The organism is Rhodanobacter caeni (assembly GCF_039523575.1).
Lineage (GTDB): Bacteria > Pseudomonadota > Gammaproteobacteria > Xanthomonadales > Rhodanobacteraceae > Rhodanobacter > Rhodanobacter caeni.
Genome location: NZ_BAAAFO010000004.1, coordinates 445,593 through 558,883 on the forward strand (window position 1 = coordinate 445,593; position 113,291 = coordinate 558,883).

Sequence of the window (113,291 nt, forward strand, 5' to 3'; positions counted from 1 at the left end):
GCCAGCCGGATCGCTGAGGGCGCAGACGCGCTGGATGCCGGGGCGACGATGTTCAGTGGATGCTTGCCGGCGTCGGTCAACGATGGCGTTGGCCACGCGGGGAGCGTGCAGGCGGCGGTTCCCGTGTTGCGCACGGTCAGCATGGCGCCGGCGTGGGACATGCCGTTGAACCGGCCGTCGCCAGGGTCGACGCTGAAGTCCAGTTGCGCTGCCTGGCAGGCGTCGCCCGCCGCGGCTGGCGACGGGCTGACAACCGGTGCGCGCGAGGCGCACCCCGCGATCGTGCACAGCGGCAGCGAAACCAGCACGGCGCGAAACACCGTCGTTGATATCGCAAGCGGCGTCGTCATGTGCGCACTCCGAGGTAATGAGCACCTGACGCTAGCACGCGCGGGCGTGGCGGCAGGTGAAGCGTCCGCCGCGCGGCAAGCGCCTGAACCGCTATTGCGCCATGTTCGCCGGGGCCGTCGGCCCGGTTGCCGGCGCAAACGGAACGGTCGCCGCAGGCTCGGAGCCACCGCGCCACCGTGCCAGCTGCGCGGCGATGCCCCTGCCCACATCGATCTGCGGCTCCGATGGCGTGAGCTTGTCCTGATGCTCCCAGCCGGCGATGGTCCTGCTGGCGCGCTGGAAGGCGTCGATGAAGTTGTCGGTGCGGTTCAGCGCGTCGACCAGCCAGGCCTTGCCGAAATAGGTGATGTCCGAATCGCTGCCGCAGCCGAACGAGCTGCGGTCGCTGCGGGCGGCCGTGATCACCAGGGTGCCGTCGCCCTGCAGCGGCGACACGAAGCCGCCCGAATAGCAGGCGTTCACCACCACCACTTTCCAGCGGAAAGCGTGCTCGCGCAGGATATCGGCCAGGTCATTCGCGCCGATCTGGTCCAGCGGCAAAGGATCCATGTCGACCAGCAGGTAGTGGTCCTCGCTGCCGTGGCTGGTGAGGTAAAGCATCAGGATGTCTTCGTCCGGATGCATGATGCGGGCGAGGCCATCGAGCGTTGCCTCCAGATTGCTCCAGCTGGCCAGCGGACGCGTGCCGAGGGACGCGGGGTTGTTTTCCAGCACCAGCGTATGCGTGGCCGCACCGAAGCGTGCGGGAAAGAGCCGGGTGGCGTATTCGACCTCGTTGCGAAAGACGTCCTCGCCGGCGTCGCCGGCAAAGGCCACCAGATAAAGATTGGGCCGGCCGTCGACACGCGGGGTCAACTGCGCCAGCGCGTTGCGTACCAACTGCGGCTGCGCATAGATGAGTTGTTCCGGTGACGGGCCGCCTGCGGGCCAGCGATCGTCGGCCATCGCGTCGACCGGCGCCGGCGCCACGGCGGCGGACGCGGTCGACGTGGCAGCAGGAGTCGCCGCGGTGGGCGCCGGCTTCGCGCCGGGCGAGGCGGGTTGCCACAGGACAGTCAAGCCGATGCCCGCGACGAAGGCGAGCAGGGCGATCAGCAGCGCGCGCATGGTCGGCCTTCGGTCGGTGGTCAGAGCGTGATCGCGTCGAAATCGACAAACGCCGGGTGGCGCGGCTGCGCAGGCATTTCCAGCGGTGGGCGCAGCAGCCAGCCGGTCTGGAAACCCGCCTCCCTAGCGGCGTCCAGTTCCTCGACGATATCGGACAAGAACAGTATGTGTTGCGGCTGTTCGCCGATGGCCGCCGCAATGCGCCGGTAGGATTCCGGCTCGCGCTTGGGGCCGGTTTCGGTGTCGAAGTAGCCGGCGAAAAGCGGCGTCAGATCACCGGCCTCGCTGTGGCGGAAAAACAGCTGCTGTGCCGGCACCGAACCGGACGAGTACACGTACAGCCGCAGACCATCGGCCCGCCATTGGCGCAGGCGGGCGGCCACTTCGGGATACATGTGGGCCACGTAGTCGCCGGCTTCGTAGCCGGCTTTCCAGATCATGCCCTGCAGCGCCTTCAGCGCGGTGGATTTGCGGTCCTCGTCGATCCAGCGCAGCAACAGCTCGATCACTTCCTGGCGGCTGGCCTCGATAAAGCCCGCCTCCTTTGCCGCCTCGTGCAGCCAATGCTGCACCTCGGGCTGGTCGGCATGCGTTTCGACAAAGGCGGGCATGCGCTTGCGGGCGTAGGGAAACAACACGTCGCGCACGAAGGTGATCGCGCTGGTGGTGCCCTCGATATCGGTGACGACGGCGCGGATCTCGATCATGGGCCTACGGATTCCGGGCCAGCGGCGTCATGCGCGGGAAGCGGTCGGCCAGGTCGGTGCCGGTGAACCGGGCCACCCAGCCTTCCTTGTTGGTGAACAGGCGGATCGCCACGAAATACGGCGACTCGCTCATGTCGAACCAGTGCGGGGTGCCGTCGGGTACGCCGATGAGGTCGCCCTTTTCGCACAGCACGTCGTAAACCTTGTCGTTGATGTGCAGGGTGAACTGGCCCGCGCCGGCCACGAAAAAGCGCACCTCGTCCTCGCTGTGGGTGTGTTCGCTGAGGAACTTCTGGCGCAGCGTGGCGCGATCGGGGTGGTCGGGCGTGAGGCTGATCACGTCCACGCTCTGGTAGCCCTTTTCCGCCATCAGCCGATCGATGTCGCCACGGTAGGCGGCGATCACCTCGTCCTGGCTGGCGCCGGGCGCGATCGGCTGGTTGGCCTCCCAACGCTCGAAGCGCACGCCCACCTTGCCCAGCTCGCGGGCGATGGCGGCATGGTCGCGGTAGTCGGCCAGCGCCGACTGCGGTTGGGCCTCGTCGAAAATGCGCAGGTGGCTCATGATGACAATCTCCTCAGATCCATGTCGCAGTCGAGCAGGAACTCGAGTGCTTCGAGATGGCGGCGGGCTTCGCCCATGTCGCGGCCCCAGGTGTAGATGCCGTGGCCATCGATAAGATAGGCGTGCAGCGGCTTGCCCGCATCCAGCCAGCCGTCCACCCGGGCGACCAGCTCCGGCATGTGCTGGGTGTTCGGAAACACCGGGATTTCCAGCACGCTGTCGTGGGTGGTGTAGCCGCTGACGGCCTTCTGCAATTCCCAGCCCTGCAGCCGGATGCTGCCGCGTGCGGCGTAGAGGCGCGATGCCACGCTCTGGGTGCGCGAGTGCGTATGCAGCACGGCGGTCACTCCGGGCCAACGCCGGTAGACCTGCGTGTGCAGCGCGGTTTCGGCGCTGGGCCTGGCCGTGGTGCCCACCGCTTGACCGTGCAAGTCGATCAGCATGATGTCGTCGCGGCCGAGCTGGCCCTTGTCGCGGCCGGAGATCGTGATGGCGGCATGTTCGCCATCCACCCGCATCGAGAAATTGCTGCTGGTTGCCGGCGTCCAGCCGAGCGCCGCCAGCTGCCGCGCGGCCTCGGCGATGGCGTCGGCACGACTGTCGAACAGGCTCTGTGGCACCGTGGCGGGCAACTGCTGGGTCATTACGTTTGGCCGTCCAAATGAAACATCATCATACCATGGGCCGCCTGGGCTCCTCGGGCGTAATGCGAGCCATTCGCGCAAGTCAGTTAGCGTTGAGGTAAACCGCGTGACACTTCCGCGATCCGGTGCAGGGTGCGCCGGTCATATCGACGGAGACTCTGCCATGTCGAAAGAAAATGATATCGAATCGCGCCGCCACTTCCTGAAGATCGCAGCGGGAACCACCGCGGCCGCCGTGGTCATCGGCGGTTTGCCGCGCCTTGCACGCGCCGCCGATCTGCCGCCGGTGAGTCCTGCCGATCCGACCGCCAAGGCGCTCGATTACGTGGAGGACGCCAGCAAGTCCACCAACCCCAAGCACAAGGCTGGCGACGTGTGCCACAACTGCCAGTTCTACACGGCCACCAACACCACCGGTCGCGGACCTTGCCAGTTGTTCCCGGGCAAGTCGGTCAACGCGCAGGGCTGGTGCGTATCGCACGCGCCGAAGAAGGCCTGATCCCCGACAACACCTGCAACGAAAGAGGCCGGCTCGCAGGAGCCGGCCTCTTTCGCATGCGCTTGTGGCCAGGACGCCACCGCGAGCGGAGGGAGGGATGGGGGTGAAGCTGAAGAAAGTGCTGCCCGGACACGCCAGGTTGAGGAGCTGACCCTGCCTGACGCGCCGGGCGGCGATCCGGGGCCCACTGCCAAGTGATCAACCCGCGGACTGCCGATGATACTCCCGGCCGGGCCGGTTGGGGCAATCGTGGACGGGATTTCCCGAAAAATTATTTTGTGAATATGTTCAAAAACAGTTAGATACGAAACATTTCGAGAAGCTTGGTTAACATATGGTGGCCGCCGGCATCCGGCATCGCCGGGGCGACAGTGGCAGCATAATTGCGCGAAATTTGCGTCTTTTAAGCGCTGTTGCGAGCCAGTTCCTGCTGATGCAGGTGGCTATGACGGTGGCCGTATCCAAAGTAGATCGCCAGCCCGATCACCGTCCACAACACCATCAGCCCCCAGTTGTACCAGGCCATGGTGGCGAGCAGGGCAGCGCAGCTGAGGATGCCCAGGCTGCAGATCACCGGCGCCCACGGCACCCGGAACGTGCGCGGCAATTCCGGCCGCGTGTGGCGCAGGATCCACACCCCCGCGCAGACCGCCATGAACGCGATCAGCGTGCCCATCGAGACCAGGTCGCCCAGCACATCGAGCGGAAAGATGGCGGCCAGCAGCGCGATGCCGGCGCCGGTGATCAGCGTGTTCAGGTGCGGCGTGCGGTAGCGCGGATGGATGCGGGTGAACACCTTGGGCAGCATCCCGTCGCGACCCATGATCATGAAGATGCGCGGCTGCGCGATCACCATCACCAGCACCACCGACGCCAGCCCCAGCATGGCGCCAATCTCGACCAGCCAGCGCAGCCAGCCCAGTGCGGGGTGTCCCTGCAGCGCGGTCACCACCGGCTCGTTGGTGCCCAGCAGCGTGTAGGAACTGAGCCCGGTCATCACCGCTGCCATCGCGATGTACAGCACCGTGCAGATGGCCAGCGACGCCAGGATGCCGATCGGCAGGTCGCGTTGCGGGTTGCGTGATTCCTGCGCCGCCACCGAGGTGGCCTCGAAACCGATGTAGGCGAAAAACACCATCGCCGCGCCACGCAGGACGCCGCCCCAGCCGTATTTGTAGTGGCCTTGCGATTCGGGAATGAAGGGGTGCCAGTTGGACGGATCGACATAGCGCCAGCCCACCACGATCACCAGCGCGATCAGGCCCACCTTCAAGACCACCATGGCCGCGTTGGCCAGGCTCGATTCGCGGATGCCGACGTAGCACAGCCAGGTCAGCAACATCACCAGCACCACCGCAGGCAGGTTGAACAGCGCACCGGTGGCGATCAGCTGGTGGTCGGCGGTGAAGGCCAGCGGCGCGTTGGTCAACGCCGCCGGCAGGCTCAGGTCCATGCTGAAGGTGCGGCCGATGTGGTCGAGCAGGCTAAGGAAATAGCCGGTCCAGCTCACCGCCACCGCCGAGGCGGAAACCCCGTATTCAAGCACCAGGTTCCAGCCGATGAACCAGGCCACCAGCTCGCCCAGGGTGGCGTAGGCGTAGGAATAGGCGCTGCCCGATACCGGGATCAGGGTGGCGAACTCGGCGTAGCACAGCGCGGTGAACGTGCTGCAGATGGCTGCCAGCAGGAACGACAGGATCACCGCCGGCCCCGCGTGGTCGGCGGCGGCCTGGCCGGTGATCACGAAGATGCCGCCACCGATCACCGCGCCGATGCCCAGGGCCGTCAAGCCCAGCGGCCCCAGCGTGCGGCGCAGGGTGGGGCCGTTGGCGTCGTCGGCATCGCTGAAATCGGTCTTGCGGGCGAGCAACTGTTTGAGCATGGCAACTTGTCGTCGGGAGCGGGAAGTCGTTGCGCCGCGTGCGCGACACGTCGTGTGTGGACGGGCGGCAGGTGCCGGCCGCTGCGTGCTCAGTGCACGCCCTGGCGCAACTTGCTGTGGCGGTAGCCGTAGAAGCCGTAGATCAGGAAGCCGATCACGATCCAGCTCACCAGCAACGGCCAGCGCACCTCGAAGGCCTGCCAGAACAGGAACAGGCAAGCGGCCGCGCCGAGCGGGCAGACCAGCCACGGCAACGGCACGCGAAACGCGCGGGGCAGCTCCGGCCGTGTGCGGCGCAGCACCAGTACGCCGATGCAGACGGTGGCGAACGCCAGCAAGGTGCCCATCGACACCAGGTCGCCCAGCACGTCCACCGGGAACAGCCCAGCCAGGACGCAGGCGATCACGCCCACCATGATCGTGCCCACGTACGGCGTGCGGTGCTTCGCGTGCAGGCGGCCCAGCGCCGAAGGCAGCAGGCCATCGCGCGACATTGAATAGAAGATGCGCGGCTGGCCCATCAGCATCACCAGGATCACCGAGCTCAGGCCCGCCAGCGCCGCGAACACCACCAGGATCTTCAGTGCGCCCAGAATGTAGCTGGAGACGCTGCCGGCGGCCACGGTGCCGAGCACGTAGTTGATCGCGGTGGCCACCGGTTCGGGCGTGTTGAGCATGCGGAACGGCGTGGTGCCGGTCATCACCGCGGCCATCGCCACGTACAGCACGGTGCACAGCACCAGCGAGCCGAGGATGCCGATCGGCATGTCGCGCTGCGGGTTCTTCGCCTCGCCCGCCGCGGTCGAGACCGCGTCGAAACCGATATAGGCGAAGAACACCAGCGTGGCGCCGCGGTAGATGCCGCTCCAGCCGAACTTGGAGCCGCCCTCGTTGGCAGGGATGAACGGGTGCCACAGGTCGGTGTTGATGTAGTTGAACATCACCACCAGGAACAGCAGGATCACCGACACCTTGATCGCCACGATGATCGCGTTGACCGCGGCCGACTGCGTGATGCCCATGTAGCAGAGCCAGCTGATCGCGCCCACGATCAGGATGGCCGGCAGGTTGACCAGCGCGCCGGTGGAAACCAGCTGGTGGCCGCCTTCGGCAAACGTGAGCGGGGCCGAGGAAAGCGCCGCCGGCAAGGTGAAGTTCAGGCCGCTCATCGAGCTGAGCATGCGCAGCAGCTCGCCGAAGTAACCCGACCAGGCCACCGCCACGGTGGATGCCGCGAACAGGTATTCCAGCACCAGCGCCCAGCCGACGAACCAGGCGACCACTTCGCCCAGGGTGGCATAGGAATAGGAGTAGGCACTGCCCGAAACCGGCAGCATCGCGGCGAACTCCGCGTAGCACATGCCGGCCAGGCCGCAGGCCACGGCGGCAATCAGGAAGCTGATGATCAGCGCGGGGCCGGCAAATTGTGCCGCCGCCGTACCGGTAATGGCGAAGATGCCCGCGCCGATGACCGCGCCCACCCCGAGCATTACCAGGTGCCGTGCCGTCAGGACGCGTTTGAGGGTGACCTCGCCTTCGGCGCCACCCTCCACCGGTTCGCCCGCGTCGACATGGGGCATGGCCTTGATGGGATGGGTGGCGAAAAGATCTTTAATCATCGAGCGCCCCTTGGCAGGAATGTCCGCTCGTGCGCTGCGGCTGTGCGCGACGTGGTGCGGAGATGCGAATAGTGGGCCAACATAGCCGAGCGTTGGGGCTTGTACAAGCTGGATTCAGGCCCTGCAAAGGCTTGTTGCAGCGCACTTTCATGAACCGGATGGATGACGATGCAGGCACCGCAAAACGTTCTGGCCGAATCGCTGTGCCGCTACCGTGACTTGTGGCAGGGGGAGGAAAAAACCGTCGCGCAGTTCGGGATTTTCCTGCGCAGCCACCCCGATGTCTTCCAGCGCAGCCACGCGTCGGCGCATTTCACCGGCTCGGCCTGGCTGGTCAGCGGCGACGGCGAGCGCGTGCTGCTGATGCATCACCGCAAGCTCGATCGCTGGTTGCAGCCGGGCGGTCATGCCGATGGCGATCCCGACCTGGCGGCAGTGGCCTTGCGCGAGGCGCAGGAGGAAACCGGCGTACCCGGTTTGCATGTCGCAGGCGACATCTTCGATATCGATCGCCACCGCATTCCCACTCGCGGCGCCGAGCCCGAACATTGGCATTACGACGTGCGCTACGTGGTGCGCGCCGGCGCGGATGAGCGCTTCGTGGTCAACAGCGAATCGCGTGCGCTGGCCTGGCGGCCCGTGGCGGAGGTGGCTGCCGACGAAAGCCTGGATATTTCACTGCGTCGCATGGCGCAAAAATGGCTGGCGCGCAAGCCACTGTAGGAGCGACTTCAGTCGCGACCCTTCATGAAAACCGGGAGCGTCGCGACTGAAGTCGCTCCTGCAAAAAAGCGGGCCTACGCGTATTTCGCCGGTGCCGGATTGACGTGTCCGCAGGCGGTGCAGGTGCGCGCCTCGATAGAGCCATAGAAGCGGTCGAACACCGGCGGGAAGTCGTGTTCGATGCTGTCGAGCACGAAGTACTCCTCGAACAAACGGTGGTTGCAGTGTTCGCAGAACCACAGCAGGCCATCCTTCTCGCCGGCCAGGCGTCGTCGCTCGATCACCAGGCCGATCGATCCGGGCAGGCGTTGCGGTGAGTGCGGCACGCGTGGCGGCAGGTAGAAAAGCTCGCCGGCACGGATGGGGATGTCGCGCGGTTGGCCCTCGTCCTGCACCTTCAGGATCATCTCGCCTTCCAGTTGATGGAAGAACTCCGGGCCTTCGTCGTAGTGATAGTCGGTGCGCGCGTTGGGCCCGGCCACGATCATGATGATGAAGTCGCCATCGACGATGCACTTGTTGCCCACCGGCGGTTTCAGCAGGTGGCGGTTGTCGTCGATCCAGCGTTGCAGGTCGAGTGGCGGTAGCAGGGCCATGCGTGGTTTCCGAAGAAAAAGGGGTCGGTGCCGGATGGCGTCAGGCGTCGATCCAGCGGCCGCTCTGGATGACCTGCTCCAGCCGCGCCTGTTCGCCGCCCACATCGAAGCCTTCGCCGGCCAGCCAGGCATCGTTGTAGTACGTCTCGCGATAACGCTCGCCGCCGTCGCAGATCAGCGTGACTACCGGCCCGCGTTCGCCGGCGTCGCGCAGTTCGCACATCAGCTGCAGCGCGCCGACCAGGTTGGTGCCGGTGGAACCGCCGCAGCGGCGGCCCAGCAAGCGCTCCAGCACGCGCAGCGCGGCCATGCTGGCGTTGTCGGGCACGCGGATCATGCGGTCGATCACGCCACGGATGAACGAGGGCTCCACCCGCGGACGGCCGATGCCTTCGATGCGCGAGCCGCAATCCAGCCGCAGCGAGGCGTCGCCGCTGTTGTAGTAGTCCAGGAACACCGAGTTTTCCGGGTCGACCACCGCCAAGCGGGTGCCGTCGCTGCGGGCCGCGCCGTAGCGGATATAGCGGCCGATGGTGGCCGAGGTGCCGCCGGTGCCGGCGGAAACCACGATCCAGCGCGGCACCGGGTCGGATTCGCGCTCCATCTGGCGAAAGATCGATTCGGCGATGTTGTTGTTGCCGCGCCAGTCGGTGGCGCGCTCGGCGTAGGTGAACTGGTCCATGTAGAAGCCGTCGGACTCGCGCGCCAGCTGCTCGGCGGCGCCGTACACGTCGGTGCCGTCGATGAGATGGCTGCGCCCGCCGAAGCGCTCGATCTGCGCGATCTTGTCGCACGAGGTGCGCCGCGGCATCGCGGCAATGAAGGGCAGGCCGAGCAGGCGCGCGAAGTACGCCTCGGAGATCGCGGTGCTGCCGCTGGAGGCCTCGATCACCGGCTGGTCTTCATGCAGCCAGCCATTGCAGATGGCATACAGGAACAGCGAACGCGCCAGCCGGTGCTTCAGGCTGCCGGTCGGGTGCGCCGATTCGTCCTTGAGGTACAGCGGAATGCCGGGAAACGCGGGCAGATCCAGCCGGATCAGGTGGGTGTCGGCCGAACGCGCGGCCTCGGCGGCCAGGATTTCGATGGAACGACGGGTCCAGCTTGGCATGGTGCGATAGCCTGCGGTTCGTGTTATCTCCTGGCGGCGTGGCCCTTCGACTTCGCTGCGCTACGCCCAGGGTGAACGGCTGAGGATGGTGCGAATGTTGAGCCGTTCTTCCTGAGCGTAGCGCAGCGAAGTCGAAGCGTGCCTGACGCCGGTCAAACCTCCAGCGTGGCCAGGTCGCCCTTTTCCTCCAGCCAGGCCTTGCGGTCGCTGGCGCGCTTCTTCGCCAGCAGCAGATCCATTACCCGGGCGGTGCCGTCCTGCTCGCCGGTGGTCAGCTGCACCAGCCGGCGGGTGTCGGGATGGATGGTGGATTCGCGCAGCTGCGGCGGGTTCATTTCGCCCAGGCCCTTGAAGCGGGTGGTGCTGACCGCGCCTTTCATCTTCTCGCGCTCGATCCGCTGCAGCATCGCCGCCTTCTCGCCTTCGTCCAGGCAATAGAACACCTGCTTGCCCACGTCCACGCGGAACAGCGGCGGCATGGCCACGAACACGTGGCCCTCGCTGACGAGCTTGGGAAAATGCTTCAGGAACAGCGCCGACAGCAGGGTGGCGATGTGCAGGCCGTCGGAGTCGGCGTCGGCCAGGATGATGATCTTGCCGTAGCGCAAGCCGCTCAGATCATCCTTGCCCGGATCGCAGCCGATCGCGACGGCCAGGTTGTGCACTTCCTCGGAGGCCAGCACCAGGGTGGATTCCACCTCCCAGGTGTTGAGGATCTTGCCGCGCAGCGGCAGGATCGCCTGGAACTCCTTGTCGCGCGCCTGCTTGGCGCTGCCGCCGGCGGAGTCGCCCTCGACCAGGAACAGCTCGGTGCGGGTGAGGTCGGTGGCGGTGCAGTCGGCCAGCTTGCCGGGCAGGGCAGGGCCCTGGGTGATCTTCTTGCGCACCACCTGCTTGGAGGCTTTCAGGCGCGCGCTGGCACGCTCGATCGCCAGCTGGGCGATGCGCTCGCCGATCTCGGTGTGCTGGTTCAGCCAGATGCTGAAAGCATCGTGGATGATGTTCTCGACCATGCCGGCGGCATGGCGCGAGGACAGCCGCTCCTTGGTCTGGCCGGCGAACTGCGGATCGCGCAAGCGCGCCGACAGCACGAAGGACAGCCGCTCCCACACGTCTTCCGGTGCCAGCTTCACGCCGCGCGGCAGCAGGTTGCGGATGTCGCAGAACTCGCGGATGGCCACGGTGAGGCCGCTGCGCAGGCCGTTGACGTGGGTGCCGCCCTGCGCGGTGGGGATGAGGTTGACGTAGCTTTCCTGCACCAGCTCGCCTTCGGGCAGCCAGGCCAGCGCCACGTCCAGGCCCTCGGTGTCGCGGGCCACGTGGTGCACGAACAACTCCGCCGGCAGCGCCTCGGCCCCGTCGAGCTCGCTGCCCAGGTAATCGCGCAGGCCGTCCTCGTAATGCCACTCGATGACTTCGCCGCTGGCCGCGTCGGTGAGCTTCACATGGAGTCCCGCGCACAGCACCGCCTTGGCGCGCAGCAGGTGCTTGAGCTTGGGCACCGAGATTTTCGGCGTGTCGAAATATTTGGGGTCGGCCCAGAAGCGCAGCGTGGTGCCGGTGCGTTTTTTCGGCACCGTGCCGAGCAGTTCCAGCTCGCTGGCGCGGTTGCCGTTCTCGAACGCCATGCGCTGTTCGCTGCCGTCGCGGCGGATGGTGACTTCCACCCGGCTCGACAAGGCATTGACCACCGACACGCCCACGCCATGCAGGCCGCCGGAGAAGCTGTAGTTGTCACCGGAGAACTTGCCGCCCGCATGCAGCCGCGTGAGGATCAGCTCGACACCGGGAATGCCCTCGTCCGGATGGATGTCCACCGGCATGCCGCGGCCGTCGTCGCTTACTTCCACCGAGCCGTCGGCGTGCAGCGTCACCTCGATATGGCTGGCGTGGCCCGCCAGCGCCTCGTCCACCGAGTTGTCGACCACCTCCTGCACCAGGTGGTTGGGCCGGCTGGTGTCGGTGTACATGCCGGGCCGGCGCTTGACCGGATCCAGGCCGGAGAGGACTTCGATATCGGCGGCGTCGTAACGATTGCTCATGAGGCGATGACTGTGAAAGGTAACGGGGCAGGATGGGCGGCAGGGGCGAGGAGGTCAAGGGCAGGAGTGAGTGGGGAGGAGTGAGAAGTGAGAGAAGGCAATCGTGCCGAGCTTGTGCTTTTCTCTCACTGCTCACTCCTCTTCACTCATTCCTTTCTCCCCTCACCCCAACGGTACGCAATGGCGCTGCAGCCAGGCCAGATCGGCGCCGTCCAGCAGCGGCTCCAGTGCCGCGCGCACGGTGGCGTGGTAGTCGTCCAGCCAGGCGCGTTCATCGGGATTGAGCAGGGCCGGTTCCAGTGCGCGGCGGTCGAACGGGCATAGCGTCAGCGTTTCGAAGGCGAGGAATTCACCGAATTCGGTCTGCTCGGCCTCGATCACCACTGCCAGGTTTTCGTGGCGGATGCCGTGGCGGCCGGGCTTGTACAGGCCCGGCTCGATCGAGCTGATCATGCCCGGCTCCAGCGGCACCAGCGCGCCGCCGGGCGAGGGCGGGCGGATGCCGTGCGGGCCTTCGTGCACGTTGAGGAAATAGCCCACGCCGTGGCCGGTGCCGTGGCCGTAGTCCATGCCGCAGGCCCACAACGGTGCACGCGCCAGCGCGTCCAGTTGCGGGCCGCTGGCACCTTTCGGGAAACGGGCGCGCGACAGCGCGATCATTCCCTTCATCACCAGGGTGGCGTCGCGCCGTTGCTCGGGCGTGGTTTCGCCCAGCGCCAGCACGCGGGTGATGTCGGTGGTGCCGCCCAGGTACTGGCCACCGGAATCGACCAGCAGCAGGCCTTTTGCCTGCAGCTTGCTGTGCGCTTCGGGCGTGGCGCGGTAATGCGGCAACGCGCCGTTGGCCAGGTAGCCGGCGATGGTGGCGAAGCTTTCGCCGACCCAGCCTGGTTGCGCCGAACGCTGCCGGTGCAGCAGGGTGTCCACATCCAGTTCGGTGAGCGACTCGCCGGCACCCAGCCGATCCTCCAACTCCCGAAACGCGCGGACCAGGGCCACGCCGTCACGGCGCATCACTTCGCGGATATGGTCGAGCTCGGCCGCGGTCTTGATCGCCTTGAACGCGGTGCTGGGGTTGGCCGCCTCGATGCGCGCCGTGTGCGCCGGGATGGCGGCGGCGACGGCGCTGACCACGCGGCCGCTGTCCAGCAGCAGCTTGTCGCCGGCCGTCAGCGCGCCCAGGGCGCCGGTGAGGGTTTCGTAAGGCGCGATATCGATGCCATCGGCGGCAAGTTCGGCGACCAAAGCATCATCGAGTTTGCCCCGATCGACAAACAGGACAGCGCGGCCTGCGGCCTCGACCAGCAGGTGGGCCAGGAATACCGGATTGCACTCGACGTCGCTGCCGCGCAGGTTGGTCAGCCATGCGATGTCGTCCAGGCTGGACAGCAGGTGGTGGCTGGCGCCCTGTGCGCGCATCGCCTCGCGCAGCCGTGCCAGCTTTTCGGCGCGCGGCACGCAGGCGTAGACGGGATCATGGGCGAACACCGGCGCCTGCGGCAGGGCGGGGCGGTCCGGCCAGATCGCGCCGGGCAGGTCCAGGTCGATGCGGACGGCGGCGCCCGTCCTGGCCAGCATGCGCTCGATCTGGCGCTGTGCGTTGACCGAGACACTGTCGCCGGCCACCGCCAGCACGTCGCCACGCTGCAGTTGCTGCTGCAGCCACGACAGGTGATCGGGCACGCCTGCCACGCGTTCCTTCATCAGCGCGATGCCGCTGCCGGCCAGTTGCTGCTCGGCTTGCGAGAAATAGCGCGAATCGGTCCATAGCCGGGCCTCGGAGGCGGTGACCACGAGGGTGCCGGCCGAACCGTCGAACCCGGACAGCCACGTGCGCGCCTGCCAGTGCGCGGGCAGGTATTCGGACAGGTGCGGGTCGGCGCTGGGGACGAGTACGGCGGCGACGCCGTGTTGCTGCATGGCGGCGCGCAAGGCGGCCAGGCGGGTCGGTACGGGCTGGGTCATCGCTGGATATTAGCAGCCGCGTCGAGTCCATCGGCCGCGCGCAACCGGGTCATCGCGCGGTGTTTTGCCATGCCAGCTGAATCTTTCGCCAGTAATTTGCACTGATCCCTCGCGGCTGGACGCAACTGCCGCTAAAATGCCGATTTCCAGCACGGCTGAATTTCATGACCCCCCTGATCTTCGTCACCGGCGGTGTAGTGTCCTCGCTTGGCAAGGGCATCGCGGCGGCGTCACTCGCGTCCATTCTTGAGGCTCGCGGGCTCTCGGTCACCATGATGAAGCTCGACCCCTATATCAATGTCGATCCGGGCACGATGAGCCCGTTTCAGCACGGCGAGGTCTATGTGACCGACGACGGCGCCGAGACCGATCTTGACCTGGGGCATTACGAGCGCTTCATGCACACCCGGCTCACCGGCAAGAATTCCATCACCACCGGCAAGATCTACGAAAGCGTGATCCGCAAGGAGCGCCGCGGCGATTACCTCGGTGCCACCGTGCAGGTGATCCCGCACATCACCGACGAGATCAAGCACTGCATCCACGAGGCCACGCGCGGTTTCGACGTGGGGCTCGTGGAGATCGGCGGCACCGTGGGCGACATCGAATCGCTGCCGTTCCTGGAGGCCATCCGCCAGCTGCGCGTGGAGCAAGGCCCGGACAAGGTGGTGTTCATGCATCTCACCCTGGTGCCCTTCATCAAGGCCGCCGGCGAGATCAAGACCAAGCCGACCCAGCACTCGGTGAAGGAGCTGCGCTCGATCGGTATCCAGCCGGACATCCTGCTGTGCCGCTGTGAGGAGGCCCTGCCGGAGGCCGAGCGGCGCAAGATCGCGCTGTTCACCAACGTGCCCGAGTCCGCCGTCATCAGCGCGCCGGATGTCGACGTGATCTACAAGATGCCGCTGTGGCTGCACAGCCAGGGCCTGGATGACATCGTGGTGAAGCGGCTGGGCCTGGACGCCGAACCGGCGGATCTGTCCAGCTGGCGGCGCACGGTCGACGCGGTGGAGCACCCCAGGAACGAGGTCAACATCGCCATCGTGGGCAAGTACGTGGAGCACAAGGACGCGTACAAGTCGCTGGCCGAGGCCTTGCGCCATGGCGGCATCCGCCAGCAGACGCGGGTGAACCTGGACTGGATCGACTCCGAGCGGATCGAGGCCGAGGGCGCGGCCGAGGTGCTGGGCAAGGTGGACGCGATCCTGGTCCCCGGCGGCTTCGGCAAGCGCGGCTTCGAGGGCAAGGTGCTCACTGCCAAGTACGCGCGCGAACACGGCGTGCCGTATTTCGGCATCTGCTACGGCATGCACGCGGCAGTGGTGGATTTCGCCCGCCACGTGGCCGGGCTGACCGACGCCGATTCCAGCGAGAACGACCGCAACACCGCCAACCCGGTGATCGGCCTGATCACCGAGTGGACCACCGCCACCGGCGAGATCGAGCAGCGCAGCGACCGCTCCGACCTGGGCGGCACCATGCGCCTGGGCGCGCAGGAGTGCCGCCTGAAGGCGGGCACGCTGGCGCGCCAGCTCTATGGCCAGGAGGTGGTGCGCGAGCGCCATCGCCATCGCTACGAATTCAACAACCGCTACCGCCAGTCGTTCGAGGACCAGGGCCTGGTGATCTCCGGCAAGTCGATGGATGACCTGCTGGTGGAAGTGGTGGAACTGCCGCAGCAGCAGCATCCGTGGTTCCTGGCCTGCCAGGCCCACCCGGAGTTCACCTCCACCCCGCGCGACGGCCATCCGCTGTTCAGCGATTTCGTCCGTGCCGCCGCCGAGTACAAGGCCGTGCGCGAGGGCGAGCCGCTGGCCGGCGTGCAGGCCACCGCATGACGCGGCATGGCCTATTGACCAGGAAACACCTCCCATGAAGCTTTGCGGATTCGATATCGGGCTGGACCAACCCCTGTTCCTGATCGCCGGCCCCTGCGTGGTGGAGTCCGAGCAACTGCAGCTGGACACCGCCGGCACGCTGAAGGAAATCACCAGCGGGCTCGGCATCCACTTCATCTTCAAGTCCAGCTTCGACAAGGCGAACCGTTCCTCGGGCGAAAGCTTCCGCGGGCCGGGGCTGGAAGAGGGCCTGCGCATCCTGGGCGAGGTGAAACGCCAGATCGGCGTGCCGGTGCTCACCGACGTGCACGAGTACACCCCGATGGACGAAGTGGCGTCGGTGGTCGACGTGCTGCAGACGCCGGCGTTCCTGTGCCGCCAGACCGATTTCATCCAGAAGGTGGCCCGCGCCGGCAAGCCGGTCAACATCAAGAAGGGCCAGTTCCTGGCGCCGTGGGACATGAAGCACGTGGTGGCCAAGGCCAGGGCCGTGGGCAACGACAGCATCATGGTGTGCGAGCGCGGCGCCAGCTTCGGCTACAACAACCTCGTTTCCGACATGCGCTCGCTCAGCGTGATGCGCGACACCGGTTGCCCGGTGGTATTCGACGCCACCCATTCGGTGCAGTTGCCGGGCGGGCAGGGCGCCACCTCGGGCGGCCAGCGCGAGTTCGTGCCGGTGCTGGCGCGCGCCGCCGTGGCGGTGGGCGTGGCCGGGCTTTTCGCCGAAACACACCCGGACCCCAGCAAGGCGCTGAGCGACGGCCCCAACGCCTGGCCGCTGGACAAGATGAAGGCGCTGCTGGAGACGCTGCTGGAACTCGACGCCGTCACCAAGCGCCACGGTTTCCTGGAACAGACGGTGTAGGAGCGCACCCTGTGCGCGATGCTTTTCGTGATGGATCGAAAAACAATCGCGCACACGGTGCGCTCCTACCCGGTGCAACTTTATTCAATTCCCCTCCAACTGGACTGACATGAGCACACAGATCACCCGCATCCACGCCCGTGAAATCCTCGACTCGCGTGGCAACCCCACGCTGGAAGCCGAAGTAACGCTCGCCGATGGCGCCTTCGGTCGTGCCGCCGTGCCCAGCGGCGCCTCGACCGGTTCGCGCGAGGCCGTTGAACTGCGCGACGGCGACAAGTCGCGTTACGGCGGCAAGGGTGTGAAAAATGCGGTGGCCAATGTCAACGGCGGCATCGCCGACACGCTGAAGGGCTTCGACGCGGCCGACCAGAAGGGCCTGGATGCGAAGCTGATCGCGCTGGACGGCACCCCCAACAAGGGCAAGCTGGGCGCAAACGCGCTGCTCGGTGTTTCGATGGCAGCGGCGCATGCGGTAGCCGCCTCCCGCGGCGAGCCGCTGTGGAAGTACCTGTCGAAGGACGGCAAGCCCGGCGCCCTGCCGGTGCCGATGATGAACATCATCAACGGCGGCGAGCACGCGGACAACAACATCGACGTGCAGGAGTTCATGGTGCTGCCGGTGGGCCTGCCCAGCTTCGCCGAGGCGCTGCGTGCCGGCGCCGAGATCTTCCACGCCCTGAAGAGCGTGCTGAAGGGCAAGGGCCTCAACACCGCCGTGGGCGACGAAGGCGGCTTCGCGCCCAACCTGCGTTCCAACATCGAGGCGCTAGACACCATTCTCGAAGCGATCAACAAGACCGGCTACAAGGTCGGCAGCGAGATCCTGCTGGGCCTGGATGCGGCCAGTTCGGAGTTCTACCGGGACGGCAAGTACGACCTGGCCGGCGAAGGCAAGCAGTACAGCTCGGCCGAGTTCGTCGACCTGCTGGCCGGCTGGGCCAGGCAGTACCCCATCGTCACCATCGAGGACGGCATGGCCGAAGGCGACTGGGACGGCTGGAAACTCCTGACCGACCGGATCGGCGATTCCGTGCAGGTGGTCGGTGACGACCTGTTCGTGACCAATCCCACGATCTTCCGCGAGGGCATCGAGAAGAAGATCGCCAACTCGATCCTGATCAAGGTGAACCAGATCGGCACGCTGTCCGAGACGCTGGAAGCGATCGCGATGGCCGATGCGGCGAAGTACTCCGCGGTGATCTCCCACCGTTCGGGCGAGACCGAGGACACCACCATCGCCGACATCGCGGTGGCCACCACGGCCACCCAGATCAAGACCGGTTCGCTGTGCCGCAGTGACCGTGTGGCGAAGTACAACCAGCTGCTGCGCATCGAAGAGGCCCTGGGCAGCGCCGCGCGCTATGCCGGTCGTGACGCGTTCCCGAACCTGACGCGCCTGCCCGGTTGACGGGAGCCACGACATCCCATGCTGCGCTGGGTTGCCCTGATCTTGATCGTGATGCTTGTCGGGCTGCAGCTGAAACTGTGGTCCGGCAGCGGCGGCGTGCGCGAGGTGGACACCTTGCGCACTTCGCTGAAAAAGCAGACCGACGAGAACGCACGGCTGCTGCAGCGCAACCAGGCACTGGCAGCCGACGTGCTGGATCTGAAGCAGGGCGAGCAGGCCGTCGAAGCGCGTGCGCGCAACGAATTGGGCCTGATCAAGCCCGGCGAGACGTTCTACCAGGTGGATGAGCGGCCGGCCACGGCGGCCAGCGTTTCGCTGCCCCCACCGCCGCCGGCCGCGCCGCCCGCGGGCGCGCAATGACCGGCTCGCTGTGGTGCGTGGTGCCGGCCGCCGGGCGCGGCACGCGGGTGGGTGGTCATTGCCCCAAGCAATACCTGCCGCTGGCTGGGCGGCCGTTGATCGAGCACACGCTGGAACGTCTTGCCGCGCACCCGCAAATCGCCGGGCTGCTGGTGACACTGGGGGCGGACGATGCGCACTGGCCGGGCATCGCCGAACTCAACGGCAAGCCGGTGTTGACCGCCGCGGGCGGCGCCGAGCGCAGCGACTCGGTGCTGGCCGGCATCGACGCGTTGCCGGCCGCGGTCGGGCAGAACGACTTCGTGCTGGTGCACGACGCGGCACGACCCTGCGTGCGCCTGGACGACATCAGCCGTTTGATCGAGCGTGGTAGTGCGAGGGATGGCGGTTTGCTGGGAGCGCCGTTGCGCGACACGCTGAAGCGCGCCGACGCGGCCGGTTGCAGCGCGCGGACCGAGCCGCGCGACCAGCGCTGGCGCGCGTTCACGCCGCAAATGTTTCGCCGTGGTCAACTGGCCGCGGCGCTGCGCAAGGCGGCGGGCGATGGCCGCGCCGTCAGCGACGAGGCGATGGCGATGGAACTGGCCGGCTACGCTCCGCTGCTGGTGGAAGGCGCCGAAGACAATATCAAGGTCACCACCGCAACGGATTTTCCGCTGGCGGCGTACCTGCTTTCGAGGACCGTGACATGAACGCCAACGCGATGCACCCTTTCGCGCTTTCGCCCGGCATGCGGCAATGAGGATCGGCCAGGGCTTCGACGTGCATGCGTTCGGCGACGGCGACCACGTCATGCTCGGTGGCGTGCGCGTGCCGCACGGGCGCGGGCTGGTGGCGCACTCCGACGGCGACGTGGTGATCCATGCCCTGTGCGACGCGATCTTCGGCGCGCTGGCGCTGGGCGATATCGGCACCCATTTTTCGCCGCGCGACGAGCGCTGGCGCGGCGCCGACAGCCGCCAGTTTTTGCGCCATGCGGCGCAGTTGATGAAGCAACACGGTTACCTGCTGGGCAACGCGGATGTCACCGTGATCGGCGAGGCGCCGAAAGTCGGTCCGCACGTGGCGTCCATCCGCCAATGCCTTGCGGCCGATCTCGGCAGCGACGTCGGCCGCATCAGCGTCAAGGCCACCACCACCGAAAAACTCGGCTTCTGCGGCCGGGGAGAAGGGATAGCCGCGCAAGCGTGCGTCCTGCTGGAGCGCGCGTGACCGAAGTAGAAGCCCGCAGCGCCGCCAGCCGGTTGCACGACCGGCTCGACCTCATCGTCGAGCTGCTGCATCGGCACGAGGCCGATGGCCGCCTGCCGGCGGACGTGCTGATCGATTTGCGCCAGCAGCTGGACGAGCTGCATCCGGCCGATATCGCCTTCATCCTCGAATCACTGCCGCTGGATGATCGCCTGGCGATCTGGCAATTGGTGAAGGCCGACCGGGACGGCGAGATCCTGCTGGAAGTCTCCGACGCGGTACGCGAATCGCTGATCGCGGACATGGATCGCCACGAGATCCTGGCCGCTGCCGAGACCCTCGACGCCGACGAACTGGCCGACCTGGTCGAGGATCTGCCCACCGCGATGCTGCCGGAGCTGATGGCCGGCCTGGACGCGCAGCAGCGCGAGCAGGTGCAGTCGGCGCTGTCGTACGAGGACGACCAGCTCGGCGCGCTGATGGATTTCGAGATGGTCACGATCCGCGAGGACGTGAGCCTGGAAGTGGTGCTGCGCTACCTGCGCCGCTGGGACGAACTGCCCGCGCAGACCGACAAGCTGTTCGTGATCAACCAGGACAACCTGCTCACCGGCGTGCTGCCGTTGCACTGGCTGCTGGTCAACGCGCCCGACAAGATGGTGAGCGAGGTGATGGCGCCGGACGTCAACACCTTCCATCCCGAAAACGACGCCTACGAAGTGGCGCAGGCGTTCGAGCGCTACGACCTGGTGACCGCGCCGGTGGTGGATGACCACGGCCACCTGATCGGGCGCATCACCATCGACGCGATGGTCGACGTGATCCGCGAGGAAGGCGAGAGCGAGGCGTTGAGTCGCGCCGGTCTGCGCGAGGAGGAGGACATCTTCGCCTCGGTATGGGCCAGCCTGCGCAACCGCTGGTCGTGGCTGGCGATCAACCTGGTGACGGCCTTCATCGCCTCGCGGGTCATCGGCCTGTTCGAGAACTCGATCGAACGGCTGGTGGCGCTGGCGGCGCTGATGCCGATCGTGGCCGGTATCGGTGGCAACTCCGGCAACCAGACCATCACCATGATTGTGCGCGCACTGGCGCTGAACCAGATCACCGCCGAAAGCGCCAAGCGGTTGTGGCGCAAGGAACTGACCGTGTCGCTGCTGAACGGGCTGATCTGGGGCGGCGTGATCGGCCTGGTGGCGTGGTGGCTTTACGACAGCCTGTCGCTGGGCCTGGTGATGACCGCGGCGATGACCCTGAACCTGCTGCTGGCCGCGTTCGCCGGCGTCGGCATTCCCGTGCTGATGACACGGTTCGGGCGCGATCCGGCGCTGGGCTCCAGCGTGCTGATCACCGCGATGACCGATAGCGGCGGCTTCTTCATCTTTCTTGGCCTGGCCTCGATTTTCCTGATGTAACGCGGCACGCGCTGCCCGCACCACACGCTGGATCTCCATGTCCGAACTCCCCCATGCCTGCGGCACCCCACCCCTGACCGCACGGCTGCGCGCCAGCCCCGACGATTTCCAGGTGGAGGAAGTCCTTGGCTACGACGCCGATGGCGCCGGCGAGCATGTCTTGCTGTGGGTGGAAAAGCGCGGCGCCAACACCGATTGGGTGGCGCGCGAGCTGGCCCGCTTTGCCGGCGTGGCGCCGGTGGCGGTGGGCTACGCGGGAATGAAGGATCGTCACGCGGTGACGCGGCAGACGTTTTCAGTACAACTGGCCGGCAAGCCCGAGCTGGACTGGTCGGCCTTTCCGCACGCCGAGGTGAAGGTATTGGCGGCCACGCGACACTCGCGCAAGCTCAAGCGCGGCGCCTTGCGCGGCAACCGCTTCGTGCTGGTGTTGCGCGAGGTGCAGGGCGATCGCGATGCGGCCGAACACGTGCTGCGGCAGATCGCTGCCCGTGGCGTGCCCAACTATTACGGCGAGCAGCGTTTCGGCCGCGAAGGCAGTAACGTGGCGCAGGCCCGGGCCATGTTCGCAGGCCGTCGGGTGGAGCGCGACAAGCGCTCGTTCCTGCTGTCTGCCGCGCGCTCGCAGATCTTCAACGAAGTGCTGGCGGCACGCGTCGAGCGGCACGCATGGGATACGCCGTTGGAGGGCGAAATCTGGTCGCTGGCCGGTTCACGCTCCTGGTTCGGACCGGAGCCTTTCACCGAGGTGCTGGCCGAACGCCTGGCCCGCGGCGACATCCACCCCTCCGGCCCACTGTGGGGTCGGGGCGAACCACCGTCGCAGGACGAGGCAGGCGCATTGGAACGTGAAGTCGGTGCCGCCTTCCAGGATCTGGCCGACGGCCTGGCGGCCGCGCGCATGGATCAGGAACGCCGCCCGCTGCGCCTGCTGCCGCAGGACCTGAAATGGCGCTGGCTGGCCGACGACGCGCTGGAGCTGGCTTTCAACCTGCCCGCCGGCGCCTACGCCACCGTCGTGGTGCGCGAACTGGCCTCTGCAATGTAGGAGCGCACCCTGTGCGCGATGCCTTTTCGGGATTCGGGATTCGGGATTCAGCAAATCATCGCGCACCGGGTGCGCTCCTGCCGTCAGCGCTTCAGCAAAACCACCACCGCGCCCGTGCCGCCCAGTGCCGGGCGCGCCGAGGCGAAGGCGATCACGTCGTCGCGGCGACGCAGCAGGCGATCGGTAAGCGCCTTCAGTACCGGGCCGGTCGCGCGCGAACGCAAGCCCTTGCCGTGCACGATGCGCACGCAGCGCCAGCCCTCGCGGCGCGCTTCGGCCAGAAAATCAACGATGCTGTGCTGGGCCGCGGCGGCGTTCATCTGGTGCAGGTCGATGTGGTCCTGCACGCTGAACTGGCCACGCTTGAGTTGCCGCAGCAGCTTGGGTGGATAGCCGTCGCGCAGGTAACTCAACTCCTCGCCCACTTCCAGTGCGGCCGGGTCGAAATCGAGCCTCAGCAGTTCACCGGCCACGGCCGCCTCGTCGGCCTCGAACATGCGCGGGTAGGGTGCCGGCTTCGCGGCTGCCGGTGGCGCGGCCACCGCGTCGAGCGGCCGCGTGTCGCCGATCGCCTCGCGAAACAGGCGGCTGTCGTCATCGCTGATCGGCCCGGGCTTGCGTTTCATGCGGCCATGGTAATGCGTCGGGACGCGCATCGACGCCATGTGAATGCAGCGGCCCGCTACGGTAGACTTGAATGCTTGAAGCGCGCGGCGCCGGATGAGCGTTCCTGGTGGAATCCCGCGGCCTGGCGCGTTGTCCAGCCCGCCTGGCTTCACGTCCCCGGCGGCTGCAGCTCACGGTTTCCTACGGATCAGCATGCGAGTTCTGGTAAGCAACGATGATGGCGTGGATGCACCGGGCATCCGCGTGCTTGCCGATTGCCTGGGCAAGGTCGGCACGGTGACCGTGGTGGCGCCTGATCGCGACCGCTCCGGCGCCAGCAATTCGCTGACCCTCGACGTACCCGTGCGCGTGCTGCCGATGGGCGAGGGCTATTACCGCGTGGCCGGCACGCCCACCGATTGCGTGCATCTGGCGCTGTCGGGGCTGCTGGAGGACGAGCCCGACATCGTGGTGTCGGGCATCAACAACTCCGCCAATCTCGGCGATGACGTGATCTATTCGGGCACGGTGTCGGCGGCGATGGAGGGGCGGTTCCTGGGGTTGCCGGCCATCGCCGTCTCGCTGGTCAGCAGCGATCACCAGGGTACGCATTACGAATCGGCGGCGCGCGCGGTGCTGTTGCTGATGCAGCGTTTGCTGGTCGATCCGCTGCCGGCCGATACCATTCTCAACGTCAACGTGCCCGATCTGCCGTGGATGGAGATCGCCGGTTTCGAGGTCACCCGGCTTGGCCGACGCCATCGTTCGGCGCCATCCGTGCTGCGGGCCGATCCGCGCGGCCGCCCGATCTGGTGGATCGGGCCGGCGGGTGAGGTCGACGATGCCGGGCCGGGCACGGATTTCGACGCGGTGCGCCGTGGCTTTGTTTCGGTGACGCCGATCCACGTGGACCTGACGCGCTTCCAGGCGCTGGAGAAAGTCAGCAGCTGGATGCAGGCGCTGAGCGATGATCTGGCGGATGGATCCGCCACCCAACATGAGGTTGCTTGAACGGTGAATCCCTATCCTCTGCCGGCCGCGGCATTCAAGGGCGAAGGCATGACGTCGCAGCGCGCGCGCGACCGGCTGGCCAACAGTCTCAAGGAGGCCGGCATCCGCGATTCGCGCGTGATCGAAGTCATCCGCAACACGCCGCGGCATCATTTCATCGACCAGGCGCTGCATGCGCGCGCCTACGAGAACACGGCGTTGCCGATCGGCCACGGCCAGACCATTTCGCAACCGTGGGTGGTGGCGCGGATGACCGAGGCGCTGCTGGAGCCGTTCGATCCGAAACAGGGCATGCCGCGCAAGGTGCTGGAGATCGGCACCGGCTCGGGCTACCAGGCGGTGGTGCTGGCGGCGCTGGTGCCGCAGCTGTTCACGGTGGAGCGGATCGAGGAATTGCTGCGCCAGGCGCGGCGACGGTTTCGGCAGCTTGGCTTGGCCAACCTGCGCTCCAAGCACGATGACGGCAAGCTGGGCTGGGCCGACGAGGCACCGTTCGACGCGATCATCCTCACCGCCGCAGGAGATACCGTGCCCACCCGCATCCTCGACCAACTCACCCCCACCGGCGTGCTGGTGGCGCCGGTAGGCTCGCCCAGCAGCCAGACCTTGATCCGTCTGCGTGGCGACGGGGAGGGCGACTTCATCCAGGAAGAACTGGGCGCCGTGAGTTTCGTGCCCCTGCTGGGTGGGATCGGCTGATGCGCCTGTTCGGTACGCTTTACGCCCGTGCGCTGGTATGGGCGCGCGAGCCGCGCGCGATCTATTACCTTTCCGCCCTGAGTTTCGTCGAAGCCTTCATCTTTCCGGTTCCGCCGGAAGTGATGCTGGCGCCGATGATGCTGGGCAAACGGCAGCGGGCGTTCCATTTCGCAAATATCAGCCTGCTGTTCTCGCTGCTGGGCGCGCTGGTGGGCTATGTGCTCGGCCACTGGGCATTCCACGCCCTGAAACCCGCGCTCGAGGCCCTGCATTTCCTTGCGCCGATCGAACACGGCGTGGAGGTCTTGCGCACCGAGATGGCGACCCATCGCTGGGGCATGTTCGGCGTGCTGATCCTGGCGGCCCTGCAACCGGTGGTGCCGATGAAATTCATCACCTGGGCGGCGGGCATCGTGGCGGTGCCGATCCTGCCGTTCCTGGCGTGCATGGCGCTGGGGCGGGGCAAGCGGGTCTGGCTGCTGGCCTTGCTGATCCGCTTCTTCGGTGATCGCGCCGAACGCATCCTGCACAAGTACATCGAGTGGTTCGGCTGGGCGGCGCTGGTGGTGCTGGGCGCGTTGCTGGGCTGGTGGCTGCTGCGTTGAACCGGCGCACCGTGAAAAGGAATGGACGGCTCGTTATGCTGATGACCATGAATCGATTGCCGCAGCTGTCCTTCGTCTCGCTCGCCGCGCTGGCCCTGGCCGGCTGCGGAACCATGCGCAGTTCGGTGGTGTTCGAGCCGGCCGGTGGATCGGCCGTGGCGACGGCGCCAGCCCGCTCCGCAGCCGTTCCGGTCACGGCTTCCACGGCGACCGCCGCCCGTACGCCCATCCCGGGCGGCAGCTACGTCGTGGCGCGGGGCGACACGCTGTATTCGATCGCCTTTCGCAGTGGCGTGGACTTTCGTGACCTCGCCCAGTGGAACGGCATCGCCGCGCCGTTCACCATCTGGCCGGGCCAGACCTTGAAATTGTCGCCGCCAGCCGCAACTGCCGCGCCTGCCACGGCGCCCACCGCGGTTGCGACAACGGAGCCCGTGTTCCAGACGATTCCGGCCACGACACCCACGCCGGCGCCGGCGTCGACCGGAACGCCCCCGGCTGCTGCGGCCGGTTCCACGGCACAGGCAGCGACAAGCGCTGCGACCGCGACTGCCGCGGGCGCATCCGCAACGGTTGCCGCCGTCCCGGTGGCCGGCGAGGCGGCACCGCCGCATTTGCCGCCAGCCGCGCCGCCGGCGGCGGTGGGCGCCTCGCATTCGGCCGGCGGCATCACCTGGCGCTGGCCCGCGTCCGGTTCGGTGGTCAAGCGGTTCAACGGCAGCGATGCCATCCCCGGTATCGAGATCGCCGGCAAATCCGGCGAGCCTGTCCTGGCGGCGGCCAGCGGCGTGGTGGTCTACAGCGGCAACGGCCTGGTCGGGTACGGCGAGCTGGTGATCATCAAGCACAGCGACAGTTACCTGTCCGCCTATGGCCACAATCGCAAGCGGCTGGTCAAGGAAGGCCAGCGCGTCAGCGCGGGCCAGCAGATTGCCGAAATGGGTTCCACCGGCGCCAGCCGCAACGAGCTGCAGTTCCAGATCCGCAAGGACGGAAATCCGGTGGACCCGCTGAAATACCTGCCCGCGCAATAACCCCGGCGCTGGCGGTCAGGAAACGCCGGCGGCGCCGAGGATGAACGCCGCGAGCACCCGGCGCCCTTCGCCGGCCAGCAGGTTGTAGGTGCGCGCGGCCGCGGCATTGTCCATGACCTCGATACCCACGCCCTTGCGCAGGAAACCGGCCGTGAACGCGGGGGCCGGGAAAACCTGTCGCTGGCCCGTGCCAAGCAGCACCAGTTCCGGTTGCAGCGCAAGAAGCGCTTCCACGTGATCCGCCGACAACCTCTCCGCGCTGTCCGCCGCCCAGTTCTCGACCACCTGGTCGGGTGTCAGCAGGAAGCTGCGTTTCAGTTCCCGGTCGGCCAGGGTGATGGCATCGGCGCTCGTGCGGCGCACGAACAGGTAGTCGTCAGGACGGTCCAGCGAGAGATCCATGGGATGCTCCTGGTGTTTCAGCGCGGCAAGGCGATCTTCGGCTCGTCGGCATTGCGGCGGAAAAGCACCACGACGTGGCCGATCCTGTGGATCTGCTGCGCCTGCGTTCCGCTCGTCAGTACGTCGATTTGCGCCTGTCGTTCGTCCTTGTCGCCGCCAGACAGCCTGACCTTCACCAGTTCGTGGATATCCAACGCCTGGTTCAGCTCCTTGACCACCGCCTCGGTGGCTCCCTTGTTGCCGAGCAGGACCACGGGGCTGAGGTCGTGTGCAAGGCTGCGCAGGTAGCGTATCTGCGAGGGTGAGAGGGTCATGCGGTGTGGCCGATTCGCGGTAGAAGAACCGCAAAGGGTATCATGCGGCATCCCGCTCCCTACAAGTGACCATCGACGACATGGCCCGCAGCAAGAGCAGCGCCGTCTGGCTGCGCGAACATTTCAAGGACGAGTACGTGAAAAAGGCCCAGGCCGCCGGCTTGCGTTCGCGTGCGGTCTACAAGCTTGAAGAGTTGATCGACCGCGACCATCTGCTCAAGCCGGGCATCAACGTGGTCGACCTGGGGGCCGCGCCGGGCAGCTGGTCGCAACTGGTGCGCAACCGGCTCGGCGACACCGGCAAGGTGCTGGCGCTCGATATCCTGCCGATGCAGAGCATTGCCGGCGTCGATTTCCTGCAGGGGGATTTTCGCGAGGAATCGGTCCTGCGCGAGCTGGAATCGCGCCTGGAAGGGCAGAAGCTGGATCTTGTGCTGTGCGATCTGGCCCCCAATATGAGTGGTGTGGCGTTGGCAGACCAGATCCGTGCCATGGTTCTGGCCGAGTTGGCGCTCGATTTCAGCAAGCAGTGGCTCAAGCCAGGCGGCTCGTTCCTGATCAAGTTGTTCCAGGGAGCGGGTTTTGACGTATATCTGCGCAACTTGCGCGCGGAGTTCACCCGCGTAACGATGCGTAAACCCAAAGCCTCGCGCGCCCGGTCGCGCGAGGTCTACGCGCTGGCGGTGGGGCGCAAGCCTTCCGCAGCGTCACCGGCGAGAACCGTGCATGAATGAAACAGCGAAAAACGTGTTGCTCTGGGTAATCATCGCGGTGGTGTTGTTCACCGTGTTCCAGAGCTTCAGCCCGCACGGCGCGGCCTCGTCCGAGATGCCGTACAGCAGCTTCGTGCAGAGCGTGAACAACGGCAACGTGGCCAGCGCCACGATCAGCGCCGATCAACCGGCCACCATCAGCGGCAAGCTGAAGGATGGCAGCCCGTTCCGCACCGTCGCGCCCATGCTCGGCTTCACCACCAACGAGGTGGTCAAGCAGATGCAGGACAAGGGCGTGGAAGTGCGCCAGGACCCGGCGGAGGGCTTCTCGCTGATCGGCCTGCTGGTGAGCTGGCTGCCGGTGCTCCTGATCGTGGGCGTATTCATCTGGTTCATGCGGCAGATGCAGTCCGGTGGCGGCGGACGCGGCGCGATGAGCTTCGGCCGCTCGCGCGCCAAGCTGCAGGGCGAGGACCAGATCAAGGTCAACTTCAGTGACGTGGCCGGCTGCGACGAGGCGAAGGAGGAGGTCGGCGAACTGGTCGAGTTCCTGCGCGATCCCGGTCGCTTCCAGAAACTGGGCGGCAAGATTCCGCGCGGCGTGCTGATGGTGGGCCCGCCCGGTACCGGCAAGACCCTGCTGGCAAAAGCCATCGCTGGCGAGGCGAAGGTGCCGTTTTTCTCCATTTCCGGCTCCGACTTCGTGGAAATGTTCGTCGGCGTCGGTGCCAGCCGCGTGCGCGACATGTTCGAGCAGGCCAAGAAGCATGCGCCGTGCATCATCTTCATCGACGAGATCGATGCGGTGGGCCGCCACCGCGGCGCCGGTCTGGGCGGTGGGCACGACGAGCGCGAGCAGACGCTGAACCAGTTGCTGGTGGAGATGGATGGCTTCGAGGGCACAGAGGGCATCATCGTGATCGCCGCCACCAACCGCCCCGACGTGCTTGATCCGGCGCTGCTGCGCCCGGGCCGTTTCGACCGCCAGGTGGTGGTCGGCCTGCCCGATGTGCGCGGTCGCGAGCAGATCCTCAAGGTGCACATGCGCAAGGTGCCGGTCGCCAGCGACGTCAATGCGATGACCATTGCGCGTGGCACGCCGGGTTTCTCCGGTGCGGACCTGGCGAACCTCGTCAACGAGGCAGCCTTGTTCGCGGCGCGCGAGAACGCGCGCGAGGTGCGCATGAGCCACCTGGACAAGGCGCGCGACAAGATCCTGATGGGCAGCGAACGGCGCTCGATGGCGATGAGCGAGGACGAGAAGAAGCTCACCGCCTATCACGAAGCCGGGCACGCCATCGTCGGCCGTCTCGTGCCCGAGCACGATCCGGTCTACAAGGTGACGATCATCCCGCGCGGTCGTGCGCTGGGCGTCACCATGTACCTGCCCGAAGGCGACAAGTACAGCATCAACCGGGTGGCGATCGAATCGCAGTTGTGCTCGCTGTACGGCGGGCGCGTGGCCGAGGAGTTGATCTTCGGTGCGGACAAGGTCACTACTGGCGCCTCCAACGACATCGAGCGCGCCACCAAGATGGCGCGCAACATGGCCACCAAGTGGGGCCTTTCCGATGAGCTTGGTCCCATCACCTACGGCGAGGACGAGGACGAGGTATTCCTGGGTCGTTCGGTCACCCAGCACAAGAGCATCTCGAACGAAACCGCCAGCAAGATCGACGAAGTGGTGCGGAGCATTCTCGATCGCGCGTTTGCGCGTACCCGCGAGCTGCTCACGGCCAACCTCGACAAGCTCCACGTGATGGCCGACGCGTTGCTGCAGTACGAGACGATCGATGCGAGCCAGATCGACGACATCATGGCCGGACGCATCCCGGGCCCGCCGACGGACTGGACCAGGAACGCCTCGACCGGCAGCACACCGCCACCGCCGCCGCCCAGGGGCGATGCCGGCTCGCCGGTGGGCAAGGTGGGCGATCCAGCCACGCAGAACAGGACAGGCATCGACGATTGAAATGGACGGCCAAACGATCGCGGCGACGCGAGGCGCATTCGGCTTGGCCGTTTTCTCGTCGTATCGCGGCGATGGTGGCGCGGCTTTCGCGTGATGCCGCGCCGCACGCGGCAATCCACGAGCGCCGGATGAAGTCGGAATGAAAAAATTCACGAAAAAAGGTTGACGCACGACGACGGAATCTGAATAATTCCGCTTCTTGCTTCACCGCGTCGATGTCCCAACATCAACCGCGGCAAAGCGACAGTTTTTTCAGTGCGCCCGTAGCTCAGTTGGATAGAGTACCTGGCTACGAACTAGGTGGTCGGGAGTTCGAATCTCTCCGGGCGCACCATTTTTATACTGTTGGCGAGGTGTTCGCGCCTCGCTGTTTTTCCCGCGAAAGGGCTTGGTACCGATCGCGGGAATGGTTCCAGATGTCATGGTGTGCTTCGACACGGATTGACTGGGCGAGGCGTCACCCGTAACAATTCAAGGCTTCGGTGTTTGATCAGCCGGGGATTCGAAAAGCGGGGTATAGCTCAGTCTGGTAGAGCGTTGCGTTTGGGACGCAAAAGTCGGGGGTTCGAATCCCTCTGCCCCGACCAGCGATACGTTCTGCCACAGAGACTGCGCCTGTAGCTCAACCGGATAGAGCATCGGCCTTCTAAGCCGACGGTTGCAGGTTCGAGTCCTGTCTGGCGCGCCAGTTGCAAGATTTACGGTGGATGTAGCTCAGCTGGTTAGAGTCCCGGATTGTGATTCCGGTTGTCGTGGGTTCGAATCCCATCATCCACCCCAGTTTCAAACCCGGTTCCGGCATCACGTCAGTTCATGGGCCGTTAGCTCAGTTGGTAGAGCAGTTGACTCTTAATCAATTGGTCGAAGGTTCGAATCCTTCACGGCCCACCATCCAGAACAGGCACCTCACGGCAACGTAGGTGCCTGTTTTTTTGTCTGCGATCGAGCCCGCATCGCGGAATCATGGAGGCCTGGCGTGGCGGCCCCCGTGCGCGCCGGATGCGCGCTGCGCGCGGTCCGGCGTGCTTGTGCTGCGCGGCGTGGCAACCGTAAAATGGCCCGTTATCCAGTGCCCAAACGCTGTCGATGAACAACGATGGCGGCGGCGTCCGGGTCCGCTGGACCGGCGCGGCAGGGCGAGCTTTTTTTTGTTGCCAGTTGCGGCAAGGCGAAAGTGGCGGAATTGGTAGACGCACCAGATTTAGGTTCTGGCGGTTAACCCCGTGGGGGTTCGAGTCCCCCCTTTCGCACCATGTCACGCTGGTTTTCTTTTTTTCCGGTGGCCTTGCCGCCATGGTGCCTGCGCCAGGCCCAAACATCAGGTAGTACCAGGAGACGTCATGCAGGTTTCGGTTGAGAACATCGGCACCCTCGAGCGCAAGCTCACGGTGAAGTTTCCCGCGGAACGCTTCGATTCGCAGGTGAGCGCACGTATAGCCGAGATGGGCCGCACAGCGCGCCTGAAGGGCTTCCGGCCGGGCAAGGTGCCGCCGGCCGTGATCAAGCAGCGTTTCGGGGAGCAGGTGCGCGGCGAAGTGTTGTCCGATCTGATCGGCAGCACGTTGCGCGAGGCGGTGACCCAGGAAAAACTGCAGCCGATCGCGAATCCGGCGATCGATACGACCGGCAAGCCGGAGAACGGCGAGATCGCGTATACCGCCACGTTCGAGATCATGCCCGAGTTTCCGGTGGTCGACGTGGCCGCGCTCGAGATCACGCGCCCGTCCGCCAGCGTGACCGAGGCCGACATCGACAAGATGCTCGAAACCCTGCGCCAGCAGCGTCGCAGTTTCGACGAAGTCGACCGCGCCTCGGCGGACGGGGACTTCGTGCTGTTCGACTATGCGGCAACGGTCGATGATTACCGTTTCCCGGCCGACGGCCTGGAGCGTGCGGGGAGCGTGCTCGGGTCCGGGACGCTGTTCAAGGCGCTGGACGATTCGCTGCTGGGGCGCCGCGCCAACGACGAGTTCGAGGCGGACGTGGCGTTCCCCGCCGATTTCCGCAACGAGAAGCTTGCCGGCAAGACCGCAAAGGTGAGCTTCAAGATCGTCAAGGTGCAGGCCCAGAACCTCCCCGAGGTCGATGGCGAGTTCGCCAAGCTGTTCGGCATTGCCGATGGCAACCTCGACACCTTCCGCAAGGAAGTGCGCGCCAATCTCGAACGGGAATTGAAAGCCGCGCTGATGGGGCAGTTGAAGTCCGAGGTGGCGGAGAAGATCGCCCAGGCGCACAGCGGACTGGATGTGCCCCGCCTGCTGGTGCAGTCGGAGGCGCAGAACCTGGCCGCCAACGCCGTGCCGCGTGGCGAGCAGCCTTCGGCTGAACTCATCGAATCGGCGACGCCGATGGCGCGCAAGCGCGTGATCGCCGGCTTGCTGATGAGCGAAATCGCGCGCAAGGAGGGGCTCAAGATCGACCGTACCCGCGTGGCGGAACAGCTGGCGGCCATCGCCTCGACCTACGAGGAGCCGGAGAAGGTCATTGAACTCTACAACGGCGACCCCCAATTGATGTCCGGGCTGCAGAATCGCGTCATGGAAGACCAGGTTGCCGAGTGGGTGGCGGAGCATGCCAAGACCACCCGCCTGGATCTGAGTTTCGACGAGGTGATGCGCCCGGCTGGTGCCTGATTCCATCGGTACCGTTTCGGTCCGGCCCGATGACGTATCGGGCCGGATGCCCTACTGTCAGGCACATCACCCGGAGAGCTGCTAATGGCCATGGATCAGATCCAGAACCTCAATTTGGTACCGATGGTCGTCGAGCAGACGGCCCGTGGCGAGCGCTCCTATGACATCTATTCACGCCTGCTGAAAGAGCGCGTGATTTTCCTGGTCGGCGAAGTCAACGACCAGGTGGCCAACCTGCTGGTTGCGCAGATGCTGTTCCTGGAGTCCGAGAACCCGGACAAGGACATCCAGTTCTACATCAACAGCCCTGGCGGCGCGGTCACCGCGGGGCTGGCGATCTACGACACGATGCAATTCATCAAGCCGAATGTCAGCACTATGTGCATCGGCCAAGCCTGCAGCATGGGCTCGTTCCTGCTGATGGCGGGTGCCAAGGGCAAGCGCTTTGCGCTGCCCAACTCGCGCGTCATGATCCACCAGCCTTCCGGCGGCGCGCAGGGCCAGGCAACCGACATCGAGATCCAGGCGCGGGAGATCCTGTACGTACGCGAGCGGCTGAACCGGCTGTATGCCGAACATACCGGCCAGCCACTGGCCAAGATCGAGTTGGACATGGAGCGCGACCGCTTCATGGACGCCAACGAGGCCAAGGCCTATGGCCTGATCGACGAAGTGCTGGAAAAGCGCGCCGGCGAAACAGTGAAATCGGCCTGATTTCAACAACAAACACCCAGGTCACGAGTAGGGCTCCGCGTCTGCAGGCAGACGCGGAGCCCTGTGGTATTCTCGCGACGCATTCAGATTGACCAGCGGGATCGAAAGTATGAGCGACGACCGGCAGGGGCGTTCCAGCGACAGCGGCAAAATTCTCTATTGCTCGTTCTGCGGCAAGAGCCAACACGAGGTGCGCAAGCTGATCGCGGGCCCGTCCGTATTCATCTGCGACGAGTGCGTAGAGCTGTGCAACGACATCATCCGCGAGGAGCTCGAGGAGAAGGCGGCGTCGGGGCGTACCCAGTTGCCCAAGCCCCGCGAGATCCGCGAGTCGCTCGACCAGTATGTTGTGGGCCAATCACGCGCCAAGAAGGCGCTGGCGGTGGCGGTGTACAACCACTACAAGCGGATCGAGTCGCGCCAGAAGAGCGATGACATCGAGCTCGGCAAGTCCAACATCCTGTTGATCGGGCCCACCGGCTCGGGCAAGACGCTGCTGGCCGAGACCTTGGCGCGCCTGTTGAACGTGCCGTTCACCATTGCCGATGCCACCACGCTGACCGAAGCGGGCTACGTGGGCGAGGACGTGGAGAACATCATCCAGAAGCTGTTGCAGAAATGCGACTACGACGTGGAAAAGGCGCAGTCGGGCATCGTCTATATCGACGAGATCGACAAGATCTCGCGCAAGAGCGAAAACCCGTCGATCACTCGCGACGTCTCGGGCGAGGGCGTGCAGCAGGCGTTGCTGAAACTCATCGAAGGCACCCTCGCCTCGGTGCCACCCCAGGGCGGGCGCAAGCATCCGCAGCAGGAGTTCCTGCAGGTGGATACGAAGAACATCCTGTTCATCTGCGGCGGCGCATTCGCGGGGCTGGAAAAGGTCATCCAGCAGCGATCGGAGACCACCGGCATCGGTTTTTCGGCCGAGGTGCGCAGCAAGGAGCGCACCGAGAACCTGGGCAAGGTGCTGGCCGACGTCGAGCCCGAGGACCTGGTCCGGTTCGGTCTGATTCCCGAGTTCGTCGGCCGCCTTCCGGTGGTCGCCACGCTCGACGAGCTGGATGAGGCGGCCCTGGTGAAGATCCTCACCGAGCCGAAGAATGCGGTCACCAAGCAGTTCAAGAAACTGTTCGAGATGGAAGAGGTCGAGCTGGAATTTCGGCCCGAGGCCTTGCAGGCGATTGCCAAGAAGGCACTCAAGCGCAAGACCGGTGCCCGTGGCCTGCGCACCATTCTCGAACAGGTATTGCTGGAAACCATGTACGAGCTGCCCTCGCTGGAACACGTCAGCAAGGTCGTGGTGGATGATGCGGTGATCAACGGACAGGCCGAGCCCTACCTGATTTATCGCGGCAACCTGCAGCAGCGCGTGGCCAGCGACGGCAGCGACGCGGCCTGATACACGTCGTATGGTAAAAAGCGGCTCCGGTGAATACCGGGGCCGTTTTTTTTGGGCGCCGCGGCATGGAAACCTTGTGCAGCACGCCGGTTGCCTCCACTTGACGTGTCATGGGTCCCGGCGCAGTGTCGGGCCCGGTATGTCGATCCACCAGGAACTATTTTTCGATGGCCAAGACCGTCCGTAAAACCGAATTGATGGATGCGCTGCCCGTGTTGCCGTTGCGCGACGTCGTGGTGTATCCACACATGGTCATTCCCTTGTTTGTCGGCCGCGACAAATCGATGCGTGCGCTCGAGCGCGCGATGGAAGGCGAGCGCCAGATTCTGCTGGTGGCGCAGAAGAGCCCGGATATCGACGATCCGGAAGCCGCCGACCTGCACACGGTGGGCACGCTGGCAGGCGTGCTGCAATTGCTCAAGCTGCCCGATGGCACGGTCAAGGTGCTGGTCGAAGGCCAATCGCGGGTGTCCATCGAGGATTGCCGTGAGGCCAACGGTATGCTGGTGGCGCGCTCGCGTACGATCGAGCCTGTCTACAACGCCAAGGAGCGCGAGCTCGACGTGGTGTCGCGTACCTTGATCTCGTTGTTCGAGCAACTGGTCAAGCAGAGCCGCAAGCTTCCGCCGGAGGTGCTGGCCAGCCTGTCCGGCATCGAGGAACCGTCGCGCGTCGCCGATTCCATTGCCGCGCATCTTTCCGTCCGCATGGCCGACAAGCAGAAAGTGCTTGAAACCGCCGACGTGGCGCAGCGGCTGGAGTTGCTGATTGGCCTGGTCGACAGCGAGATGGATCTGCAGCAGGTGGAGAAGCGCATACGCGGGCGCGTCAAGACGCAGATGGAGAAGAGCCAGCGCGAGTACTACCTCAACGAGCAGATGAAAGCCATCCAGAAGGAGTTGGGTGACAACGACGAGGGCTCCAACGAGGTCGAGGAGCTGCAAAAGAAAATCGAGAACGCCGGCATGCCCAAGGCGGTGCTGACCAAGGCGCGCCAGGAGTTCGGCAAGCTGAAGCAGATGTCGCCGATGTCCGCGGAAGCGACCGTGGTGCGCAACTATCTCGACTGGCTGGTTGGCGTGCCGTGGAAGAAGCGCAGCAAGGTGCACAAGGATCTGCGCGTGGCGCAGGAGGTGCTCGACGCCGACCACTTCGGGCTGGAAAAGGTCAAGGACCGCATCCTGGAGTACCTGGCCGTGCAGCAGCGCGTCGCCACGATGAAAGGTCCGATCCTGTGCCTGGTGGGTCCGCCGGGCGTGGGCAAGACGTCGCTGGGCCAGTCGATCGCGAAGGCCACCAACCGCAAGTTCGTGCGGATGAGCCTGGGCGGCGTGCGCGACGAGGCTGAGATCCGCGGTCATCGACGGACCTACATCGGTTCCATGCCGGGTCGTATCGTGCAGAACCTGACCAAGGTCGCCACGCGCAATCCGCTGTTCATGCTGGACGAGATCGACAAGATGTCGATGGATTTCCGCGGCGACCCTTCGTCCGCCTTGCTCGAGGTGCTCGATCCGGAACAGAACCACGCCTTCAATGACCATTACCTGGAAGTCGATTTCGATCTGTCCGAGGTGATGTGGATCGCCACCGCCAACTCGCTGAACATCCCCGGCCCCTTGCTGGATCGCATGGAGGTCATTCGCATCCCGGGCTACACCGAGGATGAGAAGCTGGGCATCGCGCAACGGTATCTGCTTGCCAAGCAGTTGAAGGCCAACGGCCTCAAGCCCGAGGAATTGCGCGTGGACGAGGAGGCGTTGCGGGACATCGTGCGCTACTACACGCGCGAGTCCGGCGTGCGCAACCTCGAGCGGGAGATCTCGAAGATCTGCCGCAAGGTGGTCAAGGAACTGACCCTGGGCGAGGTCGCCAAGGCGAAGAAGGCGAAGACCAGGAGCGCAAAACCTTCGAAGAAGGCTGTCACCGGCGTCGAGGTAACATCGGCGAATCTGGATCATTACCTCGGCGTTCGCCGTTTCGATTTTGGCCGCAAGGAAGTCCAGAACGAAATCGGCCTGGTCACCGGTCTGGCCTGGACGCAGGTGGGCGGTGAGCTGCTCAGCATCGAGGCATCGATCGTTCCCGGCAAGGGGCGACTGGTAAACACCGGGCAGCTCGGTGACGTCATGAAGGAGTCGATCCAGGCCGCGCTTTCGGTGGTGCGCGCGCGTGTGGACCAGCTCGGCATCGACCCGGAGTTCCACCAGAAGCTCGACGTGCACATCCACGTACCGGAGGGCGCCACGCCCAAGGACGGCCCAAGTGCCGGTGTGGCGATGTGCACCGCCCTGGTCTCCGCGCTTACCAAGGTACCGGTGCGCTCGGAAGTGGCCATGACGGGCGAAATCACCTTGCGCGGGCGCGTTCTGCCGATCGGCGGGCTGAAGGAAAAACTGCTGGCTGCGCTTCGTGGCGGCATCACCACGGTGATCATTCCCGAAGACAACAAGAAGGATCTCGTCGACATGCCGGCCAACATCACCACGTCGCTGGATATCCATCCGGTGCGTTGGATCGACGAGGTGCTCGACATCGCGTTGGAGCGTCCGCTGCAACCCAGTCAGGCGACCGATGTGGAAGAGGCCCACGCGTCCAAGGAGGGCGCGCCGGTGGATGAGGCTGCGGAGGTCCATTCGCGGACACATTGAGTCGTCGGCCGGTCCCGGTGACTGGCGCTTGGCCCCCCGACATGGCGGCGGACGCATGCTGAATCGGCATCGTCCGCCGTTTGCTTTTCGCGCCGTTTCGTGTGCTGTATTTCCGCGAAAACGCTTGCCGTGACTTGTGTTGCGAAGTTTGGCGACGCACTGGTATAAAGGCGGAACCACCGATTTCATGCCCACCGCGGCGACCCCTGTTGCGACACGGCACCTGGCGCGAGCCAATCATCCACGCTGGCGTTGTTTCGTCGAAAACGAACCGCGCCTGACGAAAACTAGGAGTTTCTCAATGAATAAAACCGATCTGATCAACGCCATCGCCGAGAAGGCCGAACTGACCAAGGCCGATGCGACCCGCGCGCTCGAAGCGTTCTTCGAGACCGTGCAGAAGACGCTCAAGAGCGGCGAAGACGTCTCTGTCGTCGGATTCGGTACTTTCACCGTGCGTGCGCGTGCGGCTCGTACGGGTCGCAACCCGCGGACCAACGAAATGATCCAGATCCAGGCGTCGAAGGTGCCCGCGTTCAAGGCTGGCAAGACCCTGAAGGATGCCCTAAACTAAGCGGCTGACGCTTGGTCCCGGGTGCTTAGCTCAGCGGTAGAGCGTCGCCCTTACAAGGCGGTGGTCGTAGGTTCGATCCCTACAGCACCCACCAGAAATGCGGAGCGGTAGTTCAGCTGGTTAGAATGCTGGCCTGTCACGCCGGAGGTCGCGGGTTCGAGTCCCGTCCGCTCCGCCACAGTTCACAAGGGCGCCCGTGTGGCGCCCTTGTTTTTTGGCACAATGCTTCGTCCAGGCGGAGCCGGCCGCCAGGCGATGGGTGCTTGATGCCCTTGTGGCACGCGGGGACAGCCTGGCGTTCGCACCGCGCTCATGCGCCTACAACCACGTTGCGGGAAGATTCCAATGCTGCAGGCAATGCGTAACAAGATGCATGGATGGCCAGCCATCATCCTTCTGGGCATTTCCGTCTTCGCCATGTCGTTTTTCGGCATGGAAGGCTATCTGACGTCCGGCAACGACACGTCGGTGGCGAAGGTCGGCAAGCATGAGATCAGCCAGAACGACATGCAGGATCGGCTCAACCAGTTGCGGCAGCGCGCCAGCGCCGAACAGGGCGATCAGTTCGACACCAGCATCTTCGAGAAGCCGGAGATGAAGCTGCGTGTGCTCAATTCGATGATCGATCAGCAACTGTTGCTCCAGGCCAATGACGATCTGGGCCTGCGGGTATCCGATCAGGCCGTGCGTGACTACATCGCGTCCATCCCCGCGTTCCAGGTCGACGGCCATTTCGATCCGACGTCCTACAGCGCGGTACTGGCCAGCCAGCGCAAGACGCCGGAGATGTTCGAGAGCGAGGTGCGTTCCGATCTGGCCGTCCAATTGCTCCCTGCCGCGATCAACGCCAGCACCATCATTCCCGCCGCCGATGCCGAACGTTTCCTGGCATTGCGCATGCAGCGTCGCGACCTGCGCTATGTCCTGTTGCCGCGCCCGACGACCTCCGACACCAAGGTGACCGACGAGCAGATCGACGCCTACTACAAGGCGCATCTGGCCGACTACACCGATCCCGAGCGCGTTTCGGTGAAATACATCGAAGTGAACGGCGCGGACCTCGCTTCGGCATCGGCGCCCAGCGACGAGGAACTGCGCAAGCGCTACGCCGACGAGAAGCAGCGTTTCGTGCAGCCGGAGCAGCGCCTGGTTTCGCACATCCTGATCGACGTGCCGGCCAACGCCACGCCCGAGCAGCAGAAGGCCGCCCTGGCCAAGGCCAACGAGATTGCCGCCCGCGCGACGCCCGAGGATTTTGCCGATCTTGCCCGCAAGGATTCGCAGGACCTGGGTTCCAAGCGGCAGGGTGGCGACCTGGGCTGGCTGGAGCGTGGCGTGACCAATCCGGCATTCGAATCGGCCATGCTTGCCATGACGAAAGGCCAGATATCCAAGCCGGTGTTGTCGCCGGAGGGTTACCACATCATCTGGTTGCGCGACATTCGCAGCGGCGATGCCAAACCTTTCGAAGAGGTGCGCGACACGCTGGTGAAGGAAGCCACGGCGGCGGACAAGGACCGGCTGTACAACGACATCGCCGGCAAGCTTTCCGACAACACGTATCAGAACCCCTCCTCGCTGGAGCCGGCGTCCGAGGCCTTGAAGCTCCCCATCAAGGAAACGTCGCTGTTTTCCCGCGCTGGCGGCGAAGGCATCGCGGCCAACCCCAAGGTGGTTGCAGCGGCGTTTTCGGATGACGTGCTGGCGCAGGGGAACAATTCGGGCTTGATCGATCTGGGTGGCGATCACTCGGTGGTGATCCACGTCGACAAGCACCTGCCGTCGACGCCGCGACCGCTGGCCGACGTGCGCGACGACGTACGCAATCGCATCATCGATGAACGCGTGGCCGCTGATGCGAAGGCGCAGGCAGAGAGTCTGCTGGCGCGGTTGCAGAAGGGTGATTCGATGGAAGACGTGGCCGCTGCCTCGAAGCAGGACGTGACCACCGTCAAGGAGGCGTTGCGTGTCCAGGCCGACGTGCCGGCGCCGATCCGCGATCGCGCGTTCCTGTTGCCGCATCCCGCCGAGGGCAAGCCGCAGTACGCCGACGTCGACATGGGCAAGGGCGTCTACGCCTTGCTCGCGCTGGACAAGGTGCAGCCGGGCGACCTGTCCGGTGTGACCGCCGAGCAGCGTGAATCGCTACGCCAGCAGATGGCACAAGCCTACGGTTCCGAAGCGACGAGCGAGTTGATCGAGATCCTGCGGTCGCGAACCGAGATCAAGATCAACAAGGAACGCCTGTGATCTGATCGCGAAGCCTGATCGCCAGGTCGGGTGGAAAATTTGGATGGAAAGAGGCGGCCATCGGCCGCCTTTTTTCATGGTCGCGTTGCTCGGCATCTCCCACGGTCAGCGCGACCCATGGCCGTGCGGCCGCGCGCCGATCAGTGAATGCTGCCTATCTTCAACACCAGGCCGGGCTTGATCGATTGCCCGCGCAGATGGTTCCAGCGCTGCAGGTCGTCGACGCTGACAGCGTAGTGGCGGGCGATGCGCCAGAGGCTGTCGCCGGGGCGGACGGTATGGTGGCGCGGTGACGCGTGGCGCTTGGCCGCGGGTTCTTGGCCGCCGGCGTTACCCGGCGAGGTGGCTTGCGCGCGATCGGCGTCTGCGCTGGCGCCCGAGCTCTCGTTGACCAGCGCGGCGCGAAACTGTCGTGCATGCTTCGCAGGAAGCACCAGGTAAGAGGCCGCCTGGCCGTCGATGATGTCGCTGCGGAACGCCGCATTGAGGTGCTTGAAGCGATCGACCGACATGCCCGCGTGGCTGGCCGCTTTCGTGACCGAGAGGGATTGATCGACCGGTACCTTGACCAGTTGCCGTTCCGGCGCCAGCGTCGGCAAGGTCACGCCGAAACGGGCCGGTTCGCGTATCACGCAGGCAATGGCCAGCAGTTTGGAGAGGTGTTCGCGTGTACCGCGATGGACCGGAAGCGCTGGTATGGCCGGCAGGGCGGCGGGCGCGCCGTGCTTTTTCACCAGTTTGCGTACCGCGAATTCACCGGCGTTGAAAGCGTAATCGGCGAGCCGCCAGTCGTTGAATCGCTTGTGGTATCGCTGCAGCTGCTTCATCACCGCGTGCGTCGCCGCGGGTACGTCCAGGCGCCCGTCGTAGCTGTCGTCCACGCGCAGGCCCATGGCGCCTGCGGTGGCCGGCATGATTTGCCACATGCCGGCCGGCTGGTTGCGGCGGCGCTGCGGCACGGGTTGGTAGTGGCTTTCTATCCACGGCAGCAGCACGAACTCGCCGGCGACGTCGTACTGGGCGGCGACCTGTTGCACGTAGGAGAGGCGCGGCAACGCCGCGCTCAGCAGGCTCTCGAATCGCGCCGGATTGCGCGTATAGGTGCGTGCCCAGGCAGTGATCGCCGGATCGGCTGCGCAATCGGCCATCGCAAAACGGCTGCGCAACTGCTCCCATACGTCGGTTTGTGGTGGTGCCGCTGTTTCCGATGGCGGGAGCAGGCGGCTGCGATCGGCAGCGATCGGCGTGGTGACCACCGGGTGATGGGTTTTTTGCGAAGGGGCGGTGGCGCAGGCCGTCAGCACCAGGGTCAGCGTGACGGGAAGTAGCCGCCGATTCATGCGGCAAACGTGTTCTTGGCGTGGCGCAGGGTGGCAAAGCGCGCAACGCGGTCGCTGCCGCTGCCGTGACGGCCGCACCAGGCCGATACGTCGTCGCTGTCAACGCGCAGGAAGGGGTTGGTGGCCAGCTCGCTGGCGAGCGAGATCGGCACGGTGGCCAACCCCTGCGTCCTCAGCTGCTCCACCTCCTCCAGTCGGGCCGCGAGGGCGGTATTCGCCGGTTCGACCGTGTGCGCAAAACGCCCGTTGGCCTGGGTGTATTCGTGGCCGCAACACACCAGCATGTCCTCCGGCAATGCCGACAAACGGTCCAGCGACGCGAGCATCTGCGCGGGCGTGCCTTCGAACAAGCGGCCACATCCGAGACTGAACAAGGTGTCGCCGCAGAACATGATGCCCGCGCCGACGTAGGCGACATGGCTCAAGGTGTGGCCAGGAATCGCAATGACGTCGAACTCCACCCGGGGCGTCTCGAACGCGATGCGCTGGCCGTCGGCGACCGGGTGCGTGGTCGCGCCGATGCGCTGGTCATCGGGGGCGTAGACCGGCACGCCATTTTGCGCGGCCAGGGCGGCCGCCCCGCCGATATGGTCGAGATGGTGGTGCGTCAGCAAAATCGCGCGCAGCCGCAGGCTGTGGGCGGCCAATGCGTCTTCAACCACCGCCGCTTCGCCGGGGTCCACCACGAGGGCGTCGCCCGCGTCGTCGTGCAGGAGCCAGATGTAGTTGTCCGAAAGCGCCGGTATGGGGGTCAGATGCACGATGAACTCCACGGTGTTGGGTGATCCGGAACCGACGGGCGCAGCCTTCCGAAGCGGGAAACGCCCGACTATAAGGGGGCGGTGGCGTCCTCTCGTTAGCCTCCCGTTAAATGGCTTCCGCCGTTCAGTTGCGTCGAAGGCAATCGCCGCCGGCAGGGTGGCAGCAGCTACACTTCGATGAATGAGTCGGAACGTGCGCATGCTTCATCGCGATGAGCGGATCTACACCAGTGCGCCCCTGAGGCAGCTGGCCGATGAGCAGACGCGTGCGATGTTGCCGGATATGCAGCGCAGCGCCGGCGCCCGTGCGTTGTCGCTGGGCGTTTCGGCGGACAGCGAGACGCCCGCCTTGCCACTGATCGGCTGCTGGGTCCGGATGTGGATTGCCGCCGACGGTTATCACGGTGATGTCTGCGCCACCCCCGACGCGCCGCTGCCGTTCATGGACGAGGCCTTCGATGTGGTGCTGCTGCGCCATGCCGTGGAGGTTGTGGCCCAACCATCCATGTTGCTGGGCGAGGCCATGCGCGTGCTGGCGCCGGGCGGCGTGCTGGTATTGACCGGGGTGCATCCGCTGAGCGGCTGGGCGCCCTGGTTCTATTGGCGGACCCACGGGCTGCAAGTGTTGCGCTTCCCTAGCCAACTGGGCAAGCAACTGGAGCATCTCGGGCTGCAAGTGGAGCGGACCCGGCGAGTGGGGCGGGCCTGGCCTGGCGGCGCGGCCGTGCAAAGCGGCTCGTTCAACCCCTGCGGCGGAGGCTATGTACTGATGGCGCGGAAAAGGTGTCGCAGGGCGACCCCGTTGCGCATACTTCCCGCCCCGCTGCGCGTGGCCCGCGGAAGCCTTCCGGCCGGCACGCGGCGCAGCACGGTTTTCTGATTTCGACACCATGGCGAGCGACGATGAGTGACGTGGAAGCATTTACGGATGGTGCCTGCCTGGGCAATCCGGGGCCGGGCGGCTGGGCCGCACTGCTGCGGGCGAAAGGCGGCGAGCGCATGATCGCCGGCGGCGATCCGGCCACTACCAACAACCGCATGGAGCTGATGGCGGCGATCGGCGCGCTGGAAGCGCTGAAGCGGCCCTGCCGGGTCGTGCTCACCACCGATTCGCGCTACGTCATGCAGGGCATCGAGCAATGGATGCCGAAGTGGATCGCCAACGGCTGGCGCACCGCGGACAAGAAGCCGGTGAAGAACCAGGATCTGTGGCAGCGTTTGTCGACGGCGGCGGCGTCCCATCAGGTGCGCTGGCAATGGGTGCGTGGGCACAACGGCCATATGGAAAACGAACGGGTGGACCAGGCGGCACGCGAGCAGGCCGAACTGTTGCGGGTAAGCGCATGAGGCAGATCGTTCTCGATACCGAAACCACCGGCCTGGAAGTGCGCCAGGGTCATCGGCTGGTGGAAATCGCCTGCGTGGAGATGATCGAGCGCCGGCTTACCGGTCGCTATTACCAGACCTACCTCAACCCCGATCGCGCCATCGACGAAGGCGCGCGCATGGTCACCGGCATCGAGGACGCGTTCCTGCTGGACAAGCCGCGTTTCGAGGACGTGGCGGAGGAATTCCTGGCGTTCATCGATGGTGCCGAGCTGGTCATCCACAACGCCAGTTTCGACATCGGCTTTCTCGACGCGGAGCTGGCGCGCCTGGGGCCGCATGCCGGGCAGATCGGCGACCGTTGCAGCGTACTGGACACGCTGAAGCTGGCACGCGAGCGCTTTCCGGGGCAACGCAACAGCCTCGATGCGCTGTGCAAGCGGTTGGGCGTGGACAATTCGCGCCGCGACCTGCACGGCGGCCTGATCGACGCGCAACTGCTGGCCGATGTCTATCTGGCGATGACGTCGGGCCAGGTGGCGTTCGACCTGGGTTTCGAGGACGACATCGATACGCGCAGCACGACGGTGGCGGCGCCATTGGTGCTGCAGGCGCGGCCACGTGTGCTGCGGGCCTCGGCCGAGGAAGTGGTGCTGCACCAGGCCCGGCTCGATGCGCTGGACAAGAGTGCCGCCGACGGCAGCTTGTGGCGCAAGCTCGCATCGCAGGAGATCGAGCTGGCGTAGGAGTCAACTGATGCGGGCGAGGATCGCCGTGATGTTGTCGTTGCCGCCACCGTCGAGCGCGGCCAGCAGTAGCTGATCGACGCATTCCTGTGCAGCCAGGTCCGTGCGCGCCACCACCCGACCGATGGCGGCGTCGGTGAGGTCTTCGGTGAGCCCGTCGCTGCACAGCAGGAAGCCCGTACCGGGTAGGGCGGTGCCGCGGTTCATGCCGATATGCAGCACGTTGGCCGCCGTCACGCCCAGTGCCTGGGTCAACACGTTGCGCTGCGGATGCTGTGAAGCCTGTGCCGGGTCCAGCTGGCCGGCCTCCACCAGTGCCTGAACCAGCGAGTGGTCATGGCTGATCTGGCGCAGGCCCTGCCGCCACAGATAGATGCGGCTGTCGCCCACCCAGGCGGCCTCGTAGCTGTCGCCGACGATCCGCAACGCGGCAATGGTGGTACCCATGGGAAGCCGGTCGCCGTTGCCACGCGTATGCGCCAGCAATCGCTCCCCGGCACCCTGCACGGCTTCCACCAGGCCGTGCCCGCGCGTGACCAGATCGACCATGGCGTCGCGCACCAACGCCGAGGCCACCTCACCGTGCTGATGCCCACCCATGCCGTCGGCGACCAGGAACAGCCCCAGCGCGGCGTCGGCGTAGTAGGTGTCCTCGTTGCGCGTGCGCCGCAGGCCGACGTGGGTGGCGTGTCCGAATTCGATCATGGGTGTCTGGTCAAGCGAATGGGTGCAGCATGCCGGATGTGCGGATAAGGCGCAAAAGCGGGGCGGGCGAGGGAAAGTACGGCGTGTTTGCGGTGAAGTGTCCGAAACGCCGTTCGCTTCGCTTCGCTGCGGTGCCAGCCCGCGGCTGTCCGAATTCGCCCAGCGAATTCGTCGCTCGCGAAGGCAGGATGCCGTAGCGAACAGCGGCACAGCCGCTGGCCCGAAGGGCGAGGCGCAGGATGCGTCGAGCAACCGGGGGGAGTCGTCCACACCACTCTCCGCCAGATACGCAAAACGCCCCGAACGGGGCGCTTGGCGTATCTGGCGGAGAGGGAGGGATTCGAACCCTCGGTAGGCTATTCACCTACGCCTGATTTCGAGTCAGGTACATTCGACCACTCTGCCACCTCTCCATAAGGTTCGCGTGGTCTGCGCGAGCCGGCAAGTTTACGCGGTAGGTCTGGTGGAGACAAGCGTGGCGACGCGGTCGACCATGCCCGCGTCACCGCCTTCAAGCCGCCTTTTTCTTCGCCAGCCGCAACCAGGTATCGACCACCGTATCCGGGTTCAGCGACAGCGATTCGATCCCCTGTTCCATCAGCCACTCGGCAAGGTCGGGGTGGTCGCTGGGCCCCTGGCCGCAGATGCCGATGTACTTGCCCTTGCTGCGGGCGGTGCTGATCGCCATTGCCAGCAGTTTCTTCACCGCCGCGTCGCGCTCGTCGAACAGGCCGGCAACGATGGATGAATCGCGGTCCAGGCCCAAGGTGAGCTGGGTGAGGTCGTTGGAGCCGATCGAGAAGCCATCGAAGATGTCGAGAAACTCGTCGGCGAGCAGCGCATTGGATGGCACCTCGCACATCATGATGACCTTCAGGCCATGCTCGCCCTGGGCCAGCCCGTTGCGCCTCAGCACCTCGATCACCTTGCGGCCTTCGCCCAGGGTGCGCACGAACGGAATCATCACCCACACGTTGTCCAGGCCCATCGTCTCGCGCACATGCTTCACGGCCTTGCACTCCAGTGCGAAGGCTTCGGCGAAGCTGGGGTCGACGTAGCGGCTGGCGCCGCGGAAACCGATCATCGGGTTTTCCTCGTGCGGCTCGTAGCGCGTGCCGCCGATCAGGCCGGCGTATTCGTTCGACTTGAAATCGGACAGCCGCACGATCACCGGTTTCGGGTGAACCGAGGCGGCGATCGTGGCGATGCCTTCGGCGAGACGATCGACGTAGAACTCCACCGGCCCGGCATAACCGGCGATGCGCTCGTCAATCTTCGCCTTGGTCTCGGCATCCTGGCTGGCATATTCCAGCAGCGCCTTCGGATGCACGCCGATGTGGCTGGCGATGATCATTTCCAGCCGCGCCAGGCCGATGCCGGCGTTGGGCAGCATGCCGAAATCGAACGCGCGCTCGGGGTTGGCCACGTTCATCATGATCTTCAGCGGGGCTTCGGGCATGTCGCCCAGGTCCGCCGCGATGCGTTCGAACGGCAGGATGCCCTCGTAGATCGTGCCGGTGTCGCCTTCGGCGCAGGACACGGTGACGTCGGCGCCGTCGGGAACCAGTTCCAGCGCGTTGCCGGTGCCGACCACGGCCGGCACGCCCAGTTCGCGCGCGATGATCGCCGCATGGCAGGTGCGGCCGCCGCGGTTGGTGACGATCGCCGACGCACGCTTCATCACCGGCTCCCAATCCGGGTCGGTCATGTCCGCGATCAGCACGTCGCCGGGCTGTACCTTGTTCATGTCCGACAGCGAACGCACCACGCGCGCCTTGCCGGCGCCGATCTTCTGCCCGATCGAACGGCCTTCGGCCAGTACCTTGCCTTTCCCGCCCAGATGGAAACGCTCGAGCTGGGTGGCGTGCGCGCGCGATTTCACGGTTTCCGGGCGCGCCTGCACGATGTAGATCCTGCCGGTATGGCCATCCTTCGCCCATTCGATGTCCATCGGGCGGTCGTAGTGTTTCTCGATGATCAATGCCTGCCGCGCCAGCTCGTGCACGTCCTCGTCGCTGATGCAGAACCGGCCGCGCAGTTCGATCGGCGTGTCTTCGGTGCGCACGCGTTCGCCGGCGGCATCGGAATAGACCATGCGCAATTGCTTGGCGCCGAGGTTGCGCCGCAGGATGGCGGGCTTGCCCGCGTTCAACGTCGGCTTGAAGACGTAGAACTCGTCCGGATTGACCGCGCCCTGCACGACCATTTCGCCCAGGCCATAACTACCGGTGACAAACACCACGTCGCGAAAACCCGATTCCGTGTCCAGCGTAAACAGTACGCCGGACGCGCCCACGTCCGAACGCACCATCAACTGCACGCCGGCAGAGAGGAACACCTCCTCGTGCCTGAAACCCTGGTGCACGCGGTAGGCGATGGCGCGGTCGTTGTAGAGCGAGGCGAAGACTTCCTTGACCTTGTGCAACACGTCATCGATGCCGACCACATTGAGAAAGGTTTCCTGCTGGCCGGCGAACGAGGCGTCGGGAAGGTCCTCGGCGGTGGCCGACGAGCGCACCGCCACGGCGATATTGTCGGCGCCGGCATCCTTGCACAGCGTGTCATACGCATCGCGGATCGCCTGCTCCAGCTCGGTGGGCAGGGCGGTATCCACGATCCACTGGCGGATTTCCTTGCCGGCGGCCACCAGTGCATCCACGTCGTCGACGTCCAGCGCGGACAGCCGCTCCTGGATCCGCTTCGCCAGGCCGCTTTTCTCCAGGTATTGCTGGAAGGCATCGGCGGTGGTGGCGAAACCGCCCGGCACCGACACGCCGAGTCGGGACAGGTTGCCGATCATTTCGCCAAGCGAGGCATTCTTGCCGCCCACCCTGCCAAGGTCGGTCATGCGCAGCGCATCGAGCCAAAGCACCAGATCGTTCAAGGGGATCTCCTGAAGGCTTTCGTGTAACGAAGGGAAGGGTGCAAACTGACCAGGACGGTCGGCAAAGGAGTGGTATTGTCCGCTGCCGGTCACATGCAGCACAAGAAGACCATTGCCACTGATCCCCACTCCAACTGCATACCAGTCAGTGAAGATACAGTCGGTACAGTGGTTTGCTGACGATCTATGATGCCGACAAAGCGGCCGTGGCCAACCGGGAGCAGCCATGCAACGAGCGGTTTTCTTCATATCCGACTCCACTGGTATTACAGCGGAGACGATCGGCAACAGCATCCTGACCCAATTCGAAGGCGTGACATTCGAGAAGCACCGCCTGTCCTTCATCGATGATGCGCACAAGGCGGAGGCCGCCGCCGTGCGCATCAAGACGCAGTACGCGCAAAGCGGGCAGCGACCCATCGTGATCAACACGATGGCCGACCCTTCCTTGTGCGAGATCGTCGCCGCGAGCGGCGCCCTGATGATGGATGTGTTCGCGCCGTTCATCGGGACGCTGGAGGAGGAGCTGGGCGCCAAGCGTTCCGGCGCGGTCAATCGCGCGCATGGCATGGTGGACTACGGCAAGTACGAGGCGCGCATCAACGCGACCAACTATGCGTTGTCCCACGACGACGGCATCGATGTGGATTACGCCGACGCGGACCTGATCCTGGTGGGCGTGTCGCGCTCGGGCAAGACACCCACCTGCCTCTACATGGCCTTGCACTATGGCGTCAGCGCCGCCAATTATCCGCTGACCGATGACGACCTGGATCGACTGGAGTTGCCCTCGGCGTTGCACCGGTACAAGTCGCGCCTGTTCGGGCTCACCATCGAACCGACGCGGCTGGCGCAGATCCGCGAGCAGCGACGTCCGGGCAGCAAATATGCGACCTTGCAGCAATGCCGCTGGGAGCTCGACCGGGCCGCGCGGCTGATGCGCCAGGCCGACATCCCCAGCCTAAACACCACGCACGTGTCGATCGAGGAAATCGCCAGCAAGATCTTTTCCCGCTTCGGTATCGAGCGGACCATGTTTTGAACGCAGGAGTTTCGTGACAACGATGAGTGCCGTACTGGACAGCCGAACCAACTTGTTGCCGGGGCGCTTTGGCTTCCTGATGGGTCTTTATGCCGAAAATTACCATCGGCTGACGCGCCTGTTCGCGCCGCAGCAACTTGCGCCCGGGCGCTACCTGTCCGACGTCGACGATGGCCTGAACGTGCATCTCCATGTGCAGGAGTGCCATCCCTATACGCTGGAGCTGGAGCTCACCTACGACTTCGTCGATGCCCACACCGGCCATCGCTCGCCGTCGGCGCAGCTGCGCATGTACACCGACGCGCACGTGGCCGAGGCGATGCATTGCCATCCCGGCCGGCACCTGTGGCAGGTGCTCGGTCCGTTTGCGCCGGCGCATACGGTGTTCCAGCATCGCCTGCGCATGAACGGTTTCCTGTCACGCTGGCTGGAATACCTGGCCGAGCAGGGTCATTCGACCGGCACGCTGCAACGCGATCCGGCTGACACGGACGGCTGAGTGCGAAACTGTTGCGGGCAAGAATCGCGCGCAACAAAAAACCCGCGCAAGGCGGGTTTTCCGTGGTGTAGTGGCGGAGCGGACGGGACTCGAACCCGCGACCTCCGGCGTGACAGGCCAGCATTCTAACCAGCTGAACTACCGCTCCACATCTTGTCTTGCAGCTGTTGCGTTCCAGCGTTGCGAGCCAACCTGGCGTCCCCACGGGGATTCGAACCCCGGTCGCCACCGTGAAAGGGTGATGTCCTAGGCCTCTAGACGATGGGGACAATTCAAGTTGGTGGAGCCAGGCGGGATCGAACCGCCGACCTCCTGCATGCCATGCAGGCGCTCTCCCAGCTGAGCTATGGCCCCGCCGCTGGAAGCCCGAAAGAATAGGTCCGAGTGTCATATCCGTCAAGCATTTTTTTCACATCGGCGACGCATGCGAATCGCGTCCTGCCATTGGGCATCCGCTCTCATGTGTTGCCGCCGACAAACGACGGGCGGGCGTTCGTTTAAGCTGGGGAATCCGGCGAGCTTTGAAGGGCAGGCATGCACGAAATCGGCTTCATTCGCGACCTGGCCATGGTGATGATCGTGGCCGGCGCCACCACGGTCCTGTTCCAGCGGCTGCGGCAACCGGTGCTGCTGGGCTACATCCTGGCCGGCGTACTGATCGGCCCGCACACGCCGGGCGTGCTGGTGGCCGATCCGCGGGCGATCGAGGACATCTCAAACCTCGGTGTCGTGTTGTTGATGTTTACCCTGGGGCTGGAGTTCAGCGTGCGCAAGTTGCGCCGGGTGGGCGTGGGCGTTCTCGTGGTGGCGGTGGCCGAAGTGGGGTTGATGCTCTGGATCGGCTTCGGCATCGGTGAGCTGTTTGGCTGGAAAGGCATGGATTCGCTGTTCCTTGGCGCGATCATCTCGTTGTCGTCGACGATGGTCGCCACCCGCATGCTGTCCGAAGGAGGGCAGCGGCATCATCCTTTCGCGCAGCTGGTGGTGGGCCTGCTGGTGGCCGAGGACATGTTGGCGATCATCATGTTGACCCTGCTGACGGCGGTGGCCATCGGCGGCTCGGTGCAGGCGGAAACGGCGTTCACCCTGATCGGTCATCTGGGCCTGTTCGTGATCGTCGGAATGATCCTGGGCCTGCTGTTGCTGCCGCGGCTGGTGGATTACGTGGCCGGTTTCGGCCGCGACGAGACCTTGCTGGTCAGCGTGCTGGGGATCTGTTTCGGCGCCAGCCTGCTGGCGGCATGGATGGGTTTCAGCGTGGCCCTGGGCGCGTTCCTGGCCGGCGCGATCGTGGCCGAATCGCGCAGCGTCGCCAGCGTCATGCATCTGGTGGAGCCGTTGCGCGACATGTTCGCGGCGCTGTTTTTCGTGGCCATCGGTTTGAAGATCGACCCGACAATGCTGTTGCATTACGTGCTGCCGGCGCTGCTGATTGCCGGCGCCGTGATCCTGGGCAAGACGCTGGCCTGCAGCGTGGGCATCTTTGCCGTCGGCCACGACGCGCGTACCTCGCTGCGCGCCGGCCTGGGCATGGCGCAGATCGGCGAATTCTCCTTCGTCATCGCCACGCTGGGCTTGTCGCTGGGCGTGATCAGCAAGTTCATCTATCCGATTGCCGTGGCGGTGTCGGTGGTGTGCATGGCGGTTTCGCCGTACCTGAGTCGCTCGGCCGACAAACTCGCCAACGGGCTGACCCGGGTGACGCCGCGTCCGGTACGGCTGCTCGCCAGCAGCTACAACGGCTGGCTGGCCAACCTGAAACCGGTCAACGAGAACGCCGTGCTGGCGGCGATCTTTCGCCGGCTGCTGTGGCACATCGGCATCAACGTGCTGCTGGTGGTCACGCTCTTCATGCTGGGCGCGTACGTCAATGCGCATAACTGGGCGTGGTTCTCGATGATCGGCATCGGTCGCGACATGCGCCACACGCTGATCTGGGCCAGCGCCCTGTTCCTGTCGCTGCCGATGCTGATCGCGGTGTACCGCAAGGCCGAGGCACTGGGCATGCTGCTGGCCGAGATCGGCATTCGCGAGCGCTTTACCGGCGCCTATACGCAAGCGATGCGCAACGTGCTGGCGCGCATCATCCCGCTGGCGACCTTGCTGGCACTGGCGGTGCTGGTGAGCGCGCTGGGTTCGACCATCTTGCCCCCGCGGGGCGTGGCGCTGTCGCTGGCCCTGGTCGGCGTGGTGCTGGCGGTGGTGCTGTGGCGCAGCCTGGTGCAGATGCATGCGCGGCTGCAGGCGGCGCTGAGGGACACCCTCGACAAACCCGAGCGCATGCCATAGCCCCGTCGGCCCGCGCGACATGTGAAAGGGAAGTCACGCCCGGTGAACCTTTACCGTTGCCCACGGTCGGAGGTCTGCATCGTTGCCAAGACCGGGCGGGAACCGCACAATGCGTGGCCTGCCTCCATCGGGGAGGCCCGGATGGTGACGCCGGCATATTCCATGACGAGGGAGTTTCGAATGAAGCAATTTCTGCGTCCCACGCTGACCGCCGCTGCGCTGGTCGTCGCGTTGGGCATGACGTCGAGCGTGTTCGCTCAGGCTGCCACCGGCGCCGCCGGCACGGTCGACAAGGCCAAGGCCAGCTACGTGATCGGCTACCAGATGGGCGAGCAGGTACCGCCGATCATGCGCGACGAGCTGGATCCGACCGCCGTTGCCAACGCCGTCAAGGCGGCCATGCTCGGCCAGAAGCCGACCATGACCGATGCTGAGGCCAAGCAGGTCCATGATGCGTTCATGGCCAAGATCCAGGCCAAGTACAAGGTCGAAATGGACAAGCTCGGCGCCAAGAACAAGGCCGAAGGTGCCGCGTTCCTGGCCAAGAACAAGTCCAAGCCCGGCGTGAAGACGACGGCGTCCGGCCTGCAGTACGAAGTGATCAGCCAGGGCACCGGCCCGCGTCCGGGCCCGAACGATACGGTCGAGATCAACTACACCGGCAGCTTCATCGACGGCCAGGTGTTCGACGCCTCGTCCAAGCACAACCCGCCGGGCCCGGCCAAGATTCCGCTGGCTGGCGTGATCCCCGGTTTCCGCGAGGGCCTGCAGCTGATGCAGGTGGGCGGCCATTACAAGCTGTACATCCCCTCGACCCTGGCCTATGGCTCGGAGCCGCGTCCGCCGATGCCGCCGAACGCCACGTTGATCTTCGACGTGACGCTGGTCAAGACCGGCCCGACGCCGGCGGGTGCTTCGGGCGGCTGATCGTCCCTACGCTCCGGTAGCGTTACGGCAAAGGGCGCGAAGCGATTCGCGCCCTTTGCTTTTTCCTGACCGGCCGCAGGCGTCACGTCGCCGGTTAGAATAACTGGCTCGGTTTTCAGGGAATCAACCTTGCGATGAAAGTCACGATTTTTGGCACCGGCTATGTAGGCCTGGTTACAGGCGCCTGCCTCGCGGAAATGGGCAACCAGGTGATATGCGTCGATATCGACGCCTCGAAGGTCGAGCGGCTGAATCGCGGCGAGATCCCCATCTACGAGCCGGGCCTGGAACCCATCGTGCGGTCCAATCGCGCCGAAGGGCGCCTCGGTTTCACCACCGATGCGGTGGCCGCCGTGGCCCATGGCGAGATCATTTTCATCGCGGTGGGAACGCCGCCGGACGAGGACGGCAGCGCTGACCTCCAATACGTATTGAGCGTTGCCCGCACCATCGGCGCGCATCTCGACCGCTACGCGGTGGTGGTCAACAAATCCACCGTTCCCGTGGGTACCGCCGATCGCGTGCGCGCCACGATTTCGCAGGTATTGGAATCGCGCGGTCTTGAGGTGCCCTTCGACGTGGTGTCCAACCCCGAGTTCCTGAAGGAAGGCGCCGCAGTGGAGGATTGCCTGAAACCGGACCGCATCGTCGTCGGCGCTTCAAGCGAGCGTGCCGTGTCGATGTTGCGCCGCTTGTACGCGCCATTCAACCGCAGCCACGACCGGATGGTGGTGATGGATGAACGTTCGGCCGAGCTGACCAAGTACGCCGCCAACGCGATGCTGGCGACCAAGATCAGTTTCATGAACGAGATCGCCAATATCGCCGAACGGGTCGGTGCCGACGTGGAACTGGTGCGCCAGGGCATCGGCTCCGATCCCCGCATCGGTCACCATTTCATTTACCCGGGAGCGGGTTACGGCGGCTCGTGTTTCCCCAAGGATGTGCAGGCGCTGGAACGCACGGCACGCAGCCACGGCTACGACGCGCGCCTGCTGGCGGCGGTCGAGGCGGTCAACCACGATCAGAAGGCCAAGCTGTTCGAATTGATCTCCCGTCACTTCGATGGGCAGTTGGCGGGCAAGACGATCGCGCTGTGGGGCCTGGCCTTCAAGCCCAATACGGACGACATGCGCGAAGCACCCAGCCGACGGCTGATGGAGGCGTTGTGGCAGGCCGGCGCCAACGTTCGCGCGTTTGACCCGGAGGCACGGGCCGAAACGGCGCGCCAGTATGGCGAAAGGCACGATCTGGTCCTGTGCGAGCACGCCTATGACGCCCTGCAGGGAGCCGACGTGCTGGCCATCGTCACCGAATGGAAGATGTTTCGCAGCCCCGACTTTTCGCGTATCCGCAGCCTGCTGAAAACCCCGGCCATTTTCGACGGGCGCAACCTCTACGAGCCGGCGGCGGTGGAGGCGGCGGGGCTGGCGTATTACGGCATGGGTCGCGGCCGCAGCCTGCAGGTGGCGAAATGAGCAACGACCAAGCGGGCAGCGGCGGGCTGGAGCAGCGGCTGGCCGAGCTGGAAGTGCGGCTGACCTTCATCGACGACACCGTCGAGGCGCTTGCGGTGGCCGATGCCGACCAGTCGCAGCGCATCACCGCGCTGGAGCGTGCGGTGCGCGAGCTGCGCGGCGAGCTGATGTCCGTGCGGCTGGGCCAGGCGCCCGACCCGCACAGCGAACCGCCACCGCCGCACTATTGATACCGACCGAGATTTCCGACCATGGCCGATTCCCTGCGCGACCAGTTGCTGAAAAGCGGCATCGTCAAGCAAGTACGCGACGAAAAGCGCCCCGCCGTCCAGTCCGCAAGATCCGCACAGAAGGGGCGGTCGGCGAAGCCGCCGCGCCATCGTCCAGCGGCCGCCGACGCCGACGGCATCGATCTGGCGCGCGCCTATGCGATACGCGCGCAGACCGAAGCGGGCGAACGCAAGCGCGCCGAGCAGGAAGCGGCCGAACAGGCGCGCCTGCGGCGCGAATGCAAGCAGAAGATCCAGCATTTGCTGGCGGGAAACGCGCTCAACAAGCCTGAAGCCGATCAGCCGCGCAACTTTGAATATGGCGGCAAGATCCGGCGCATCTACGTCGATGCGGCCCAACTGGCGGCGCTCAATGCCGGCGAACTGGGGGTGGTGCAACAAGGCGGCCGATACGTGCTGGTGCGCCGGGAGATCGCCGAGCAGGTCGGGGCGATAGACGCAAGGCACCTGGCCCTGCTGGTCGATCCCGCCACGGCGGGCGTCGGCGACGATGGCGTCCCCGACGACCTGATGTGGTGACGCGATTCGGGCGTGGCCGGGGCAGCGCGCCGGCCGTGCACCTCAGGCGACGGGCGCGGAGGCGGCCGTTGCGCTGACAGCCAGGGCCGGGTTGTCCCACCCCTTCTTCGGCATGAAACGCTCGCCGTGGCGCTTCGCCAATTGCTCCAGCTTCTGCTTCAGGGTGTCCACGCCCTCGCTGCGGGCGTACTGGATCGGGCCGCCGCGGAACGGGGCAAAGCCGGTACCGAAGATCACGCCCGCATCGAGCAGGTCGGCATCGTCGACCACGCCTTCGTCGAGGCAGGCGATCGCCTCGTTCACCATCGGCAGGATCATGCGCTCCTGCACGTCTGGCGGGGTGACGTAGTCCGGGTCGATCTCGGGTTTCTGCGGTTTGCCGTCCTGCCAGACGTAGAGGCCCTGGCCGTCCTTCTTGCCGCGTTTGCCGGCGCCGAGCCGGTCGTCCAGGCCGGGCGGAAGTTCCAGCCCCAGGAACGGCGCCAGCTCCTTGCCGACCGACGCGCAGACATCAAGGCCGACCGTGTCGGCCAGTTCGATCGGCCCCATCGGCATGCCGAACTTCTTCGCTTCGCGATCCAGCACCGGACCGGGCACGCCCTCGGCATACATCCGCATGGATTCGAGCAGGTACGGCATCAGGATGCGATTGACCAGGAATCCCGGCGTGCCCTTTACCGCCACCGGCAATTTGCCGATCGCCTTGCAGAAGGCCAGCGCGCGCTTTTCGATGGCCGGATCGAGCCGGTCGTGACGCACCACTTCCACCAGCGGCATCTGCGCGACCGGGTTGAAGAAATGCAGGCCGAGGAAGCGCTGCGGCGCCGCCAGCCCCTCGCGCAGCTCGTTCAACGGAATGCTCGAGGTATTGCTGGCGAGGATTTCGTTGCCCTGGAACTGCGGCTCCATGGTGGCGTACAACGCGCGCTTGGCGTCGGCGTTCTCGTAGATGGCCTCGATCGCCAGATCGGCCTGCGCCACGCCACTGCCTTCCACGTCGGCGCGCAGGCGCTGCGCGGCCGCGGCGATTTTCTCCGGTGTCTTGAGCTTCTTTTCGTACAGCGCGCGCGCGCGGTCCAGCGCCGGCTGCACGTACTTCGTCTCGCGATCCTGCAGGCTTACCTGAAATCCCCGCAGTGCCGTCCACGCGGCGATGTCGCCACCCATCACGCCGGCGCCCACAACATGCACGTGTTCGATGCCGTGTTCGACGCCGCTGCCCTGGTTCTTCAGGCGCTCGCGCAGGAAAAAGATGCGGATGAGGTTTTGCGCTGTCGGCGTTTCTGCCAGCCTGGCGACGGAACGTGCCTCGAGCTTCAGGCGCTGGCGGATGTCCGGGCCGCCGCGTTTCCACACATCGATCAGCGCGAACGGCGCGGGGTAGTGCTCCTTGCGCACCTTGGCGGCGGTCTGCTTCAGCACCATGGGCGCCAACAGCTGGCGCACGGGCCACAGATTGCTGGCCCACGCCTTGGCGCGCCGCGCCAGCGGGCGTGGGGAGGGACGGCGCAGCATGTGGCGCGCTTCGGCCAGCAGTTCGCCGGCGCTGGCCAGGCGGTCGACCACGCCCAGGCTCAGGGCGCGCCGGGCCGACAGCGGTTTGCCGGTCAGCATCAGCGGCAAGGCATCGGTTGCCCCGATCAGCCGCGGCAGGCGCGCGGTGCCGCCCCAGCCGGGATGGATGCCCAGTTGCACCTCGGGCAGGGCGATGCGGGTGTTTTCGTCATCGGCGGCGATACGCTGGCGGCAGGCCAGGATCAGTTCGGTGCCGCCGCCCATGCAGGCGCCGTGCACGGCCGCCACCGTGGGGCAGGGCAGGCGCGCCAATGCTTCGAAAATCCGTTGGCCATGCTCGATGTTCTCCAGCACCGTGCCCTGGCGGGCGTAATCCTTGAACTCGGTGATGTCCGCGCCGACGGCAAAGCCCGCCGGCTTGGCGGAGTGGATGATCACCCCGGCCGGATTCTCGATCGCCAGCCGTTCGACGATTTGCCCCAGCTCGTCCAGCACGGCGCCGGAAATGGCGTTGACGCGGCTGTCGGCGCGGTCGAGGGCGAGGGTGACGATGCCGCTGTCGTCTTCGCTGGCTTTCCAATGATTGAAGCGCAATCCTTCGAACATGGGATATGCAGGCGTGGCTTGGGAATCTCGAACCTTACCGTTCCATCGCCGTGAATGCGAGACTCCGTATCCGCCGGTTAAGGTGTCGCCGGCCGGAGCGGGCGAGGGCGCCTGCAGGCCCGGCCAAGCGTTGATTTTCCGGCGCCGGACGCTGTCGGCACGGATCGACAAAAGTGCGTGCGCCGGCTGGGCGATGGCGTGCGCGCCGGGCTAGACTTGCCAGGGGCGTGGTCGCCGCGCCGACGGGGATATCAATGACGGGACGCACGCTGTGGGCACAATGATCTTGCCGCTGGATGCCGCATCGCCGCAGGCGGGCGCCGAGGTGTTCGAGCAGATCCTCGGGGCGTCCAGTGGCCTGGTGCTGCTGCAGAGCGACGATTGCCCGGGCCTGCTCGAACAATTCCGCTCGATCGCCCGCCACACCGGACAGGCGGTCTACCTGTGGCAGCCGGACACGGGCCTGGGCAGCATGCGCGATGCGCACGTGCGGGTTCCCGATTGCCAGCGACTGGGCAATGCGCTGCGCTTCATGCAGCAAAGCCTGCATTTCGGCGTGTACGTTCTGGTTGGCCTGGAGTTGCCGCTATCGGCGATGGACGACACCTTGCTGCGGCAACTGGCGCGCATGCCGCAAGGGCACCTGCGCCGCGTGGTGCTGGTGAACGCGCCGCCAGCGCTGGCCGACCACCTGGGCACGCTGGCGGTACATCTGCACAGCGACGACAGCTCGCCGCGGCGGCTGCGCCTTCGCGATGGCCGCTGGCTCCTGTGAGGGCTTGCGCATGACGGCCGGCGTCCTGATCGTCGCGGAGCAGCGCGAGCTGCGTCGCCTCGTCTTCGATGCGCTGGATCAGGCGGGCTACACGCAAATCTACAGCGCGCGCGACACCACGCATGCCGCCATCCTGCTGGAAGGGCGGCCGTCCTTGCAGTTGATGGTGGTCGTCATCAAGGGCGAGGGCGCGCAGGGCCGCGCCTGCTGCGAGCAGTTGCGCCAGTTGCCCGCCGCCCGCGACGTGCCGCTGATGGTGATAACGACCGACGAGGCGCCGTTTCACCCCGACCACTGGCCCACCGGGACGGTGGATTGGCTGCACGCCTCGCGTGTCGCCGCGGAACTGTTGCCGCGCTGGCGCCGGGCCAGCGCGCTGGCCGGCGCAACCCTGCCGGCGCTGCCGCAGGCGCCGCTGCCGGAGCCGGCCGGCGACCGGTATGCCTTCCAGGAAGACGACAGCGAGTGGCTGGTTGCCGAGCTGTCGGGCGCCTGCGCGCTGCTGGAAGTCAGTTCCGCCGTGATCCGGCATAGCCGCCTGCCGGCAAGCCACTGGAAGGGACGTCCGCTGTCACAGGTGCTTTGCTTCGAGGGCGTGACGATCGAGCAGGTGGTTGCCGAGGCCAATCGCCGCTGGTATCCCTGCCAGCGCCGTTCGGCCGAAGGCAGCGATACCGGGCAGGCGAACGCGCGGCTGGTACGCCACGATGGGCGCGATGCAGTGGCGCTGATTTTCCGCAGCGACCGCGCCGACATTCGCGCGGAGGCGGCGCTGTCGCTGCTGTCGCGCATGTTTGCCTCGGCCAATGGCGTCGACGCGCAGACGGCGGCGGCACGTCTGCTGTTCGACGAACTCGGCCTCGACTACCTCGCGGTCTGGTCGTTGCCATCGGGCAACCCCGGCATTCCGGTGCAGCAACTGCAGCTGTGGAACGGCCCGGAACCCAGCTGGCCACCGCCGGCGGCGCAACCCTCGCTGGCGCAGGTATTGGCCGGCGGTACGGTGGCGTACCGCCACGACGCGCGGAACCAGGAGAACGACGATCCGCTGGTGCAGGTGCTGGGCCTGGCCGATTTCGCCGGCATGCCGCTGTACGACGAACGGCATACCGTGCTGGGCGCCATGCTGGCCGGCAGCCGCCGTGGCTTTGGCCCGGCGGGGATCATCGAGCCCGTGCTGCACTGCGCCGCGGCGCGGTTCGCGCAGATGCTGGAGCTGGGCCGCACCCGCGAGCAGGGCCGCAGCGAAGGCCTGCTCGACGCGCTTACCGGGCTTCCCAACCGGTTGCTGTTCAACGACCGGCTCGAAACCATCATCCGCGAGGCGGTTCGCAACGGCGAATGCTTCGCCGTGCTGTTCGTGGACCTGGATCGGTTCAAGGCGGTCAACGACAGCTACGGCCACGCGGCCGGCGATGCCGTGTTGCGTTCGGTGGCGAGGCGCCTGTGCGGCAGCGTGCGCGCTTCCGATACGGTGGCGCGCTATGCCGGCGACGAGTTCACCGTGGTGCTGCGTCACATCGTGAAGAACGACGACGTGCTGCGCGTGGCGGAGAAGATCGTGCAGGTCATGGAGACGCCGCTGTATCTCGACGACGGCACCGAGCTGCAGATCACCGTTTCGATGGGCGTGAGCTTCTTCCCCGACGATGCCAGCGACGCCGAAACCCTGCTCAAGCACGCCGACGAAGCGATGTACGCGGCCAAGCACCTGGGGCGCAACAACTTCCAGATCTACGAGGTCAGCCCGGAATACGCGCAAGAGCACGGCATGGCGCTGAAGACGCGCCTGCGCCATGCCGAGGGCAACGGCGAGTTGCGCGTGGTCTACCAGCCGCAGGTGAACACCGAGACCGAGGACATCGTGGGCATGGAGGCGCTGCTGCGCTGGGAGCACCCGGAGCTGGGCACCATCAGTCCCGCCGTCTTCATTCCGCTGGCGGAGGAAACGGGCCTGATCGTGTCGATCGGCGAGTGGGTGATGCGCACCGCCTGTCGCCAGGCGCGCGAGTGGGAGGAGCGCTACGGCCTGCGCCTGCGCCTGGGCGTCAACCTCTCCGCGGTGCAGCTGATGGAGCCGCACCTGCTCGACACGGTGGCGAAAGTGCTGACGGATACCGGGCTCGATCCCGACCTGCTGGAGATGGAAGTCACCGAAAGCATCAGCATCAAGGAAGCACCGAACCTGCTGGAGAACCTGCACGGCCTGCATGAGCTGGGTTGCCATATCGCCATCGACGATTTCGGTACCGGGGCCGCCTCGCTCGACTACCTGCGGCGCCTGCCCGCGGACCGTATCAAGATCGACCAGAGTTTCGTGCGCAATATCGGCGTCGATCCCGACGACGAGGCGATCGTGCGTGCCACCATCGAAATGGCGCACCGGCTCAAGCGCGCCGTGGTGGCCGAGGGCGTGGAGATCGAACAGCACCTGGAATTCCTGCGCGCGCACGGCTGCGACGAGTTGCAGGGCTATCTTTTCTGCCGGCCGGCCACGCCGGTGAGTTTCGGCAACCTGCTGGCCGAGCGGCAGCGGCTGTTGAGCGCCCGGGCGGCCGAACCGGCCTGAACATCGGCCAAAGCGCGTCCAACGTTTTTTCCACAATCGGCCCGGCGCGCGACATTACACTGTGCGGCGCGCAGGCTGAACTTGTGCGGCGGGCGCCGGTCTGAGCTGCGCGTTCGGCTCCTACGGTTTCGCAGCGGATGACGGCATTGATGATGGATACGGCCCGCACGGGCGAAAACGAACTGGACCAGGCGCTGGTTGAACGTGTCCAGAAAGGGGACAAGACCGCCTTCGACCTGCTGGTGCGCAAGTACCAGCACAAGCTGATCGGGCTGGTGTCGCGCTACGTGCGCAGCCATGCCGAATGCGAGGACATCGCCCAGGAGACCTTCATCCGCGCCTGGCGCGCGATCGGATCGTTCCGCGGCGACAGCGCGTTCTATACCTGGCTGTACAAGATCGCGGTGAACACCGCCAAGAACCACCTGGTGGCCGCTGGCCGCCGGCCGCCCACCGACGATATCGATGCCGACGATGCAGTGTTCATGGCCGGCTCCCAGCGCATGCACGACAACGCCACGCCCGAACGCGAAATGATGCGCCAGGAAATTGAACAATCGGTGTTCTCCACTGTCCAAGCGTTGCCCGAAGAACTGCGCACCGCCATAACGTTGCGTGAAGTGGACGGCCTCAGCTACGACGAAATCGCCGAGGCCATGGGCTGTCCGATCGGTACCGTGCGGTCACGCATCTTTCGGGCACGTGAAGCGATCGACGAAAAACTGCGGCCACTGTTGTCGGACCGCGAGGACCAGACATGAATCAGGCAGGCGTGAACCCGGAAAACCGCGAGCAACTCTCGGCCGCCATCGATGGCGAATTGTCGGCGCAGGAGCTGCGTTTCCTGCTGCGCCGCCTCGACCATGACGCCGCGTTGGCGCAGACGTGGTCGCGCTATCAGCTGGCCGGAGATGGTGTGCGCCGGCAGGTTCCGCCGCTGGCGTCGGCCGATTTCGCCGCGCGGGTCATGCGGGCCATCGAGCGCGAGTCGGCGGCGGGTTCGTCGGCGTCGGCGCCGGCTACACGCCGTCACTGGTTGCGCTGGTCGGCCGGCGGAGCCATTGCCGCCAGTGTGGCGGTGGCCGCGCTGTTGCTGGTTCAGCCGGCCGGAGAAACCGGCCGCATCGAAACCGCGGCCGTCGATGCGCCAGGCGCGGGCACGCCGGCCGCTCCCGCCGCGCCGTCGCCCTCGGCGGTGCCGGCCACGGTTCCGCCGTGGCTGAGCGGCAACTCGGCCGAGCTGTACAGCCAGCGCGCCTCGGCCACGCTGGGCGTGCCTGGCGGCGGCAACCTGGTGCCGTATGCCCGCGACGGCATGCCCATGCATCGCTACCGCACGCTCGACAATCACGACGGCAGCTATCTCCTGCTGCTCGACCCGCAGCAGCAGCGCGACACGGCCAACAACCGCGCGTTCCCGCGGTAGCTGCACTGCCGCCCGCGTGTCGATTGCCGCGGGCGTTGCGTTTTTCACGCGTCGCCGACGGGTAATCCGGCCGATGCGGTTGCTGGCGACCGGTCATGGCCTGGCCGGTCGCGTATCCAGCGGTTTGCCACCCCCAAGGAGGAATCATGAATCGATCCATCTTGCGCATCGTCGCGTGCCTCGCGTTGAGCGGCTTGCCCGCGCTGTTCGCGGTGCAGGCGCAACCGGCCGCTGCCGCCGGCCTGCCTGATTTCACCGGCATCGTCGAGAGGAATGCGCCGGCGGTGGTGCACGTCGAGGCGAAGTACACCGGCGCGAACGATCGCCGCCGCGGCATGATGCCGGGGCCGGGCCAGGCCGATGATCCGCAGGCCGAGCTGTTCCGGCGCTTCTTCGGCATGCCGATGATGCCTTCGCCGCAGGAGCAGCAGCGCACCTCGCTGGGGTCGGGCTTCATCATTTCCGGCGACGGCTACATTCTCACCAACAACCATGTGGTCGAAGGCGCGGACAAGGTCAGCGTGCGGCTGCAGGACCGGCGCACCTTGACCGCCAAGGTCGTCGGCACCGACCCGACCTATGACATCGCGTTGCTGAAGGTCGATGCGGGCAGCAAGCTGCCGGCGGTGAGCATCGGCGACTCGCGCGCGTTGAAACCCGGTCAGTGGGTGCTGGCGATCGGCTCGCCGTTCGGCTTCGACTACACCGTGACCCAGGGCATCGTTAGCGCGGTGGGACGCAACCTGGGCCAGCGCGACCAGCCCTATACCTCGTTCATCCAGACCGACGTGCCGATCAATCGCGGCAATTCGGGCGGCCCGCTGTTCAATCTGGATGGCGCCGTCGTGGGCGTCAACTCGCAGATCTATTCCAACACCGGCGATTACCTCGGCGTGTCGTTCTCGATCCCCATCGACGTGGCGATGAACGCGGTGCAGCAGATCAAGACCAAGGGCTACGTGTCGCGCGGCATGCTGGGCGTGATGGTGCAGCCGGTCGACGACGACATGGTCAAGGCGTTCAAGCTGGACAATGGCGTTGGCGCGGCGGTGGCCGCGGTCACGCCTGGAAGCGGCGCCGAGAAGGCCGGTGTGCAGCCGGGCGACATCATCCTGGCGTACAACGGCCATGTCTTGCAGCAGGCGGCCGACCTTCCGCCGCTGGTGGGCATGACCAAGCCGGGCACGACGGTGCCGATGGAGATCCTGCGCAACGGCAAGAAACAGACGCTGCAGGTGACCATCAGCGAAGCCGAACGCGACAAGAGCGCAGCAGGCGTGGGCGGCAGCGGTACGTCGTCCCCGCGCACCGGCTCGGCCGCGCTGGGGCTGACCGTGCAGCCGCTTGACAACGACACCCGCGACCAGCTGGGCCTGAAGAAGGGGCAGGGCGTGGTGATTGGTGAGATCACCGGGCCGGTGGCAGCCCAGGCGGGCTTGCGCGCGGGCGACGTGATCCTGATGGTGAACCAGAAGCGCATCGGTACCGTCGACGAGTTCAAGGAAGCCACCAAGGACATGAAGCCGGGGAGCACCGCCCTGTTGCTGGTGCGCCGCGGGGAACAGAGCAGCTTCATCGGGTTGACCATACCGGACGGCAAATAACGCCTTTCCCCGGTTGCGCGCACGGGCGCCATCGCACAGGTGGCGCCCGTGGCGTTTTCGCACAATGGCGTGCGCCGGTTCCATGCGATAATGCCGGGTTCGCGCCGCCATACCGGCAGCGCGCGCCTGCGCTCCCCGCATGGCGACCATCCCCGTTCGGCAGGCCAGCAGCGCTCCATGGAATTGATCCGCAACTTCTCCATCATTGCCCACATCGATCACGGCAAGTCGACGCTGGCCGATCGCATCATCCATCTCTGTGGCGGCCTGGCCGACCGCGAGATGGAAGCCCAGGTGCTGGACAACAACCCGATCGAGCGCGAACGCGGCATCACCATCAAGGCGCAGTCGGTGTCGCTGCCGTACAGGGCGCGGGACGGGAAAACCTACCAGCTCAATTTCATCGACACGCCCGGGCACGTCGATTTCTCCTACGAGGTCAGCCGCTCGCTGGCCGCCTGCGAGGGCGCGCTGCTGGTGGTGGATGCGGCGCAGGGCGTGGAGGCGCAGTCGGTGGCCAACTGCTACACCGCGGTGGAGCAGGGGCTGGAGGTGATCCCGGTGCTGAACAAGATCGACCTGCCCACGGCCGACGTGGAAAAGGTGAAGGGCGAGATCGAGGCGGTCATCGGCATCGACGCCACCGATGCGGTGGCGGTAAGCGCCAAGACCGGCCTCAACGTGGTGGAGGTGCTGGAGGCGATCGTTGCCCGCATCCCGCCGCCGAAGCCGCGCGATACCGACCGGCTGCAGGCGTTGATCATCGATTCCTGGTTCGACAACTATCTGGGCGTGGTGTCGCTGGTGCGCGTGATGCAGGGCGAGATCAAGCCCGGCGACAAGCTGCTGGTGATGTCCACCGGCCGTACCCACGAGGTGGGCGAGGTGGGTGTCTTCACGCCCAAGCGCAAGAAGCTGGCGAAGCTGGGCGCCGGCGAAGTGGGCTGGATCAACGCCTCGATCAAGGACGTGCATGGCGCGCCGGTGGGCGACACGCTGACCCACGCCGGCAAGCCCGCCGATAAGGCGCTGCCCGGCTTCCAGCACATGCAGCCGCGCGTGTTCGCCGGCCTGTTTCCGGTGTCCTCGGACGATTACCCCGCGCTGCGCGAGGCACTGGACAAGCTGCGCCTGAACGATGCGGCGATGTTCTTCGAGCCCGAATCGTCCGAGGCGATGGGCTTCGGCTTCCGCTGCGGCTTCCTGGGCATGCTGCACATGGAGATCGTGCAGGAGCGGCTGGAGCGCGAATACGACCTGGACCTCATCACCACCGCGCCCACCGTGGTGTACGAGGTGCTGAAAAGCGACGGCAGCACCATGTTGTTGGACAACCCGGCCAAGCTGCCCACCAACACCAGCCTGGTGCAGGAGATCCGCGAGCCGATCATCGTGGCCAACATCCTCACGCCCGAGGACTACATCGGCAACATCATCAAGCTGTGCGAGGAGAAGCGCGGCGTGCAGCGCTCGATCCAGTACCTGGCCACCCAGGTGCAGATCAGCTACGAGCTGCCGCTGGCCGAGGTGGTGCTGGATTTCTTCGACCGGCTGAAATCCGTCTCGCGCGGCTACGCCTCGATGGACTACCAGTTCGAGCGATTCGAGGCCGGCCCCTTCGTGCGCACCGACGTGCTGATCAATGGCGAACGGGTGGATGCATTGAGCCTGATCCTGCATCGCAGCCACGCCGACCGCAAAGGTCGCGAGCTGGTCGAGCGCATGAAGGACCTGATCCCGCGCCAGCAGTTCGACGTGGCGATCCAGGCTGCCATCGGCGCGCAGATCATCGCGCGTTCCACCGTCAAGGCGCTGCGCAAGAACGTGCTGGCCAAATGCTACGGCGGCGACGTCAGCCGCAAGAAGAAATTGCTGGAAAAGCAGAAAGAAGGCAAAAAGCGCATGAAGCAGGTCGGGCGGGTGGACATCCCGCAGGAAGCTTTCCTTGCCGTGCTGAAAGTGGATAAATAGTTTTGGTCGGGAATGGAGAATCGGGAATCGGGAATCGCACGGGCTTGCCGCTCCGATTCCCGATTCCCGATTCCCGATTCCCGGCTCCTCAAGGAGCCCCACATGGAATTTGATTTTTCGGCGATCCTGCTCGGCCTTACCGTGCTGTTTGGCGTGGTGTGGGGGCTGGACCGGCTGTTTCTGTACAAGCAGCGCAAGGCGCGGCTCGATGCGGCGGGCACGGAATACAGCGACCCGGTGCCGGTGGACTGGGCGCGTTCGCTGTTTCCGGTGGTGCTGGTGGTGCTGCTGCTGCGCACGTTCGTGGCCGAGCCGTTCCGCATTCCCTCAGGCTCGATGATGCCGACGCTCGACGTGGGCGATTTCATCCTGGTCAACAAGTTCGCCTATGGCCTGCGCCTGCCTGCGTTCAACAACAAGGTGGTGGACCTGGGCGAACCCAGGCGCGGTGACGTGGTGGTGTTCCGCTTTCCCGGCTTTCTCTGCAGGGACGGCGCCGGCAAGCTGGTCCGCAGTGGCGATCCGAGCTGCAGCGACCCGCATGCGAAGGTCCCCAGCCAGAACTGGATCAAGCGCGTGGTGGGCCTGCCCGGCGATTCCATCGAAGTGCATGGCGCCGAGTTGCTGATCAACGGCAAGCCGGTGCAGGCCGAGGAGATCGGGCCGTACCAGGGCAACCCGCAGCGCGTGGAAGACCGCCTGATGCTGGACATGGGCGCCACCGTCTGGAAGGAGCACCTGGGCAAGGTCACCCACATGATCGCCCGCATGCCGGCGTACAACATCCCCAACCCGATACCCAACGCCAAGGTGCCGTCGAAGGTGCCGGAGGGTTGCTACATCGTGATGGGCGACAATCGCAACAACAGCGAAGACAGCCGCTGGTGGGGCTGCATGCCGGAGAAGAACCTGGCCGGCAAGGCCTTCCTGATCTGGATGAGCTGGAAGGGCTGGGGTACCGGCGGGGTCGATTTTTCCCGTATCGGCACGGTCATTCATTGACAGGTTGCCCGGATGCGGGCGTCCCATTGGTGCGAGAATTTGCCGGCATCGTCGATGCTGGCGGCATCGGCGGTTCGGCAGTGCATATCGGGCGGGTCACGCCGCGCAGGCGGCATAGCGAGGGGACTATGAAATCGAGGCAATCGGGCATCACCCTGATCGGGTTCCTGGTCATTCTGGCCCTGGTGGGCTTTCTGGGTTACATGGCGATGCGGCTGGCGCCGTCGTACAGCGAATACATGGGCGTGGAAAAGGCGATGACGCAGATCGCCACCTCCGGCGTCGACGGCAAGTCGCTGGATGACCTGCGTCGCGACCTGATCTTCAAGATGAACTTCCAGTACGTCGACGACGCCACCATCCAGCCGGCGGACATCACCCTGGTGCGCGACCGCGAGGGCGGCTCGACCCAGTTGCGGGTCGCCTACGACAAGGTCGTGCCGTTCATGTACAACATCGATTTCCTGCTGCACTTCGACAAGAGCGTGCCGCTGCAGGGCAATCCGAGCCAGTAATCGATCAGGGCCTCTCTTGCCATTCAACTACCGTTTCCGCGATCGCTCGCTGGCCGAACTGGCGCTGACCCATCGCAGCATGGGCAAGCCCAACAACGAGCGCCTGGAATTCCTGGGCGACGCGCTGCTGGGGGCGATCGTCGCCGAGATGCTGTTCGAGGCGCACCCCAAGGCCAGCGAGGGCGAGCTGTCGCGGCTGCGCGCGCAACTGGTCAGTGGCCAGGCGCTGGCCACGGTGGCGCGCGAGCTGTCGCTGGGCGACGAGCTGAAGCTGGGCACCGGCGAGCTGAAGACGGGCGGCTTCCGCCGCGATTCCATCCTGGCCGACGCGTTCGAGGCGATGGTGGCGGCGGTATACATGGATGGCGGCTTCGAGGTTTGCCGCGAAACCGTGCGCAGCCTTTTCGGCGAGCGCATCGCGGCCCTGCGCCGCTCGTCCAAGGACGCCAAGACGCGCCTGCAGGAATGGTTGCAGGCCGGCGGCTGGCCGCTGCCACACTACGAGCTGGTCGCCAGCCATGGCGAAGACCACGCCAAGACCTTCGATATCCGCTGCAGCGTCAGCGAGCCGCTGGCGCTGGTTGCCGAAACCACCGGTGCCAGCCGCCGCGGTGCCGAGCAGGACGCCGCCGAGATCGTGCTGGCGCAGTTGCTGGATGCACAGCGCACCGCCTGATCCGCGGCCTTCGGCGCCCCCGAGAATCCGCGATGCCGCCGCACTACCGGGCGGCGTGACTGCCATTGCCCCCGGCGGCGAGGCACTACACTTGCCATCCATCTTGCCGAGCACTCTGCCATGAACGAACTGGAACCCGTCGCCGCGCTGCCACACGAGGATTACCGCTGCGGCACGGTGGCCCTGGCCGGTCGCCCCAACGTGGGCAAGTCCACCCTGCTCAACGCGCTGATCGGCTTTCGCCTGTCCATCATCAGCCCGCGCCCGCAGACCACACGGCACCGCATCCTGGGCATCAACACCACCGACGCCGGCCAGATCATGTACGTGGACACGCCCGGCCTGCATCGCGGTGCCAAGCGCGCCATGAACCGCAGCCTGAACCGCGCCGCGCGCTCGGCGATCAGCGACGTCGACCTGGTGGTGCAGCTGATCGAGGCCGGTCGCTGGACCGACGAGGACGAGGCGCTGTACGCCGCGCTGGTCGAGCAGGCCACACCGCGCCTGCTGGTGGTCAACAAGGTCGACCTCAACAAGGACAAGACCGTGATGCTGCCGTTCGTGGCCAACCTGGTGGCCACGCACAGCTATGATGAAATCCATTACGTCAGCGCGCTGAAGGCGCAGGGTCTGAAGGAGCTGGAGCAGGCTATCCTGAAACGCCTGCCGATCCAGCCGCCGGTGTATGGCGAGGACGAGGTCACCGACCGCAGCGAGCGCTTCCTGGCCGCCGAAATGGTGCGCGAGCAATTGATGCTGCGGCTGGACCAGGAATTGCCGTACGCCACCACGGTGGAGATCGAACGCTTCGAGGACCGCCCCGACGGCATCGCCGAAATCCACGCCATCATCTGGGTCGAGCGTGATGGCCAGAAGGCGATCGTCATCGGCAACGGCGGCGCCCAGCTCAAGGCCATCGGCAGCAGCGCCCGCCGCCACATGGAGCGCATGTTCGAACGCAAGGTGTTCCTGAAACTGTGGGTGAAAGTGCGCGAAGGCTGGGTCGACGACGACAACATGCTGCGCAGGTTCGGGTATACCGATTGAAGCCGGGATTCGGGAATGGAGAATCGGGAATCGTTAGAGCACAGCTTTTCCTATTCCCCATTCCTCATTCCCGATTGCCCCCAAAGCCATGCGCCTCGACCAGCAACCCGCCTATGTCCTGCATTCGCGCCCGTACCGGGAGACGTCGCTCTTGCTGGAATGCCTGACCCGCGACCAAGGGCGGTTGGGTGTGGTGGCGCGTGGCGTGCGGGGGGAGAAGGCGCGCTTGCGGCGGGCGCAACTGGAACCGTTCCAGCCGCTGGCGGTGGGGTTGCTGCTGCGTGGCGAGCTGGCCACGCTGACGTCGGTGGAAACCACGGCCGCGCCGCTGCGCCTGGTCGGCAACGCCGGCCTGGCCGGGCTTTATCTCAACGAGCTGGTGGTGCGCCTAAGCGAGCGGCAGGATCCATCGGGCGCGCTGTTCGATGCCTACGCGCTGGCGCTGCAGCGGCTGGCCACGGATGAGCCGCTGGCCTGGAGCCTGCGCCGGTTCGAACGCGATCTGCTGCAGGCGATGGGTTACGCCCTGCAGCTGGAGCACGATGCCGAAACCGGCGAGCCGCTGGAGCCGCAGGCCCATTACGAATACCGCGTCGAACACGGCGCGGTGGCCTGCCTACCGGGCCGCAGGCAGGTCTTGCGTGGCAGCGATCTGCTGGCACTGGCACACGACCGCATGCCGGACGACGAAGGGCTGAAGGCGCTGCGCGGGATGATGCGCGAGGTGATCCGCTTTCATCTCGGGGGCGGCGAATTGCGCGCCTGGCGGGTGCTCGGCGGCGCCACGGCGTGGCGCTGATCGCCGGTATCAGGCATCCAGTGCCTGCAAGGTGGCATCCAGCGCCAGGTTGAAGCGTTGCAGGCTCGGCGCGATGTCGGCGGGAACGTGGTTGAGCGCTTGCTGTAGCGCCATGGTGGCGGTCGACAGCATGGTGGCGCCGCAAAAACCACAGGATGACCGCAACCGGTGCAACCGCTCGGCGAGCGCGGCGTGGTCTGTGTCCATGCGCGCAAGATCGCGCTTGAGCAGCTCCAGTTCGCTCCGCAACAGCCCCCGCAGCGCCTGCATGGTGACCGGGTCGCCGCTGGCCAGCACGCCGGCCTGATCGTCGAGCGGCGCGGTGGCGTGCCCAACCCATCCCAGCAGTCGCTGCAGGTCCGCCAGCGTGCAGGGCTTGACCAGCACGTCGCTGAAGCCCGCCGCCAGCAAGGCCGAACGTTCGGCAGGCGCCATCTCGGCACTGCTTGCCACTGCGATGCCGCGCCGCGAGCGCGCCTGCTCGTCCGCGCGCAGCGTCGAGAGGATCTGCAGCGCGCCGGCGCCGGGCATGCGGCAATCCAGCAACAGCAGGTCGAACGCCTGGCCACGCGCCAGCGCCAGCGCCTCGATACCGTCGGCGCAGGTGACCACCCGGGCATCCAGCCGGTGCAGGCCGTCCGCCAGAAAACGGCGGCTGGCCGGGTCGTCGTCCGCCACCAGCACGTGCACGCCGGTGGCGTGGATGTGGGGAGAAGACGGCACGGTGACGTTGGCGGGCATGACGAAATCCATATCGTTCAGCTGAGTTTGGCAGAATGGCCCGACATGCGTTTTCCATCAAGCCATCTGCTGCTGGGTTCTTGCCTGCTGTTGCTGTGCGGCGGCTGGATGGCGCCTGCGCGCGCGGATGTGGTTTTTGCGGCGCGCTCCATCAGCGTGCCCGGGGTGAAGCTGTCGACCGTCACGGTGCATCTAGGTGATCGCGCCGATGGCGGCATCCATCTGCAATTGAGCGCGAAGCAGGCCGATGTGGCGGCCATGGGCTGGCGCAAGGTGGGGCTGTCGCTGGAGGGTGACCTGCAGCGCGATGCGCGCATGCGCTGGATACTGGATGGCCAGTTGCAATTGCGTGGCGCCCCTGGCGGCGCGCTGGGCGATGCCACGCTGCGGCTGGTGACCAGCGAGACCACCAACACGCTGCAGATCGACATCGAGCAGGGCAAGGCCACGGCCAGCGCCGCGCTGCCGCTGGATCAACCCACCCACGCGCAGATCACGCTCACCCAGTTGCCCGCCACCTGGCTGCAGGGTTTGCTGGGCACCGTGTGGTCGGGGCGTCCCACCGGCGGCCGGCTGGATGCCGAGCTGGCGCTGGATGTGCGCGACAACGGCCTGCAGTCGTCCGGCCAGTTCAGCCTTGCCGGCGTGGGTTTCGATACGCCCGCCGGCACGCTGGCCGGCGAGCGCCTGGGCGGTTCGGGACGGTTCGGGCTGGACACGACGACGGTGCCCTCGCGCATCGACCTGGACGCCACCCTGCGCGGCGGCGAATTGTTGCTGGGCCCGATCTACGCCAGCCTGCCGGATCACCCGGTGCAGCTGGGATTGAACGCCACCGCCCAACAAGGCGCCTTCGCCCTTGAACACCTGCGCGTGAACGACGCCGATGCCTTGCAGCTTGAGGGTGCGCTGGCGTTCGATGCGAAAGGCGAGTTGAAGCAGCTCAGGCTCGACCGGCTGCATGCGGCATTTCCGGCGGCCTACGAACGCTATGGCCGCGCCTGGCTGGCCACGCTGGGTCTGCGCGACGTGCGCTTGAACGGGCAGTTGAACGCCAGCGTGGACATGCGCGCGAACGGCTTGCGCGCGTTCGCGTTCACCACCGATGGTCTGGACCTGGCCGAGGCCGATGGCCGCATCGCGGTGACCGACCTGCGCGGCGGGCTGGACTGGGCCGCTGCGGACGATCGTCCCGCCACCACGCTGCAATGGAAGGGGCTGCAGTTCTATCGATTGCCGATCGGTGGCACGTCCTCGCGCTGGCAAAGCCGCAACGGTGCGCTGGCGCTGCAGCAGCCGGTCGACATGAGTCTGCTGCAAGGGCGCCTGCACCTGGGCGAGTTGAGCTGGCGCCCGGCTGCGGCCAGCGGGCAGCGCCTGTCCACCGCGCTCAACGTCACCGGGGTCGACATGGCGGCTTTCAGCCAGGCCATGGGCTGGCCCAGGTTCCCCGGCACGCTGGGCGGGGCGATCCCGTCGCTGAAGTGGGTGGATGACCGGATCGAGCTTGCCGGCGGCTTGTCGGTAAACCTGTTTGGCGGTTTTGCGGACATCACCGAGCTTTCGCTGCAGCAGCCGTTTGGCGACAGCCCGGTGCTCGCCGCCGACATCAAGCTGAGCAAGCTCGATCTCGGTGCGATCACCAGCGTTTTCGATTTCGGCAGCATCACCGGCACGCTCGACGGCTCGATCGACGATCTGCGCCTGGTGAACTGGCAGCCGGTGGCGTTCAAGGCGCGGTTGCTGGCCGACGAGGGCGGTCGCATCAGCCAGCGCGCGGTGAACAACCTCACCTCCGTCGGTGGCGGCGGCATCGCCGCGGGCCTGCAGGGCGCCATGCTCAAGCTGTTCAAGACGTTCGGCTACAAGCGCATCGGCCTCAACTGCACCTTGCAGGGTTCGGTGTGCAGGATGAGCGGCCTCGAGCGCGAGCAGGATGGCTACACTATCGTCGAAGGCAGCGGCTTGCCGCGGCTGCAGGTGATCGGCCACCAGACCGAGGTCGACTGGCCCACCCTGGTTCGACGCCTGCAGGAGGCGGTCGCGGGCAATGCCCCGGAAATCCGCTGATTTTCCCCCACACATCCCCAACCGGAGTTGCCGCATGCGCAAGCTCGTCTACCTGATCCTCACCACGATGACCGTGGCGCTCGTCGGTTGCGTCACCATCAACGTGTACTTCCCCGAAGCGGCGGCGCAGAAGGCGGCTGACCAGTTCATCGGCAACGTGCTCGACAGCAACGCCAAGCCGCCCGCCGAGCCGAAGAAGGAAAACCCGCCGCCCAGCGATCACCGCCCACGGCCGTCGGCGATGTTGCTGGACCTGCTGATTCCCGCGGCCTACGCCGCCGATACGCCCGACCTGCGCATCCAGAACGCCACGACCGAAGCCATCCGTGGGCGCATGAGCGCACGCGTGAACGGCGCGCTGGGCAGCCTGCTCGACAGCGGCGCCGTGGGCTTCACCAACGACGGCCTGGTGGCGATGCGCGACAGCACCAAGGTGCCGCTGAGCCAGCGCGCGCAGGCGAATGCCACGGTGGCCGACGAGAACCGCGATCGCAACGAGCTGTACCGCGAGATCGCACAGGCCAACGGCCACCCGGAATGGCAGGCGCAGATCCGCGCCACGTTTGCCAAGGGCTGGATCAAACATGCGCATGCGGGCTGGTACTACCAAAACGCCGCCGGCACCTGGCAGCAGAAGTAACCGCCGCGGCCGGTGCCGCCGATCTGAGATAATCGGCGGCCAACCGCTGCGGCCCGATGCTTCTTCATGTCCCGATCCAACTCCGTACCTGCCACGCCCTTCGAAGCCACCATCACCGACCTCGGCCACGACGGCCGTGGCGTCGCCCGCATCGATGGCAAGGCATTGTTCGTCAGTGGCGCCTTGCTGGGCGAGCGGGTGATGGCGCGCCTGCGCAAGCGGCATCGTCATTTCGACGAGGCCGAAGTGGTGGAGGTGATCGAACCCTCGCCACATCGGGTCGAGCCGCGTTGCCGGCATTTCGCCGAGTGCAGCGGTTGCTCCCTGCAGCACCTGGACGCCGAGGCGCAGATAGCGGCCAAGCAGCGCGTGCTGGCGGAAAACTTCGAGCGCATCGGCAAGGTCGCGCCAGCGCAGTGGTTGCCGCCGCTCACAGGCGAGCCCTGGGCCTACCGCCGCAAGGGCCGCCTGTCGGTGCGCCACGTGCTGAAGAAGGGGCGCGTACTGGTGGGCTTCCGCGAGGAGACCAACCCGCGTTTCGTGGCCGACATCCAGCAATGCGAAGTGCTTCACCCGGCGATCGGCCCAAGGATCGGTCTGCTCGCCGAACTGGTCAACGGCCTGGACGCGGTGGACGCCATCGCGCAGATCGAGTTCGCCGGCGGCGACGACACCATGGCGCTGGTCTTCCGCCACCTGCAACCGCTGGGCGAGGCCGACCTGGCGGCGCTGACGGCGTTCGGCCAGAAGCACGCCTTGGCCATCTACCTGCAGCCGGGCAATAACTCCAGCGTGCATCCCCTGTGGCCGGCGCAGCCGCGGCTGGCGTTTCGCATCGCCAGCGACGACGCGCGCTTTGCCGATGTGGAGCTGGAGTTCGAACCGCTGGATTTCGTGCAGGTCAACGCCAACATGAACCAGCGCATGGTGGCGCACGCGATGGCGCTGCTCGATCCGCAGCCCACCGACCGCGTGCTGGACCTGTTCTGCGGCCTGGGCAACTTCACCTTGCCGATCGCCCGCCGCGTGGCCGAGGTGGTGGGCGTGGAGGGCGAGCATGGCCTGGTGCAACGGGCCGCGCAGAACGCCGCACGCAACGGCATCGACAACGCGCGCTTCCACGTCGCCAACCTGTTCGAGGACCAGCGCACCAGCGACTGGGCGCGCACGCCGTGGGACAAGGTGCTGCTCGACCCGCCGCGCGCCGGCGCCGACCAACTGCTGGCGTATCTGCCGCACCGCCAGACACGCCGCGTGGTCTACGTCTCCTGCCATCCGGCCTCGCTGGCGCGCGACGCCGGCATCCTGGTGAACCAGCATGGCTTCACGCTGGCATCGGCAGGCGTGATGGACATGTTTCCGCACACGGCGCATGTGGAATCCATCGCCTTGTTCGAGCGGTGAGAGCGAGGGGTGAGTGGAGAGGAGTGAGAAGTGAGAAAAAGCCCTGTACGGTCCCGCTCACCGGCACTCCGCCATCCGCTCTGGCTTTTGCTCCAGCCCTCTCTCACTTCTCACTCCTCTGCACTCACTCCCCCAGTCGACCCACTCCGCACGCCACCACTAGCATCGACCCCATGCCGATCGAGATCGAACGCAAATTCCTTGTTGCCAACGACGCCTGGCGTGCCGCCGTCGAGCACAGCGAGCCGATGGCGCAAGGCTATCTGGTGGGTGCGCAGGCACTGCGCGATGGCAGCGCGCGGGCCTCGGTGCGTGCGCGGCTGGTGGGCGGGCAGGCGTGGCTCAACATCAAGGCCGCCACGCCCGGCATTGCGCGGGCCGAGTTCGACTATGCGATACCGGCCGACGATGCCCGCGCCTTGCTGGCTACCTTGTGCGATGGCGTGCTGGAGAAAACCCGTCATCATGTGCGCGTCGATGGCGTACTGTTCGAGATCGATGAATTCGAAGGCGACAATCGCGGCCTGGTCGTGGCCGAGGTGGAACTGCCGGCGGTCGACGCGCCGTTCCCACGGCCGCCATGGCTGGGCCGCGAGGTGAGCGCGCTGGTGCGCTATTACAACGTCAACCTGATCGCGCATCCGTACCGGCAATGGTCGCCGGCGGAGCGCGCTGCCGAGGATGCCGCATGCTGATGATCGGCGTGGCCGCGCTGGAACTGGCCGAGCATGAAAAGCGCTGGCTGAGCGAAGCGGGCGTGGCGGGCGTGCTGCTGTTTTCGCGCAACTACCAGTCGCGCGATCAGCTCTCGGCCTTGTGCGACGCGATCCGCGAGGCCGGCGGCGACGACACGCTGATCGCCGTGGACCAGGAGGGCGGCCCGGTCCAACGCCTCCGCGATGGCTTCACCCGGCTGCCGCCATTGTCGGCGATCGGCGAGCGCTACGCGCACGATCCGCACGAGGCGGTACGCCTGGCGGAGGAGCATGCCTGGGTGATGGCCAGCGAGCTGCGCGCCAGCGGCGTCGATTTCAGTTTCGCGCCGGTGGTGGATCTGGCACGCGGCAACGCGGCGATCGGGCTGCGCGCGTTCCATGCCGATCCGGCGGTCACCGCCGAGCTGGCGCAGGCCTATGTGCGCGGGATGCATCTGGCCGGCATGGCGGCGGTCATCAAGCATTTCCCCGGCCACGGTTCGGTGGCCGCCGACACGCACAAGACCGCGGCGATCGACCCGCGTCCGCTCGAGCGGATTCTGCGCGAGGACCTGCTGCCCTTCGCCGAATGCATCGAGGCGCGGGTGGAAGCGGTGATGATGGCGCACGTGACATATCCCGCCGTGGATGCGCAGCCGGCGGGCTACTCACGGGTCTGGATCGAGCGCATCTTGCGCGGTGAGCTGGGCTTTGCCGGCGTCGTCGTCAGCGACGACATCAGCATGGCCGCCGCCGGCGCGGCCGGTTCCGTGGGCGGGCGCGTGCAGGCGCATCTGGAGGCAGGCTGCGACCTGGTGCTGGCCTGTTTCCCCGACGTGGTCGACGAAGCCATCGCTGCGGTGCAGGGGCGGCAAACCGACCGCGCCGCGCTGTCCAGCCTGCGCGGTGCCATCGCCGCTGGTTGGGATGGGCTGATCGACAATCCGCAACGCGACCGCTTCGTGGCGCGCATCACCGCGTTGCACGACGAGCCGTGAAGGGGAAGCAGGAAATAGGAACCGTTGAAGCCAAGCCCGCCTGCCGCCCTGATGCCCCATGGAGACAACTTATGAGCCTTTCCGTACCGTCCCTTGCTGCCGCCCTGGCCGACGCCGAGCTGCTGTATGAGCGCGCCACGCTGGAAAGCGTGATCGCCGACATGGGGCGCCAGATCGACGTGGCGCTGGACGGCGAGCGTGCGGTGTTTCTCACCGTGATGAACGGTGCGCTGATCTTTGCCGGGCAACTGGCGCTGGCGATCCGCACCGACCTCGAATTCGACTACGTGCACGCCACGCGCTATCGCGGCGACACCGCCGGCAGCGAGTTGATGTGGCTGCGCGAGCCGCAGGTGCCGCTGCGCGACCGCGTGGTGCTGCTGGTGGACGACATTCTCGACGAGGGCCACACGCTGAAAGCCGTGCGCGACGACTGCTACCGGCGCGGCGCCAGGAAGGTGATGATCGCCAGCCTCAGCACCAAGCGGCACGATCGCCTGGTCGAGGGCATCGCCTCGGATTTCAACGGCGTCATGCTCCCTGACCGCTACGTTTTCGGCTACGGCATGGACTATCACGAACAAGGCCGCAACCTGCCGGGCATCTACGCGCTGCGCGACGCTTAGCTCCTCCCCCTGAAGCAGGGGGAGGGAGCACAACCACCCATCTCCACACGGACAACGCCATGCCCCACACCGACCACGCACCTATCGACCTGGCCGTCATCGGCGGCAGCGGGCTCTACCATTTTTCGGGGCTGGAGAACGCTACGCGCCATGCCGTGGAGACGCCGTACGGCGCCGCGTCCGGCGACGTGGTGATCGGTGATTTCGTGGGCCGGCGGGTGGCGTTCCTGGCCCGCCACGGTGAGTCCCACAACCTGCCGCCGCACCGCGTCAACTACCGCGCCAATGTGTGGGCCTTGCACAGCCTGGGCGCGCGGCGGGTGGTCGGCGTCAATGCGGTGGGCGGCATCCGCGCCGACATGGGGCCGCGGGCGATCGTGGTGCCCGACCAGCTGATCGACTACACGCACGGCCGCGCCACCAGCTATTGCGACGTCGAAGGCGCCGAGGTCAGGCACATCGATTTCAGCGAGCCGTACACCGAATCGTTGCGACAATCGCTGCTGCGGGCGGCGCGCAGGCGCGGCGTGCCGGTGATCGACGGTGGCTGCTACGGCGCCACCCAGGGGCCGCGGCTGGAAACCCGCGCCGAGATCGCACGCATGAAGCGCGATGGCTGCGACCTGGTCGGCATGACGGGCATGCCCGAGGCCGTGCTGGCACGCGAGCTGGGGCTGGACTATGCCTGCCTGGCGCTGGTAGCCAACCATGCGGCCGGCTGCGGCGACGAGGCCGAGATCAGCATCGAGGAAATCTTTGCCCACCTGGCGGCGGCCACGGCCGAGGTGCCCGGGTTGCTGTCCGCGCTGCTGGAAGATTGACGCTATGGCGTCCGCTCGATACGGACGGCCGAACGGCAGGTTGCGCTTTGCCCTCGAACCCGCTGATACTTTTCCCCGCACCGATGCGGGGAGCCGAAGGATACGGCGGTTCAGCGCACAGATCTGGTGCATCCAGCCCCTAGTTTGCAGAGGTCGACGCAATGAGTTTCGGTACGGTCAAGTGGTTCAACGACGCCAAGGGTTTCGGTTTCATCGCGCCCGAGGACGGTGGGGATGACGTATTCGTCCATTTTTCCGCGATCAATTCCAAGGGCTTTCGCAGCCTGCAGGAAGGCCAGCGCGTGCAGTTCGAAGTGACCCAGGGTCCGAAGGGCGCCCAGGCATCGGCCGTAGAGCCAGTCGCCGCCTGACCGGCAGGCGAGCGTTGTACAGCGAGATTGGAACCCCGCACCCGTGCGGGGTTTTTTTCTTTTCAGTCCCGACGCGAAAGACCAACGGCTTCAGCATGGCATCGCAACCGGAAGCGCAGGTGCGTGCATGGCGCTGGCCTGCTTTCGCCCATCCGTTCGCCCTGAGCGTAGCCGCGCAGCAGTGAAGTCGAAGGCACCGCCACGCAAAACGCTTCGGCGCTGCATTGCCTCCGCATCGTCACAGGGAGGCAAAACCAGTCCCTACGGCAGCGCACGGCCACCGTGCTTGGTTACTATGGCCCATTGCCAAACCACTGCTGGAGCCATCGCGTGATCATCAAGCCCAAAGTCCGCGGATTCATCTGCGTCACCGCTCATCCGGTCGGTTGCGAGCGCAACGTGCTCGAGCAGATCGCGATCACCCAGGCCGCGGGCCACGACAAGAGCAAGGGCCCGAAGCGCGTGCTGGTGATCGGCGCCTCCACCGGCTACGGCCTGGCCTCGCGCATCACCGCCGCGTTCGGCTACGGCGCCGCCTCACTGGGCGTGTTCTTCGAAAAGCCCAGCAGCCCCGACAAGACCGGCACCGCCGGCTGGTACAACGCCGCCGCGTTCGACAAGGCGGCCAAGGAGGCTGGCCTCTACGCCAAGTCGATCAATGCCGACGCCTTCGCCCATGAAACCCGCGCCAAGGCGATCGAGATCATCAAGAACGAAATGGGCGGCCCGATCGACCTCGTGGTCTATTCGCTGGCCTCCCCGGTGCGCAAGCTGCCGGACACCGGCGAAGTGGTGCGCTCGGCGCTCAAGACCATCGGCGAGCCTTTCCACAACACCTCGGTCGACACCAACAAGGACACCGTGATCGAGGCCACCGTGGAGCCGGCCACCGAGCAGGAGATCAAGGACACCGTCACCGTGATGGGCGGCGAGGACTGGGCATTGTGGATCGACGCGCTGTCCAAGGCCGGCGTGCTCGCCGATCACGCCAGGACCATCGCCTACAGCTACATCGGCACCGAAATCACCTGGCCCATGTACTGGCACGGCACGCTGGGCCAGGCCAAGCAGCACTTGGACAACACCGCCAAGCAGCTGCGCAGCCGCCACCCCGGCCTGGAAGCCTACGTGGGCGTGATGAAGTCCGTGGTCACCCAGGCCAGCGCCGCCATCCCGGTGATCCCGCTGTACGTCTCCATCGCCTTCAAGGTGATGAAGGAAAAAGGCATCCACGAAAACCCGATCGAACAAGCCAACCGCCTGTTCCACGATCGCCTCTACCGCGCCGACGGTGCCCCTGCTCCCACCGACGACGAAGGCCGCATCCGCCTGGACGACTGGGAACTGCGCGACGACGTCCAGGAACCCTGCAAGACCCTCTGGCCCACCGTCACCACCGAAAACCTGCGCGAAGTCACCGACTACGCGGGGTACAAGCACGAGTTCCTGAAACTGTTCGGGTTTGATCGCGACGACGTGGATTACGACGCCGACGTCGAGGCGGATCGGCGGTTTGATTGTGTGGAAGGGTGAGCGGCTGCCTTGGGTCGAGCACAGCACCAATACCCGCGCCCGCTTCGGCCCAATTTCGTGATGTACGCCATTGACGCATATGCGCCAATGGCGTAGCCTTCAACCATGGTCTTTGTTGAGACGCCGCTATTCACCAGCCAGATCAAGCTGCTGTTGAACGACGACGACTATGGAGTGTTCCAGCGTGCGCTTGCCGAGAATCCGCAAGCGGGCGATGTCATTCCGGGTACGGGTGGTCTGCGCAAGGTGAGGGTGGCGGCGAAAGGTCATGGCAAGAGCGGAGGTGCGCGGGTGATCTACTACCACTTCGTGTCCGCCTCGCGTATCGGTCTGCTGTTCGCCTATCCCAAGAACGAGCAGGTCAACCTGACGCCGGCACAAAAAACGGCACTCCGGAAAATCATCGAGCTGTGGAGGTAATCGTGGACGCCAAACATTTCGCCAGCCTCTTCGAAAGCGTGACGCAGATGGACGAGATCGTTCATGGCGTGCGTGAACCGTCGCGCGAATTCCATATCGATGCGATCGAAGTGGCGGATATCCGCAAGGCCACGGGTCTGTCCCAGGCCAAGTTCGCCACGCTCATTGACGTGCAAGTCGGTACCTTGCGGAATTGGGAGCAGGGCCGACGCGAGCCAACCGGGCCCGCCAAGGCCCTGCTGCGTGCGATCAGCAGGGATCCCAAGAACGTGCTTCAGGCGTTGGCTGGGTGAGCGGCTGAGGTTAGTCGCGCAGGGCGGCAATCGTGAGAGGCGCGACTTGGCCGAGGCCCATGTCCTTGGGCGCGAAGCCAACGCCGTGCTGGAGTTGAGCCCGACCTCGTTCCTCTCATCATGTGAGACCCCAGCCCATGAAACCCAGGTCAGCAGGCTCAATGGCTCTACATCCAGACTTCCCGGCGTCACCTTACGTCGTCTGAAAGTCATCGCAAAGCATGCGCCATCAATTCGAGCACGGATGACCGGTTCCGGAAGATCAGTTGCGTGGTGGTCTTCGGTTCTTTTCTCCGAAAAGTCCCCGTGCTCGGCGATTTGGATATCGGTGTGGCCCTCGATCCGAGCGATGAGCGGCGGCTTGAGCCCGCTGGGTTGGGTTTGGCGGAATGGCTTCGGAAGAGCAGTGCGCCTGATCGCCGGACGCACTCGGCGCTCCGTCTTCGAAAGCCGCAGTACATCAGCATCCACAAATACGACGAAGTCATTAAATTGAAGACACCGTATGGCGTGGTATTTGGCAAGGAGCCAGGCAGATAATCTGGTAGCGTGGGCAGGATTTGAACCTGCGATTTTCCGCGCGCAGCGGGTTAGAGGAAGGTGTCAAGCACGAACGCAAGAACGGGGTCAGAGCCACTTGCGATCGTTTGAATCGCGGTAAATCGCCGAGGCAGCCTTTGCGCGCCGAGTCCTATGAACAGGTTGTGTGGTTGCCTGGAGCCACGAAGGCAGGGCGTGCCGGCGTGGTGTTTCAGGCGGGCACCACGTCCACCGGTACAGCCAGTCCGCGCTTGAGGGTGTCCAGCGCCACGCGGGTGCGGAAGCGTTTCACGTTGGTGTTGGCGGTGACGAGGCGTTGCATCAGCGCGTCGTAGTCGTCGACGTCGCGCGCGCTCACCACCAGCACGTAGTCGCCTTCGCCGGCGACGTACCAGGCCTGCTGGATTGCCGGCTCTGCCGTGATCCATTGGCGCAGGCTGGCCAGCAGTTCGGGGCGTTCGCGTTCGAGTTCGAGATCGGTGATGACGGTCAGTCGGCGGTCCACGGCGCGAGGGTCGATCAGCGCGACCTCGGCCGCGATGACGCCTTGCTCGCGCAGTCGCGCCATGCGCCGTTGCACGGCCGATGCCGACAAGCCGATGTCGGCGCCGATGGTTTCGGCGGAGCGCCGCGCATCGCGCTGCATGATCGCGAGGATACGGCGATCGAATTTGTCGAGTTCGGCAGGCATCGGGCGCAAACACCTCGTGGGGCGGGGAGAAAACCTGTTTTGCGGGCCAACAACGCCATTTCGCCGCGCCGCGGAAACCTAGCATAGGTCGTCGCCGTCCACTCAGCGCAAGCTTCGGTCGCGCCGTCCAGACCCGCACGAGCGGGTTTCCGATGATGCGCGCCCGCCGGATGGCGACCGACACCAGCCTCAGCCCGGAAACATCACGCCCGTGAAACTTCTCTACCAGACGCACTCGCCCTATGCGCGCAAGGTGCTCGTGGCCGCCCACGAACTCGGCTTGCAGCACCGCATCGAGGTGGTCCATCACGACACCAGCCCCACCCGCCGCAATGACGAGGTGTTCGCGCTCAACCCGCTGGGCAAGGTGCCGGTGCTGGTCGACGACGACGGTCCGGCACTGTTCGACTCCAGCGTGATCTGCGAATACCTGGACAGCCTGCACCACGGTCGCAAACTGATTCCCGCCGAACACGTTGCCCGTTTCCGGGCCCTGCGCCGACAGGCGCTGGCATCGGGCATGGCCGATGCCGGCATCGCCGCCCGGTGGGAAGCCGAGCGTCGGCCCGAGGGGTCGCGCTGGCCGCCCATGTTGCAGGGGCAACAGGACAAGCTTGCTGCGGCCTGCGATCTGCTGGAACAGGAGATCGTGGAGGCACCAGCGGCGGAGACCTTGCCCGACATCGGCGAGATCGCCCTGGCCACCACGCTCAGCTGGATCGCCTTCCGCCACGTCTACCCGTTCGCCGAAGGCCGCCCGCGCCTGCGCGCCTGGTACGCGCGCTTCAGCCAGCGCGCATCCATGCGCTCCACCACGCTCAGCGGCGACACCCGCGACTGATCGCCCACATCAACTGGACCCCGCATGAGTTCTCTCTGGACCGACCTCCTTTTCCTGCACGGCCACATCGCCGATGCGCACCTGGCGCGCCGCGTGGCCATGCCCGAACGCGCGGCGCCGACGCTCCCATTGCGCGTGCCGCAGCGTGTGTCCGTCGGCAAGGTGTCCGATGTCCGCGGGGGAGCTGTCCGCGGACGGCTATTCGTTTTTGGGCGATTGACGAAAACGGCGTGGGAACGTGGTTTTCGAGGCTTGTGGGCATTGGCACGGCGCTTGCCATATCAGCCCTGAAAGCTTCGTTTCCCTATCCGATGGAGAGCCGCCATGAACCTCACTCACGAAACCCTGATGTTGCGCAGCCTGTTCGGCGCCTGCGTCCTGATTTGCACGATGACCCTCGGCAGCATGCTGCTGGTGTAGGCGATCGATCGCGCGAACTGCCGGCGGCACGCCGGTGTGGGGCGGCATCGCTCGCCCCGTTTCACAGCCGTGGCCCAACCCCTGTGCCCGTGCTTTTTCTCCCCACAAACCTAGGACAAGACCCATGAACACGATTCTCTCGTTCCGTTTCGCCTTGCATCGCGTTGCCCGTGGGCTGGCACTGGCTGGCGTGGTTGGTGCCTGCGCCGTGGCTGGCACCTCGACGGCCAGCGCACAGGCCACGGCAGGCAAGGTGTTCGGCAAGGCGCCGGCGGGCTACAGCATCACGGTGCACAGCGATGCCACCGGGATCGGCCGCACGGTGAAGGCCGATGCCGAGGGTCGCTATTCCGCGGCCCAGCTGCAACCGGGTATCTACACGGTCACGCTGAAGCAGGATGATCAGCCTGTGGCCAAGCACCTCAACGTACCGGTGACGGTGGGGCGCGGCATCGAAGTGGACTTCAAGTGCGGCGAGATCAAGTGCAACCAGGCCGTCGCCACGAAGTGAGCCCTGGCGCCGGGAGGTGCGCTGGATGAAGAAGGGAGGCCCGGAAACTGCCGGGCCTCTTTCTGCCGGCGTGGGTGCCAGCGGAGATCGACGTGGGTGGGCTTCGTATTGTGCTCGGTTGTTTCCCGCGTGATTTCCATTGCGCCCGGCTCAATACAGCTGCACTTCCACCAGCGCCTGTGGCGCCCGATAGATCTCGGGGAACAGTTGTTTCAGGTGTTCGACCATCGGCGCGTCGTTGTAGACGATGTAGGGATTGTCCGGATGTCGCTCGGCGTAGTGCTGGTGATGGGCCTCGGCGGGATAGAAGTGCTTCAGTGGCACCACCTGGGTGACGATCGGCGCGGGATACGACTTGGCGGCGGTCAGCTGGGCGATGTAGCCGGTGGCGATCTTCTTCTGTTCGGGGCTGTTGTAGAAGATCACCGAGCGGTATTGCGTGCCGCTGTCCGGGCCTTGCCGATTCAGCTCGGTGGGGTTGAACGCTACCGAGAAGGCCACCTGCAGGAGCTGGCCATAGGTGACCTGGCTGGGGTCGTATTTCACCTGGACCGACTCGGCGTGGCCGGTGCTGCCTGTGCTGACCATGAGGTAGTGGGCTGTCTCGGCGCTGCCTCCGGCATAGCCGGCGGTAACTTCGCGCACGCCCTTGACGTGCTCGAATACCGAAGCCACGCCCCAAAAGCAGCCGCCGGCGATCACGGCGGTCGCCTCACCGGGCATGGCGGTGCGGGTGGCGTCGACGGCGGGCGCCGGTCGGCGGATGGCGGTGATGGCGGCGGACGCGCTCTGGCACGCGCTGATGGCGAGCATCACGGTGGCGGCCAGGGGAGCCAGGCCAAAAGCAGTGCGGCGAATCATGGTGAACCTCGCTGGCAGAAGTCGGAGGGGATGTTCCGTACGAAGCATCGTTACCTGTCATTCGTTGCGGCGGCGGCTGTGGTTACCCCGTGATGCGGCGGGCAGGGAGGATCGCCGGCTTCCGGCTGTCGGGCGCAGGGTCGGGCTCGTCCTGGCCAATGGCTGGACGGCGGGATAGGCTGCCGGTTCCTTCATCTCTTGCCTGCCCATGACCACGACGCCACTGCAGTGGGGCATCCTGACCACCGGGCATATCGCCCGGAAGTTCGCCACCGATCTTCGGTCCTCACGTACGGGTCGCCTGGTCGCCGTGGGCTCGCGACGCGAAACCGATGCCGTGGCCTTTGCCCGGGAGTTCGGCGATGTACGTGCCCACGGCAGCTATGAGGCGCTGCTGGCCGATCCCGACGTGCAGGCGGTCTACATCGGCACGCCGCATCCTTGGCACGCGCCGTGGGCGATCGCGGCCGCACGCGCGGGCAAGCATGTGCTTTGCGAAAAGCCGCTCGCGCTCAACCTGGCCGATGCCCAGCGCATGATCGCCGCCGCGCGCGAACACGGCGTGCTGTTGATGGAGGCCTTCATGTACCGGCTGCATCCGCAGACACGGAAGATCGTGGAGCTGGTGCGGGCAAGGTGCGTGGGCGAGCTGCGGCTGATCCGCGCGTCGTTCAATTTCGCCATCGACTTCGATCCGGCCCATCGCCTCTTCGACAAGGCCCTTGGCGGCGGCGCGATTCTCGACGTGGGCTGTTATCCGATGTCGTTTGCGCGGCTCATTGCGGGCCAGGGCAACGCTGAGGGTTTCGCCAACCCAACCACCGTTCTCGGCGCAGGCCGCATTCATCCCACCGCGCAAACCGACGAGTTTGCGACGGCCGTGGCGACGTTTCCCGACGGCGTGCTGGCCGAGCTCTCCTGCGGCACCACCGTCCTCGATGACCAATCCGCGCAGATCCACGGCACCCTGGGCTGGATCGACGTATCCAATCCGTTCCTGCCCGGGCAGGGCGGCCGCGACGAAGTGATCTGGCTGCATCGACGCGGCAGCGCCACGCCTGAGAAAATCGCCATCACCGGGCTTCCGCACGGTCTTTATACCTACGAAGCCGACGCGGTCGCCGAGGCCGTGGCGCGCGGCGCCACCGAAGTTCCGGCGATGACGTGGGCCGACACCCTGGGGAATATCGCCGCGCTCGATGCCTGGCGCCGGGCTGTCGGGACGCGCTACGAGGGTGAATGAGCCTGCAGGCGCGCCAACCGGTGGTCGCCCGCCGGCGGCCTGCGCAAGCCCTTTCCTCGCGCCTGATACGAAGCCGCATGTGTCGGTCGAGCATGCGCCGTGGCGATCGGCGAGAATGTTTCGCGATCCATCAAGAAAAGGAAATGTCATGAAAACCCGGATACTGGGCAATACCGGTTTCGCCGTCAGCGAAGTCGGCCTTGGCTGCTGGCAGTTCGGTGGCGATTTCGGCCCCATCGACGAAGCCACCGTCGACGGCATCATCGATGCCGCGCAGGAGGCGGGCATCAATTTCTTCGACACCGCCGACGTCTACGGTGACGGGGCCAGCGAGCGCTATCTGGGTGAGCGGCTGGCCGCCAGCAAGCCGCGTCCGTTCATCGCCACCAAGTACGGCCGCGCCGCGGACACTTATCCAAACGGCTATTCGCTCTCCAGTTTGCGCGACCGCATCCGCACCGCGCAGGACCGGCTGCGTTGCGACAGCATCGATCTGCTGCAGCTGCATTGCGTGCCGCTGGCGCTGTTGCAGCGTGGCGAGATATTCGACTGGCTGCGCACCGTGCAGCAGGAAAAGTTGATCAAGTTCTTCGGTGCCAGCGTCGAGACGGTGGAAGAGGGCCTGGTGTGCGCACAGCACGACGACCTCAGCTCGCTGCAGGTCATCTTCAACGTGTTCCGGCAAAAGCTGCTGGACGAGCTGTTGCCCAAGGCGCAGGAAAAGAACATCGGCATCATCGTGCGGCTTCCGCTGGCCAGCGGCATGCTGAGCGGCAAGTACAACGCCAGCACGCGCTTTGCGAGCACGGATCACCGCAGCTACAACAAAGACGGCCAGGCGTTCAGCGTGGGCGAAACCTTTGCGGGCATCCCGTTCGAAAAAGGCGTCGAGCTTGCCGATGCGGTCACGGCCAGGACACCCGAGGGTTACACCACGGCGCAGATGGCGATGCGCTGGATCCTCGACCATCCCGCGGTCACCACCATCATCCCCGGCGCCAGCCGCGCCCAGCAGGTGCGCGAGAACGCCAAGGTCAGCGCGTTGCCGCCACTGCCGCAGACCCTGCATGACGATCTGGCCGCGTTCTACCGCAACGAGGTGGTGCAGCATATCCGCGGCGCGTATTGAGCACGAACCCCGTGCCGCCGGCTTGAATGCGCACCTTCAAGCCGCGGCCGCCTTCGCGTCGATATAGGCGCGAAGGCGGCGCGCATCCTTCGCCTTCACAGGGTTGAAGACGACCATCCCCAGGTCCGATCGTCCATCCACGCCAAAGGCGGAGAACTCCAGCTCCAGCATGCCAAGCTCCGCATGGCGCAGGCGCTTCACGCCTTCGCCATAGGCGTGGACATCATTGGCCAGCCACAGCTTTTCGAATTCGGGGCTGAGCCGGGACATCTCGTCCACGAAGCGGTCGATCTCCACACCCGCACCGGCGCGGGTCGCATCCGCGCGAAAGGCGCCCACGACGAAACGCGCCACGCGTTGCCAGTCCGGCTGCGCGGCGCGTACCCGGGAATCGGAAAAGAGCAGGCGCAGGATATTGCGCTCTGCGGGAGGCAGCTTGCTGTAGTCGGTGAGCACCGCCGCCGCGGCGCGGTTCCAGGCAACCACATCCCACAGCGCGGTCTTGACGATGGCCGGACTCACCTCCAGCGCGTCCAGCACGCGTTGCAATCGTGGCGTTACGCCTGCGGCGGCCTTGTAGCGAGCCCCGGGCGGATGACCCAGGCCGAGCATGAAAAGGTGCTCGCGCTCCGACTCGGTCAGCATCAAGCCGTCGGCGATGCGGCCCAGCACCTCGGCCGAGGGTGCGCCGCCACGCCCCTGTTCCAGCCACGTGTACCAGGTGGGGCTGATGTTGGCGCGCTGAGCCACCTCCTCGCGGCGCAGGCCCGGTGTGCGCCGCCGTCCGCCCGCAAAGCCGAACGTCGCCGGATCGAGGCGGCCGCGCCGGTCCTTCAGATAGTTGCCGAGCGGGTTGGCGGAGGCGGCGGGCATGGGCGTTCCTGTTGGTTTTTATACCAGGATAATGCAACTACTTTACCCGTATATTCTACGGCCTAGGATCGTCCCGATCATTCAACGGGAGACGATTCCACATGCGTATTTTTCTTACCGGCGCGACCGGGTTCATCGGCTCCAGGATCGTGCCGGAACTGCTGGCGGCCGGTCACCAGGTCGTGGGCATGACCCGGTCGGAAGCGGGCGCCAGGGCCCTGGTCGCCGCCGGCGCGGAGCCTCATTTCGGGCTGTTGGAAGACCTGGACAGCCTGCGGCGCGGCGCGGCTGCCGCCGATGCGGTGATCCATACCGCGTTCGACCACGATTTCGCCCATTTCGCCGCCAACTGCGAGAAGGACGCACGGGTGATCGAGGCGCTGGGTTCGGTGCTGGCCGGATCCTCGCGGCCATTGTTGCTGACGTCGGGTACCGGCACCGGAAGCACGGCCGGGCGGCCAGCGATGGAAGACGTCTTCAACCCGGAGCATGCCAACCCGCGCGTGGCATCCGAGCGGGCGGGCGCGGAAATGCTGGCCGCCGGCGTGGCCGTGTCGGTGATGCGGCTGCCGCAGGTGCACGACACTACCCGCCAGGGGCTCGTCAGTCCCTTGATCGATATCGCCCGCGAGAAAGGCGTGTCGGCCTACGTCGGCGAGGGATTGAACCGATGGCCCGCGGCGCACGTGCTCGACGTGGCCAGGCTTTACCGGCTGGCGATCGAGAAGTGCAAGCCCGGCGAGCGCTATCACGCCGTCGACGAGGAAGGCATCTGCGTTCGCGACATTGCCCGGGTGATCGGTGCGGGCCTGAATGTGCCGGTCAAGTCGATCGGCGCCGATGAAGCGTCGGATCATTTCGGCTGGCTGGGTGGCTTCATGGGCCTCGACCTGTCCGCATCGAGTGCGTGGACGCGTCGCGTGCTGGACTGGCATCCGATCGGGCCGAGCCTGATGGCTGACCTCGAGCAGATGGATTATTCGCGTCGGGACTGAGCGGATTCGGCGGTGCAGTCCTCATCCGCGCGCCAGCCGCTTCGCTCGAGAAAGCTGGCCGCGTTGTCGTTGTTGACGTTGAGGATGTCCTGGATCGCGCGCGGCTTGTCGCTGGCGTGCGCGTAGTAGGCGCGCGCGATGCGGTAACCCACCCAGTAGCCGAGGTCGCCCGGCGTTTCGGGCGTACCGGGGCCGTTGTACAGCCAGTGGGACATGTCGGTGTCCATGGCGTGTGCCCGGAAATCGCGTTCGATGCGGCAAGCCTTGTCCTGCGTCCAGCGCGTCAGGTGGATGTTCAGGACTTCGCCGGAGGTCAGCTCGCCGATGAACTCGGCGCCGCCTTCCACCAGCGAGGCAAACAGCACGGTGGCGTTGGCAGGCGGCGCCACCTGCGCCGCCGGTTGTTGTACGTGCACGTATTCATGGGCGATCAGGTGCACCAGCCGCTGGGTGACGTCGGGGTTCAACCAGTTCGATCGGCAGATCACTTCGAGGCCGATCGTGACGCCGTTCGCGGTGGTGGTGCCGGCGGTGTTGTTGCGTCCGATGACGATGGTCACCGGTGGAAACGTCGCCTGCGGATCGAGCCGGGTCAATGCGGAAAACACCTGCCGCAACTGGTCGCGCGCCGCCGGAAGCATCGCTACGCAACGGCGTGCGTCACGAAAATCCTGCGGCGACTTGGCGATGGCATCCGCCAGTTTCCCGGCGGAGGAAATCCGCGCCGTCACAAATTGCTGCAGACCCGGCGACCCGATATCGAGGTAATCCGCCTGGAGCGTGGCGGCCGAGGGTTTGCCGTCGGTCTTGTCGTAGACGGCGTAAAAGCGCGCGACATCGTCGATGCGCACGACGGGTTGCCGCGGGGTGGTGGAGGGTGGTTCGGGCGGGGTCACCGCCTGCGCGAGCGCGCTGAACAGCGCAAGCAGGAGCGCGGGAATCGGTCGGCGCACGTGGAGTCCTGGTTGCGTGGATTTATTCGCGTGCATGTTATCCGCAATAAATCCCCCAACCTGATTCCTTCCCCCGCTGCGCGGGGGAAGGTGCCCGGAGGGCGGATGGGGGCGCTTTTCGGCCCCGCGCGAAGAGCAACAGCAGCGCGGCTTTGCCGCGCACCCCCTTCCGCCTTCGGCACCTTCCCCCGCAAGCGGGGGAAGGAAGCTTCGACGGCGCCGCGCAAGGGGAAGCGCGTGCGTTTTCCACCACCTCTCAGTACGGATGCTGCCGATAAAACAACTCAAGCTGGTGGTACACCTTCGGCAGATGCTGGCGCAGCGCGGCGGGTGATTCGAAGAACTGCTCGCTGGCCACGGCAAAGAATTCGGCGGGGTTTTCCAGCGCGTAGGGGTCTATCGGCAGCTCGATGCCGTCGCGGTGTTCGTCCTGCAGGCGATCCCAGGCGCTGGAGAAGACCTTCCACCACGCGCGGTGATCCATCCGCCGGTGCAGCGGCGGGAAGCCGTTGGCCTCGCCGTTGAGCATGTCCAGCTTGTGTGCCATTTCGTGGATGACCACGTTGTGGCCCGGCGTCTGCCCGATGTCCAGCACGTCCTCCCACGACAGGATCACCGGGCCGCGTCCCCACGCCTCGCCCGACAACACGGCATCGGACTGGTGCACCACGCCTGCCTCATCCATGTGCGAATGGCGCGGGATGAAGGCTGCCGGGTACACGATGACGCTGTGCCAGCCGTCGTACCAGTCCAGGCCCAGCTTCAGGATGGGCAGGCAGGCGTGGGTGGCCAGCAGGACAAGGTCGGCGTCGCCCAGTTCCACGCCGTGGACCGGCTCGATGGACTTGCGGTGCAGAAACAGCGTGGCCAGCACGCGCAGCGCCGCCTGGTCCGAGGCGCCCAGGCGGCGGGCCGGCGCACAGCGTTCCAGCGCCTTGCGCCAGAGGTCTTCGGCAATCGGACGCCGCGCGACGACGCGTCGTTCGCGCCAGTTTCGGAAGGTCTTGAACATGGGTGCTGCCGGAGACGGTGTTCGTTCCGACACTCATGGCTTCGCCGTCGTGCGTTTGCAAGCCCAGGGGCCTGTCGCCGCACGCGGACGCTCTTCATCGGGATGGGGCCGCGTGTCGTCGTGCCAACGCGCTGCGGTGGGCCTCTCCGGGATGCGTGGCGGGTGCCTTGCCGCCGAGGGTCAGCCGCGCCTGGCGCCGCCTCGCATCCCCCGCATGAAACAGGTCAACGGCGTGACGCTAGGTCACGCGAAATGCCTGCTGTCGCGCCACACCGTTGCGGTAGACGGGACGGCTGGCGTAGGTGCCCGTGGTGTAGCCGCTGTCGCGCGGGTGACGGCGACGGCGCGGGCGGTGGACGGAAAAGCCCTCGTGCAGATGGACTGCGCGATTGACGGGCGCATCAGAGGTCGTGCCAGACCGCTTGGCCCGTGGGCTACGGCAGAACAGTGACATGATTGACGTTTTGATTTTGTGCCTCCTCTTTTCCTTTGTTTACAGTTATTTGCAACGCAAATTGTAGCATGTCCCACAGGTTTTGGGCGGGCTTCCGGGGCGAAACCGCCCGGTGCGACGAAAGGCCCCAGGTGCGATCCGTCAGGCCTGGGTGCGGTGGCGAAAAAGCCGCCGCAGCCCGGCGACGGCGAAGAACAGCCACACCGCCAGGCTCACGTACACGCCCACGTCCGGTATGACTTGCAGGAAGTCCAGCTGCAGGGCTTGCGCCAGTTCATACGTGGCCACGGTGTACATGCCCACCGGGAAAACGATGTCCCAGTCGTCTGCCTCGTAACGCAACGGCACACGCCGCCAGAGGTAGCGCCAGCCCTCCAGGATCACCAGCAACGGGATCCACCACGTGGCGGTCGCCCAGAAGAACAGGGTGAAACCCTTCACGAACGGCAGCAGCGGCGTCAGCGAATCGGCAGGAGGGATGTGTCGCACCAGCAGGCTGCCGGCCAGGGCCGTGATCGCCAGCGCGCCCATGTTGATCCAGTACGGCGGGGTGAAGTCGCGGGCGCGCAAGGGGAAGAACACCAGGCGGTAGACCACCAGCGTGATGATCAGCAGGTACAGCGCCGCGCCCAGCAGATACAGGCACAGTGCCGTGAACAGCCCCACCGGGTCGAACGCTGACGCGCTGGCCGTGCGCAACACCAGCAACACGGCCAGCGCCTGGGTCGCCACCACGGCCACCAGCCAGCCGCCGTTGATGCTGCGGGTGAAGCCGGGCTTGATGCGCGCCGTGATGGCGGCGGCGAGAAACAGGTAGACCAGCGCGGCCCAGCTCACCGCGCCGGCCAGTAGCAGGCCATCGGCCAGCCGGGGCAGGCGTACCACCAGCAGGCATTGGCTACCCAGTACGCAGGTGGCCGCCGCCAGGGTAAGAAAACCTGCGCCGCGACCCGGGCTCACGAAATCGGCCAGCAGCTCGCGCGGAAACCAGCGCAGCCGCAGCGCGCTCATCAGCAGCAGCGCGGCATACGCCAGCAGGTTCAGGCCAAACAACGCCCGTGCCAGCGCGGTCATGCCGTGCTGGCCCACGTCGATCGACACGATGCCGGTGGCCATGACCAGCGCGAAGCAGCCGGGATCGAGATGGCGGATGCGCAATCGCACATCCATCGACAAGGCGTTCTGATGCATGGGTTTCCACACCACGGCGACCGGGGCAGGCCGGTCGGGAAAGCCGGCCCACGATGCCACGATCTTCTTCAAGATGGCGCGATGGGGAGCATGGCTTGCGCTGCCCGTGCCCGTCATGCATGGTAACGTTATCTATCGTAACCGCGCGGCAGGCTGTCGGGCCGTCGGGCGGATGCGCACGCGTAGGTACCACAGGCTCGTGATCGGGCCGCCGACTTTCCGGGGGAGTGTTCCATGTCCTTTTTCCTGCGATGCCTGTGCCTGGTCATGCTTGGTGGCGGCGTCATGCCCGCCGCGCTGGCGGCTGACGGTACGGTGATTTTCGGGCAGCCGGGTTTCCCCGTCGCCGATACCTCGGCGGTGCCTTCGGCGGCGCTGGCGGCGGGATTCCCCGGCGCGCGCACGGTGGATGCGGCGCAGCTCGATGCGGCCCTGGGCTCGGCGCAGACCAGGCTGCTGGTGCTGCCCTATGGATCGGCCTATCCCGAGGCGGCTTGGCCGGCCATCCTGCGTTACCTGGACCGCGGCGGAAACCTGATCGTGCTGGGCGGCAAGCCGTTCACGCGGGCGGCGTATCGCGACGGAAAAGCATGGCGCTTGCGCGAGTCCGGCGTGGCGGCGTCGCTGGAGCTTTTCATCCAGGGCTGGCAGGCCACGCCCGGCTCGTCGTCGTTGCAGTTCGAGGCGAACGCTGATGTGGCGCCGGCGCTGCCATCGTTCGACTGGAAGCAGGCGTGGAGCCCGGTGATCCGGCTTTCGGTGGTGATGGACCCGCACGACACCGCGGCCAACAACGGCAGCGAGGATGCCTTCCTCACCACGCTGGCCTGGGGCACGCGCGATGGGCACAAGCTGGCGGCGCCGGCGGTGCTGGTCGATCACGTGCGGCACCGTTTCGTGGGCGGGCGCTGGATTTTCCTGGCCTGCGACCCTGACGGCCAGGCTTTCGCCGATCCGCAACTGCTGCAGCGGCTGCAGGCGCTGGCCTTGCGGCAGGACGACCGTTTCACCTTCCGCCCGCGGATGCCGCTGTTCGTGCAGGGCGAGGCGTTGCAATTCCAGTTCGAGCCGGCGCGCGGGACCACGGTCGAGGCTGGCGATACGCTCAAGGTCAGCGTGCACGCGGACACTGGTGTGGCCCAGCATTACAGTTTCAAAGCCGATCCCACACAGCCGGTGACTCTGCCGAAACAGGCGGCGGAAGGTGCCGGCCTGCATGTGGTCGAGGCCACGCTGGAACGCAACGGCGCGCCGGTGTGGACGTATCGCTCGGGCTTCTGGATGCGCGACCTGGCGTATCTGCGCAGCGGCCCGAAGCTCACCGTCAACGGCGATTATTTCCAGCTCGACGGCAAACCGCTGCCGGTGGTCGGCACCACTTACATGGCAGGCGATGTCGATCGCGACTACCTGCGCAAGCCCAATGTGTGGGTGTGGGACCGGGATCTGAAGCAGATTCGCGACGGCGGCTTGAACATGATCCGCACCGGTATCTGGTCAGCCTGGAACCGGCTGGTGAATCCGGACAAGTCGGCCAGCGAGGCGACCTTGCGTGCCGTCGAGGCGATGCTGATGACGGCACGGCGTCATGACCTTCCCGTGCAGTTCAACCTGTTCGCGTTTCTTCCGGAGGCCTTCGGCGCCGGCAACGCGTATCTCGATCCGGCCGCGCTGGCCATGCAGGATCGCTTCGTGCATTCGCTGGTGCAGCGTTTCCGCGACGTGCCGTTTCTGGCGTGGGACCTGATCAACGAACCCAGCGCCAATACCAACCTGTGGAAGACGCTGCCGCAGGGCGATGCGCTGGAGCAGCAGGCATGGCGGCGCTGGCTGAAACAGCGCTATCCGGACCAGCCGGCGCTGCTGGCGGCGTGGGCCGAGCCGTCCTTCGGCAAGGGACGGGCGCTGCAATCCAAACCGGATACCGCACCACCGGAGGCGGGAGCCGCCGATCCATTCGCCTTGCCGACAGCTGGTGCATTCGATCCGGACGGCGTGCGTGCCGGCGCCAATCCGCTGAAGGTCTACGACTATTACCTGTTCACCCAGTCCGTCTTCAACGATTGGGTGAAACACATGCGCGCCACGCTGCGCGACGCGGGCTCGGAGCAGCTGGTGGTGGTGGGGCAGGAGGAGGGCGGCGTGGCGACGCGGCTGTCGCCGGCGTTCTTCTCGTCGCTGGTGGATTTCACCACTACGCATTTGTGGTGGGATTTCGACAGTGCGTTGTGGGCCGGCCTGTCGGCAAAAATGCCGGGCAAGCCGATGCTGATCCAGGAACTGGGCGAGCAGCGGCGGCTGGACCAGCGCGACCGGCTGCGCTTCTCCCCGCAAATCGAGGCTTGGCAACTCGAACGCAAGATGGCCATCTCGTTCGCCCAGGGCGCGGGCGGCATCGAGTGGGTGTGGAACGTCAACGCCCGCATGGCCAACGACAACGAGACACCGATCGGCGCGGTCCGCGTGGACGGCACCGAGAAGCCCGAGGCGCGCGTGCTGGCCGGGTTCGCCCGTTTTGTGGCGGCCAGCCCGGCCAGCTTCACCCGCATCGAGCCGCCGGCCGTCACCATGGTGACGTCGCAGTCGCTGATCTACAGCGGCATGCGCGACCTGGCCATGGCCACCCAGAAAAAGGCGCTGCGTGCGCTGGCCTATGACGTTCACACGCCCGCGCGGCTGCTGCCGGAGAATCGCCTGGCCGAACTCGGCCAGCCGAAGCTGGCGATCCTGCCGGCGGCGCAGGCGCTGACCGACGGCGCGTGGCAACAGCTGCTCGACTACGTGGCGAAAGGCGGCTGCCTGCTGGTCACCGGGCCGGTGCAGCGCAACGCGCATTGGCAGGCGGTCGACCGGCTGGCGCCACTGAAGCTGAAGGCGGAGGTGTTCCCGATCGCGGTACGGCAATCCGCGCTGAGCTTGCCGGGCCATGGGCAGCCGTTGCCGGTCAGCTATCCCGCCGGCGTGCAGCAGGCGCCGATCGAAGGCATGCGCTTCGACGACAGCGCCTCGCTGAAGATCGTGCGTCACGGCAAGGGCAAGCTGATCTGGGTGGCCGATCCGGTGGCGTTCGCCGAGGGCTACGACACGCAGGCGGCGCTGTACGCCTGGGCGCTGGCGCAGGCCGGCGTCGCGCCCGCGTTCACGCAGCTGCAGCCGCTGTCGCCCGGCGTGCTGGCGTTCCCCACCGTGCTCGACGGCGCCGTGCTGTACAGCTTCGCCTCCGATTCGCTGCAGGACCAGGTCGTCGACATCAGGGACACCGTCACCGGCGCCACGATCCATTTCACCCTCGGCGCGCAGCGTGGCGCGATGGTGTTGCTCGATCGGGCGAGTGGCGCGGTGCGGGCTTCCTACAATACGGGCACGCAGAAAGCCGCCGCGGCGAAGTAGTGCGCGTCGGATGAGCCGCTTGTTCGCGGCGGATTCCGGCGTCGCCGCGGCTCATCGCCACGTCTGGCACGGGAAGCTTGTGGCGGGCACCATGTAACCTTGTCGACGGCGGCCGATCCCTGCCGCCGTCACCTTGTGCCCGAACCGTCCCCATGCCTCCGCTCCATCGCCTGCCTGTCTTGCGGGCACACCCTGCTCACGGGTCCGATGCTTTCGTTCGTCGGCGGCGTTCGCCGTGCGTTCGCGGCGCGGGTTGCATCGGGTTGAACGGCGGCCACGCGCCCATGGAGTTGTCAGGCAAGCAATGAACCGCATGTTCCACTCGTTGAGGAATTACAACTACCGGCTGTGGGCCGCTGGCGCACTGGTGTCCAACGTGGGCACATGGATGCAGCGCATCGGGCAGGACTGGCTGGTCCTCACCGTGCTCACCCATCACAACGCCACGGCGGTGGGTACGGTGATGGCGCTGCAGTTCGGGCCGCCCCTGCTGCTGTTGCCGCTGTCCGGTTTTGCCGCCGACCACATGGATCGGCGCAAGCTGCTGATGCTCACCCAGGGCGCGGCCGGTCTGCTGGCGCTGGGCCTCGGGCTTGTCACCCTCACCGGCGTGGTGCAGCTGTGGCATGTCTACGGCTTTGCGCTGTTGCTCGGTTGCGTGACGGCGTTCGACGCGCCAGCGCGGCAGGCGTTCGTGTCGGATCTGGTCAGCGACGACGACCTGGCCAACGCGGTGGCGCTGAACTCGGCCTCGTTCAACGCGGCGCGCATGCTGGGGCCCGCCGCAGCGGGCGTGTTGATCGCCGCGGTCGGCGAGGGCTGGCTGTTCGTGATCAATGCCGGCTCCTACGGCGCCGTGCTGATCTCGCTGTGGTTTCTGCGCGTGCACGAGCTGTTGGTGGAAGTGCGACCCGCCCGCACGCGCGGCAGCCTGCTGGCCGGTTTTCGCTACGTGGCCCAGCGTCCCGACCTGGTCGCGGTGCTGGTGATGCTCCTGCTGCTGGGCACGTTCGGTTTCAACTTCGCCATCTTCATCTCGACCATGTCGGTCACCGTGTTCCATGGCGATGCCGGCCAATACGGCTTGCTGACCTCGGCGATGGCGGCGGGCACGATGTGCGGTGCCTTGTTCTCCGCCAGCCGTCCGTATCCCGGCATGGTGCTGATGGCGGTGTCCGCGGGCGCCTTCGGCATCGCCGTGGCGGTGGCGGCGGTGATGCCCAGCCCGTTGCTGTTCGCCGTGTTGCTGTTTTTCGTGGGCCTGGCCGCGCTGACCTTCATGACCGCCAGCAACTCGATGATGCAGCTCACCACCGAGCGCACCATGCGCGGCCGGGTGCTGGCGCTGCGTATTGCCGTGGTGATGGGCGGCACCCCGATCGGCGCGCCGCTGGTCGGCTGGGTGGTCGACCGCTTCGGTGCGCGCTGGGCGCTGGGCGTCGGCGCGCTGGCGGGGCTGGCGGCGGCTGCGGTGGCCATCGCCTATCTGGTCCGGCATCGGCGCCTGCGCTTGTCGCTGGCCAGCGGACGTCTGCGTTTGACCATCCATCCGACACCCGCGGATGTGGCCGCCGTTCGCGTGGCGGCAGGCGAACGCGTGACCTGAGCGTCGTGTTGCGGCGTTGGCCTTCCCGGTCCATGCCCTTACAGTAGGGGGCGGTTTTTGGTGTGACGGAAGGGCTTGATGGATGATTTGAAGGTCTTGTTGGCGCCGGCGTGGGTGCATGCCTTGCTGGGTGGCGTGGCGCTGCTGGCGGTGGCCTGGTTGGTGGCGTGGCTGGTGCGTCATGTGCTCGTGCGGGTGATGACGACGGTCAGTCGACGCACGGCCTGGCGGTGGGATGACGCGCTGATCGAGCATGGCGTTTTCCGCCGGCTGGCCCAGGTGGCGCCGATGCTGGTCCTGCATCGGGGCATCGGCTGGATACCGGGGGTCCCGGTGCTGGTGGAGACGGCGGTGTCGACGCTGGCGATGGCACTGGTCGCGATGTACGTGGTGCTCGCCCTCAACGCGGCGCTCTCGGCGCTGGAGGATCTGTACCAGGCCAGCCCGCGCGGGCGCGAACGCTCGATCAAGGGCTACGTGCAGCTGGTCAAGATTTTCGTGTGGCTGATCGGCATCATCGTGATCATCGCGGTGCTGGTGGATCGCTCGGCGCTGTCGCTGCTGGCCGGGTTGGGTGCGGTATCGGCGGTGCTGCTGCTGATTTTCAAGGACACCATCATGTCGGTGGTGGCCAGCATCCAGCTTAGCTCCAACGACATGCTGAAAGTGGGCGACTGGATTTCGCTGCCCGACGACAACGTGGACGGCGACGTGGTGGAGATCGCCCTGCATACGGTCAAGGTGGTCAACTGGGACAAGACCATCAGCACCGTGCCCACCTGGCATCTGATCTCCAAGTCGTACCGCAATTACCGCCACATGTACGCCACCGGGCGACGCATACGGCGGGCGCTCAACATCGATCTGACCAGCGTGCGGTTCCTGGAGCCCGACGAGATCGAACACCTGCGCCGGTTCAAATTGCTGGATGGCTATTTCGAGCGCAAGCAGGAGGAAATCGCGCAGTGGAATGCCGCCGAGGGCGAGGCGGGCAAGCTGCCCATCAACCAGCGCCGGCTCAGCAACATCGGCAGCTTCCGCGCCTACATGCAGGCCTACGTGCTGGCCCATCCCGGCGTGAACACCGACCTGTTCTGGGCGGTGCGGCAACTGGATCCCGGCCCCACCGGCCTGCCGCTGCAGATCTACGGCTACACGGTGGATACCGGCTTCGTGGCGCACAACAACGTGCAGGGCGACATCTTCGATCACTTGATCGCGATCCTGCCCGAGTTCGGCCTGTCGCTGTTCCAGCAGCCGACCGGCGCGGACATGCGCGCCGGCCTGTGTCGTGCTGATGCGGAACACGCGGCCGTCACGGCGTAGCGATGGCGGTGCCGGCGCGTTGGGTGAGGCCGGTGATTCGCGTCCCGCCTATGCGTCGGAATCGTCATGCAACCCGGCGAAAAGGCGTTCGCGCAACCAGCGATGGGCAGGATCGTGATGCACGCGCGGGTGCCACGCCATCGCGTAGTCGAAGGCGTCGAGCGCAAAGGGCAGGGAGTCGATGCGCAGCGAAAAACCCAGGCTGCGCAGGAAGGCGCTGGGCAACGTGGCCACGGCGTCGGAGCTGGCCACCATGCTGGCCGCCTGCGTGTACGTGGCGACCGTCATGGCCACGCGACGTTTCTTTTGCAGTTCGGCCAGCGCATCGTCGATGATGCTGGAGAACTGGCCGGCGGGCGAGATCAGCACGTGCGGGCGCGACGTATAGACGGCCATGTCCATCGGCGCCGGATCGTCGTGGCGGCGGGCTACGCAGAAGTCGTCGCGAAGCAGCAGCCGTTGCTTCAACGAGGGCGCCACCATGCGCGCTGCCCCGAGGTAGATATCCACCTCGCCGCGCTCCATGCGCGGCGCCATGTCGGCGTAATCCGGCGCGATGCAGCGCAGGCGGATTCCCGGTGCCTCCCGCAGCACCGCTTGCGCCAACGGTCGTACCAGCGCCGAAAAGGCGTTGTCATTGGCGGCGATGGTGAAGGTGCGGGCATCGTGTTGCGGGTCGAACGCGTTCGCTGCGATGGCATCGTTCAACGCCTGGAGAGCGGCGCGAAGCGGCCCCTGCAAGGCCTCGGCACGCGGCGTCAGGACCATGCCGCGACCATTGCCCGACGGCATCAACAGCGGGTCGCCGAACCGCGTCCGCAATCGCGCAAGCTGGCTGCTCATCGCCGATTGGCTGAGGTTCAAACGGTGCGCGGCGCGGCTGACGTGCTGCTCGTCGAGCAACACGTCCAGCGACAACAGCAGGCCGATATCGGCGCGTTTCATATCCATGGGATGGATACCGGGTATGCAAGCGGGGCGCTAACGCTCATCGCGCGCGGGCTCCCATCGTAGTGCACTCCCTCTCACGGATGCCGCCATGACGACCGAAAGCACAAGCTATCGCGTGGGCAACGCCCGCATCACCCGCATCACCGATCGCCTGCTCACTACGCTGCGCGGGCCGAAGGTCTTCCCCGACTGGACCGAGTCCGCCGTCACCCCATGGAGCGACGCCATGCATCCGGAAATGCTATCCGACGACGGCCAGACCCTGATCATGAGCGTGCACAGCTGGCTGGTCCGCATCGACGGGCTCGTGGTGCTGGTCGACACCGGCATCGGCAACGGCAAGGCGCGGCCGTTCAACCGCGTCTTCGATCAGCTCAACACCGGTTACCTGCAACGCCTGGCCAACGCGGGCGTCCAGCCGGAGGATGTCGACCTGGTGCTGCTCACGCACCTGCACGTCGATCACGTCGGCTGGAACACGCGCTACGTCGATGGCCGCTGGCAGCCGACGTTTCCCAACGCGCGCCACGTGTATGCGCAGGCGGAGGAGGATTTCTACGCCACGCCCGCCGCCGCATCGCGCCGCATGGTCTTTGACGACAGCGTGCGGCCGCTCATCGATGCGGGGCTGGTGCATCGACTGGGCGACGACGGTGGCGAGATCGAGGCGGGCTTCCGCTTTCATCCCACGCCCGGCCACAGCGTGGGCCACATGTCGATCAGCCTGAGCTCCGGCGGCGAAAACGCGCTGTTTGGCGGCGACGTGATGCACCACCCGCTGCAGCTGCACCATCCCGACTGGAACTCCGTGTTCTGTGCCGATGGCGCGCAGGCGCGCCGGTCACGCGCATGGGCGCTCGACGCCATTGGCGATGGCAGGCTGTACTTCAGCTCGCACTTTCCCGGCACGTCGGTGGTGCGTGCTGATGCGCGCGCCGACGGTGGCTGGGCGTTCGTCTGATCGGTGTCCCGCTTTGCTTCTTTCGCGCTAGTCTCCCCGCTTCGACCACGGTCATGCCCGGAGCTTCGCGATGAATTTGCGCCACTGGTTTGCGTTGCTGGCCTGCACGGCAATGCTCGGCATGACCGGCACGGGTGTCGCTGCCGAGGCGCCGCTCAAGGTCATGACGTTCAACGTGCGCGTGCCGGTGGACACCGGCATGAATGCATGGGCGAACCGGCGCGAGCTGATGGTGAAGGTGATCCTCGCGGCGCAGCCGGACGTGCTGGGCACGCAGGAACTGACCGAGGAGCAGGGCGAGTATCTGGCCGCGCATCTGCCCGGCTACGCCTGGTTCGGCCAGGGCCGCGACGGTGGCAGCAAGGGCGAGCACATGGGCGTGTTCTATCGCACGGATCGCCTGCGGGTGGAACATTCCGGTGATTTCTGGCTTTCCGACACGCCCGACGTGCCAGGCAGCAGGACCTGGGGGCAGCCTTATCCGCGCATGGTCACCTGGGCGCGGTTCCGCTTTCGCGATGGCGGCGGCGCGTTCACTTACTTCAATACGCATTTCCCGTATCGGCTGGAGGACGTGCGTGCGCGGATGCTGAGTGCCGGCATGATCCTCAAGCGCATTGCCGCGCTTCCCGCCAGCGAGCGCGTGATCCTCACCGGCGATTTCAACTGCGGGCCGGAGACGCCGGTGCATGCGGAGCTGACCCGCACGTTGCAGGACGCCTGGCTGGCGGCGGCGCGGCGCTCGGGCCCGGACAAGACCTTCCACGACTTCACCGGCACGCCGGACCGGCGTATCGACTGGATACTGAGCCGCGGCTTCCGGGCTTTGGACGTCCAAACGGTCGATACGCACGAAGGGCCGCGTTATCCCTCCGACCATTTCCCGGTGGTGGCGCAGTTCGGCCGCTGAGGATGGTTTGAACAAGTCGTCATTCCAGCGCTTCGCTGGGATGACGAGCCAAGGCTTGTTCAGACTGTTCCTGGTGGCGGGTGAATGCCGACGGTCGGCGATCGCGTCCGTCTTTTCATAATCTCCACATCGCTCGTGGTGTCTTGTCGCCGTTGTTCACGGGCGGCGCGTGCGTGCTCCCGGTCGCCAGCGGTGGATGGAAGGTTCCGCCGCGTTTACCGGCCTGCCGGGAGGGAACGCGAGCCCGTGCGCGACAGGTGCCGCGCGCCAGGTCTGCTTGACGCCGCTGACGAGATCCACCACCACGAAGGGCGTCCATCATGAAGTCGCGCTGTGCATTGCAGGGTTCCCTGGCGATTACCCGTTTCCGTCCGTTGGCGTTGGCATGTGCGGCGGCGCTGCTGGCCATCGCCGGCGTGGAGAACGCATCGGCGCAGACGACGCCGAACCCACCGCCGACGACGAGCACCGGCGCGAGTGCACCGGCGCCGCAGGATATCGATGCGAAAGCCGACGACACGGGCGCGACGTCCAGAAAGCCCGCGAATAAGCCCGCGAAATCGGTGACCGACATGAGCCAGGTGGTGGTCACCGGGATCAGCGGCAGCATCGCCAGTTCGATGAAGACCAAGGAGAACGCCAGCAATATTGTCGAGGCGATCTCCGCCGAAGACATCGGCAAGCTGCCCGATGTGAGCATCGCCGACAGTCTCGCGCGCGTGCCCGGCCTGGCCACGCAGCGCGCCGATGGTCATGCCAATGCCATTTCCATCCGCGGCCTGTCGCCGGATTTTGCCGGCACCACGCTGGATGGACGCGAGCAGGCCACGGTGGGCGAGAACCGCGGCGTGGAGTACGACCAGTACCCGGCCGAGCTGATCAACAGCGTGACCATCTACAAGACGCCCGATGCCAGCCTGGTCGGGCAGGGGCTTTCGGGCACGGTCGACCTGCACACGATCAATCCGCTGGACCTGTCGAAGCGGACGTTCGTGTTCAACCTCCGCGGCGCGCACAACAGCAACGGTTCGCTGAATCCCGGCACGGGAACGGGCACCAGCGGGCATCGCGCCAGCTTTTCATACGTCGACCAGTTTCTCGACCACACCCTGGGCATCGCGCTGGGCGTGTCCGTGGTCGACCAGCCGATCCAGGAGCGGCAGTACCAGGCCTGGTGGTGGAGCGCCAACAACGGCAGCGCCGGCATCGACCAGAACTGGGGCGGCCCGCATACGCCGGGCATGCCCGACAACGTGATCTCGCAGCAAGGCATGCAACTGCGCGCGCAGTCGCAGAGGCAGAAGCGCAACGGCGTGATGGCCGTGCTGGAGTGGGCGCCGAACGAGGTCTACTACTCGAAGCTGGACATGTACTACTCCACCTTCAGCAAGCGCCGCTACACCAACGGCGCGCAGTGGTCGAGCAGCCCGTACGACCATGTTTCCTACCAGAACGTGCAGACCTCGCCGGGCGAGCCGTTGCCGATCGTCACCTCCGGCACGATCCTCGGCGTGGCGCCGATCCTGCAGAACGGCTACACCCGCGAGCACGACAAGCTCTATTCCATCGGCTGGAACAGCAAACTGTACGTGGGCGACTGGACCTTGATGGCCGACCTGTCCTCGTCCAGCGCGCGGGTGAAACTGCACGACGCCTACCTGTTCAGCGGGCTGGCCGATGGCGGCTTCACCAGCGTGGATTTCGACACGCCGGCCGCGTTCGGCTACCCGCATTTCACGGCGGGTGTCGACCTTGCCGATCCGGCCACGATGGTCTTCACCGACCCCGGCAGTCCCTGGAGTGATCCGCCCGGCTACGGCTACAACGGGCGCGACGAGTTCGACCACCAGGACGACACCATCCACGCTTTCCGCCTGCAGGCCAGCCATCCCCTGGGCTGGATCTTCAGCGACATGGACGTGGGCCTGGCCTGGTCGGATCGCACCAAGACCAAGCATGCGGACGTCTATTTCGCCTATCTCGTGGGCAACGGCTCGACGAAGGAGACGTATCAGAGCCATTTCAGCGCGCCGGTCGATCCGGCGATGCTGTATCGGCCCACATCGCTGGGCTACGGCGGCATCGACCGCATTCTCAATTACGACGTGCTCGGTGCGCTGTATGGCGGCCAGTTCTACCGGGTGCAGAAGAACGGGCAGGGCGACTGGAGCCGCAACTACACCGTCGAGGAAAAGGTGCCGCTGGCCTACGTGAAATTCAACCTCGACACGCATCTGGGCAGCGTGCCGCTGCGCGGCAACCTGGGCGTGCAGTTCGTGCGTACCGAGCAGTCGTCGCGCGCGCTGCAGACCAATGGCGATGCGCTGGTGGGAAACATCAGCGATGGCGCCTCCTACAACAACGTGCTGCCCAGCCTCAACCTGGTGGCCGAGATCGGCGATCGCCAGTACCTGCGGCTGGGGCTGGCCAAGAGCATGGCGCGCGGCCGCATCGACGACGAGAAGGTGGCCACGTCGGCCAGCGTGTCGCAGATCACCAATGGCCCCGGCGCCGGCCAGGTGCTGTGGTCCGGCCGCGGAGGCAATCCGCAACTGCGCCCGTATGTAGCGGTCGGCACCGACCTGTCGTGGGAGAAGTATTTCGGCAAGGCCAGCTACGTGGCCGCGGCGGTGTTCCACAAGAACCTGCTGAACTACATCTACAACCAGACCGTGCTGGATTACGACTTCTCCAATTACACCAACGACAATCCCACCCTGGTGCCGACCAGCAACATCGGCTCGTTCACCACGCCGCAGAACGGCACCGGCGGCAAGATGGACGGGCTGGAATTGTCCGGCGCCCTGGAAGGCGGGCTGCTGGCCAGCGCACTGGAAGGGTTCGGCGCCCAGGCCAACTTCTCGCTGACCAACAGCTCGATTCCGAAGTCGTCGATCTCGTCCGTTCCCGGCGGGCCCAAGACCTTGCCCGGGCTGTCGCGCAAGGTGGCCAACCTGGCCCTGTTCTACGAGCGCTATGGCTTCTCGATACGCGTGGCCGAACGCTACCGCTCATCGTTCACCGGCGAGGCCGTGGCGCTGTTCGACCAGCTGGGCTACACCAAGATCCGCGCCAACCGGCAAACCGACCTGCAGCTGGGCTATGCGTTCGCCGGCGATCGTCTGGACGGCCTGTCGCTGCTGCTGCAGGTCACCAACCTCACCAATTCGGCCGATTCGACCGTGCAGGTTGCCACCTTGCCCGACAACACGCCGCTGACCCGTCCGCTGGAATACGATACCTGGGGGCGCACCATCCTGTTCGGCATCAACTACAAGCTGTAGGCTGGCGGGCTTGCGCGCGAGTTCTTGATGGGTAGAAATGAGAGTCCCCCACGATCGGTGCCCGCGGCGGTGGCTTGACCGTCGCGGACGCCGCAGAGCAGATGGATGCCATGTACGGCCCAACCATGCATCGATGATGGTCGGTGCGGCGGCCGTGCGCCGCTCGGCGATTAGCGGGGGCGAGCGCGCTGGCCATGGATGAAAACCAGGGGGTGGGGCGCTGGACGCCGTTGCTGTCGGTGATCCTGCTGACGCTGCTGGCCATGTCGGCCCTGCATTGGCCGCGTCCGCCGCTGTTCGCGAACATCAAGGCCGGCGTGCTGCAGCAGCCGGCCGGCATCATGGTGCACGTGTGGGTGAGCACGGCCGACCGCCGCCTGCGGCTGGCGCGGCAACTCGACGTCATGGCCGGCGAAACCGATCCCGATGCCGCACCGGCCGACGTGGTCATCGACCCCAGCCGCAAGTACCAGACCATGGTCGGCTTCGGCGCGGCACTGACCGATTCCTCGGCCTGGCTGCTGCGCAACGCGATGAGCGCGTCGCAGCGCTCCGCCTTGCTGCGCGAGCTGTTCGGGCCGCCGCCGGGGCTCAACTTGCGCATGCTGCGCATCACCATCGGCGCGTCGGATTTCTCGCTGCAGCATTACACCCTGGACGACATGCCCGCCGGCGAGATCGACCCCGGCCTGCAGCATTTCAACGTGGTCCCGAACCAGGCCTACCTGATCCCCGCGCTGCAGGACATCCTGGCGGTGCGGCCCGACGCGCAGATCATCGCCTCGCCCTGGAGCGCGCCGGCGTGGATGAAGAGCAGCGCCAACCTGATCGGTGGCTCATTGCTGGAAGAGTACGAATCGGTCTATGCGGATTACCTGGTGCGCTTCATCGATGCCTTCCAGGGTTACGGCATTCCCATTTTCGCGCTGACGGTGCAGAACGAGCCGGCGTTTCTTCCGCTGACCTATCCGGGCATGGAGCTGACCGCCGCCGCGCGTGCGCGCCTCATCGGCCAGTACCTGGGCCCCGCGCTGGCACGCCGCAGGAACGCGCCGGTGATCCTGGGCTGGGACCACAACTGGGATACGCCCGGTGAATCGCTGAGCGTGCTGGCCGATCCCGACGCCAGGCGCCACATGGCCGGCATCGCCTGGCACTGCTATCGCGGCAACCCCGCCGCGCAATCCACCGTGCACGACGCCTACCCGCAAATGGACGCCTATCTCACCGAGTGTTCGGGCGGTGATTGGCCATCGGCGCGCAAGGGCGAGCTGCTGTTGTTTGCGCGCAACATCGTGATGGAGAGCGTGCGCAACTGGGCGCGCGGCGTGGTGTACTGGAACCTGGCGCTGGACGAGAACCACGGTCCGCACGCCGGTGGCTGCGACGAATGCAAGGGCGTGGTCACCATCGATTCGGCCACCGGCGAGGTCAGCCGCAACGACGAGTACTACGCGTTCGGCCATTTCAGCCGGTTCGTGCTGCCCGGCGCCGCGCGCGTGAAGTCGGGCAACACCAACGCCGGCATCCATCAGCTGGCGTTCCAGAATCCCGACGATGGCTCGGTGGTGCTGGTGGCGGTCAACGGCAATGCCAGGGTCAACCATCTGACCGTCAGCCAGGGGGCGCTGCGCTTCGCCTACGATATGCCGCCGAGCAGCGTGGCGACCTTTGTGTGGCCGCCCGCCACCGCGGGCGCCACGGCGTCGGCGCCCGCGCAAGATCGACTGGTCAGGCGTGCGAGATCGGCTGTTTCCCGGGCACGGCACTGGTGGCGGAACCTTCGGCCCGCGCCACCGGCCAGGCCATGACGATCAGGGGATCGCGGCCGTGATCACGATCTCCACCTTCCAGCCGGGGTTGGCCAACTGCGCCTGGACAGTGGCGCGCGCAGGCGTGGCGCCCTGCGGCACCCAGCGGCCCCAGGCTTCGTTCATGCCGGCGAAATCGGCCATGTCGGCCAAGAAGATCCCCGCGCGCAGGATGTTGCGCTTGTCGGTATCGGCTCGCGCCAGCAGCGCGTCGATGGCGGCAAGCACCTGCTCGGTCTGGCCGACGATGTCGGCGTCGGCGTTCTCGGCCACCTGACCGGCGAGGTAGGCCACGCCGTTGTGGACGGTCATTTCGGACATGCGCGGACCGGTATCGAAGCGCTGGATCATGGAGCGGTTTCCTGTGAAGTGGGGCGCGCATTGTCGCCGGATTGCGCTGCCGGTAGAAGCGTGACGAGGCCTCTGGCCGGATGGCGGGTCTGGCCACCCGGCGCGTTGCCGATCACGGCATCTGCGGCAGCTCCTGCGGGCGCAGGTCGAACACCAGCACTTCGGCGTTTTCGCCCTTGGCCAGTTGCAGCGTGCGCACGTTGCGCAGACGCACGCCGTCGCCGGCCTCCAGCTTCACGCCATCGAGCTCGATGCGGCCGCGGGCCACGTGCACGTAGGCATGGCGGTTGCCGTCCAGCGTCAGCGTGGCGCTTTCCTCGCCGTCGAACAGGCCGGCGTAGACCGATGCGTCCTGCTGGATGCGCAGCGATTCATCGCGGCCATCCGGCGAGATGATCAGACGCAGGCGACCGCGCTTTTCGGCGTCGGCGAAATGGCGCTGCTGGTAGACCGGCTCACCGCCGGCTTTCCCGGGCACGATCCAGATCTGCAGGAAGTGCACCGGCGCCGTGTCCGAGCCATTGAACTCGGCGTGGGTCACGCCGCTGCCGGCGCTCATCAGCTGCACGTCGCCGGGCTTGATCACCGAGCCGGTGCCCATGCTGTCGCTGTGCGCCAGCGCGCCTTCCAGCACGTAGGAAAAAATCTCCATGTCGCGATGCGGGTGCTTGCCGAAGCCCTGGCCCGGCGCCACGCGGTCCTCGTTGATCACGCGCAGGTCGGAAAAACCCATCTGCGCGCGGTCCATGTAGCTGGCGAACGAGAACGTATGGCGCGAACTGAGCCAGCCGTGCTCGGCCACGCCGCGGTCGGAAGCCTTGCGAACTTGCATCATGGTGGTTCTCCTCGTTGATGGGCGACGGCGTGGGCGACGCTCCCGTACGTCTGGAAATCAGCCGTGGGAGCCGGCGCTTGCGGCCTCTGGGGTGGGATATTAGAGTCGCCGATCGATTCAATAAACATGATGAAACGCTTAATTCCGTCAACCAGAAGGCGACAATGAGCCAGCTCGAAGACATGCGGATCTTTGCCGAGACTGTCGATGCCCAAAGCTTCACGGCCGCGGCCGAGCGGCTGGGGCTGTCCAAGCAGTTCGTCAGCAAGCGGATCGCCGCGCTGGAGAAGCGGCTGGGCGCGCGCCTGCTGGTGCGCTCCACGCGGCAGCTGCGCGTCACCGATCTGGGGCTGGCGTACCACGAACGTGCCCAGCGCATCCTGGAGGAGGTGGATGCCGCCGAGCAGCTGATCGCCAGCCAGACCGCGGCGCCGCGCGGGCTGTTGCGACTAAGCGCGCCGATGACGTTTGCCACGCTGCACCTGGGGCCGATGATCCCCGCGTTCATGCAGCGGTATCCGGAAGTGGTGGTGGAGCTGGAGCTCAACGACCGCACGGTCGACCTGATCGGCGAGGGCTACGACATGGCTGTGCGCATCGGCGCGCTCGCCGACTCCAGCCTGGTCGCGCGGCGTATCGCCGCCGTGCAATTGATCACCTGCGCCAGCCCCGATTACCTGCGCCGTCATGGCGCGCCGTCAGTGCCTGGGGATCTCGCATCGCTTGCCTGCCTGACCTACGGACGTGCGCGTCGCAGCGAATGGACGTTCCGCGCGGAGGGGCGCGTCCGCAAGGTGTCGGTGAGCGGGCCGATGCGCGCCAACAACGGCGAAATGCTGCGCGATGCGGCAATCGCCGGCCTGGGCGTCGTCAGCCTGCCGGATTTCATCGTCGCCGCCGCGCTGGCCGATGGCCGGCTGGTGCCCGTGCTGGAGCCGTTTCGGCCCGAGGGGTTCAACGTGTACGCGGTCTACCCGCAGCATCGGCAATCCTCGTTGCTGGTGCGTGCCTTCAGCGACTTCCTGGTCGAGCGCTTCGGCGCCGCGGAGGCGTGACAGGGCACGGTTCCGATGCATGGGTTTGCCGGGCGGTTGATCCTGGTCAGGGGATGGTGCGACGGATCTGAGCATCATGGCGGGCCACTGAACGGCCACCTCTTACGGAGCAGACCATGCAATACCAGTTGTCCACCTGTCATCACGACGCCGCTGCCTTCACCGCCGCGTTGCGTCCGCTCGACCCGAATGTGCAGATTGCCCTGGATGCCGCGCGCGGCCGGCTGGAAGTCCTCGCCAATGCCACCGGCAACCAGGTGCTGGACGTGCTGCGCACCATGGATTGCGAAGCCGTGCCGCTGGAAACCGAAGTGCACATCAGCGGCGGAAGCACCTGCTGCGGCAGTTGCGGCTGATCTCCTGCCTGTTTTCCTTGTAGGAGCGACTTCAGTCGCGACAGCTTTTGGTACGGCGCGCGGAGAGCATCGCGACTGAAGTCGCTCCTACAGGTCGCCTCTGCAGTCCGCTCCGTTACTCGGACTCGGCGACGTACAGGGCGGTGGCATCGCCTTGCCGCGTCGGGGCCGGACGTGATGCGTCTTCGGTGACGAACAGATCGCCAGTGCCGGCATGCGCCACGACACGATTGCGCCCCGCCCCCTTGGCGCGATAAAGCGCTGCGTCCGCCTCCATGCACAGCCGTTGCAAGTCGTGGCCGGAGACTTCGGTGGACGCCAGGCCGACGCTGGCGGAAATCGTTATCACGCGATCGCCGTCTCCCATCGGCGTCGCGTCGATCGCGATCCGGATGCGGTTGGCGATATCCAGGCCCTGATGGCGGGAACACCCGGTCAGCAGGATGCCGAACTCCTCGCCGCCCAGACGGCCAAACAGATCGGCGGGCCGCAGCTCCTGCTTGCAGATCGCCACCGTCTGCTTCAGCACGGCATCGCCCATCGCGTGACCATGCGTGTCGTTGACCTGCTTGAAGTAATCGAGGTCGATGGAAATCAGGCAGGCCTGCTCCTTCTTTTTCTTCAATGCCTGCAATACACGCGCCGCTTCGCCGATGAAATGCTGGTGGTTGAAGATGCCGGTGAGGCCGTCGTGTTGCGACAACCGCTTGAAGCGCATTTGCGAACGCTTCAGACGATAGAGCCAGGAGGCGATGAAGGCGACGATCAACAGCAGCATCAGGATGTAGAGCCGGCCGGTTTCCACCGCCTTGGCGTCCAGCGCCCGCTGCAGGCGCAGCATCGCGTTCTGCCTGCTGAGCTTTTCGGTTTCCAGCTTCTCGGTCAGCAGGTGCTGTTGCACGGTCTGGTAAGCCAGCGCGCGGGCGCTGACGTCGTCGAGGTAGCCTTTGTCCTGGGCCGCGTAGCGCTCGAAGTACGACAGCGCCGCCGTGGCATTGCCTAGCTTCTTCTCGATCTTGTAGAGCACCTCATAGACGGCCTTGAGCGCCTCGCTGATCTCGTTCGGATCGCTCAGCGACAACGCCGCGAGCGCTGCCGTTCGGGCCTCGGCAAGGCGCCCCAGCGCCAGCAGGGCTTGCGCCCTCAGCTCGGCGGCCGATTCCATCTGTTCGTAGTAGGCGCTGCTCCGGATCTCCGGCTCGATCCGGTCGAGCAGGGCAAGCGCCTTCGTCGGTTGCTTCTCGCGCAGATACGTATCCACCATCACGAGCCGCAATGCGTTGACGTAGACCGGCTGCCCTGCTGCTCTGCATGTCTCGATGGCCCGATGAAACTCCGGGCTGGAGGAGCTGAGCCTGGGGCTGTCGTACTGGATCGTGATCTGCAACATGCGGGAAGGGCAGAGCGTCTCGCCAGGGGGAGGTTTGTCCTCGATCATTCGTGCGTATTTCAACGCCAGGTCACGCTTGTCGGCCAACAGCATCGCTTGCGACAGATTGATCAGTACCTGAAAGCGTGCGAGCGGGTCCTTGATGTGCGGTAGTTCGGCCGCCAGGCGGTCGGCCAGGACGAAGGTTTCCTCGTATCGACGCGTGAAGCCCAACCCGATGAGGCGCAGTGCCGAGGCCCTGGCGGCCAGGGCGGGGTTGCCGGAGTGCTCGGCGATGGCGCGCAGTTTGGGGTCGGCCTTGGTGTAGTCACCCTGGTACCCGGTTTGCCATGCATCGAGGTAGCGCAGATGCCATTGCTCGGCCGGGCCAAGGCGAGGCGCGTCGCGATGGATCTGGGCCAGCATGCGCATGAACCGGGGGTGGTCGCTGGTGCGTATGCGATCGGCCTGCGCGAGAAATGCCGCCGGGTCGGGTATCGCCGCGCTGGCCCGGGGCATGCACGCGATCGCGCAGAGCGCAAGGCCGAGGCAGGCTGGCCATGACCGGTAGCGGATCGGCGGGCGGAGCATGCGCGTGCCTGGCGGGCGGCTTCAGTGAGCGCCCTGGACGGGGGGAGCGGGCATGGGCGGTTCGACGTCGTCCTGCCCGGTTTCATCATCCTCGTGGCCGGGCGTGTGCGAAACCTGGGGCTGTTGCATCGGCATGTGTCCCAGTTCCGCGTAGAGCGCCTCGCTGTGGCCGGATGAGGCAGCGGCGGTGAGCGCCGGCGATGCGCCCAGCTGTTGCAGGCGGCTCGCCAGTTCCTGCCTCGGTGCATGCCGCAGCGAGGCATCGTTGCCGATGGCCTCAAGAAGTTCGATCGTGTCGGACATGTCTTCCCCCGTTTTCGATGGCGTTGACCATCGGCCTGGAACGCGTCGCGTAGCGATAGTCCGCATCAGGCCATGGCCGTTTCCCGCTCCAATACAGCCAATCGCTCGCGCATGGCGGGGTTCGGTTTGAGCGGCGCGGCGGGCGGCAGCACCACGGTGTGTTCGGTCGTCAGTTCGGCGCTGGGCAGGGCACGCATTGCGATGCGGCGCATTTCCGGCTTCTGGATCGGCAACGTCGCGGCACGATAGATGATCACCTCGTGGTCCAGCGGATAGTCCCGGCTCAGCCGGTCCACCAGTACCTGCCGATACGCCGGACCGGTGGAAAACCGCGTCAACGAAAGGTCACCCACCAGGCCGACCTGCCACAGCACGAGATAGCCGGTGGGATCGATCCGGCGCTCGTAGAAAAGCAGCTGGCTGGCCTCGAAATGCTGGCATCCGAAACGGCCCGGATCGATGCCCAGGTCGGCATAGAGACAGTCTTCGGCGGAAATGCCCGGCTCCATATGCGCCTCGAAACCTTCGGCACGTGCCACCTCGATGACCTTGTGTGGCGACCAGGCGAAGATGCCCGGGTGGCCGTAGAACACGCCGCAGACCTTCTTGCCGGCGCGCACCTCGATCATCATCAGCTCGACCCACTGCCGATAGGTCTGCATGCGCGATTTACCTTCCGCGTAATACGGCTGCAGGCTGCGTACGTCCGGATGCATCCGCTGCAACCACATCTCCACCGCGCCATCGGAAAGGCCCGCGAACACCACGTCGGCCTGCGCGATGTGGCTGCGCGCCAGCGGCGTGAGATGGGAACCCAGCGTCATGCCCATGCCGACGCAGGCCAGGCTGCCGCGGCGCACCACTTCGGAGGGAGGTGTTGTGGTCATTGGCCGATAGTAGGGCAGTTGGGTCGATGCATGGCGCGTCACCCGTGGCGACGATCGGACCAGCGCGGTTTGCCACGGTCTGAAGCCATCCCAGTACGGCGGCTCGCCGAGCGAATTCTTTAGGTGGTCGCGACAGGCCGACGAAAGGCCTGGGCCTGGGTCGAGGCGGTGCGGTCGCCGGGCGGAGCAGGTAGGGACGGCGCTTCAGCGCCGAGTCGCCAGCACGCCATCCAGCGCCAGTTGCGCCTTGAAGCCCGCTTTCTCCAGCCGCTTTTCCACCTCGCGCGGCACATCGCGGCCGCTGGTGAGCCTGTTCGGGCTGCCGGTGTAGTGGAACAGCCGCCCGCCGCGGCGCAGCACGCGGGCGAGCTGGTCATAGAAAGCCTGCGCGTAGAGTTCACCGGCGATGCCGAAGCGTGGCGGGTCGTGCAGCACGGCGTCCACCGAGGCGTCGGCAAACGTCGTGATGGCCTGCGCAACGTCGGCATGTTGCAGCAGCAGGCGGCCACCGCTGGCTTCGGCGTCGGGGTCGGGCGACCACGGGTTCAGCGTGCGCAGCCACAGCACGTCGGCGTTCTTCTCGAACGAATGGATGCGCGTCACCCCGGCTTCCAGGCAGCAGGAGGCGAAATAGCCCAGGCCGCCGCAGGTATCGAGCACCACCTTGCCGGCGGGCTCGACCAGCGCCACCTTGCGCCGCGCATCCTCAAGCGGCGACTCCTTCGACGTGGGCAGCATCTTGATGCCGTCGATCTCGAAGGTGGGCGCGCCCCACTCGGTCGGCACCAGCTTGATCAGCGAGCCGGAAAAGCGCGCCACCGGCGCGTAGTCGTCGCCATCGCGGTAGTAGATGGTGCGGTCCTTCAGCTTGCCGGGGTAGGGGTGGCGTTGTCCGCGCCATTCCCAGTCTTGCGCCGACAACCGCGCCTGGTCGCGGCTGAAACCCAGCGTCAGCGAGCCCTGCCATCTGTCGGCGCCGGCGTCGCGTGCCGCGCATAGCGATTCGGCGACGGGACGCGTGAACAGGAGGCCGGAATAGTGCGGCACGTGGGGTGATCTCCTTGGACTAGCGGAAGGGCGAGGCTGGCCGGCGCGGGCCGGCAGGATAGCGTGGCGTGGATCGAGCCGCTCGTTCGTTGGGCGGCGGGGTGATGAAGGAAGATCAAGAGCGAACCCCACCCCAGCCCTCCCCTGCGAACAGGGGAGGGAGCAGAGCGTGGGGCTCTTGGCTCCTCCCCCTGCTTGCCCCAAAGGGACTTCCTTCGGTCGCAGGGGGAGGTTGGGAGGGGGCGGCTCAGGCTGGCGGGAAGATCATGTTCTCGCCCCCGCCCGCAGGCAAAGGGGTGGACCTGTACGATGGCGCGCTGTCGATTACGACCGCCAGGTTCGCCCATCAACGTCTTCACCCCCCAACCGATCGATAGAGAGATCCTGCGTCTGGCCCTGCCGGCGTTTGGCGCGCTGGTGGCCGAGCCGATGTTCCTGCTGGCGGACTCGGCCATGGTTGGCCACCTTGGCGCGGAACCGCTGGCCGGCCTGGGGCTGGCCGGCGCGATCCTGCAGACGATGATCGGGCTGATGGTTTTCCTGGCCTACAACACCACGCCGGCGGTGGCGCGCTGGCTGGGTGCGGGGGATGGTCGCCGCGCCGTGGCGGTGGGCATCGACGGGTTGTGGTTTGCGTTGGGCCTTGGCATCGTCCTGGCCGTTGCGGGCCGGGCGGCGGCGCCCGCGCTGGTGGCGGCGTTTGGCGCGAATGCCGCGGTAACGGACGCCGCCGTGACCTACCTGGGCCTTTCGATGGCCGGGATTCCGGCCATGCTGCTGGTGTTCGCGGCCAGCGGTTTGCTGCGTGGCCTGCAGGACACCCGCACGCCGCTGGTCGTGGCGGGCGCCGGTTTCGGCGCCAATATCGTGCTCAATTTCTGGTTCATCTACGGCCTGGGACACGGCATCGCCGGTTCCGCCGCCGGCTCGGTGGTGGCGCAATGGCTGATGGTGGCCGCCTATCTTGTCGTGGTGGGCAGCCACGCGAAGCGGGTGGGCGCCAGTCCCTGGCCGCGCCGCGCGGGCATGCTGTTGGGCGCGGCCGCGGGCGGCTGGCTTTTCCTGCGCACGCTGACCATGCGCGTGGCCATGGTGCTGGCGG

The 113,291-nt window shown here is 66.0% G+C and carries 103 protein-coding genes and 12 tRNA genes (2 of these 115 cut by a window edge); 77 read left to right on the forward strand and 38 right to left on the reverse strand.

All coding sequences use genetic code 11. The features are described 5' to 3' along the window. The 5 genes from ABD017_RS14780 to ABD017_RS14800 form a co-directional block, all read right to left on the reverse strand. On the reverse strand, positions 1-350 hold the 5' end (the start) of the coding sequence (locus ABD017_RS14780; RefSeq protein ID WP_343883545.1) for a DUF4232 domain-containing protein. It extends 448 nt beyond the left edge of the window; 350 of the gene's 798 nt are visible here — the first part of the coding sequence; its start codon is at positions 348-350; its stop codon lies off the left edge, out of view. Positions 351-441: 91 nt separating this feature from the next. Next, a complete protein-coding gene (locus ABD017_RS14785) occupies positions 442-1,458 on the reverse strand; it encodes a C13 family peptidase (protein ID WP_343883546.1) in 1,017 nt (338 codons plus the stop codon). Between the two features lie 20 nt (positions 1,459-1,478). Next, the gene (gene mtnC, locus ABD017_RS14790; RefSeq protein ID WP_343883547.1) at positions 1,479-2,165 is read right to left on the reverse strand and encodes an acireductone synthase; all 687 of its coding nucleotides are present in this window, start codon (positions 2,163-2,165) and stop codon (positions 1,479-1,481) included. 4 nt (positions 2,166-2,169) lie between these two features. Next, on the reverse strand, positions 2,170-2,730 hold the full coding sequence (locus ABD017_RS14795; RefSeq protein WP_343883548.1) for a 1,2-dihydroxy-3-keto-5-methylthiopentene dioxygenase: 561 nt from the start codon (positions 2,728-2,730) through the stop codon (positions 2,170-2,172). Continuing rightward, positions 2,727-3,374 (reverse strand): methylthioribulose 1-phosphate dehydratase, encoded by a 648-nt coding sequence (locus tag ABD017_RS14800; protein WP_343883549.1) that lies wholly within the window; start codon positions 3,372-3,374, stop codon positions 2,727-2,729. The genes ABD017_RS14795 and ABD017_RS14800 overlap by 4 nt, the downstream gene beginning before the upstream one ends. A 163-nt stretch (positions 3,375-3,537) precedes the next feature. Here ABD017_RS14800 and ABD017_RS14805 point away from each other — a divergent pair, with 163 nt between their 5' ends. Continuing rightward, positions 3,538-3,873 (forward strand): high-potential iron-sulfur protein, encoded by a 336-nt coding sequence (locus ABD017_RS14805; protein WP_343883550.1) that lies wholly within the window; start codon positions 3,538-3,540, stop codon positions 3,871-3,873. 403 nt (positions 3,874-4,276) lie between these two features. Here the strand turns inward: ABD017_RS14805 and ABD017_RS14810 are convergent, their stop codons facing one another. Continuing rightward, the gene (locus tag ABD017_RS14810) at positions 4,277-5,755 is read right to left on the reverse strand and encodes an amino acid permease (protein WP_343883551.1); all 1,479 of its coding nucleotides are present in this window, start codon (positions 5,753-5,755) and stop codon (positions 4,277-4,279) included. 89 nt (positions 5,756-5,844) lie between these two features. After that, on the reverse strand, positions 5,845-7,374 hold the full coding sequence (locus ABD017_RS14815) for an amino acid permease (protein WP_343883552.1): 1,530 nt from the start codon (positions 7,372-7,374) through the stop codon (positions 5,845-5,847). A gap of 168 nt (positions 7,375-7,542) precedes the next feature. Between ABD017_RS14815 and ABD017_RS14820 the strand changes: the two genes are divergently transcribed. Next, the gene (locus ABD017_RS14820; RefSeq protein WP_343883553.1) at positions 7,543-8,097 is read left to right on the forward strand and encodes an NUDIX hydrolase; all 555 of its coding nucleotides are present in this window, start codon (positions 7,543-7,545) and stop codon (positions 8,095-8,097) included. Between the two features lie 74 nt (positions 8,098-8,171). Here ABD017_RS14820 and ABD017_RS14825 read toward each other — a convergent pair whose 3' ends face one another. The 4 genes from ABD017_RS14825 to ABD017_RS14840 form a co-directional block, all read right to left on the reverse strand. Further along, positions 8,172-8,693, reverse strand: coding sequence for a 3-hydroxyanthranilate 3,4-dioxygenase (locus ABD017_RS14825; RefSeq protein ID WP_343883554.1), 522 nt, complete (start codon positions 8,691-8,693; stop codon positions 8,172-8,174). Between the two features lie 40 nt (positions 8,694-8,733). Continuing rightward, positions 8,734-9,804, reverse strand: coding sequence for a PLP-dependent cysteine synthase family protein (locus tag ABD017_RS14830; protein WP_343883555.1), 1,071 nt, complete (start codon positions 9,802-9,804; stop codon positions 8,734-8,736). A gap of 152 nt (positions 9,805-9,956) precedes the next feature. After that, a complete protein-coding gene (parE, locus tag ABD017_RS14835) occupies positions 9,957-11,846 on the reverse strand; it encodes a DNA topoisomerase IV subunit B (protein WP_343883556.1) in 1,890 nt (629 codons plus the stop codon). Positions 11,847-12,008: 162 nt separating this feature from the next. Next, positions 12,009-13,811 carry an aminopeptidase P family protein gene (locus tag ABD017_RS14840; protein WP_343883557.1) on the reverse strand — a complete coding sequence of 601 codons (1,803 nt, stop codon included), beginning with the start codon at positions 13,809-13,811 and terminating at the stop codon, positions 12,009-12,011. 164 nt (positions 13,812-13,975) lie between these two features. Here ABD017_RS14840 and pyrG point away from each other — a divergent pair, with 164 nt between their 5' ends. The 8 genes from pyrG to truD all read left to right on the forward strand — a co-directional run bounded on the left by pyrG (position 13,976) and on the right by truD (position 21,939). After that, positions 13,976-15,649, forward strand: a complete 1,674-nt coding sequence (gene pyrG, locus ABD017_RS14845) for a CTP synthase (protein ID WP_343883558.1) — start codon at positions 13,976-13,978, stop codon at positions 15,647-15,649. Positions 15,650-15,683: 34 nt separating this feature from the next. Then, entirely contained in the window at positions 15,684-16,517 is an 834-nt protein-coding gene (kdsA, locus tag ABD017_RS14850) for a 3-deoxy-8-phosphooctulonate synthase (protein ID WP_343883559.1), read from the forward strand. 109 nt (positions 16,518-16,626) lie between these two features. Further along, positions 16,627-17,928 carry a phosphopyruvate hydratase gene (eno, locus tag ABD017_RS14855; protein ID WP_343883560.1) on the forward strand — a complete coding sequence of 434 codons (1,302 nt, stop codon included), beginning with the start codon at positions 16,627-16,629 and terminating at the stop codon, positions 17,926-17,928. Between the two features lie 18 nt (positions 17,929-17,946). Then, the gene (gene ftsB, locus ABD017_RS14860) at positions 17,947-18,288 is read left to right on the forward strand and encodes a cell division protein FtsB (protein ID WP_343883561.1); all 342 of its coding nucleotides are present in this window, start codon (positions 17,947-17,949) and stop codon (positions 18,286-18,288) included. Then, complete coding sequence (gene ispD / locus ABD017_RS14865) at positions 18,285-18,980, forward strand: 2-C-methyl-D-erythritol 4-phosphate cytidylyltransferase (RefSeq protein WP_343883562.1); 696 nt, start codon at positions 18,285-18,287, stop codon at positions 18,978-18,980. The genes ftsB and ispD overlap by 4 nt, the downstream gene beginning before the upstream one ends. 46 nt (positions 18,981-19,026) lie before the next feature. Continuing rightward, positions 19,027-19,500 (forward strand): 2-C-methyl-D-erythritol 2,4-cyclodiphosphate synthase, encoded by a 474-nt coding sequence (ispF, locus tag ABD017_RS14870; protein WP_343883563.1) that lies wholly within the window; start codon positions 19,027-19,029, stop codon positions 19,498-19,500. Next, positions 19,497-20,891, forward strand: a complete 1,395-nt coding sequence (gene mgtE, locus ABD017_RS14875) for a magnesium transporter (RefSeq protein ID WP_343883564.1) — start codon at positions 19,497-19,499, stop codon at positions 20,889-20,891. Before ispF ends, mgtE begins: the two co-directional genes overlap by 4 nt. Before the next feature lie 37 nt (positions 20,892-20,928). Continuing rightward, the gene (gene truD / locus ABD017_RS14880) at positions 20,929-21,939 is read left to right on the forward strand and encodes a tRNA pseudouridine(13) synthase TruD (RefSeq protein ID WP_343883565.1); all 1,011 of its coding nucleotides are present in this window, start codon (positions 20,929-20,931) and stop codon (positions 21,937-21,939) included. Between the two features lie 83 nt (positions 21,940-22,022). Here the strand turns inward: truD and ABD017_RS14885 are convergent, their stop codons facing one another. After that, positions 22,023-22,565, reverse strand: a complete 543-nt coding sequence (locus ABD017_RS14885) for a Smr/MutS family protein (RefSeq protein WP_343883567.1) — start codon at positions 22,563-22,565, stop codon at positions 22,023-22,025. Between the two features lie 193 nt (positions 22,566-22,758). Between ABD017_RS14885 and surE the strand changes: the two genes are divergently transcribed. From surE to ABD017_RS14905, 4 genes are read left to right on the forward strand one after another with little or no spacing between them, the layout of a single operon-like run. Next, complete coding sequence (surE, locus tag ABD017_RS14890) at positions 22,759-23,556, forward strand: 5'/3'-nucleotidase SurE (protein WP_343883568.1); 798 nt, start codon at positions 22,759-22,761, stop codon at positions 23,554-23,556. A 48-nt stretch (positions 23,557-23,604) separates the two neighbouring features. Continuing rightward, positions 23,605-24,255, forward strand: coding sequence for a protein-L-isoaspartate(D-aspartate) O-methyltransferase (locus ABD017_RS14895; RefSeq protein ID WP_343883780.1), 651 nt, complete (start codon positions 23,605-23,607; stop codon positions 24,253-24,255). Then, positions 24,255-24,860, forward strand: coding sequence for a YqaA family protein (locus ABD017_RS14900; RefSeq protein ID WP_343883569.1), 606 nt, complete (start codon positions 24,255-24,257; stop codon positions 24,858-24,860). Before ABD017_RS14895 ends, ABD017_RS14900 begins: the two co-directional genes overlap by 1 nt. A 35-nt stretch (positions 24,861-24,895) precedes the next feature. Beyond that, positions 24,896-25,894 carry a peptidoglycan DD-metalloendopeptidase family protein gene (locus ABD017_RS14905; protein WP_343883570.1) on the forward strand — a complete coding sequence of 333 codons (999 nt, stop codon included), beginning with the start codon at positions 24,896-24,898 and terminating at the stop codon, positions 25,892-25,894. Positions 25,895-25,909: 15 nt separating this feature from the next. Here ABD017_RS14905 and ABD017_RS14910 read toward each other — a convergent pair whose 3' ends face one another. Together ABD017_RS14910 and yhbY are read right to left on the reverse strand one after the other, a co-directional pair. Next, positions 25,910-26,296 carry an Mth938-like domain-containing protein gene (locus ABD017_RS14910; RefSeq protein WP_343883571.1) on the reverse strand — a complete coding sequence of 129 codons (387 nt, stop codon included), beginning with the start codon at positions 26,294-26,296 and terminating at the stop codon, positions 25,910-25,912. 17 nt (positions 26,297-26,313) lie between these two features. Further along, entirely contained in the window at positions 26,314-26,610 is a 297-nt protein-coding gene (gene yhbY, locus ABD017_RS14915; RefSeq protein ID WP_343883572.1) for a ribosome assembly RNA-binding protein YhbY, read from the reverse strand. 65 nt (positions 26,611-26,675) lie between these two features. On the opposite strand from yhbY, the gene rlmE reads away from it, so the two are divergent. The 16 genes from rlmE (at position 26,676) to ABD017_RS14995 (ending at position 39,519) form a co-directional block, all read left to right on the forward strand. Continuing rightward, positions 26,676-27,344 (forward strand): 23S rRNA (uridine(2552)-2'-O)-methyltransferase RlmE, encoded by a 669-nt coding sequence (gene rlmE, locus ABD017_RS14920; RefSeq protein WP_007082755.1) that lies wholly within the window; start codon positions 26,676-26,678, stop codon positions 27,342-27,344. Continuing rightward, positions 27,337-29,295 carry an ATP-dependent zinc metalloprotease FtsH gene (ftsH, locus tag ABD017_RS14925; protein WP_343883574.1) on the forward strand — a complete coding sequence of 653 codons (1,959 nt, stop codon included), beginning with the start codon at positions 27,337-27,339 and terminating at the stop codon, positions 29,293-29,295. Before rlmE ends, ftsH begins: the two co-directional genes overlap by 8 nt. 257 nt (positions 29,296-29,552) lie before the next feature. Then, positions 29,553-29,629: transfer RNA gene (locus tag ABD017_RS14930), tRNA-Arg, on the forward strand. 176 nt (positions 29,630-29,805) lie between these two features. Beyond that, positions 29,806-29,882 (forward strand) — tRNA-Pro (locus ABD017_RS14935). Positions 29,883-29,906: 24 nt separating this feature from the next. Continuing rightward, positions 29,907-29,983: transfer RNA gene (locus ABD017_RS14940), tRNA-Arg, on the forward strand. Positions 29,984-29,998: 15 nt separating this feature from the next. After that, positions 29,999-30,075, forward strand: a tRNA-His gene (locus ABD017_RS14945). A gap of 35 nt (positions 30,076-30,110) precedes the next feature. Continuing rightward, a tRNA-Lys gene (locus ABD017_RS14950) sits at positions 30,111-30,186 on the forward strand. Positions 30,187-30,463: 277 nt separating this feature from the next. Continuing rightward, a tRNA-Leu gene (locus ABD017_RS14955) sits at positions 30,464-30,548 on the forward strand. Between the two features lie 87 nt (positions 30,549-30,635). Beyond that, positions 30,636-31,928, forward strand: coding sequence for a trigger factor (gene tig, locus ABD017_RS14960; protein WP_343883576.1), 1,293 nt, complete (start codon positions 30,636-30,638; stop codon positions 31,926-31,928). Between the two features lie 84 nt (positions 31,929-32,012). Next, entirely contained in the window at positions 32,013-32,642 is a 630-nt protein-coding gene (clpP, locus tag ABD017_RS14965) for an ATP-dependent Clp endopeptidase proteolytic subunit ClpP (RefSeq protein ID WP_343883577.1), read from the forward strand. Between the two features lie 109 nt (positions 32,643-32,751). Then, a complete protein-coding gene (gene clpX, locus ABD017_RS14970) occupies positions 32,752-34,044 on the forward strand; it encodes an ATP-dependent Clp protease ATP-binding subunit ClpX (RefSeq protein ID WP_343883578.1) in 1,293 nt (430 codons plus the stop codon). A gap of 167 nt (positions 34,045-34,211) precedes the next feature. Then, complete coding sequence (gene lon, locus ABD017_RS14975) at positions 34,212-36,695, forward strand: endopeptidase La (RefSeq protein WP_343883579.1); 2,484 nt, start codon at positions 34,212-34,214, stop codon at positions 36,693-36,695. 301 nt (positions 36,696-36,996) lie between these two features. Then, complete coding sequence (locus ABD017_RS14980; protein WP_007082749.1) at positions 36,997-37,269, forward strand: HU family DNA-binding protein; 273 nt, start codon at positions 36,997-36,999, stop codon at positions 37,267-37,269. A 19-nt stretch (positions 37,270-37,288) separates the two neighbouring features. Beyond that, positions 37,289-37,363: transfer RNA gene (locus ABD017_RS14985), tRNA-Val, on the forward strand. 7 nt (positions 37,364-37,370) lie between these two features. Continuing rightward, positions 37,371-37,447: transfer RNA gene (locus tag ABD017_RS14990), tRNA-Asp, on the forward strand. Between the two features lie 167 nt (positions 37,448-37,614). After that, a complete protein-coding gene (locus tag ABD017_RS14995) occupies positions 37,615-39,519 on the forward strand; it encodes a SurA N-terminal domain-containing protein (RefSeq protein ID WP_343883580.1) in 1,905 nt (634 codons plus the stop codon). A gap of 140 nt (positions 39,520-39,659) precedes the next feature. Here ABD017_RS14995 and ABD017_RS15000 read toward each other — a convergent pair whose 3' ends face one another. Next, positions 39,660-40,859, reverse strand: a complete 1,200-nt coding sequence (locus ABD017_RS15000) for a transglycosylase SLT domain-containing protein (RefSeq protein ID WP_343883581.1) — start codon at positions 40,857-40,859, stop codon at positions 39,660-39,662. Further along, positions 40,856-41,632, reverse strand: a complete 777-nt coding sequence (gene gloB, locus ABD017_RS15005; RefSeq protein ID WP_343883582.1) for a hydroxyacylglutathione hydrolase — start codon at positions 41,630-41,632, stop codon at positions 40,856-40,858. Before gloB ends, ABD017_RS15000 begins: the two co-directional genes overlap by 4 nt. Before the next feature lie 187 nt (positions 41,633-41,819). On the opposite strand from gloB, the gene ABD017_RS15010 reads away from it, so the two are divergent. From ABD017_RS15010 to dnaQ, 3 genes are read left to right on the forward strand one after another with little or no spacing between them, the layout of a single operon-like run. Next, positions 41,820-42,500 (forward strand): methyltransferase domain-containing protein, encoded by a 681-nt coding sequence (locus ABD017_RS15010; protein ID WP_343883583.1) that lies wholly within the window; start codon positions 41,820-41,822, stop codon positions 42,498-42,500. A gap of 23 nt (positions 42,501-42,523) precedes the next feature. After that, positions 42,524-42,967: a ribonuclease HI gene (gene rnhA / locus ABD017_RS15015; protein ID WP_343883584.1), complete on the forward strand. Its 444-nt coding sequence runs from the start codon at positions 42,524-42,526 to the stop codon at positions 42,965-42,967. After that, positions 42,964-43,692, forward strand: coding sequence for a DNA polymerase III subunit epsilon (gene dnaQ / locus ABD017_RS15020; RefSeq protein ID WP_343883585.1), 729 nt, complete (start codon positions 42,964-42,966; stop codon positions 43,690-43,692). Before rnhA ends, dnaQ begins: the two co-directional genes overlap by 4 nt. A gap of 3 nt (positions 43,693-43,695) precedes the next feature. Here the strand turns inward: dnaQ and ABD017_RS15025 are convergent, their stop codons facing one another. From ABD017_RS15025 to ppsA, 3 genes are all read right to left on the reverse strand, one after another. Next, complete coding sequence (locus tag ABD017_RS15025) at positions 43,696-44,397, reverse strand: PP2C family protein-serine/threonine phosphatase (RefSeq protein WP_343883586.1); 702 nt, start codon at positions 44,395-44,397, stop codon at positions 43,696-43,698. A gap of 322 nt (positions 44,398-44,719) precedes the next feature. Further along, positions 44,720-44,810: transfer RNA gene (locus ABD017_RS15030), tRNA-Ser, on the reverse strand. 98 nt (positions 44,811-44,908) lie between these two features. Next, complete coding sequence (gene ppsA / locus ABD017_RS15035; RefSeq protein WP_343883587.1) at positions 44,909-47,281, reverse strand: phosphoenolpyruvate synthase; 2,373 nt, start codon at positions 47,279-47,281, stop codon at positions 44,909-44,911. Between the two features lie 226 nt (positions 47,282-47,507). Between ppsA and ppsR the strand changes: the two genes are divergently transcribed. Beyond that, complete coding sequence (ppsR, locus tag ABD017_RS15040) at positions 47,508-48,323, forward strand: posphoenolpyruvate synthetase regulatory kinase/phosphorylase PpsR (RefSeq protein WP_343883588.1); 816 nt, start codon at positions 47,508-47,510, stop codon at positions 48,321-48,323. Between the two features lie 22 nt (positions 48,324-48,345). Next, positions 48,346-48,822, forward strand: a complete 477-nt coding sequence (locus ABD017_RS15045; protein ID WP_343883589.1) for a DUF1249 domain-containing protein — start codon at positions 48,346-48,348, stop codon at positions 48,820-48,822. A 71-nt stretch (positions 48,823-48,893) separates the two neighbouring features. On the opposite strand, the gene ABD017_RS15050 is transcribed toward ABD017_RS15045, so the two are convergent. From ABD017_RS15050 to ABD017_RS15060, 3 genes are all read right to left on the reverse strand, one after another. Next, positions 48,894-48,970: transfer RNA gene (locus ABD017_RS15050), tRNA-Asp, on the reverse strand. A 45-nt stretch (positions 48,971-49,015) separates the two neighbouring features. Continuing rightward, a tRNA-Glu gene (locus ABD017_RS15055) sits at positions 49,016-49,091 on the reverse strand. Between the two features lie 9 nt (positions 49,092-49,100). After that, a tRNA-Ala gene (locus ABD017_RS15060) sits at positions 49,101-49,176 on the reverse strand. Between the two features lie 180 nt (positions 49,177-49,356). Here ABD017_RS15060 and ABD017_RS15065 point away from each other — a divergent pair. From ABD017_RS15065 to ABD017_RS15085, 5 genes are all read left to right on the forward strand, one after another. Beyond that, entirely contained in the window at positions 49,357-51,111 is a 1,755-nt protein-coding gene (locus ABD017_RS15065; RefSeq protein ID WP_343883590.1) for a cation:proton antiporter, read from the forward strand. Between the two features lie 180 nt (positions 51,112-51,291). After that, positions 51,292-52,038, forward strand: coding sequence for an FKBP-type peptidyl-prolyl cis-trans isomerase N-terminal domain-containing protein (locus ABD017_RS15070; protein WP_343883591.1), 747 nt, complete (start codon positions 51,292-51,294; stop codon positions 52,036-52,038). Between the two features lie 134 nt (positions 52,039-52,172). Continuing rightward, entirely contained in the window at positions 52,173-53,516 is a 1,344-nt protein-coding gene (locus ABD017_RS15075; RefSeq protein WP_343883592.1) for a UDP-glucose dehydrogenase family protein, read from the forward strand. Next, on the forward strand, positions 53,513-53,746 hold the full coding sequence (locus ABD017_RS15080) for a SlyX family protein (RefSeq protein ID WP_343883593.1): 234 nt from the start codon (positions 53,513-53,515) through the stop codon (positions 53,744-53,746). The genes ABD017_RS15075 and ABD017_RS15080 overlap by 4 nt, the downstream gene beginning before the upstream one ends. 21 nt (positions 53,747-53,767) lie before the next feature. After that, positions 53,768-54,325, forward strand: a complete 558-nt coding sequence (locus tag ABD017_RS15085) for a DUF2058 domain-containing protein (protein ID WP_343883594.1) — start codon at positions 53,768-53,770, stop codon at positions 54,323-54,325. A gap of 42 nt (positions 54,326-54,367) precedes the next feature. On the opposite strand, the gene ABD017_RS15090 is transcribed toward ABD017_RS15085, so the two are convergent. Further along, entirely contained in the window at positions 54,368-56,446 is a 2,079-nt protein-coding gene (locus ABD017_RS15090; protein WP_343883595.1) for a 3-hydroxyacyl-CoA dehydrogenase NAD-binding domain-containing protein, read from the reverse strand. Between the two features lie 280 nt (positions 56,447-56,726). Between ABD017_RS15090 and ABD017_RS15095 the strand changes: the two genes are divergently transcribed. The 11 genes from ABD017_RS15095 to recO all read left to right on the forward strand — a co-directional run bounded on the left by ABD017_RS15095 (position 56,727) and on the right by recO (position 68,830). Then, on the forward strand, positions 56,727-57,221 hold the full coding sequence (locus ABD017_RS15095; RefSeq protein WP_343883783.1) for a mutator mutT family protein: 495 nt from the start codon (positions 56,727-56,729) through the stop codon (positions 57,219-57,221). Positions 57,222-57,231: 10 nt separating this feature from the next. After that, a complete protein-coding gene (locus ABD017_RS15100) occupies positions 57,232-59,790 on the forward strand; it encodes a GGDEF/EAL domain-containing response regulator (protein WP_343883596.1) in 2,559 nt (852 codons plus the stop codon). A gap of 149 nt (positions 59,791-59,939) precedes the next feature. After that, complete coding sequence (rpoE, locus tag ABD017_RS15105; protein WP_343883597.1) at positions 59,940-60,551, forward strand: RNA polymerase sigma factor RpoE; 612 nt, start codon at positions 59,940-59,942, stop codon at positions 60,549-60,551. Beyond that, entirely contained in the window at positions 60,548-61,216 is a 669-nt protein-coding gene (locus ABD017_RS15110; protein WP_343883598.1) for a sigma-E factor negative regulatory protein, read from the forward strand. The genes rpoE and ABD017_RS15110 overlap by 4 nt, the downstream gene beginning before the upstream one ends. A gap of 146 nt (positions 61,217-61,362) precedes the next feature. Then, positions 61,363-62,820: a DegQ family serine endoprotease gene (locus ABD017_RS15115; RefSeq protein ID WP_343883599.1), complete on the forward strand. Its 1,458-nt coding sequence runs from the start codon at positions 61,363-61,365 to the stop codon at positions 62,818-62,820. A 177-nt stretch (positions 62,821-62,997) separates the two neighbouring features. Further along, positions 62,998-64,791, forward strand: a complete 1,794-nt coding sequence (gene lepA / locus ABD017_RS15120; RefSeq protein ID WP_343883600.1) for a translation elongation factor 4 — start codon at positions 62,998-63,000, stop codon at positions 64,789-64,791. A gap of 102 nt (positions 64,792-64,893) precedes the next feature. Beyond that, positions 64,894-65,793 (forward strand): signal peptidase I, encoded by a 900-nt coding sequence (gene lepB, locus ABD017_RS15125; protein WP_343883601.1) that lies wholly within the window; start codon positions 64,894-64,896, stop codon positions 65,791-65,793. Between the two features lie 128 nt (positions 65,794-65,921). Continuing rightward, positions 65,922-66,308 (forward strand): DUF4845 domain-containing protein, encoded by a 387-nt coding sequence (locus tag ABD017_RS15130; protein ID WP_343883603.1) that lies wholly within the window; start codon positions 65,922-65,924, stop codon positions 66,306-66,308. A 16-nt stretch (positions 66,309-66,324) separates the two neighbouring features. Next, positions 66,325-66,984 (forward strand): ribonuclease III, encoded by a 660-nt coding sequence (gene rnc / locus ABD017_RS15135; protein WP_343883604.1) that lies wholly within the window; start codon positions 66,325-66,327, stop codon positions 66,982-66,984. Between the two features lie 120 nt (positions 66,985-67,104). Then, positions 67,105-68,031, forward strand: a complete 927-nt coding sequence (gene era, locus ABD017_RS15140; RefSeq protein ID WP_343883605.1) for a GTPase Era — start codon at positions 67,105-67,107, stop codon at positions 68,029-68,031. A gap of 88 nt (positions 68,032-68,119) precedes the next feature. Next, a complete protein-coding gene (gene recO, locus ABD017_RS15145; protein WP_343883606.1) occupies positions 68,120-68,830 on the forward strand; it encodes a DNA repair protein RecO in 711 nt (236 codons plus the stop codon). 9 nt (positions 68,831-68,839) lie between these two features. Here the strand turns inward: recO and ABD017_RS15150 are convergent, their stop codons facing one another. Continuing rightward, a complete protein-coding gene (locus ABD017_RS15150) occupies positions 68,840-69,571 on the reverse strand; it encodes a response regulator (protein ID WP_343883607.1) in 732 nt (243 codons plus the stop codon). Between the two features lie 45 nt (positions 69,572-69,616). On the opposite strand from ABD017_RS15150, the gene ABD017_RS15155 reads away from it, so the two are divergent. From ABD017_RS15155 to ABD017_RS15205, 11 genes are all read left to right on the forward strand, one after another. Beyond that, entirely contained in the window at positions 69,617-71,641 is a 2,025-nt protein-coding gene (locus tag ABD017_RS15155) for an AsmA family protein (RefSeq protein ID WP_343883608.1), read from the forward strand. Positions 71,642-71,675: 34 nt separating this feature from the next. Beyond that, positions 71,676-72,281, forward strand: a complete 606-nt coding sequence (locus tag ABD017_RS15160; RefSeq protein ID WP_343883609.1) for a YdbL family probable chaperone protein — start codon at positions 71,676-71,678, stop codon at positions 72,279-72,281. Positions 72,282-72,347: 66 nt separating this feature from the next. After that, on the forward strand, positions 72,348-73,685 hold the full coding sequence (gene rlmD, locus ABD017_RS15165) for a 23S rRNA (uracil(1939)-C(5))-methyltransferase RlmD (RefSeq protein ID WP_343883610.1): 1,338 nt from the start codon (positions 72,348-72,350) through the stop codon (positions 73,683-73,685). A gap of 173 nt (positions 73,686-73,858) precedes the next feature. Beyond that, entirely contained in the window at positions 73,859-74,380 is a 522-nt protein-coding gene (locus tag ABD017_RS15170) for a CYTH domain-containing protein (protein ID WP_343883611.1), read from the forward strand. Continuing rightward, on the forward strand, positions 74,374-75,378 hold the full coding sequence (nagZ, locus tag ABD017_RS15175; protein WP_343883612.1) for a beta-N-acetylhexosaminidase: 1,005 nt from the start codon (positions 74,374-74,376) through the stop codon (positions 75,376-75,378). The genes ABD017_RS15170 and nagZ overlap by 7 nt, the downstream gene beginning before the upstream one ends. A gap of 71 nt (positions 75,379-75,449) precedes the next feature. Next, on the forward strand, positions 75,450-76,004 hold the full coding sequence (locus ABD017_RS15180) for a hypoxanthine-guanine phosphoribosyltransferase (RefSeq protein WP_343883613.1): 555 nt from the start codon (positions 75,450-75,452) through the stop codon (positions 76,002-76,004). A 59-nt stretch (positions 76,005-76,063) separates the two neighbouring features. Then, positions 76,064-76,825, forward strand: a complete 762-nt coding sequence (locus ABD017_RS15185) for an S-methyl-5'-thioinosine phosphorylase (RefSeq protein ID WP_343883614.1) — start codon at positions 76,064-76,066, stop codon at positions 76,823-76,825. A 161-nt stretch (positions 76,826-76,986) separates the two neighbouring features. Further along, positions 76,987-77,196 (forward strand): cold-shock protein, encoded by a 210-nt coding sequence (locus tag ABD017_RS15190; RefSeq protein ID WP_343883615.1) that lies wholly within the window; start codon positions 76,987-76,989, stop codon positions 77,194-77,196. A gap of 330 nt (positions 77,197-77,526) precedes the next feature. Then, complete coding sequence (gene fabV, locus ABD017_RS15195) at positions 77,527-78,729, forward strand: enoyl-ACP reductase FabV (protein WP_343883616.1); 1,203 nt, start codon at positions 77,527-77,529, stop codon at positions 78,727-78,729. A gap of 105 nt (positions 78,730-78,834) precedes the next feature. Then, entirely contained in the window at positions 78,835-79,149 is a 315-nt protein-coding gene (locus ABD017_RS15200) for a type II toxin-antitoxin system RelE/ParE family toxin (RefSeq protein ID WP_343883618.1), read from the forward strand. 2 nt (positions 79,150-79,151) lie between these two features. After that, positions 79,152-79,442 carry a helix-turn-helix domain-containing protein gene (locus ABD017_RS15205; RefSeq protein ID WP_343883619.1) on the forward strand — a complete coding sequence of 97 codons (291 nt, stop codon included), beginning with the start codon at positions 79,152-79,154 and terminating at the stop codon, positions 79,440-79,442. Positions 79,443-80,193: 751 nt separating this feature from the next. Here ABD017_RS15205 and ABD017_RS15210 read toward each other — a convergent pair. Continuing rightward, complete coding sequence (locus ABD017_RS15210) at positions 80,194-80,673, reverse strand: Lrp/AsnC family transcriptional regulator (protein ID WP_343883620.1); 480 nt, start codon at positions 80,671-80,673, stop codon at positions 80,194-80,196. Positions 80,674-80,884: 211 nt separating this feature from the next. On the opposite strand from ABD017_RS15210, the gene ABD017_RS15215 reads away from it, so the two are divergent. After that, a complete protein-coding gene (locus tag ABD017_RS15215; protein ID WP_343883621.1) occupies positions 80,885-81,514 on the forward strand; it encodes a glutathione S-transferase family protein in 630 nt (209 codons plus the stop codon). A gap of 544 nt (positions 81,515-82,058) precedes the next feature. Beyond that, positions 82,059-82,445, forward strand: a complete 387-nt coding sequence (locus tag ABD017_RS15220) for a carboxypeptidase-like regulatory domain-containing protein (protein WP_343883622.1) — start codon at positions 82,059-82,061, stop codon at positions 82,443-82,445. Between the two features lie 150 nt (positions 82,446-82,595). On the opposite strand, the gene msrA is transcribed toward ABD017_RS15220, so the two are convergent. Beyond that, the gene (gene msrA, locus ABD017_RS15225; protein ID WP_343883623.1) at positions 82,596-83,306 is read right to left on the reverse strand and encodes a peptide-methionine (S)-S-oxide reductase MsrA; all 711 of its coding nucleotides are present in this window, start codon (positions 83,304-83,306) and stop codon (positions 82,596-82,598) included. A gap of 208 nt (positions 83,307-83,514) precedes the next feature. On the opposite strand from msrA, the gene ABD017_RS15230 reads away from it, so the two are divergent. Both ABD017_RS15230 and ABD017_RS15235 read left to right on the forward strand, forming a co-directional pair. Next, positions 83,515-84,549, forward strand: a complete 1,035-nt coding sequence (locus ABD017_RS15230; RefSeq protein WP_343883624.1) for a Gfo/Idh/MocA family protein — start codon at positions 83,515-83,517, stop codon at positions 84,547-84,549. Positions 84,550-84,697: 148 nt separating this feature from the next. Next, complete coding sequence (locus tag ABD017_RS15235; protein ID WP_343883625.1) at positions 84,698-85,678, forward strand: aldo/keto reductase; 981 nt, start codon at positions 84,698-84,700, stop codon at positions 85,676-85,678. A gap of 36 nt (positions 85,679-85,714) precedes the next feature. Here the strand turns inward: ABD017_RS15235 and ABD017_RS15240 are convergent, their stop codons facing one another. Beyond that, positions 85,715-86,551 carry a helix-turn-helix transcriptional regulator gene (locus ABD017_RS15240; protein ID WP_343883626.1) on the reverse strand — a complete coding sequence of 279 codons (837 nt, stop codon included), beginning with the start codon at positions 86,549-86,551 and terminating at the stop codon, positions 85,715-85,717. A 101-nt stretch (positions 86,552-86,652) separates the two neighbouring features. Here ABD017_RS15240 and ABD017_RS15245 point away from each other — a divergent pair, with 101 nt between their 5' ends. After that, positions 86,653-87,546, forward strand: coding sequence for an SDR family oxidoreductase (locus ABD017_RS15245; protein ID WP_343883627.1), 894 nt, complete (start codon positions 86,653-86,655; stop codon positions 87,544-87,546). On the opposite strand, the gene ABD017_RS15250 is transcribed toward ABD017_RS15245, so the two are convergent. From ABD017_RS15250 to ABD017_RS15260, 3 genes are all read right to left on the reverse strand, one after another. Next, positions 87,528-88,499, reverse strand: coding sequence for a DUF2268 domain-containing putative Zn-dependent protease (locus ABD017_RS15250; protein ID WP_343883628.1), 972 nt, complete (start codon positions 88,497-88,499; stop codon positions 87,528-87,530). The two genes, ABD017_RS15245 and ABD017_RS15250, sit on opposite strands and share 19 nt — an antisense overlap. 256 nt (positions 88,500-88,755) lie before the next feature. Beyond that, positions 88,756-89,511: a M90 family metallopeptidase gene (locus ABD017_RS15255; RefSeq protein ID WP_343883629.1), complete on the reverse strand. Its 756-nt coding sequence runs from the start codon at positions 89,509-89,511 to the stop codon at positions 88,756-88,758. Positions 89,512-90,106: 595 nt separating this feature from the next. Further along, complete coding sequence (locus ABD017_RS15260) at positions 90,107-91,216, reverse strand: tellurite resistance/C4-dicarboxylate transporter family protein (protein ID WP_343883630.1); 1,110 nt, start codon at positions 91,214-91,216, stop codon at positions 90,107-90,109. 174 nt (positions 91,217-91,390) lie between these two features. Here ABD017_RS15260 and ABD017_RS15265 point away from each other — a divergent pair, with 174 nt between their 5' ends. From ABD017_RS15265 to ABD017_RS15275, 3 genes are all read left to right on the forward strand, one after another. Further along, positions 91,391-94,546: an alpha-amylase family protein gene (locus tag ABD017_RS15265; protein ID WP_343883631.1), complete on the forward strand. Its 3,156-nt coding sequence runs from the start codon at positions 91,391-91,393 to the stop codon at positions 94,544-94,546. 313 nt (positions 94,547-94,859) lie between these two features. Next, the gene (locus tag ABD017_RS15270; protein ID WP_343883632.1) at positions 94,860-96,152 is read left to right on the forward strand and encodes an MFS transporter; all 1,293 of its coding nucleotides are present in this window, start codon (positions 94,860-94,862) and stop codon (positions 96,150-96,152) included. A gap of 78 nt (positions 96,153-96,230) precedes the next feature. After that, a complete protein-coding gene (locus tag ABD017_RS15275; protein ID WP_343883633.1) occupies positions 96,231-97,478 on the forward strand; it encodes a mechanosensitive ion channel family protein in 1,248 nt (415 codons plus the stop codon). A 48-nt stretch (positions 97,479-97,526) separates the two neighbouring features. Here ABD017_RS15275 and ABD017_RS15280 read toward each other — a convergent pair whose 3' ends face one another. Then, the gene (locus ABD017_RS15280) at positions 97,527-98,429 is read right to left on the reverse strand and encodes a LysR family transcriptional regulator (RefSeq protein WP_343883634.1); all 903 of its coding nucleotides are present in this window, start codon (positions 98,427-98,429) and stop codon (positions 97,527-97,529) included. Between the two features lie 88 nt (positions 98,430-98,517). On the opposite strand from ABD017_RS15280, the gene ABD017_RS15285 reads away from it, so the two are divergent. Beyond that, on the forward strand, positions 98,518-99,390 hold the full coding sequence (locus tag ABD017_RS15285; RefSeq protein ID WP_343883635.1) for an MBL fold metallo-hydrolase: 873 nt from the start codon (positions 98,518-98,520) through the stop codon (positions 99,388-99,390). 70 nt (positions 99,391-99,460) lie between these two features. Next, positions 99,461-100,300: an endonuclease/exonuclease/phosphatase family protein gene (locus ABD017_RS15290; RefSeq protein WP_343883636.1), complete on the forward strand. Its 840-nt coding sequence runs from the start codon at positions 99,461-99,463 to the stop codon at positions 100,298-100,300. 115 nt (positions 100,301-100,415) lie between these two features. Here ABD017_RS15290 and ABD017_RS15295 read toward each other — a convergent pair whose 3' ends face one another. Continuing rightward, positions 100,416-100,931, reverse strand: a complete 516-nt coding sequence (locus tag ABD017_RS15295; RefSeq protein ID WP_343883637.1) for a hypothetical protein — start codon at positions 100,929-100,931, stop codon at positions 100,416-100,418. Here ABD017_RS15295 and ABD017_RS15300 point away from each other — a divergent pair. Together ABD017_RS15300 and ABD017_RS15305 are read left to right on the forward strand one after the other, a co-directional pair. After that, on the forward strand, positions 100,873-103,584 hold the full coding sequence (locus ABD017_RS15300) for a TonB-dependent receptor (RefSeq protein ID WP_343883638.1): 2,712 nt from the start codon (positions 100,873-100,875) through the stop codon (positions 103,582-103,584). The two genes, ABD017_RS15295 and ABD017_RS15300, sit on opposite strands and share 59 nt — an antisense overlap. A gap of 194 nt (positions 103,585-103,778) precedes the next feature. Further along, complete coding sequence (locus ABD017_RS15305; protein WP_343883639.1) at positions 103,779-105,395, forward strand: glycoside hydrolase family 30 protein; 1,617 nt, start codon at positions 103,779-103,781, stop codon at positions 105,393-105,395. 3 nt (positions 105,396-105,398) lie between these two features. Here the strand turns inward: ABD017_RS15305 and ABD017_RS15310 are convergent, their stop codons facing one another. Together ABD017_RS15310 and ABD017_RS15315 are read right to left on the reverse strand one after the other, a co-directional pair. Beyond that, the gene (locus ABD017_RS15310) at positions 105,399-105,746 is read right to left on the reverse strand and encodes a RidA family protein (RefSeq protein WP_343883640.1); all 348 of its coding nucleotides are present in this window, start codon (positions 105,744-105,746) and stop codon (positions 105,399-105,401) included. A 112-nt stretch (positions 105,747-105,858) separates the two neighbouring features. Then, positions 105,859-106,581, reverse strand: a complete 723-nt coding sequence (locus ABD017_RS15315; RefSeq protein ID WP_343883641.1) for a pirin family protein — start codon at positions 106,579-106,581, stop codon at positions 105,859-105,861. Between the two features lie 164 nt (positions 106,582-106,745). Between ABD017_RS15315 and ABD017_RS15320 the strand changes: the two genes are divergently transcribed. Together ABD017_RS15320 and ABD017_RS15325 are read left to right on the forward strand one after the other, a co-directional pair. Beyond that, positions 106,746-107,636, forward strand: a complete 891-nt coding sequence (locus tag ABD017_RS15320; RefSeq protein WP_343883642.1) for a LysR family transcriptional regulator — start codon at positions 106,746-106,748, stop codon at positions 107,634-107,636. 116 nt (positions 107,637-107,752) lie between these two features. After that, a complete protein-coding gene (locus tag ABD017_RS15325) occupies positions 107,753-107,992 on the forward strand; it encodes a hypothetical protein (protein WP_343883643.1) in 240 nt (79 codons plus the stop codon). A 115-nt stretch (positions 107,993-108,107) separates the two neighbouring features. On the opposite strand, the gene ABD017_RS15330 is transcribed toward ABD017_RS15325, so the two are convergent. The 4 genes from ABD017_RS15330 to ABD017_RS15345 all read right to left on the reverse strand — a co-directional run bounded on the left by ABD017_RS15330 (position 108,108) and on the right by ABD017_RS15345 (position 112,189). After that, the gene (locus ABD017_RS15330; protein ID WP_343883644.1) at positions 108,108-109,880 is read right to left on the reverse strand and encodes a GGDEF domain-containing protein; all 1,773 of its coding nucleotides are present in this window, start codon (positions 109,878-109,880) and stop codon (positions 108,108-108,110) included. Positions 109,881-109,973: 93 nt separating this feature from the next. After that, on the reverse strand, positions 109,974-110,255 hold the full coding sequence (locus tag ABD017_RS15335; RefSeq protein ID WP_343883645.1) for a hypothetical protein: 282 nt from the start codon (positions 110,253-110,255) through the stop codon (positions 109,974-109,976). A gap of 65 nt (positions 110,256-110,320) precedes the next feature. Next, positions 110,321-111,142 carry an SAM-dependent methyltransferase gene (locus ABD017_RS15340; RefSeq protein ID WP_343883646.1) on the reverse strand — a complete coding sequence of 274 codons (822 nt, stop codon included), beginning with the start codon at positions 111,140-111,142 and terminating at the stop codon, positions 110,321-110,323. Between the two features lie 204 nt (positions 111,143-111,346). After that, the gene (locus ABD017_RS15345; protein ID WP_343883647.1) at positions 111,347-112,189 is read right to left on the reverse strand and encodes a class I SAM-dependent methyltransferase; all 843 of its coding nucleotides are present in this window, start codon (positions 112,187-112,189) and stop codon (positions 111,347-111,349) included. Between the two features lie 309 nt (positions 112,190-112,498). On the opposite strand from ABD017_RS15345, the gene ABD017_RS15350 reads away from it, so the two are divergent. Beyond that, positions 112,499-113,291, forward strand: the 5' portion of a protein-coding gene (locus tag ABD017_RS15350; RefSeq protein WP_343883648.1) for an MATE family efflux transporter. It continues 587 nt past the right edge of the window; the window shows 793 of its 1,380 coding nt (coding positions 1-793); the start codon lies at positions 112,499-112,501; its stop codon lies off the right edge, out of view.

Coding starts and splice junctions, on each gene's coding strand:
- ABD017_RS15115 (WP_343883599.1), top strand. CDS start 61,363: ATGAATCGATCCATCTTGCGCATCGTCGCGTGCCTCGCGTTGAGCGGC.
- ABD017_RS15075 (WP_343883592.1), top strand. CDS start 52,173: ATGAAAGTCACGATTTTTGGCACCGGCTATGTAGGCCTGGTTACAGGC.
- ABD017_RS14840 (WP_343883557.1), bottom strand. CDS start 13,811: ATGACCCAGCCCGTACCGACCCGCCTGGCCGCCTTGCGCGCCGCCATG.
- pyrG (WP_343883558.1), top strand. CDS start 13,976: ATGACCCCCCTGATCTTCGTCACCGGCGGTGTAGTGTCCTCGCTTGGC.
- ABD017_RS14795 (WP_343883548.1), bottom strand. CDS start 2,730: ATGAGCCACCTGCGCATTTTCGACGAGGCCCAACCGCAGTCGGCGCTG.
- lon (WP_343883579.1), top strand. CDS start 34,212: ATGGCCAAGACCGTCCGTAAAACCGAATTGATGGATGCGCTGCCCGTG.
- lepA (WP_343883600.1), top strand. CDS start 62,998: ATGGAATTGATCCGCAACTTCTCCATCATTGCCCACATCGATCACGGC.
- mtnC (WP_343883547.1), bottom strand. CDS start 2,165: ATGATCGAGATCCGCGCCGTCGTCACCGATATCGAGGGCACCACCAGC.
- ABD017_RS15290 (WP_343883636.1), top strand. CDS start 99,461: ATGAATTTGCGCCACTGGTTTGCGTTGCTGGCCTGCACGGCAATGCTC.
- ABD017_RS15235 (WP_343883625.1), top strand. CDS start 84,698: ATGAAAACCCGGATACTGGGCAATACCGGTTTCGCCGTCAGCGAAGTC.
- ispD (WP_343883562.1), top strand. CDS start 18,285: ATGACCGGCTCGCTGTGGTGCGTGGTGCCGGCCGCCGGGCGCGGCACG.
- tig (WP_343883576.1), top strand. CDS start 30,636: ATGCAGGTTTCGGTTGAGAACATCGGCACCCTCGAGCGCAAGCTCACG.
- ABD017_RS15315 (WP_343883641.1), bottom strand. CDS start 106,581: ATGATGCAAGTTCGCAAGGCTTCCGACCGCGGCGTGGCCGAGCACGGC.
- truD (WP_343883565.1), top strand. CDS start 20,929: ATGTCCGAACTCCCCCATGCCTGCGGCACCCCACCCCTGACCGCACGG.
- ABD017_RS15220 (WP_343883622.1), top strand. CDS start 82,059: ATGAACACGATTCTCTCGTTCCGTTTCGCCTTGCATCGCGTTGCCCGT.
- ppsR (WP_343883588.1), top strand. CDS start 47,508: ATGCAACGAGCGGTTTTCTTCATATCCGACTCCACTGGTATTACAGCG.
- msrA (WP_343883623.1), bottom strand. CDS start 83,306: ATGATTCGCCGCACTGCTTTTGGCCTGGCTCCCCTGGCCGCCACCGTG.
- ABD017_RS15100 (WP_343883596.1), top strand. CDS start 57,232: ATGACGGCCGGCGTCCTGATCGTCGCGGAGCAGCGCGAGCTGCGTCGC.
- ABD017_RS14900 (WP_343883569.1), top strand. CDS start 24,255: ATGCGCCTGTTCGGTACGCTTTACGCCCGTGCGCTGGTATGGGCGCGC.
- ABD017_RS14885 (WP_343883567.1), bottom strand. CDS start 22,565: ATGAAACGCAAGCCCGGGCCGATCAGCGATGACGACAGCCGCCTGTTT.
- parE (WP_343883556.1), bottom strand. CDS start 11,846: ATGAGCAATCGTTACGACGCCGCCGATATCGAAGTCCTCTCCGGCCTG.
- ABD017_RS15085 (WP_343883594.1), top strand. CDS start 53,768: ATGGCCGATTCCCTGCGCGACCAGTTGCTGAAAAGCGGCATCGTCAAG.
- clpP (WP_343883577.1), top strand. CDS start 32,013: ATGGCCATGGATCAGATCCAGAACCTCAATTTGGTACCGATGGTCGTC.
- ABD017_RS15155 (WP_343883608.1), top strand. CDS start 69,617: ATGCGTTTTCCATCAAGCCATCTGCTGCTGGGTTCTTGCCTGCTGTTG.
- rlmD (WP_343883610.1), top strand. CDS start 72,348: ATGTCCCGATCCAACTCCGTACCTGCCACGCCCTTCGAAGCCACCATC.
- ABD017_RS15335 (WP_343883645.1), bottom strand. CDS start 110,255: ATGTCCGACACGATCGAACTTCTTGAGGCCATCGGCAACGATGCCTCG.
- ftsB (WP_343883561.1), top strand. CDS start 17,947: ATGCTGCGCTGGGTTGCCCTGATCTTGATCGTGATGCTTGTCGGGCTG.
- ABD017_RS15110 (WP_343883598.1), top strand. CDS start 60,548: ATGAATCAGGCAGGCGTGAACCCGGAAAACCGCGAGCAACTCTCGGCC.
- ABD017_RS15255 (WP_343883629.1), bottom strand. CDS start 89,511: ATGTTCAAGACCTTCCGAAACTGGCGCGAACGACGCGTCGTCGCGCGG.
- ABD017_RS15265 (WP_343883631.1), top strand. CDS start 91,391: ATGTCCTTTTTCCTGCGATGCCTGTGCCTGGTCATGCTTGGTGGCGGC.
- ABD017_RS15330 (WP_343883644.1), bottom strand. CDS start 109,880: ATGCCCCGGGCCAGCGCGGCGATACCCGACCCGGCGGCATTTCTCGCG.
- ABD017_RS15070 (WP_343883591.1), top strand. CDS start 51,292: ATGAAGCAATTTCTGCGTCCCACGCTGACCGCCGCTGCGCTGGTCGTC.
- clpX (WP_343883578.1), top strand. CDS start 32,752: ATGAGCGACGACCGGCAGGGGCGTTCCAGCGACAGCGGCAAAATTCTC.
- surE (WP_343883568.1), top strand. CDS start 22,759: ATGCGAGTTCTGGTAAGCAACGATGATGGCGTGGATGCACCGGGCATC.
- ABD017_RS14825 (WP_343883554.1), bottom strand. CDS start 8,693: ATGGCCCTGCTACCGCCACTCGACCTGCAACGCTGGATCGACGACAAC.
- ABD017_RS15065 (WP_343883590.1), top strand. CDS start 49,357: ATGCACGAAATCGGCTTCATTCGCGACCTGGCCATGGTGATGATCGTG.
- ftsH (WP_343883574.1), top strand. CDS start 27,337: ATGAATGAAACAGCGAAAAACGTGTTGCTCTGGGTAATCATCGCGGTG.
- ABD017_RS15000 (WP_343883581.1), bottom strand. CDS start 40,859: ATGAATCGGCGGCTACTTCCCGTCACGCTGACCCTGGTGCTGACGGCC.
- ABD017_RS15160 (WP_343883609.1), top strand. CDS start 71,676: ATGCGCAAGCTCGTCTACCTGATCCTCACCACGATGACCGTGGCGCTC.
- ABD017_RS15010 (WP_343883583.1), top strand. CDS start 41,820: ATGCTTCATCGCGATGAGCGGATCTACACCAGTGCGCCCCTGAGGCAG.
- ABD017_RS14810 (WP_343883551.1), bottom strand. CDS start 5,755: ATGCTCAAACAGTTGCTCGCCCGCAAGACCGATTTCAGCGATGCCGAC.
- ABD017_RS15095 (WP_343883783.1), top strand. CDS start 56,727: ATGATCTTGCCGCTGGATGCCGCATCGCCGCAGGCGGGCGCCGAGGTG.
- ABD017_RS15300 (WP_343883638.1), top strand. CDS start 100,873: ATGAGCCAGGTGGTGGTCACCGGGATCAGCGGCAGCATCGCCAGTTCG.
- ABD017_RS15280 (WP_343883634.1), bottom strand. CDS start 98,429: ATGGATATGAAACGCGCCGATATCGGCCTGCTGTTGTCGCTGGACGTG.
- ABD017_RS15190 (WP_343883615.1), top strand. CDS start 76,987: ATGAGTTTCGGTACGGTCAAGTGGTTCAACGACGCCAAGGGTTTCGGT.
- ABD017_RS15170 (WP_343883611.1), top strand. CDS start 73,859: ATGCCGATCGAGATCGAACGCAAATTCCTTGTTGCCAACGACGCCTGG.
- ABD017_RS15340 (WP_343883646.1), bottom strand. CDS start 111,142: ATGACCACAACACCTCCCTCCGAAGTGGTGCGCCGCGGCAGCCTGGCC.
- lepB (WP_343883601.1), top strand. CDS start 64,894: ATGGAATTTGATTTTTCGGCGATCCTGCTCGGCCTTACCGTGCTGTTT.
- ABD017_RS15325 (WP_343883643.1), top strand. CDS start 107,753: ATGCAATACCAGTTGTCCACCTGTCATCACGACGCCGCTGCCTTCACC.
- rnhA (WP_343883584.1), top strand. CDS start 42,524: ATGAGTGACGTGGAAGCATTTACGGATGGTGCCTGCCTGGGCAATCCG.
- ispF (WP_343883563.1), top strand. CDS start 19,027: ATGAGGATCGGCCAGGGCTTCGACGTGCATGCGTTCGGCGACGGCGAC.
- ABD017_RS14995 (WP_343883580.1), top strand. CDS start 37,615: ATGCTGCAGGCAATGCGTAACAAGATGCATGGATGGCCAGCCATCATC.
- ABD017_RS15090 (WP_343883595.1), bottom strand. CDS start 56,446: ATGTTCGAAGGATTGCGCTTCAATCATTGGAAAGCCAGCGAAGACGAC.
- ABD017_RS15275 (WP_343883633.1), top strand. CDS start 96,231: ATGGATGATTTGAAGGTCTTGTTGGCGCCGGCGTGGGTGCATGCCTTG.
- ABD017_RS15130 (WP_343883603.1), top strand. CDS start 65,922: ATGAAATCGAGGCAATCGGGCATCACCCTGATCGGGTTCCTGGTCATT.
- nagZ (WP_343883612.1), top strand. CDS start 74,374: ATGCTGATGATCGGCGTGGCCGCGCTGGAACTGGCCGAGCATGAAAAG.
- ABD017_RS14905 (WP_343883570.1), top strand. CDS start 24,896: ATGCTGATGACCATGAATCGATTGCCGCAGCTGTCCTTCGTCTCGCTC.
- ABD017_RS15185 (WP_343883614.1), top strand. CDS start 76,064: ATGCCCCACACCGACCACGCACCTATCGACCTGGCCGTCATCGGCGGC.
- recO (WP_343883606.1), top strand. CDS start 68,120: ATGCGCCTCGACCAGCAACCCGCCTATGTCCTGCATTCGCGCCCGTAC.
- ABD017_RS14805 (WP_343883550.1), top strand. CDS start 3,538: ATGTCGAAAGAAAATGATATCGAATCGCGCCGCCACTTCCTGAAGATC.
- ABD017_RS14800 (WP_343883549.1), bottom strand. CDS start 3,374: ATGACCCAGCAGTTGCCCGCCACGGTGCCACAGAGCCTGTTCGACAGT.
- dnaQ (WP_343883585.1), top strand. CDS start 42,964: ATGAGGCAGATCGTTCTCGATACCGAAACCACCGGCCTGGAAGTGCGC.
- ABD017_RS15285 (WP_343883635.1), top strand. CDS start 98,518: ATGACGACCGAAAGCACAAGCTATCGCGTGGGCAACGCCCGCATCACC.
- ABD017_RS14910 (WP_343883571.1), bottom strand. CDS start 26,296: ATGGATCTCTCGCTGGACCGTCCTGACGACTACCTGTTCGTGCGCCGC.
- ABD017_RS15305 (WP_343883639.1), top strand. CDS start 103,779: ATGGATGAAAACCAGGGGGTGGGGCGCTGGACGCCGTTGCTGTCGGTG.
- eno (WP_343883560.1), top strand. CDS start 16,627: ATGAGCACACAGATCACCCGCATCCACGCCCGTGAAATCCTCGACTCG.
- ABD017_RS15230 (WP_343883624.1), top strand. CDS start 83,515: ATGACCACGACGCCACTGCAGTGGGGCATCCTGACCACCGGGCATATC.
- ABD017_RS14830 (WP_343883555.1), bottom strand. CDS start 9,804: ATGCCAAGCTGGACCCGTCGTTCCATCGAAATCCTGGCCGCCGAGGCC.
- rpoE (WP_343883597.1), top strand. CDS start 59,940: ATGATGGATACGGCCCGCACGGGCGAAAACGAACTGGACCAGGCGCTG.
- ABD017_RS15045 (WP_343883589.1), top strand. CDS start 48,346: ATGAGTGCCGTACTGGACAGCCGAACCAACTTGTTGCCGGGGCGCTTT.
- ABD017_RS14820 (WP_343883553.1), top strand. CDS start 7,543: ATGCAGGCACCGCAAAACGTTCTGGCCGAATCGCTGTGCCGCTACCGT.
- ABD017_RS15310 (WP_343883640.1), bottom strand. CDS start 105,746: ATGATCCAGCGCTTCGATACCGGTCCGCGCATGTCCGAAATGACCGTC.
- ABD017_RS15025 (WP_343883586.1), bottom strand. CDS start 44,397: ATGATCGAATTCGGACACGCCACCCACGTCGGCCTGCGGCGCACGCGC.
- yhbY (WP_343883572.1), bottom strand. CDS start 26,610: ATGACCCTCTCACCCTCGCAGATACGCTACCTGCGCAGCCTTGCACAC.
- ABD017_RS15270 (WP_343883632.1), top strand. CDS start 94,860: ATGTTCCACTCGTTGAGGAATTACAACTACCGGCTGTGGGCCGCTGGC.
- ABD017_RS15200 (WP_343883618.1), top strand. CDS start 78,835: ATGGTCTTTGTTGAGACGCCGCTATTCACCAGCCAGATCAAGCTGCTG.
- ABD017_RS15320 (WP_343883642.1), top strand. CDS start 106,746: ATGAGCCAGCTCGAAGACATGCGGATCTTTGCCGAGACTGTCGATGCC.
- ABD017_RS14785 (WP_343883546.1), bottom strand. CDS start 1,458: ATGCGCGCGCTGCTGATCGCCCTGCTCGCCTTCGTCGCGGGCATCGGC.
- ABD017_RS14895 (WP_343883780.1), top strand. CDS start 23,605: ATGACGTCGCAGCGCGCGCGCGACCGGCTGGCCAACAGTCTCAAGGAG.
- ABD017_RS14980 (WP_007082749.1), top strand. CDS start 36,997: ATGAATAAAACCGATCTGATCAACGCCATCGCCGAGAAGGCCGAACTG.
- ABD017_RS14815 (WP_343883552.1), bottom strand. CDS start 7,374: ATGATTAAAGATCTTTTCGCCACCCATCCCATCAAGGCCATGCCCCAT.
- ABD017_RS15180 (WP_343883613.1), top strand. CDS start 75,450: ATGAGCCTTTCCGTACCGTCCCTTGCTGCCGCCCTGGCCGACGCCGAG.
- ABD017_RS15240 (WP_343883626.1), bottom strand. CDS start 86,551: ATGCCCGCCGCCTCCGCCAACCCGCTCGGCAACTATCTGAAGGACCGG.
- ABD017_RS15245 (WP_343883627.1), top strand. CDS start 86,653: ATGCGTATTTTTCTTACCGGCGCGACCGGGTTCATCGGCTCCAGGATC.
- kdsA (WP_343883559.1), top strand. CDS start 15,684: ATGAAGCTTTGCGGATTCGATATCGGGCTGGACCAACCCCTGTTCCTG.
- era (WP_343883605.1), top strand. CDS start 67,105: ATGAACGAACTGGAACCCGTCGCCGCGCTGCCACACGAGGATTACCGC.
- ABD017_RS15150 (WP_343883607.1), bottom strand. CDS start 69,571: ATGCCCGCCAACGTCACCGTGCCGTCTTCTCCCCACATCCACGCCACC.
- ABD017_RS15080 (WP_343883593.1), top strand. CDS start 53,513: ATGAGCAACGACCAAGCGGGCAGCGGCGGGCTGGAGCAGCGGCTGGCC.
- ABD017_RS15210 (WP_343883620.1), bottom strand. CDS start 80,673: ATGCCTGCCGAACTCGACAAATTCGATCGCCGTATCCTCGCGATCATG.